At 39.3% G+C, this 115,343-nt stretch carries 108 protein-coding genes (2 of these 108 running past the window's edge); 42 read left to right on the forward strand and 66 right to left on the reverse strand.

Going from position 1 to position 115,343, the window contains the following annotated elements; genetic code table 11:
* Together G7B18_RS06560 and G7B18_RS06565 are read right to left on the reverse strand one after the other, a co-directional pair.
* Window positions 1-1,724, reverse strand: partial view of a CHAT domain-containing protein gene (locus tag G7B18_RS06560; protein ID WP_164108942.1) — the 5' portion only. It extends 853 nt beyond the left edge of the window; 1,724 of the gene's 2,577 nt are visible here — the first part of the coding sequence; it begins with the start codon at window positions 1,722-1,724; its stop codon lies beyond the left edge, outside the window.
* A 3-nt stretch (window positions 1,725-1,727) separates the two neighbouring features.
* Complete coding sequence (locus G7B18_RS06565) at window positions 1,728-3,878, reverse strand: PKD domain-containing protein (RefSeq protein ID WP_164122228.1); 2,151 nt, start codon at window positions 3,876-3,878, stop codon at window positions 1,728-1,730.
* A 180-nt stretch (window positions 3,879-4,058) separates the two neighbouring features.
* On the opposite strand from G7B18_RS06565, the gene G7B18_RS06570 reads away from it, so the two are divergent.
* Together G7B18_RS06570 and G7B18_RS06575 are read left to right on the forward strand one after the other, a co-directional pair.
* A complete protein-coding gene (locus G7B18_RS06570; RefSeq protein ID WP_164122229.1) occupies window positions 4,059-4,625 on the forward strand; it encodes an RNA polymerase sigma factor in 567 nt (188 codons plus the stop codon).
* Window positions 4,625-5,338, forward strand: a complete 714-nt coding sequence (locus tag G7B18_RS06575; protein WP_164108939.1) for a tetratricopeptide repeat protein — start codon at window positions 4,625-4,627, stop codon at window positions 5,336-5,338. The genes G7B18_RS06570 and G7B18_RS06575 overlap by 1 nt, the downstream gene beginning before the upstream one ends.
* Here G7B18_RS06575 and G7B18_RS06580 read toward each other — a convergent pair.
* The 3 genes from G7B18_RS06580 to recJ form a co-directional block, all read right to left on the reverse strand.
* Window positions 5,335-6,852 (reverse strand): GH3 auxin-responsive promoter family protein, encoded by a 1,518-nt coding sequence (locus tag G7B18_RS06580; RefSeq protein ID WP_164108938.1) that lies wholly within the window; start codon window positions 6,850-6,852, stop codon window positions 5,335-5,337. The genes G7B18_RS06575 and G7B18_RS06580 overlap by 4 nt on opposite strands.
* Window positions 6,853-6,870: 18 nt before the next feature.
* Entirely contained in the window at window positions 6,871-7,605 is a 735-nt protein-coding gene (lptB, locus tag G7B18_RS06585) for an LPS export ABC transporter ATP-binding protein (protein ID WP_164108937.1), read from the reverse strand.
* A gap of 81 nt (window positions 7,606-7,686) precedes the next feature.
* Entirely contained in the window at window positions 7,687-9,387 is a 1,701-nt protein-coding gene (recJ, locus tag G7B18_RS06590) for a single-stranded-DNA-specific exonuclease RecJ (RefSeq protein WP_164108936.1), read from the reverse strand.
* A 116-nt stretch (window positions 9,388-9,503) separates the two neighbouring features.
* On the opposite strand from recJ, the gene G7B18_RS06595 reads away from it, so the two are divergent.
* The 3 genes from G7B18_RS06595 (at window position 9,504) to G7B18_RS06605 (ending at window position 12,167) form a co-directional block, all read left to right on the forward strand.
* A complete protein-coding gene (locus G7B18_RS06595) occupies window positions 9,504-10,292 on the forward strand; it encodes an MBL fold metallo-hydrolase (protein ID WP_164108935.1) in 789 nt (262 codons plus the stop codon).
* A gap of 81 nt (window positions 10,293-10,373) precedes the next feature.
* The gene (locus G7B18_RS06600) at window positions 10,374-10,853 is read left to right on the forward strand and encodes a cation:proton antiporter regulatory subunit (protein WP_164108934.1); all 480 of its coding nucleotides are present in this window, start codon (window positions 10,374-10,376) and stop codon (window positions 10,851-10,853) included.
* A gap of 6 nt (window positions 10,854-10,859) precedes the next feature.
* Window positions 10,860-12,167: a cation:proton antiporter gene (locus tag G7B18_RS06605; RefSeq protein WP_164108933.1), complete on the forward strand. Its 1,308-nt coding sequence runs from the start codon at window positions 10,860-10,862 to the stop codon at window positions 12,165-12,167.
* On the opposite strand, the gene G7B18_RS06610 is transcribed toward G7B18_RS06605, so the two are convergent.
* Both G7B18_RS06610 and G7B18_RS06615 read right to left on the reverse strand, forming a co-directional pair.
* Window positions 12,164-12,478, reverse strand: a complete 315-nt coding sequence (locus tag G7B18_RS06610) for a metal-sulfur cluster assembly factor (RefSeq protein ID WP_410528434.1) — start codon at window positions 12,476-12,478, stop codon at window positions 12,164-12,166. The genes G7B18_RS06605 and G7B18_RS06610 overlap by 4 nt on opposite strands.
* Window positions 12,453-13,658: a glycosyltransferase family 4 protein gene (locus G7B18_RS06615; RefSeq protein WP_164108931.1), complete on the reverse strand. Its 1,206-nt coding sequence runs from the start codon at window positions 13,656-13,658 to the stop codon at window positions 12,453-12,455. The genes G7B18_RS06610 and G7B18_RS06615 overlap by 26 nt, the downstream gene beginning before the upstream one ends.
* Before the next feature lie 222 nt (window positions 13,659-13,880).
* Between G7B18_RS06615 and G7B18_RS06620 the strand changes: the two genes are divergently transcribed.
* Window positions 13,881-14,858, forward strand: a complete 978-nt coding sequence (locus tag G7B18_RS06620; protein WP_164108930.1) for a polyprenyl synthetase family protein — start codon at window positions 13,881-13,883, stop codon at window positions 14,856-14,858.
* 75 nt (window positions 14,859-14,933) lie between these two features.
* Window positions 14,934-15,710, forward strand: coding sequence for an amidohydrolase (locus tag G7B18_RS06625; protein WP_164108929.1), 777 nt, complete (start codon window positions 14,934-14,936; stop codon window positions 15,708-15,710).
* A 13-nt stretch (window positions 15,711-15,723) separates the two neighbouring features.
* On the opposite strand, the gene G7B18_RS06630 is transcribed toward G7B18_RS06625, so the two are convergent.
* Window positions 15,724-16,131: a hypothetical protein gene (locus G7B18_RS06630; protein WP_164108928.1), complete on the reverse strand. Its 408-nt coding sequence runs from the start codon at window positions 16,129-16,131 to the stop codon at window positions 15,724-15,726.
* 110 nt (window positions 16,132-16,241) lie between these two features.
* Between G7B18_RS06630 and G7B18_RS06635 the strand changes: the two genes are divergently transcribed.
* Window positions 16,242-16,682 carry a MarR family winged helix-turn-helix transcriptional regulator gene (locus G7B18_RS06635; protein WP_164108927.1) on the forward strand — a complete coding sequence of 147 codons (441 nt, stop codon included), beginning with the start codon at window positions 16,242-16,244 and terminating at the stop codon, window positions 16,680-16,682.
* 66 nt (window positions 16,683-16,748) lie between these two features.
* Here the strand turns inward: G7B18_RS06635 and G7B18_RS06640 are convergent, their stop codons facing one another.
* From G7B18_RS06640 to G7B18_RS06660, 5 genes are all read right to left on the reverse strand, one after another.
* Window positions 16,749-18,308, reverse strand: coding sequence for an FMN-binding glutamate synthase family protein (locus tag G7B18_RS06640; protein ID WP_164108926.1), 1,560 nt, complete (start codon window positions 18,306-18,308; stop codon window positions 16,749-16,751).
* Between the two features lie 129 nt (window positions 18,309-18,437).
* Window positions 18,438-19,208 (reverse strand): Rossmann-like and DUF2520 domain-containing protein, encoded by a 771-nt coding sequence (locus G7B18_RS06645; RefSeq protein ID WP_240452786.1) that lies wholly within the window; start codon window positions 19,206-19,208, stop codon window positions 18,438-18,440.
* Entirely contained in the window at window positions 19,208-21,682 is a 2,475-nt protein-coding gene (locus tag G7B18_RS06650; RefSeq protein WP_164108925.1) for a heme lyase CcmF/NrfE family subunit, read from the reverse strand. Before G7B18_RS06650 ends, G7B18_RS06645 begins: the two co-directional genes overlap by 1 nt.
* Window positions 21,683-21,720: 38 nt before the next feature.
* A complete protein-coding gene (locus G7B18_RS06655; protein WP_164108924.1) occupies window positions 21,721-22,128 on the reverse strand; it encodes a cytochrome c maturation protein CcmE in 408 nt (135 codons plus the stop codon).
* Between the two features lie 575 nt (window positions 22,129-22,703).
* Entirely contained in the window at window positions 22,704-23,924 is a 1,221-nt protein-coding gene (locus G7B18_RS06660; protein WP_164108923.1) for a dicarboxylate/amino acid:cation symporter, read from the reverse strand.
* Between the two features lie 349 nt (window positions 23,925-24,273).
* Here G7B18_RS06660 and G7B18_RS06665 point away from each other — a divergent pair, with 349 nt between their 5' ends.
* Both G7B18_RS06665 and mnmD read left to right on the forward strand, forming a co-directional pair.
* On the forward strand, window positions 24,274-25,239 hold the full coding sequence (locus tag G7B18_RS06665) for a lipid A-modifier LpxR family protein (RefSeq protein WP_164108922.1): 966 nt from the start codon (window positions 24,274-24,276) through the stop codon (window positions 25,237-25,239).
* Window positions 25,240-25,312: 73 nt separating this feature from the next.
* Window positions 25,313-25,978: a tRNA (5-methylaminomethyl-2-thiouridine)(34)-methyltransferase MnmD gene (gene mnmD / locus G7B18_RS06670; RefSeq protein WP_164108921.1), complete on the forward strand. Its 666-nt coding sequence runs from the start codon at window positions 25,313-25,315 to the stop codon at window positions 25,976-25,978.
* A 51-nt stretch (window positions 25,979-26,029) separates the two neighbouring features.
* Here the strand turns inward: mnmD and G7B18_RS06675 are convergent, their stop codons facing one another.
* The 3 genes from G7B18_RS06675 to G7B18_RS06685 all read right to left on the reverse strand — a co-directional run bounded on the left by G7B18_RS06675 (window position 26,030) and on the right by G7B18_RS06685 (window position 29,424).
* A complete protein-coding gene (locus tag G7B18_RS06675) occupies window positions 26,030-26,530 on the reverse strand; it encodes a peptidylprolyl isomerase (RefSeq protein WP_164108920.1) in 501 nt (166 codons plus the stop codon).
* A 20-nt stretch (window positions 26,531-26,550) separates the two neighbouring features.
* Window positions 26,551-28,563: a thioredoxin domain-containing protein gene (locus G7B18_RS06680; RefSeq protein WP_164108919.1), complete on the reverse strand. Its 2,013-nt coding sequence runs from the start codon at window positions 28,561-28,563 to the stop codon at window positions 26,551-26,553.
* 360 nt (window positions 28,564-28,923) lie between these two features.
* The gene (locus G7B18_RS06685; protein WP_164108918.1) at window positions 28,924-29,424 is read right to left on the reverse strand and encodes a SixA phosphatase family protein; all 501 of its coding nucleotides are present in this window, start codon (window positions 29,422-29,424) and stop codon (window positions 28,924-28,926) included.
* Between the two features lie 221 nt (window positions 29,425-29,645).
* Between G7B18_RS06685 and G7B18_RS06690 the strand changes: the two genes are divergently transcribed.
* Entirely contained in the window at window positions 29,646-30,878 is a 1,233-nt protein-coding gene (locus G7B18_RS06690) for a hypothetical protein (protein ID WP_240452787.1), read from the forward strand.
* A 12-nt stretch (window positions 30,879-30,890) separates the two neighbouring features.
* On the opposite strand, the gene G7B18_RS06695 is transcribed toward G7B18_RS06690, so the two are convergent.
* From G7B18_RS06695 to G7B18_RS06715, 5 genes are all read right to left on the reverse strand, one after another.
* Entirely contained in the window at window positions 30,891-31,637 is a 747-nt protein-coding gene (locus G7B18_RS06695) for a hypothetical protein (protein WP_164122230.1), read from the reverse strand.
* Between the two features lie 173 nt (window positions 31,638-31,810).
* Window positions 31,811-32,668 (reverse strand): glycosyltransferase family 2 protein, encoded by an 858-nt coding sequence (locus G7B18_RS06700; protein ID WP_164108916.1) that lies wholly within the window; start codon window positions 32,666-32,668, stop codon window positions 31,811-31,813.
* 3 nt (window positions 32,669-32,671) lie between these two features.
* The gene (locus G7B18_RS06705) at window positions 32,672-33,490 is read right to left on the reverse strand and encodes an alpha-1,2-fucosyltransferase (RefSeq protein ID WP_240452788.1); all 819 of its coding nucleotides are present in this window, start codon (window positions 33,488-33,490) and stop codon (window positions 32,672-32,674) included.
* Between the two features lie 35 nt (window positions 33,491-33,525).
* On the reverse strand, window positions 33,526-34,344 hold the full coding sequence (locus tag G7B18_RS06710; protein WP_164108914.1) for a family 6 glucosyltransferase: 819 nt from the start codon (window positions 34,342-34,344) through the stop codon (window positions 33,526-33,528).
* Window positions 34,345-34,362: 18 nt separating this feature from the next.
* The gene (locus G7B18_RS06715; RefSeq protein WP_164108913.1) at window positions 34,363-35,217 is read right to left on the reverse strand and encodes a glycosyltransferase family 2 protein; all 855 of its coding nucleotides are present in this window, start codon (window positions 35,215-35,217) and stop codon (window positions 34,363-34,365) included.
* A gap of 156 nt (window positions 35,218-35,373) precedes the next feature.
* Here G7B18_RS06715 and G7B18_RS06720 point away from each other — a divergent pair, with 156 nt between their 5' ends.
* The 4 genes from G7B18_RS06720 (at window position 35,374) to G7B18_RS06735 (ending at window position 39,763) form a co-directional block, all read left to right on the forward strand.
* Entirely contained in the window at window positions 35,374-36,402 is a 1,029-nt protein-coding gene (locus tag G7B18_RS06720) for a hypothetical protein (RefSeq protein ID WP_164108912.1), read from the forward strand.
* 376 nt (window positions 36,403-36,778) lie between these two features.
* The gene (locus tag G7B18_RS06725) at window positions 36,779-37,591 is read left to right on the forward strand and encodes a glycosyltransferase family 2 protein (protein ID WP_164108911.1); all 813 of its coding nucleotides are present in this window, start codon (window positions 36,779-36,781) and stop codon (window positions 37,589-37,591) included.
* A 62-nt stretch (window positions 37,592-37,653) separates the two neighbouring features.
* Entirely contained in the window at window positions 37,654-38,658 is a 1,005-nt protein-coding gene (locus G7B18_RS06730) for a hypothetical protein (RefSeq protein WP_164108910.1), read from the forward strand.
* 76 nt (window positions 38,659-38,734) lie between these two features.
* On the forward strand, window positions 38,735-39,763 hold the full coding sequence (locus tag G7B18_RS06735) for a glycosyltransferase family 4 protein (protein WP_164108909.1): 1,029 nt from the start codon (window positions 38,735-38,737) through the stop codon (window positions 39,761-39,763).
* A gap of 27 nt (window positions 39,764-39,790) precedes the next feature.
* On the opposite strand, the gene G7B18_RS06740 is transcribed toward G7B18_RS06735, so the two are convergent.
* From G7B18_RS06740 to gltB, 13 genes are all read right to left on the reverse strand, one after another.
* Window positions 39,791-40,915: a glycosyltransferase family 4 protein gene (locus G7B18_RS06740; RefSeq protein WP_164122232.1), complete on the reverse strand. Its 1,125-nt coding sequence runs from the start codon at window positions 40,913-40,915 to the stop codon at window positions 39,791-39,793.
* Window positions 40,906-41,922, reverse strand: a complete 1,017-nt coding sequence (locus G7B18_RS06745; RefSeq protein ID WP_164108907.1) for a glycosyltransferase family 9 protein — start codon at window positions 41,920-41,922, stop codon at window positions 40,906-40,908. Before G7B18_RS06745 ends, G7B18_RS06740 begins: the two co-directional genes overlap by 10 nt.
* A gap of 8 nt (window positions 41,923-41,930) precedes the next feature.
* Window positions 41,931-42,536, reverse strand: a complete 606-nt coding sequence (locus tag G7B18_RS06750) for a DUF4254 domain-containing protein (RefSeq protein ID WP_164108906.1) — start codon at window positions 42,534-42,536, stop codon at window positions 41,931-41,933.
* 106 nt (window positions 42,537-42,642) lie between these two features.
* A complete protein-coding gene (locus tag G7B18_RS06755) occupies window positions 42,643-44,130 on the reverse strand; it encodes an NADH-quinone oxidoreductase subunit N (RefSeq protein ID WP_164108905.1) in 1,488 nt (495 codons plus the stop codon).
* A 5-nt stretch (window positions 44,131-44,135) separates the two neighbouring features.
* Window positions 44,136-45,740, reverse strand: a complete 1,605-nt coding sequence (locus G7B18_RS06760; protein WP_164108904.1) for a NuoM family protein — start codon at window positions 45,738-45,740, stop codon at window positions 44,136-44,138.
* Window position 45,741: 1 nt separating this feature from the next.
* On the reverse strand, window positions 45,742-47,748 hold the full coding sequence (gene nuoL, locus G7B18_RS06765; RefSeq protein ID WP_164122233.1) for an NADH-quinone oxidoreductase subunit L: 2,007 nt from the start codon (window positions 47,746-47,748) through the stop codon (window positions 45,742-45,744).
* Entirely contained in the window at window positions 47,748-48,053 is a 306-nt protein-coding gene (gene nuoK, locus G7B18_RS06770; RefSeq protein ID WP_164108902.1) for an NADH-quinone oxidoreductase subunit NuoK, read from the reverse strand. The genes nuoL and nuoK overlap by 1 nt, the downstream gene beginning before the upstream one ends.
* Window positions 48,050-48,592 (reverse strand): NADH-quinone oxidoreductase subunit J, encoded by a 543-nt coding sequence (locus G7B18_RS06775; protein ID WP_164108901.1) that lies wholly within the window; start codon window positions 48,590-48,592, stop codon window positions 48,050-48,052. The genes nuoK and G7B18_RS06775 overlap by 4 nt, the downstream gene beginning before the upstream one ends.
* A gap of 5 nt (window positions 48,593-48,597) precedes the next feature.
* Complete coding sequence (locus tag G7B18_RS06780; RefSeq protein ID WP_205600178.1) at window positions 48,598-49,158, reverse strand: NuoI/complex I 23 kDa subunit family protein; 561 nt, start codon at window positions 49,156-49,158, stop codon at window positions 48,598-48,600.
* Between the two features lie 73 nt (window positions 49,159-49,231).
* A complete protein-coding gene (nuoH, locus tag G7B18_RS06785) occupies window positions 49,232-50,305 on the reverse strand; it encodes an NADH-quinone oxidoreductase subunit NuoH (protein ID WP_164108899.1) in 1,074 nt (357 codons plus the stop codon).
* 274 nt (window positions 50,306-50,579) lie between these two features.
* Window positions 50,580-52,565 carry an FUSC family protein gene (locus G7B18_RS06790; protein ID WP_164122234.1) on the reverse strand — a complete coding sequence of 662 codons (1,986 nt, stop codon included), beginning with the start codon at window positions 52,563-52,565 and terminating at the stop codon, window positions 50,580-50,582.
* A gap of 242 nt (window positions 52,566-52,807) precedes the next feature.
* Entirely contained in the window at window positions 52,808-54,274 is a 1,467-nt protein-coding gene (locus tag G7B18_RS06795; RefSeq protein WP_164122235.1) for a glutamate synthase subunit beta, read from the reverse strand.
* Window positions 54,275-54,294: 20 nt separating this feature from the next.
* The gene (gene gltB, locus G7B18_RS06800) at window positions 54,295-58,794 is read right to left on the reverse strand and encodes a glutamate synthase large subunit (protein WP_164122236.1); all 4,500 of its coding nucleotides are present in this window, start codon (window positions 58,792-58,794) and stop codon (window positions 54,295-54,297) included.
* A 418-nt stretch (window positions 58,795-59,212) separates the two neighbouring features.
* Between gltB and G7B18_RS19205 the strand changes: the two genes are divergently transcribed.
* The gene (locus tag G7B18_RS19205) at window positions 59,213-59,905 is read left to right on the forward strand and encodes a LuxR C-terminal-related transcriptional regulator (RefSeq protein ID WP_164108895.1); all 693 of its coding nucleotides are present in this window, start codon (window positions 59,213-59,215) and stop codon (window positions 59,903-59,905) included.
* Between the two features lie 53 nt (window positions 59,906-59,958).
* Here the strand turns inward: G7B18_RS19205 and G7B18_RS06810 are convergent, their stop codons facing one another.
* The gene (locus tag G7B18_RS06810; protein WP_164122237.1) at window positions 59,959-60,759 is read right to left on the reverse strand and encodes a DUF3575 domain-containing protein; all 801 of its coding nucleotides are present in this window, start codon (window positions 60,757-60,759) and stop codon (window positions 59,959-59,961) included.
* 193 nt (window positions 60,760-60,952) lie between these two features.
* Here G7B18_RS06810 and G7B18_RS06815 point away from each other — a divergent pair, with 193 nt between their 5' ends.
* The 5 genes from G7B18_RS06815 to G7B18_RS06835 are packed head-to-tail and all read left to right on the forward strand — an operon-like array spanning window position 60,953 to window position 65,833.
* On the forward strand, window positions 60,953-62,173 hold the full coding sequence (locus tag G7B18_RS06815; protein WP_164122238.1) for a hypothetical protein: 1,221 nt from the start codon (window positions 60,953-60,955) through the stop codon (window positions 62,171-62,173).
* Window positions 62,174-62,187: 14 nt separating this feature from the next.
* Window positions 62,188-63,444, forward strand: coding sequence for a hypothetical protein (locus tag G7B18_RS06820; RefSeq protein ID WP_164122239.1), 1,257 nt, complete (start codon window positions 62,188-62,190; stop codon window positions 63,442-63,444).
* 17 nt (window positions 63,445-63,461) lie between these two features.
* Entirely contained in the window at window positions 63,462-64,871 is a 1,410-nt protein-coding gene (locus G7B18_RS06825) for a hypothetical protein (RefSeq protein WP_164122240.1), read from the forward strand.
* A 24-nt stretch (window positions 64,872-64,895) separates the two neighbouring features.
* A complete protein-coding gene (locus G7B18_RS06830) occupies window positions 64,896-65,336 on the forward strand; it encodes a hypothetical protein (RefSeq protein ID WP_164122241.1) in 441 nt (146 codons plus the stop codon).
* Window positions 65,333-65,833 (forward strand): hypothetical protein, encoded by a 501-nt coding sequence (locus G7B18_RS06835; RefSeq protein WP_164122242.1) that lies wholly within the window; start codon window positions 65,333-65,335, stop codon window positions 65,831-65,833. The genes G7B18_RS06830 and G7B18_RS06835 overlap by 4 nt, the downstream gene beginning before the upstream one ends.
* A gap of 2 nt (window positions 65,834-65,835) precedes the next feature.
* Here the strand turns inward: G7B18_RS06835 and G7B18_RS06840 are convergent, their stop codons facing one another.
* Window positions 65,836-66,615, reverse strand: coding sequence for a LuxR C-terminal-related transcriptional regulator (locus G7B18_RS06840; RefSeq protein WP_164122243.1), 780 nt, complete (start codon window positions 66,613-66,615; stop codon window positions 65,836-65,838).
* 216 nt (window positions 66,616-66,831) lie between these two features.
* Here G7B18_RS06840 and G7B18_RS06845 point away from each other — a divergent pair, with 216 nt between their 5' ends.
* Entirely contained in the window at window positions 66,832-67,233 is a 402-nt protein-coding gene (locus G7B18_RS06845; protein ID WP_164122244.1) for a lipocalin family protein, read from the forward strand.
* A gap of 90 nt (window positions 67,234-67,323) precedes the next feature.
* Here the strand turns inward: G7B18_RS06845 and G7B18_RS06850 are convergent, their stop codons facing one another.
* Window positions 67,324-68,016 (reverse strand): hypothetical protein, encoded by a 693-nt coding sequence (locus G7B18_RS06850; protein WP_164122245.1) that lies wholly within the window; start codon window positions 68,014-68,016, stop codon window positions 67,324-67,326.
* Between the two features lie 225 nt (window positions 68,017-68,241).
* A complete protein-coding gene (locus G7B18_RS06855) occupies window positions 68,242-68,661 on the reverse strand; it encodes a hypothetical protein (protein ID WP_205601700.1) in 420 nt (139 codons plus the stop codon).
* 490 nt (window positions 68,662-69,151) lie between these two features.
* Here G7B18_RS06855 and G7B18_RS06860 point away from each other — a divergent pair, with 490 nt between their 5' ends.
* Entirely contained in the window at window positions 69,152-69,310 is a 159-nt protein-coding gene (locus tag G7B18_RS06860; protein WP_164122247.1) for a hypothetical protein, read from the forward strand.
* Window positions 69,311-69,531: 221 nt separating this feature from the next.
* Here G7B18_RS06860 and G7B18_RS06865 read toward each other — a convergent pair whose 3' ends face one another.
* From G7B18_RS06865 to G7B18_RS06895, 7 genes are all read right to left on the reverse strand, one after another.
* The gene (locus G7B18_RS06865; protein WP_164122248.1) at window positions 69,532-70,500 is read right to left on the reverse strand and encodes a helix-turn-helix domain-containing protein; all 969 of its coding nucleotides are present in this window, start codon (window positions 70,498-70,500) and stop codon (window positions 69,532-69,534) included.
* A 47-nt stretch (window positions 70,501-70,547) separates the two neighbouring features.
* A complete protein-coding gene (locus G7B18_RS06870; RefSeq protein WP_205601701.1) occupies window positions 70,548-70,841 on the reverse strand; it encodes a hypothetical protein in 294 nt (97 codons plus the stop codon).
* A gap of 14 nt (window positions 70,842-70,855) precedes the next feature.
* Window positions 70,856-71,491, reverse strand: a complete 636-nt coding sequence (locus G7B18_RS06875) for a hypothetical protein (RefSeq protein WP_164122250.1) — start codon at window positions 71,489-71,491, stop codon at window positions 70,856-70,858.
* Window positions 71,492-71,497: 6 nt separating this feature from the next.
* Window positions 71,498-72,190 carry a hypothetical protein gene (locus G7B18_RS06880; protein ID WP_164122251.1) on the reverse strand — a complete coding sequence of 231 codons (693 nt, stop codon included), beginning with the start codon at window positions 72,188-72,190 and terminating at the stop codon, window positions 71,498-71,500.
* A gap of 83 nt (window positions 72,191-72,273) precedes the next feature.
* Window positions 72,274-73,284, reverse strand: a complete 1,011-nt coding sequence (locus G7B18_RS06885; protein ID WP_164108890.1) for an OmpA family protein — start codon at window positions 73,282-73,284, stop codon at window positions 72,274-72,276.
* 147 nt (window positions 73,285-73,431) lie between these two features.
* Complete coding sequence (locus G7B18_RS06890; protein WP_164108889.1) at window positions 73,432-74,064, reverse strand: response regulator; 633 nt, start codon at window positions 74,062-74,064, stop codon at window positions 73,432-73,434.
* Window positions 74,054-76,015: an ATP-binding protein gene (locus G7B18_RS06895; RefSeq protein ID WP_164108888.1), complete on the reverse strand. Its 1,962-nt coding sequence runs from the start codon at window positions 76,013-76,015 to the stop codon at window positions 74,054-74,056. Before G7B18_RS06895 ends, G7B18_RS06890 begins: the two co-directional genes overlap by 11 nt.
* A 164-nt stretch (window positions 76,016-76,179) precedes the next feature.
* On the opposite strand from G7B18_RS06895, the gene G7B18_RS06900 reads away from it, so the two are divergent.
* On the forward strand, window positions 76,180-77,286 hold the full coding sequence (locus G7B18_RS06900; protein WP_164122252.1) for a serine hydrolase domain-containing protein: 1,107 nt from the start codon (window positions 76,180-76,182) through the stop codon (window positions 77,284-77,286).
* A gap of 371 nt (window positions 77,287-77,657) precedes the next feature.
* Here G7B18_RS06900 and G7B18_RS06905 read toward each other — a convergent pair whose 3' ends face one another.
* A complete protein-coding gene (locus G7B18_RS06905) occupies window positions 77,658-78,950 on the reverse strand; it encodes a M64 family metallopeptidase (protein ID WP_164122253.1) in 1,293 nt (430 codons plus the stop codon).
* A 148-nt stretch (window positions 78,951-79,098) separates the two neighbouring features.
* On the opposite strand from G7B18_RS06905, the gene G7B18_RS06910 reads away from it, so the two are divergent.
* From G7B18_RS06910 to rdgB, 4 genes are all read left to right on the forward strand, one after another.
* The gene (locus G7B18_RS06910) at window positions 79,099-80,196 is read left to right on the forward strand and encodes a mandelate racemase/muconate lactonizing enzyme family protein (protein ID WP_164122254.1); all 1,098 of its coding nucleotides are present in this window, start codon (window positions 79,099-79,101) and stop codon (window positions 80,194-80,196) included.
* Between the two features lie 315 nt (window positions 80,197-80,511).
* Complete coding sequence (locus tag G7B18_RS06915; RefSeq protein WP_164122255.1) at window positions 80,512-81,492, forward strand: deoxyhypusine synthase family protein; 981 nt, start codon at window positions 80,512-80,514, stop codon at window positions 81,490-81,492.
* Between the two features lie 159 nt (window positions 81,493-81,651).
* Entirely contained in the window at window positions 81,652-82,185 is a 534-nt protein-coding gene (locus G7B18_RS06920; protein WP_164108883.1) for a hypothetical protein, read from the forward strand.
* 67 nt (window positions 82,186-82,252) lie between these two features.
* Window positions 82,253-82,828: an RdgB/HAM1 family non-canonical purine NTP pyrophosphatase gene (gene rdgB, locus G7B18_RS06925; RefSeq protein WP_164122256.1), complete on the forward strand. Its 576-nt coding sequence runs from the start codon at window positions 82,253-82,255 to the stop codon at window positions 82,826-82,828.
* A gap of 258 nt (window positions 82,829-83,086) precedes the next feature.
* Here rdgB and G7B18_RS06930 read toward each other — a convergent pair whose 3' ends face one another.
* On the reverse strand, window positions 83,087-85,414 hold the full coding sequence (locus G7B18_RS06930) for an OstA-like protein (protein WP_240452789.1): 2,328 nt from the start codon (window positions 85,412-85,414) through the stop codon (window positions 83,087-83,089).
* 94 nt (window positions 85,415-85,508) lie between these two features.
* On the opposite strand from G7B18_RS06930, the gene tilS reads away from it, so the two are divergent.
* From tilS to G7B18_RS06970, 8 genes are all read left to right on the forward strand, one after another.
* Window positions 85,509-86,852, forward strand: coding sequence for a tRNA lysidine(34) synthetase TilS (tilS, locus tag G7B18_RS06935; protein WP_164108881.1), 1,344 nt, complete (start codon window positions 85,509-85,511; stop codon window positions 86,850-86,852).
* A 98-nt stretch (window positions 86,853-86,950) separates the two neighbouring features.
* Window positions 86,951-87,436: a hypothetical protein gene (locus tag G7B18_RS06940; protein ID WP_164108880.1), complete on the forward strand. Its 486-nt coding sequence runs from the start codon at window positions 86,951-86,953 to the stop codon at window positions 87,434-87,436.
* Window positions 87,437-87,616: 180 nt separating this feature from the next.
* A complete protein-coding gene (locus G7B18_RS06945; protein WP_164108879.1) occupies window positions 87,617-87,949 on the forward strand; it encodes a DUF4834 family protein in 333 nt (110 codons plus the stop codon).
* Entirely contained in the window at window positions 87,950-89,053 is a 1,104-nt protein-coding gene (recF, locus tag G7B18_RS06950; protein ID WP_164108878.1) for a DNA replication/repair protein RecF, read from the forward strand.
* On the forward strand, window positions 89,046-89,360 hold the full coding sequence (locus tag G7B18_RS06955) for a DUF721 domain-containing protein (RefSeq protein WP_079641095.1): 315 nt from the start codon (window positions 89,046-89,048) through the stop codon (window positions 89,358-89,360). The genes recF and G7B18_RS06955 overlap by 8 nt, the downstream gene beginning before the upstream one ends.
* 68 nt (window positions 89,361-89,428) lie before the next feature.
* Window positions 89,429-90,343 carry an EamA family transporter gene (locus tag G7B18_RS06960; RefSeq protein WP_205600170.1) on the forward strand — a complete coding sequence of 305 codons (915 nt, stop codon included), beginning with the start codon at window positions 89,429-89,431 and terminating at the stop codon, window positions 90,341-90,343.
* A complete protein-coding gene (locus G7B18_RS06965) occupies window positions 90,340-90,918 on the forward strand; it encodes a Crp/Fnr family transcriptional regulator (protein ID WP_164108877.1) in 579 nt (192 codons plus the stop codon). The genes G7B18_RS06960 and G7B18_RS06965 overlap by 4 nt, the downstream gene beginning before the upstream one ends.
* 44 nt (window positions 90,919-90,962) lie before the next feature.
* A complete protein-coding gene (locus tag G7B18_RS06970) occupies window positions 90,963-91,412 on the forward strand; it encodes an SRPBCC domain-containing protein (RefSeq protein ID WP_164108876.1) in 450 nt (149 codons plus the stop codon).
* Window positions 91,413-91,421: 9 nt separating this feature from the next.
* On the opposite strand, the gene G7B18_RS06975 is transcribed toward G7B18_RS06970, so the two are convergent.
* The 14 genes from G7B18_RS06975 to G7B18_RS07040 all read right to left on the reverse strand — a co-directional run bounded on the left by G7B18_RS06975 (window position 91,422) and on the right by G7B18_RS07040 (window position 104,435).
* Window positions 91,422-92,042 (reverse strand): L-threonylcarbamoyladenylate synthase, encoded by a 621-nt coding sequence (locus tag G7B18_RS06975; protein WP_079641099.1) that lies wholly within the window; start codon window positions 92,040-92,042, stop codon window positions 91,422-91,424.
* Between the two features lie 102 nt (window positions 92,043-92,144).
* Window positions 92,145-93,590 (reverse strand): asparagine--tRNA ligase, encoded by a 1,446-nt coding sequence (gene asnS, locus G7B18_RS06980; RefSeq protein ID WP_164122257.1) that lies wholly within the window; start codon window positions 93,588-93,590, stop codon window positions 92,145-92,147.
* A 102-nt stretch (window positions 93,591-93,692) separates the two neighbouring features.
* The gene (gene trpA / locus G7B18_RS06985) at window positions 93,693-94,445 is read right to left on the reverse strand and encodes a tryptophan synthase subunit alpha (protein ID WP_164109100.1); all 753 of its coding nucleotides are present in this window, start codon (window positions 94,443-94,445) and stop codon (window positions 93,693-93,695) included.
* 96 nt (window positions 94,446-94,541) lie between these two features.
* Window positions 94,542-95,726 (reverse strand): tryptophan synthase subunit beta, encoded by a 1,185-nt coding sequence (gene trpB / locus G7B18_RS06990; protein WP_164122258.1) that lies wholly within the window; start codon window positions 95,724-95,726, stop codon window positions 94,542-94,544.
* A complete protein-coding gene (locus tag G7B18_RS06995) occupies window positions 95,701-96,342 on the reverse strand; it encodes a phosphoribosylanthranilate isomerase (protein WP_164108873.1) in 642 nt (213 codons plus the stop codon). Before G7B18_RS06995 ends, trpB begins: the two co-directional genes overlap by 26 nt.
* Before the next feature lie 115 nt (window positions 96,343-96,457).
* Window positions 96,458-97,447, reverse strand: coding sequence for an anthranilate phosphoribosyltransferase (trpD, locus tag G7B18_RS07000; protein ID WP_164122259.1), 990 nt, complete (start codon window positions 97,445-97,447; stop codon window positions 96,458-96,460).
* Between the two features lie 247 nt (window positions 97,448-97,694).
* Complete coding sequence (locus G7B18_RS07005) at window positions 97,695-98,150, reverse strand: hypothetical protein (RefSeq protein WP_164122260.1); 456 nt, start codon at window positions 98,148-98,150, stop codon at window positions 97,695-97,697.
* A 230-nt stretch (window positions 98,151-98,380) separates the two neighbouring features.
* The gene (locus G7B18_RS07010; protein ID WP_002996718.1) at window positions 98,381-98,602 is read right to left on the reverse strand and encodes a DUF2795 domain-containing protein; all 222 of its coding nucleotides are present in this window, start codon (window positions 98,600-98,602) and stop codon (window positions 98,381-98,383) included.
* 111 nt (window positions 98,603-98,713) lie between these two features.
* Complete coding sequence (locus G7B18_RS07015) at window positions 98,714-99,493, reverse strand: lysophospholipid acyltransferase family protein (RefSeq protein WP_164108870.1); 780 nt, start codon at window positions 99,491-99,493, stop codon at window positions 98,714-98,716.
* A gap of 154 nt (window positions 99,494-99,647) precedes the next feature.
* Complete coding sequence (locus G7B18_RS07020) at window positions 99,648-100,559, reverse strand: molybdate ABC transporter substrate-binding protein (protein ID WP_164108869.1); 912 nt, start codon at window positions 100,557-100,559, stop codon at window positions 99,648-99,650.
* An 11-nt stretch (window positions 100,560-100,570) separates the two neighbouring features.
* Window positions 100,571-101,044 (reverse strand): DsrE family protein, encoded by a 474-nt coding sequence (locus G7B18_RS07025; protein WP_164108868.1) that lies wholly within the window; start codon window positions 101,042-101,044, stop codon window positions 100,571-100,573.
* A 6-nt stretch (window positions 101,045-101,050) separates the two neighbouring features.
* Entirely contained in the window at window positions 101,051-102,019 is a 969-nt protein-coding gene (locus G7B18_RS07030; protein ID WP_164108867.1) for a c-type cytochrome, read from the reverse strand.
* 105 nt (window positions 102,020-102,124) lie between these two features.
* The gene (locus tag G7B18_RS07035; RefSeq protein WP_164108866.1) at window positions 102,125-103,012 is read right to left on the reverse strand and encodes a LysR family transcriptional regulator; all 888 of its coding nucleotides are present in this window, start codon (window positions 103,010-103,012) and stop codon (window positions 102,125-102,127) included.
* 52 nt (window positions 103,013-103,064) lie between these two features.
* Complete coding sequence (locus G7B18_RS07040; protein WP_164108865.1) at window positions 103,065-104,435, reverse strand: dipeptidase; 1,371 nt, start codon at window positions 104,433-104,435, stop codon at window positions 103,065-103,067.
* 185 nt (window positions 104,436-104,620) lie between these two features.
* Between G7B18_RS07040 and G7B18_RS07045 the strand changes: the two genes are divergently transcribed.
* Window positions 104,621-107,341: an outer membrane beta-barrel protein gene (locus G7B18_RS07045; RefSeq protein ID WP_164108864.1), complete on the forward strand. Its 2,721-nt coding sequence runs from the start codon at window positions 104,621-104,623 to the stop codon at window positions 107,339-107,341.
* A gap of 8 nt (window positions 107,342-107,349) precedes the next feature.
* Entirely contained in the window at window positions 107,350-108,138 is a 789-nt protein-coding gene (locus tag G7B18_RS07050) for a GLPGLI family protein (RefSeq protein ID WP_164122261.1), read from the forward strand.
* A 71-nt stretch (window positions 108,139-108,209) separates the two neighbouring features.
* Here G7B18_RS07050 and G7B18_RS07055 read toward each other — a convergent pair whose 3' ends face one another.
* Both G7B18_RS07055 and G7B18_RS07060 read right to left on the reverse strand, forming a co-directional pair.
* Complete coding sequence (locus G7B18_RS07055) at window positions 108,210-108,392, reverse strand: histone H1 (RefSeq protein WP_164108862.1); 183 nt, start codon at window positions 108,390-108,392, stop codon at window positions 108,210-108,212.
* Window positions 108,393-108,512: 120 nt separating this feature from the next.
* Window positions 108,513-110,651 carry a S46 family peptidase gene (locus G7B18_RS07060; protein WP_164108861.1) on the reverse strand — a complete coding sequence of 713 codons (2,139 nt, stop codon included), beginning with the start codon at window positions 110,649-110,651 and terminating at the stop codon, window positions 108,513-108,515.
* Between the two features lie 127 nt (window positions 110,652-110,778).
* Here G7B18_RS07060 and G7B18_RS07065 point away from each other — a divergent pair, with 127 nt between their 5' ends.
* Genes G7B18_RS07065 through G7B18_RS07080 form a run of 4 tightly spaced genes read left to right on the forward strand, consistent with a single transcriptional unit; the run spans window position 110,779 to window position 113,197 of the window.
* Window positions 110,779-112,140 carry a DEAD/DEAH box helicase gene (locus G7B18_RS07065; protein WP_164108860.1) on the forward strand — a complete coding sequence of 454 codons (1,362 nt, stop codon included), beginning with the start codon at window positions 110,779-110,781 and terminating at the stop codon, window positions 112,138-112,140.
* Window position 112,141: 1 nt separating this feature from the next.
* Window positions 112,142-112,381 carry a hypothetical protein gene (locus tag G7B18_RS07070; RefSeq protein ID WP_240452790.1) on the forward strand — a complete coding sequence of 80 codons (240 nt, stop codon included), beginning with the start codon at window positions 112,142-112,144 and terminating at the stop codon, window positions 112,379-112,381.
* 56 nt (window positions 112,382-112,437) lie between these two features.
* Window positions 112,438-112,788, forward strand: a complete 351-nt coding sequence (gene gldC, locus G7B18_RS07075) for a gliding motility protein GldC (protein WP_164108859.1) — start codon at window positions 112,438-112,440, stop codon at window positions 112,786-112,788.
* Between the two features lies 1 nt (window position 112,789).
* Entirely contained in the window at window positions 112,790-113,197 is a 408-nt protein-coding gene (locus G7B18_RS07080; RefSeq protein WP_164108858.1) for an EVE domain-containing protein, read from the forward strand.
* Between the two features lie 46 nt (window positions 113,198-113,243).
* Here the strand turns inward: G7B18_RS07080 and G7B18_RS07085 are convergent, their stop codons facing one another.
* The 3 genes in view from G7B18_RS07085 to G7B18_RS07095 are tightly spaced (at most 1 nt apart) and all read right to left on the reverse strand, a layout consistent with a single transcriptional unit that may run on beyond the window.
* Complete coding sequence (locus tag G7B18_RS07085; protein WP_164108857.1) at window positions 113,244-113,768, reverse strand: acyl-CoA thioesterase; 525 nt, start codon at window positions 113,766-113,768, stop codon at window positions 113,244-113,246.
* A complete protein-coding gene (locus G7B18_RS07090; protein ID WP_164108856.1) occupies window positions 113,769-114,686 on the reverse strand; it encodes an SDR family oxidoreductase in 918 nt (305 codons plus the stop codon).
* 1 nt (window position 114,687) lies between these two features.
* Window positions 114,688-115,343, reverse strand: partial view of a M20/M25/M40 family metallo-hydrolase gene (locus G7B18_RS07095; protein ID WP_164108855.1) — the 3' portion only. 286 nt of this gene lie beyond the right edge of the window; the window shows 656 of its 942 coding nt (coding positions 287-942); its start codon lies beyond the right edge, outside the window; the stop codon is at window positions 114,688-114,690.

The raw sequence follows: 115,343 nt of genomic DNA on the forward strand, positions 1-115,343 counted from the left end.
AATGATACGAAAATATTACGCTGCGTATCTTCAATGTTGGGAAGGAGTTCTTCGGCAAGATACTGCGCTTCGAGATTATATTCCTGTGGGTTTTGATTGTAATTGTTGGGGCTGCTGCCAAAGTATTTGTCTTTGAAAGCCATGAGACGTACTAAAGGTTCTGCTGTACTTATTCTTTTGAACTGGAGATCGTGTTTTGATGTATAGATAACACTTATACTGCTATCATTGTGGATAAAATAAGTATAGAAATCACTGTTTGGCTTGTTTAGATGGCTTAGAAACTGTGTTTTTTGCGGTTCAAATCGTATCGCCTCAAAATACTTTTCTGACAATTCGAATTCTATCATAACCTGTTGGATCCGCTTAGATAGTTTTATTTTTTCATTTTGATCCGAGGATGTGTCTATTTGATGGTAGAGCTGGCAAATGGTCTGTATTCCTTTTTTTGTTTTTTCAGAAGCGCCTAGCCACTCTTCGGATCTACTAATTTCATTAATTAATAATCGTGCTTTGCTTAGTTCGATACACCAAAGAAGTTGTTGTACAACCTCTTTTTGCTGACTAAGGCCTGGTTTGTTCTCAATGAGTGTAATTATGCTTTCAATGGTTTCTTTGTTAAGTATATTGTTTCGTAGCTGATCCCTGCTGCTGACGATCAGTTGTTGGGTTCTAAAGTCATTTTCTATAGCCCATTCATAATAGTATAATGCGGAGTCCAGTTGTTCCATGACCACATGTATCTTTGCTTTCCCTAAAAGTGCTTGAGTATACGTATAATCTAGTACATATGATTTGCCTTCCGGTTTGAAGTAGTATAGGGTTTTGTCATAAGCATCGAGTGCATCCCGATAGAAACCTTTGTCCCGTAAGAGGTTTCCTTTCATCAGGGTCAGCTTAGCTTTGAATCTATTTTGTTCGTTAGGAAAATCTTTTTCTACGAGATTGATAGCTCTTGTGACAAGTCTATTATCTTGTACTAAACAACCTTTTAATCCTAGGGCGGAGGCATACCAAAGCTGTGCCTCATCTTTCAGAGGAGTCTTTTCAAATTCTTTTACAGCAAGATTGTTATAAAATTTGCTTTTTTCTTTATTTCGTTCTTCTTCATATACAGAAGCTAATGTATTATACAATAAAGCCTTTGTGATTGAACTTGCCTTGTACTTCATAGCTTGAAATAAGACTGTCTTGGCACTGTCCAATTCGGCATTGTATAAATAAGCGTTTGCCAAGTTGTTGCTTAGTTCCACAATTTCATTTTCATTTTTCATTTTTTGTAGCGTAACTTTTAGCAGTGTGATTGACTTTTGTGTGTCATTGATTTGAATATAGAGATTAGCTAAAGGCTTGACGATTTCTGTATTAATATCTCGTATTTGGACAGGAGTTGATTTTATGTAATTATAGGCTTTCTCATAATATTTGGTACTTCCCAAATTATCCCCATGTTGTAAAAGGCCGTATCCCATAAAAATAAGACCATAGAGGTACATCTCTTTTTGATAGCTGCTTTTGGCGCTAACAGTCAGTTGGTTGAAAAAAGAGTCAGGGTCGTTAACATAAGATGCCGGGTTTTCATAGGCGATACCCTCAAAAACTTCGAAAATAGAATCTAACTGTTCCTCGCTAAAATGTAGTTCATTTTTTTTTAGAGGCTCAGAATTAGGTTTATTACAGGCGACTAGTAGGAGTATGTGTAATGCAAGACATTGTATTCTCATCTGCTAAAAGCGAAATATACCATAGATACCTCCATTCCATTTTTGTTGCTTATCATAGGTGAATCTCAATCCAAGTGCTGGGCCTAGGTTGACACTACCGACGTTTAGATCGAGAAAAGGGTTTATCTTGATAGCACTGTTTGTTTTAGATAAATCTTTTGATTCACTCATCTGTGCGATTTCCATTACCCCATTAGCCCCCATTCGTTCGAGGTAATATGTCGTCTGTCCAGAAGCTTTGATGTTAAAGTCTTTTCGGGCACTTGCACCTGCTCCCATGGAAAAGAAAGGGTTGAAGTTATAACGAATCTGTACGGGTATTTGTAATGTGAGGTATTCCCGTTTTTCGAAATCGCTGACAGCATTGTAGACAAAATAGTTGGTTTTTCCATCGACCAAGTAGGGGTGTTCTCCTTTTTTATCTCCACGAGGAGATTGACTCTCTCTCTTGAAATAACTTGTATATAATTCTATCTGCCAGTATGGTTTACGATAAGGGGCGGTCGGAGCGATACCGAAGCCAATTTGATAACCTGTCTTAAATTTATGACTGAGCTCGTTCTCTTTGGGGGTTCCGAAGGTACTTGTGGCACCTATTGTGATAAATGGAGATAGTGTGCGTAAGAATCGTGTAGTTGCTGTATTGGTTTTGATAGGAGGGTTATTATCAAAATAGATATTAGTGTACGCCTCAAAGGACTTGTTCTTAAGCTTTTTTTGTGTCTCTACTTCAAAGAGAATAAATCCCTTTGTACTATCCATATCTGTAATATCTTTTGCTGCTGTTCCAGGGAGGGATATATCCTTGAAATGAAAGACTAACGTACCATCATCTTTTAGATAGTAGCGATAACAACCACGGCTGCTGCTTGTTTCACAGCTGTCACATTTGGGGTATAATGCTTTTAATTTAAAAGAGTTTTTGATAATTTCATCCGGGATGCGCATCTCTAATCGCACATTCTTGGCATCGCCTTCGCCATCGTTTTGAAATTGAACCTTGTAGGTCAGTGTCTTACGTTTCTTTTGAAAGCGATAGTTCATCCTGGCGGGCTTTATAGACATCTTGTTGGGGTCATGGGATTTTACAACTGGGATATCTACTTGGTGGACATTTGCGAGACCATCCTCTGGTATAAATACACCGGTGATGGTGACAATGGCATTCGTGTCTACCAACATATCTTCGGTTACATCAAGATTAATCAAGGAAAATTGCTGATCTCCGTTCGAAGGGTCGATATCATAGGCCGTTAAAGAATTATAAGCATTATAAAGATGTTTGAAATAGTTGATGGCCTGTTGTTGATCTTGAAACGTGGATACCTCTTTTATACCGTAGTCTGGAGATCCAGTCTTAGTGAATGTAGACTGCTTTACACTGGCCCACATACTGGATAATGCTTCTGCTTTTACCAAGCTATCAATGTTTTCTTTATAATAGGTGCTTTGGTGGGCGAACTGAAACCCGTTAAGCCCAGCAATCTTCTCATTAGAGAGTAGATATACTTTACCTTTCTTACCTTCGGTTTGTACACCGAGAATTAATGAAATATCTTCCCCCGGTTTGGCATCGGACAGCTTAAAAATCTGAAATACACCGTTGGACGCAAAGAAATTTTGCTCAAAGGTATTAGACGAACGATGTGCTAATGCTGATGGCGGAGCTGTATTTTTTATTTTTCGTATTGGTCGTTTCGGCTTGGGACCATTCGAGTAATTATTAACAGCATAAAGAGAGACCTCATACTCACCAGGTTTAGCATACTGATGTATAGGCTCTGCCTGTGTGCTAAAGTGGCCATCCCCAAAATCCCATAAGTATTTGTAATAAGGAGTTCGTCCACCAGGAACCTGTATTAGCGGCCTTAAGATAGGTTTGAAAGATACGCCATTAGGAAGCTGTTGAAAATCTATTTTACTTTCAAAGGTATCTATTGGTATAATAGTGCTGTCTTTTTGTGCAGATGCTGAGTAAATATTCAGTATGAAATATCCATACAAAAGTAGCCGCATAAACACGAATGACCGCGAAGCAGCATGCTCACCAATTACAATACATCGTGCATAATGCGATTTGGATGTTCCATATGGCCATTGAAAATTAATTTTTTTACATATGAAAAGTAGGGTAATAATCCAGTGTATTTTCATAATAGTTTTACCTTAAGGTATATTGGAGCTGTTAATGTTAAATAAACATAATTAAATTTCTTATTAATTGCAATATAAGCCCCTCTTATTACGGTCAAAGTTCTGTGTCTCTGGTTCAAAATCAGGATAATTTTATTATCACCGAAATATTTTTAAATTTACAGTGTAATGGCCAATTAAATGCACATAGACCAAGTATATATTCAGTACCTCAAGGATAACGATAGCAAAGGCATACAGCTTATATATAATAAATATGCAAAGCAAATTGTTACCCTGATTATACAAAATAGTGGAACTGAAGATGACGGATATGATATTTTACAAGAATCTTTGGTGGATATTTATCATATGGCTCGGGACAGGAACTTCGTATTAACAACAAGCTTTTTGGCTTTTTTTAGTCTGGTGTGTAAACGTAAATGGTTGAACGTGTTGAAGAAAAGGCAACGTATGTTGGTAACAAATAGCGAAAATGATTTATTATATGTGGAGGACAAGTCGTATGGGGAATGGGATGAACTGTTCGTGCAAATCGATAGAGAGAATTATGTAATGACAGTTTTGGGCACTATGGGGCAAAGTTGTCAGGATATAATACGACGTTGTCTGGTGGAGAAGCAGCAGGAAAAAATAGCCGAATCCTTGGGGATTAGTTACGCTTACTTGCGTAAGAAAAAAAGTGAATGTATGTCGATCCTGATAAAAAAGGTTAGAGAAAGTAATATTTTCAAAAGTTTAAAGTAATGGAGAACCATTCAGAGAAAATACAGGATTATATTGAGGGACTGCTAGAGGGAGAGGAGTTAATGCGGTTTGAAGCCCGGCTTGCTGTCGACAACGAACTCAGAAATATGGTAGCACTACAACGCGAAGTATATGAGATTCTAAACCGTAGAGTGCCAGCGCAAGACGATTCCTTGAAGACGACGCTGGCTGAAGTGAACGAGCGCTATAGAGAGTCCTCAAAATCAACAACTCCCGGTATCAAGAGATGGTTACCTGTAGTAGCAGCAGCTTGTATTCTTTTGGTGGGATCACTTTTTTTCTTTAAGGGCTCTTATGAGGTATATGAGTTGCCTTTGATGCGTTCAGAAATTGTTCGTGGAGAGTTAGAAAACACTTCCTATGAGAAGGCGGTGACAGCTTTTAATGAGGGACAGTACGCTGTCGCTGAAGAGCTGTTGTCCGTTTTATTGGAAAGTGATCCTGAACAGATACAGTATCAATATTATTTAGCTTTGAGTTATATCGGTACCAAAAAGTGGGTCAGTGCTATTGATTTATTATCCCCAATAGCGAGTGGTCCATCGGTGTTTGCATTAGAATCTAACTACTATTTGGCCATAGCTTATTATGAAAAAGGAGATCTGGATAATGCCAAAATGTGTTTGAATAAAATCCCTGCAGAGGGAGATCTTGGTGAGAAAGCTGCTAAACTACGGAAAAAGATAGATTAGGAATTACGCATGACCTCCAATAGTGTGTCCAGATATTCTCTATTATTCGACAAACGGGGGACTTTATTTTGTCCACCTAATTTACCTCTGGACTTCATCCAGTTGTAGAACGTAAAGGTAGGGGCATTATGAATAATAGGCTGTCTTAACGCCATGTTTTTATAGCGTTTAGCATCATAATCGGAATTGATTTCACGGAGTTTCTGATCTAGAATTTCGCAGAATTTTTGAAAATCAGATGGTTTTTTCTCAAACTCGATAACCCACTCATGTGCCCCGGCCTCATTTTCTTTAAAGTATATTGGCCCTGCGGTATAATCCCTGATGCTAGCATTCGTCTCGCGACAGGCTATTTGGAGAGCTTGTTCGGCGTTGTCCACGATTACCTCTTCTCCAAAAGTATTTATGTATTGCTTGGTTCTTCCTGAAATCTGAAAACGATAGGGAGACAAGGATGTAAAACGGATGGTGTCTCCAATTTTATAGCGCCATAATCCCGCGTTGGTAGATATAATGAGTGCGTAATTTTTACCCAGTTCTACTTCGTCCAGATTTAAAGTTTTTGGATCCTCCTTATCTAGATTTTCCATTGGTAAAAATTCATAATAGATTCCATAGTCCAACATGAGTAATAAGTCCTCAGAATCTGATTGATCCTGTAGTCCGAAATAGCCCTCAGAAGCGTTATAGTTTTCTAAATAGTACATTTCGTCTGATGGAATCAGTTGCTTAAACTGCTCGCGGTAGGGTTTGAAGCTGACACCACCATGTCCATAAAATTCTAGGTTAGGCCATACTTCTAAGAGATTGTCCTTTTTGGTGATTTCCAAAATCCGCTTTGCCATGACGATGTTCCAAGTAGGGACTCCTGCTAAGCTGGTCACATCTTCTTTAATGGTATGTTGTGCTATTTGCTCGATTTTTTCTTCAAAATTTGGATTTAAGGTAACATCTAGGTTGGGGGTGCGTTTAAATTCTGCCCAGAAAGGTAGGTTACGAATTAATATAGATGATAAGTCTCCATAATAGGAGTCCGGACTGAAGTTGTTAATTTGCGACGACCCACCGATAACCACTGACTTACCCGTGAAAAGTTTGTTGTCGGGTTTATTGTGGCAGTAGATAGACAGCATGTCCTTGCCCCCTTGATAATGACATTCCTCCAGCGCTTCCATACTTACAGGGATGAATTTGCTCCGGTCTGAAGTAGTTCCTGATGATTTGGCAAACCATTTTATGTCCGAAGGCCATAGAATATTCTGTTCTCCTTTTATCATACGGTCTATATACCCTTTGATGTCGTCGTAATCGCTAATAGGAACCCTTTTTTTATATTCCTCTGGGGTAAGGATGCTTTTGTAATCGTATTTTTTGCCCCATTCGGTTGCCTCTGCTGCTGATATCAAGTTTTGAAACCATTCTTCCTGTACATCGTGTGGATATTTCATGAACAGCTCGATCTGATGTATACGCTTTTTCATGATCCATGTGAAGATAGAATTCAATAGTTCCATAGTTCTTGTTATTAGAGGTTATAGGTTTTTGCGCCTTAAGACGAAATTTTGGCCCAGATAGAATTTTCGTGCCATTTCGCTGTCTGCTATTTCTTCTGGAGTACCGGTGAGCATGATTTTTCCCTCCGTCAAGAGATAAGCACGGTCTGTGATGGAGAGTGTTTCTTGTACATTATGGTCGGTGATTAACACACCGATATTTTTGGCCTTTAGTTTGGCGACGATAGTTTGGATTTCTTCAACGGCAATAGGATCTACCCCTGCAAACGGTTCGTCCAATAGGATAAAATGTGGATTGGCGGCAAGCGCTCTTGCGATTTCTGTACGTCGACGTTCTCCACCAGAGAGTAGGTCTCCGCGGTTTTTACGGACACGGTGCAGACTGAATTCGGTTAATAATTCTTCTAATCTTGCTTTTCGCTCTTCTTTATTTGGGTGGTGAATTTCTAATACTGCTAGAATATTGTCCTCTACCGATAGCTTTCTAAAGACGGAGGCCTCTTGAGCGAGATATCCGATGCCTTTCTGAGCGCGTTGATACATCGCATCTTTAGTTATCTCTTCATCGTCAAGGAATACATGGCCATCATTGGGTTTGATCAGCCCTACAATCATATAAAATGAAGTTGTCTTTCCGGCGCCATTGGGGCCTAAAAGACCAACAATTTCACCTTGCTCTACGTGGAAAGAAACATCGTTTACCACTGTACGCTGTTTGTATTTCTTGATTAAGTGTTCTGCTCTTAGTATCATCGATTTATTATCCGCTTAATGCAAACCTAAATAAAATGCTTTGTATTCACCAATGTCCACAATTTAAAAAATAGAAGTAATTTAATAACGGATTCCTTTGATGTTTAACTGGAGGTTCTTTTTACCTCTCCAATTGTTTTCTTCTATACTATAGCAAATATCAAAAGGCCTCTTGCTATTGAGGTGATGGATATGTTCGGCCAGTCCAAAGGCAATACAGTCAAAACTAGGAGATCCTTCTTGGAGACTTGTAAATTTTAAATGATTAGATCCGACAATATAAGCACTCCCGTGAATCTGTACATTTCTGGATACAAATATAGGGGCTTCGTTCTGCGGGCCAAAAGGTTCAAATTGCTTAAGAATGCGATAAAATTTGTTGTCGATATCTTTTAGTTCAATTTCTGCATCGATAGAAACTTCTTGTTGCAGCATTTCAGGTTTAATTGATCGTTGCACAACTTCTTCAAAGCGAGCCTGAAAGAGCGCGATGTTTTTCTCCTGCATCGTTAGTCCGGCAGCGTATTTGTGCCCACCAAATTGATCTAGTAAGTCACTACATTCACTAAGTGCTTCGTAAAGGTCAAAACCTACTACAGAGCGTGCAGATCCTGCGATATGGCCATTTGTTTCGGTAAGAATAATGGTGGGACGATAGTATCTTTCTGTCAGTCTCGAAGCAACTATCCCTATCACACCTTTGTGCCAATCCGATTTATAGAGTACTGTTGATTTTTTGAGTTTATCACTTTCACTATTTTCAATAATAGCCAATGCTTCTTCAGTTATTCTCAGGTCAAAATCCTTTCGGAGATTATTCTGATCATCTACCATTGCCGAGTAGTTGGATGCTTCATCTTTTGATTTTGATATCAAAAGGTTTACTGCCCCTTTAGCATGGTCTATTCGGCCAGCAGCGTTTATTCTGGGGCCTATCTGAAACACAATGTCGTTGATCGAAAAAATTCCGGTTCTGTTGGAAGAAAGATCTATAAGCGCTTGCAATCCTACTGAAGGATTGGTGTTTAGTTTTTTTAGCCCAAAGTGTGTTAATATCCTGTTTTCACCGGTAATCGGAACAATATCAGAAGCAATACTTACCGCGACTAGATCGAGGTATTGATAGGCTTCATCCATATTCATTTCATTCTTTTTTATAAATGCTTGGATGATTTTAAAGCCTATTCCACATCCTGATAGTTCTTTATAAGGGTAGGGACAGTCAGCACGCTTTGGGTCCAATACAGCACAGGCATCAGGGATGGTGTCGCCTGGAAGATGGTGGTCTCCAATAATAAAATCCACACCACGCGTATTGGCGTAGTCAACTTTATCCAAAGCCTTGATACCGCAGTCTAAAGCTATAATTAGGGAGAAATCATTGTCGGCAGCGTAATCTATACCTTGCGTAGAAATTCCGTATCCCTCCGCATATCTATCGGGAATATAATACTCAATTCGGGAGTGAAAAGCGCGAAAAAAACTGTAAACGACTGCAACAGCCGTTGTCCCATCGACGTCATAATCTCCGTAGATCAGGATCTTCTCATTGTTGCCTATAGCTCTTTCGATTCGGGAGATCGCAACATCCATATCCTTCATTAAGAAAGGGTCTGGTAACCTCTCCAATGAAGGCCTAAAGAAGGTCTTGGATTGCTCAAAAGTGTCGATGCCCCGATTTACCAATAGCCGAGCAACAATAGGGGTTACCCCCAGTTCTAATTGTAATTTGCTAATTTTGTTGCTGTCATTTTTTGGTTTTAGGACCCACCTTTTTTGCATATCTTTGCACTATATTTTGTATGTAAATATACATTTTCTAGGTGCTTTTACCTAATGTTGGTCATTGTATTTAGTGGTTTGTAGGCCTAACTGTCATATTTACAAGATTATAAAAGATGATACAAGCATATTCCCTTTTTGAAGGTTCATTCTCTGTCGACGGATCAAAGAAATTCATTCCGTTTGATCCATTAAAGGATGATCCGAAGAGCCGTCCGGGTTCTTTATTTGTTCACGTCCATCCCTTCTTGATTGTTGCTCGCTCTGGTTTAATCTTATGTGATGCAGGTTTGGGCTATCGCACTGCCGAAGACGAACTTTTGATCCATTCTAATATCCGTAAGCTTGGGTTTGAACCGGGTGATGTCAAATACGTGCTGATGTCTCATCTCCACAAAGATCATACAGGAGGTATGGTAGATTTCAAACAAGGGGTCGGCCGTATAGCCTTTCCTGATGCAGAATATATCGTACAACGAGGAGAATGGGAAAACGCGTATAGTTCGGAATCGGATTCGTACCGCACCGAGGTATTTGACGTGTTACAGCGTAGTGGCAATTTGACATTAGTCGAAGGAGAGGGAGTTGTTAACAGTGAAATTCGTTATGAGATTAATGGGGGGCATACCGAATTTCATCAGGCTTTTCATATTGAGACTGGAGGCGAGCATTTCTTCTTTGGTGGAGATGTTCTTCCCGAACCTGAAGAGCTTTTTAAAAACTTTATTGCTAAATATGACTATGATGGCCGCGCAGCTCGTGATCGTCGTATGGCGTATTGGGAGCAAGGTGCTCCGGAGGGATGGATTTTTCTGTTCTATCACGGTAAATCTTTGGCTTTAGGAAGGCCTAAGCAGAAAGACGATGGGGCCTATATCCTTTTGGATGCGAGTAAAGAGGGGTAGCCTCTCTGTTACGGGTTGTATACAAAAGTAATTTTCGTTAAGTTTGATTAATATCTAATTTTTAAACTAATAAAACTAATCATGTCGGTAGTTAGAGAAAGTGATCTTATTGGCATTGGGAAGAAGTATCAGATCGAAACTGAAGCTGGGGATAATATGGTTGTAGTCATTCATGATGATGGTAGGCGAGAGCTATACCGCCATGATGAAGAAGATAATGATACGCAGTGTGTCATGACGCTCTCGGATGAGGAGTCGAGGCAGATCGCGGGTATTTTAGGTGGCTTGTCTTATAAACCCAAGGCCTTAGAAACAATTGAGGTGGCTTTAGATGATTTACGTATTGAATGGTACAAAGTAGAAGCTTCTAATGATGGTGCGGATAAAACTATCGGAGAACTCGACGTTCGACAAAAGACAGGAGCGTCTATCATAGCTGCTATTCATGATAATGAAACAGTTATAAATCCCGGGCCTGAGTATATTATAAGGCCTGACGTGACTTTAGTTATTGCCGGTAAAGCAAAAAATATAAAATTATTGAAAGAAATCCTGCTATAAGATTATATGTCGCATATTATAATACTTGAAATAGGAATTGCCGTTTTGTTGGTCGCGTCAGTTGGCTTATTGGCCAATAGGCTGCGCTTTTCGGTCATACCATTTTTTATTATTATAGGAATGCTGTTGGGAAATAAAGAATATCCCAATTTTTTATTACAATTTTTAGAACAGGCAAATAACCCAACACTGACATCGACCGTTGATAAGGTATGGAACTTTTTTACCTTTTCTGAAAGCAAACCCTTTATCGAGTTTATGGGACGATTGGGGGTACTCTTTTTACTTTTTTATCTAGGTCTTGAGTTTTCTGTTGGGCGATTGATCAAATCCGGCAAATCTATAGTGACCGGAGGATCATTGTATGTGCTACTTAACTTTGTGTCGGGCCTGTTTATCGGTTGGTTAATGGACCTTCCCTTTAAAGAAGTTATGGTCTTATGTGGTTTGATGACGAGTTCTTCTACTGCTATAGTAGCTAAAGTGCTTACCGACCTCAAGCGTACTGCTAACCCGGAAACTGAAGTGATAATGGGGATGATTATGTTTGACGATTTATTTATCGCGATGCATATATCTTTCTTGTCAGGTCTTATTTTAACAGGAGGGACGTCAGTTCTTGCCGTATTAGGTACGTCTTTATTAGCACTGGGGTTTATATTAACATTTCTTGTTCTTGGCCGAAAATTAATCCCTTTTATCGATCGCTTACTTCAGGAAAAATCCTCGGAGCTCTTTATTCTGATTATATTTAGTTTATTGTTTGTTATTGCCGGCTTTTCCGAAACCATCCATGTGGCCGAAGCTATTGGAGCACTAATGGCCGGTCTGGTATTTGCGGATTCGAAGTATATCAAGAAAATTGAAGCGATGGTATTACCGTACAAAGATTTCTTTGGAGCTATGTTCTTTTTTAGTTTCGGTTTGTCGATTGATATATATACGTTAAGCGGTGCGATAGGTTGGGCTACGCTTGCTGCTGTAATTACTGTTGTCTGTAATGTAGCTTCGGGCTATTTTGCTGCTCATTTTTCAAAAATGAAGCCTCGTGCTTCATTTGATATTGGACTGACATTATCGGCAAGGGGGGAGTTCTCAATCATTATGGCCAATATCGGTAAAGCAGGTGGCCTGTTACCTATATTGCAATCTTTTGTTGTAGTTTATGTTTTGATCTTATCTGTTGTATCTCCTTTATTGACAAAAGAGTCTAGAAAAATCTGGAACGCTTTGTTTGGTGAAGAGGAGAAGATTACTAAGCCGAAGAAGACACTCGCTGCATTGGAAGCAAGCGTCTCTTCCAAAAAAGATTAAAGAAAGCCCAATTCCAATTTTGCTTCTTCGCTCATCATGTCTCTATTCCAAGGAGGATCAAATGTAAGCTCCACCAGTGCTTCGTTGACCCCTTCAACAGCGGCGACTTTACGTTGTACTTCATCCATTATTTCTCCAGCTACAGGGCAGCCAGGAGCTGTTAATGTCATGACAATCTTCGCTATTCCGCCTTCTTTGGTGATGATCTCGTATATGAGACCTAAATCTACAATATTGGCAGGCTTTAATTCTGGGTCATAAATTGACTCAAGCACCTCCTGAATTTTAGGTGCTATATTTAAGTGGTCTATTATGATGATACTCATTATTTTTAGCATTGTGATCTATCGCTTTTATATATATATCCAACAATAAATCAATGTTTTTAATTGCGGTGTATTTTTCTATATAGATTGCTCTACAGTTTTTACTTATGACTTCTTTATCATGACTACTAAGCTCTATCCATTGGGCTAGAGCCTCTCGAATACTCTGTGATGAATAAGGGTCGAAATGTAGTCCTGTTTGTAAAGGTACGACCATTTCCTGTAAAATACCAATGTTGCTGCTTAGTACAGGGGTGCCTAATCCATATGCTTCTAATATGGTCATCGGCATTCCTTCATAACATACCGATGGTACCACAAGGGCAGTTGCTTTCTCTATATGTTGGCGAAGTATATCCGGAGACTGAAAACCCAAAAATTCGATATGGTGGTTTTTTTGTATGATTTGAACTACCTCTTTTTCTAAAGGTCCAGTGCCGAGTATTTTGAGATTATAGTCTGTCTTTGCGATTGCATTGATCAATTGCAGTATGCCTTTTTCAAGCGACAGTCTTCCTATATAAAGAAAGAAGTCCTTTGGTTTCTTTTCAGGCGTGTAGCTTACATTGGCAAAGTTGGGCTTTATACTGAAGTGATTTTCTGTTAAACCAAGTTTAGATTGGACAAATATATTTTTAGAAAAATCGGAAAGAACCAAAAATTGATCTACTTGTGTCCATGTGCCTATTTTCCTGTGCCACCAATAGACGAAAGCTGTAATGAATGTTTTTACAAGGTTGTTGTCCAGTACTTTCTTTTTAACGGCAGTCCAAGGGAAATCTTCCCTAAGACTATTTGTAAATAGCCGATCCTTGAAAAAAAGTGTTGCTGAGGGACAAATAAGTCGAAAGTTATGCAGTGTCATCACAACGGGTATACCTTTCCTCTTTAATATACGTATGATCCAAGGGCCTAAGGCATAATGAATATTGTGAATATGTACGATGTCGGGTTCGAATGCCAGGACATCCTTTATTATTCTTTTTGCTTTCCAGATATTAAAGGGATAAAGGAAGAATTGGTATAAACCTTTTAGGCCTCTAGTGTTTTTCGTTGTAATGACTTTTATCTGGTTGCTTTTTGAAAGTTGTTCAGCTTCTTGCTGCACGACTATATCTTCTCCTCCCCGGTGCTGATAAAAGTTATGAATAAGAAGAATGCGCATATCCAAGTTGTTGTCGTCTGTAAATGTTAGTACTCAAACTGCTGGAGACCCGAAGCTGTTCACGCTTGTTGTCCAGTTTTTGATGTACGTTAAGAGCTTTTTTACAAACTTAGATAAAATGAATGTATTCATGTGTATTAAAAAGGTTAATTCATGTAGGGTAGACAGAACACAACGGAATTTATTACTTATCTTCGTGGCAGCATTTTTTAGAAGATCGATATGTTTGGAAATCCAATTTTTGCGGAAAAGATTAGCACAGCATTAACTCACGCTGATTTGCCTTCCTCTCCAGAAAACCTGTACCTACCCATAAAATACATACTTTCGTTGGCAGGAAAGCGGATTCGACCTCAATTGGTGATATTGGGAGCAGACCTTTTTGGTTGTTCAAATATGGATGAAGTAGTGCCGGCATCTGTTGCTGTCGAATATTTTCATAATTTCACATTGATTCATGATGATATTATGGATAAGGCGCCATTACGACGTGGACAGGCTACTGTTCATCAAAAATGGAATGAAGATGTCGCTATACTATCTGGAGATGCGTTGTTAATTAAGGCTTATGAACAGTTAGCTAAATGTCCTCCGGTGTTTGTCCCTATCTTATTAAAAGCCTTTAATAAAGTTGCGTTGGAGGTTTGTGAAGGACAGCAGATGGATATGGACTTTGAGAGAAGAGACAATGTTACAGAAGGGGAGTATGTGAATATGATTCGTTTAAAAACCTCTGTCTTATTAGGCGGGGCGTTGGAACTAGGCGCTATTATCTCAAATGCTTCGGACGAAGATCGATTGAAGTTATACAATTTTGGCGAAAATCTAGGTATTGCTTTCCAACTACAGGATGATATCCTAGATGCATTTGGCGATCCAGGGACCTTTGGAAAGCAAGTTGGTGGAGATATAATCGTTAATAAGAAGACTATATTACATATTTTGCTTAAACAGGGATTAGATAACGAGGATCTGGATCTGTTTAATGCTATTTTAGATCTACCATTATCTGAATCGATCGCAAAAATTGAGCAGATGAAAATGTTGTATGACAAATACGGTATTTTGCAGAAAGCGAATGCACTAAAGGAATCTTATACGCAATACGCTTATGCAAGCCTAGATGATATAAACGTAGCGGAGTCTAGAAAAGAAGATCTTAGAAGTCTTGCTGATCGTCTGATGCATAGGGCTAGGTAAGAATTAACTTAGGATTTTTGGTGTAATTTTGTTAAATTGGTTGTTTAGTATAATATAATCGAGTCGTAAACATTTATGGAAAATATAAAGATCACGGTATTTCAGGCGTATTTGTTTTGGGAGAATGCAGAGAAGAACCTGCAAAATTTGGGGTTGCGCTTGTCTTCACTAAAAGGTAAGACGGACCTGATTATACTTCCAGAGATGTTTAATACTGGCTTTACGACGAATGTTGAAAAGTGTGCAGAGCGAATGGATGGAATAACTATGCGCTGGATGTATAATACGGCTAAGTCCTTTGAATGCGTTGTAGCCGGCACGCTTATCATTGAAGAGGAAGGTAGATACTATAATCGTTTTGTGTGGATGTCACCAGATGGCAGTTATGTCCATTATGATAAGCGGCATTTATTTGGTATGGCGAATGAAGATAGCATTTTTACAGCTGGAACGTCACGTGTTATCGTTGAGCTGAAAGGTTGGAGAATATGCCCAATGATTTGTTACGATCTTCGCTTCCCTGTATGGTCCAGAAATCAAGAAAATGGTTATGATTTGTTGGTGTACACGGCGAGTTGGCCAGACAAGCGTTCTGCCCATTGGAGAGCGTTAATTCCTGCCCGTGCTATAGAGAATCAAGCATTTGTGATCGGTGTCAATCGGGTAGGACACGATGGTAATGAGATATATTATTCGGGAGGGTCTATGTGTATTTCTCCTTTAGGAGACGTGGTCTACTACAAACCTGAAGACGAAGATCTGTATACATTTACGCTAAATCCCAAGGATCTTGAAAATGCGCGCCGACAATTCCCATTTTTGCAGGATGGCGATAAATTTTCGCTATTATAGATTACATACAGTTTTATTTATAAGGGCGGTCTAAAATTGCAGCCTGGATTACAGCTTGTCTCAAGTCAAATGAAACAGGTTGCCTCTCGAATTGTCCTTCGTTATCCAATCTATCTTTTCGTTCGATTGGTTTTACTTTTCTATTTTGTTTTGCGCGTTGTACTTCCTCAGGAACATCTTGTATTATATTACTTTTTGTTACAAATGGGTTTGCTACTTGTTGCTTAACAGTCTTCGGGATAGGAGGTCTTGTTGGCGCCTGATTATGGGAAGGCGATAGAGGGGGATTCCCCGTGTTTCGTTGCTGAGATTGCCTTTGGGGATTACGCTTGGCCGATTTTGCCATTTCTTCTTTATAATTTGAATATATTTTATACACGATCGACCCGACGAATACCAATATTATCAGCAAATTTTCCATACGAATAAATATAAGAAATTTTGAAGCAAAGTTAGAATGTTAAAATAAAATTTGGATATTGAATATGGATTTCCTTAATTGCATAAACAACCTATAATTATTACTAACTAATGAATGAATCGACATTAATTTCTGAGGAGTTTTTTTCCTTTTTATCGGGGAAAGCATCTACAGCTATTTCGAGAAGGCTACATCGTAATCTGAAAGAGTTTAAGGTGAACATAACTGCTGAGCAATGGAGTATCTTGTACTATCTTTGGATGGAAGAGGGACTCACTCAGCAAGAGCTCGCAAATTTGACGTTCAGGGACAAACCTAGTATTACCAGACTCATTAATAATCTCGAGAGGGATAGTTTAGTGATACGGGTAAATGATAAACAAGATCGACGTTCCAATCTGATTTATTTGACGAAAGAAGGGCGTAAATTGAAAGAAATAGGAATGAGACAAGCATCTCAGACAATTCGTGAATCTGTCGAGGGGATTGACGAGGAACAATTGAAAATGGCGCAACAAATACTGGAAAAGGTTTTTCAGAACTTGAAATGAACAGCATATCGTGCTGTAATTAAAAAGACCTAATCTCAGGAATTAGGTCTTTTTAATGATGTCATATTATTGATCCAGGAATTCTTCCTTTGCAAAGGAGTTTTCCTTTTTGTTCAATCTTCCGGTTTCTTTAAAGTAAATGTCTTGGAAACTGAGTGTAGTGATGTTGTCTGTCTTTCTGAAAAACTTATCTGCAGTTACATCATCTAATGTTTTAAACCCACATGCTTCCATGATTTCCACTGTAGCACGAAGCGTGTTTCTATGAAACTGTGCCACGCGCACATACTTATCTTCTACATCTAAGCCTTTGTATAGGTGAGGTCGTTGTGTTGCTACTCCAACAGGGCAGATATCTTCGTTGCATTTTAATGCTTGGATGCAACCTAATGCAAACATCATACCTCGCGCACTATAACAAGCATCAGCGCCCAACGCGATAGCTTTTAGGAGATCAAAACCGGTTACAATTCGACTCGAAGCAATAATTTTAATGTGTTTCTTCAAACCAAAGTTGATCAATGTTTTTGTAACGAACGTTAATGCGTCGTATAAAGGCATACCGAGGTTGTCTGTGAATTCTAGGGGTGCAGCACCTGTTCCCCCTTCTGATCCATCTACAGAGATAAAATCTGGGAATATCTGTGTCGTTTGCATAGCATGACAGATCTCGATAAATTCCTGTTTATCTCCAATACAAATCTTAAAACCTACTGGTTTACCGCCAGATAAGTCTCTTAATCTCTGTATAAATCCCATCATTTCTAATGGAGTAGAAAAAGCACTGTGTGCAGGCGGAGACATAACATCCGTTCCTGGAACCACGTGACGGATAGCAGCAACCTCTGGTGTGTTCTTTGCCGCCGGAAGTATTCCTCCGTGACCAGGTTTCGCTCCCTGTGACATTTTTAATTCAATCATTTTTACATAAGGCCTGCTTGCCTTTTCTGCGAAAAGATCATCGTCAAAATAACCATGTTCGTTTCTGCAACCAAAATAGCCTGTACCAACCTGCCAGATGAGGTCCCCGCCGTTTATATGATAATTACTGATACCGCCTTCTCCTGTATTGTGTGCAAAGTTCTGTAAAGCAGCACCCTTATTTAGGGCTGTAATTGCCGTTTTACTAAGCGCACCATAACTCATCGCAGAGATATTATAGATACTTAAACTATAAGGTTTTTTACACTGGCTGTTTCCAACCATCGTACGCAGATCATGATTCTCTATATGTGTAGGAAATATAGAATGTGCAACCCATTCGTTACCGATGGCTTGAGGGTCTGTCTGCATACCAAAAGCTACCGTCTCCCGTTGGTTTTTAGCTCTTTGGTAAACAATAGACCGTTGTCTTCTGTTGAATGGACGACCGTCTGTATCTGATTCCCAAAAGTATTGTCTTAGCTCTGGGCGGATAGATTCGAATATATATCTAAAATAACCAACTAAAGGATAGTTGCGGAGGATTGCGTGACTTGTTTGAACGCTATGGTAGATCGCAATAATGAGTAATGGAATTGGAACGATTAAAAGCCAAAACCAACGTGGTGTAAAGATAATCCCAAAAGAAATGATGATTACATTTAACAGAATAATGGATACAAGAATTAGTTTTCTAACTGCCATGATATATATGAAGTTACTCTATAAACAAACGTTTGTTATTAACGTTTGTTTTAATTTTCAGCAAAATTAGCAAGTAATTTGGGCTTTAGGATGGAGGTTTAAACTTTTATTTTTTTTGTAAACAATGTGCTATTTATGTCTGCTTTTTATAATGAAATCAGACAAATGTTGATAGATTTGAGTTAGCTCATTTGAATAACTTAGGAATTGCAAATGCCTGTTTATCGTGCCGATGTCATTTCTTGCGGCTGGGCCGGTCTGTACGTCTGTAGGGAGGTGATTTTGGACCTTACTTGCTGTTTCTAGAATGATTGGACGCAGGAGATCAAAGTCCATATTTTCGCGTTCTAGGATTTGCTGTGCTATGCTAAATAACGCATTGGGGAAGTTGTTAACAAGGACTGCCGAAACGTGTAGTGCTAATCGTTGTTTGGAGTTGCAAGAGAAGATGCGTACAGCTATAGGGGATAACAAGTTAAATAGTAAGTCTGCGGTCTCGAGCGAATTCGCTTCAATTCCGAATGGTATAAGTGAAATATCGATCTCGAGTTGTTTGCTTATGCTTTGAGCAGGGTATAAGACTCCTGTTTTGTCAAAACGCTGCAAAACTTCGATGGGAGTGGCTCCAGAGCTATGTACTACGATTCCTTTTGTTATTTCTGGCATTTCAGAAATTATTTGGGAAATGGCTGTATCAGAAACTGCTATAAGATAGAGGTCAGCTCTTGGGTCAAGATTTGAAAGCTCTGAGATAGCGTCTGCTTTAACGGCATCAGCCAATGCAAATGCATTGGCTGATTGTTTGCTGAAGACTTGTTTTATCACGTGACCATGTTTATATAACGCTTTTGCAAGGTGCGTTGCAACATTTCCACTGCCCAATACAACAATTTCCATCATTAGTATTTTGTCGGATTATTTTTAGCTTCTTTGATTCGTCTGTATATCGCCATACAGAAACCAACTGTCATTACAATTGTTCCTAGCCAGAAGAAGTTGATGTAAGGAAATTTGATAGCTTTGAAGACAATCCATTTCTTCTCCGGCAGAGGTTTTTGGTAAACCATAATTTCCAACTTGTCTTTTTCAGGCAAGATATTGGTAAATCGAAACTTCAAACCCTGTTCGCTTACGTCTTTATTAAAGTCATAAGCGTTACCTTCTTTCAGCAAGAATGTAGGTTCTACATCGTATGATTTCTGGTCTGCTGCGATGACTTTAATTTTGAGGCCTACTATGACATCATTGGGTTTTAATGGGATGTTTTCTAGTTTAGCATTTTTATTGATGCCTTCTATTACAAAAACACCGTTCCTATAGCGTAAAGTGTCTCCGATATTCACCTGATAGGTGGCCGGTTCATCATAGTCTTCAAATCCGGTTTTCTCTTCTTCTTTAATCTTGCTCATGGGAGCTTGAGAATCCGCGGCGGCGGCCGTAATCAGGGTGTAGACATCGTGAGTCAGGTAGTGTTTGGTTGCAGGAGTACCGATCAACCCGCCCATGTCCGGATTATTCTGTGCAAATGGACTCAAGATGAAATGCTCTTTTACTTTTCCACTCTCTTCGTCCAGACGCTCGTATTTGATGTGATAGTATACGTTGGGTGGAGCAACACTATCGCCTACATATGTGATTTTATAGTCTCCCATTTGAACAGGTTCGCCTTCTGTCAAGAATAGATTTTCTCCAGGATCAGTAAACTTGTCACCTTCTTTTCCGAAATTTTGAACACCGATATAACCACTTTCATTGATCGATATTACCTCATTCGTAGCGGCTGCAATTAATGCACCCAGTACAAGGAGTCCAAATCCGATATGGGATACTGCAGATCCTGTAAGTTTCCATTTGCCTTTGAATGCATCACTCAATATACGAATATTGGCAACGACACAAAATACAGCTGTAAATGTGATAAGCATATACATGACATTGCTGTATACTTTTGTGAAATAGATCACAAGTGCCCCTATTAGGATTGCAACAATTAGTGAAGCCAGGATCGAGGCCCAGAATTTTTTACTATCTGTGCGTTTATATTTCAGGAATTGAGCTACAGCAGTAAGCAATAAGATGACGACCGCGAAGGCACCTTGCCATTTGTTATAGTGTGCAATAGGGTCAATAGGTGGGGCCACTTTTGTGCCAAAAAGAGCATTAAATACAGGGATTGAAGTTGTTGCAATCATTTGTACACATGCTACAGTAAGCACTAGGGCGCCGATAAACAACCAAAACTCGCGGGAATAAATGTCTTCTTCCTTTTGAGAATTAGGAATCTCTTTTCTTCTCCATACCAACAGGCCGATCATAATGAGGAGGAAGGTCAGGTTAAACCAAATTAACTGTCCCGACATACCTAAACTAGTAAACGAGTGTACGGAGGTCTCGCCCAATATGCCTGAACGTGTTAAGTAAGAAGCATAAATTACAAGGACGAAACTAACAAGAGAGAGTAGGGTGGCTGTGAAAAAACCATGTCCTGAATGCTTGTACGCTAGAATTACGTGTACTGCTGCTATAAGGGTAAACCATGGAATAATGGATACGTTTTCTACAGGGTCCCAAGCCCAGAAGCCACCGAAATTTAGCGCTTCATATGCCCAGAATGACCCCATTATAATACCTGCACCTAATATCATTACTGCAAAAAGCGCCCACGGTAGGCCCGGCGTCATCCATTCTTTATACCTTTTTTGCCATAAACCGGATGCGGCGTATGCAAAAGGGACGATCATAGACGCAAAACCCAAGAACAGGGTCGGAGGGTGGATGACCATCCAATAGTTCTGTAACAATGGGTTTAAGCCTCTTCCATCGGCAATCATAGAAAGATAGTTCGGGTCTTTCAAGATCGGGATGTCTAGTGCATCGCGAAGTAGTATAAATGGTGAGCTGCCGATACGACTTCCAAATATTTCTACACCAATCAGCATACTTGCCAAAAATGTCTGACAAAGCATCACGAAGGTCATGACAGGAGTTTCCCAGCTTTTGGCTCTAAAAACAAGAACAGTGCCTAATACAACCTGCCAGAACATCCAAAGCCAGAAACTGCCTTCTTGCCCTTCCCAAAAAGAGGATATAATGTAGTGTGTGGGGAGAGATCTTGAAGAGTGACTCCAAACATAATGATATTCAAAATAGTGACTGTATATTAAGTAAAAAAGAATTGAACCGATGATGACGATTGATAGCGCGTTTAAGAAAAAACCGATACGACCTAATTTTTTCCAATGCCGCTCTTCGGGATTCTTAGTCGCAAAGAAGTAGCTGATAAGTGAAAGTAAGGATGCTCCAAAAGAAAGAATAACAAAAAATTGACCTATCTTTCCTGGCAATAGGTGCTCGCCTACGTAATTAATATCCATTGTTATATGTAAGAAATTAGAAGTAAGAAGTTGGTAAATTATAATGAAGCTGTAGTTGTAGCTTCAATTACTTCAACTTGATCCTTATTGTATTTTGACGGGCATTTCATCAGAATTTTACTTGCATGAAAGGTATCACCTTCCATTTTTCCCGTTAATACGATTTGTTCTGACCGTTCGATATCCTGAGGTTTTGAACCATTGAATACGATTTGGCATTCTGTACTATCTTTATCGTACATGTAGAATGAGAAATGATTGGCATCTTTTACCGGGTCATAATGAAGATCCTTTTCTTTATTCAATACGCCGACCACATAAAGTTCTGTGTTCTTTTCTTTAGCTTCCGCAAAAGTAGAATATGTACTTGAATCTGTGTAGATAACCAAAATCATGGCAATTGCTATTGCGATGATTACAATTAAAATGATCGAACTTTTTTTCATCCGTATATAATTTGTTTTTTAGGGTGATGAAGCTATCAGATTTATTCTCCCGTATGGTCCGCCAACTGACAGATCATAATAGTTTCATCTGTGTATTACTTTTTTTTTTATCTGTCATTAACTTGTCCCGATTGCCTTCAATGCGCTCCTTGTAGTCAGTTCATCGGGATGGATTATTTTTAGAGCGTACCGTTTCATTTTTGTAAATGAGTATGTTGCACTCTGACTGTTTTTGTACAAAAATACGAAATGAGAAATGAAAGGAGGAATTTAGCTAACGGATCATATTATTTAGAGACAATCTAAACAACTGGTCGGCGTTGGTTAACCCCTTTTTGTGAGTTGTTAGGTAGTGTTTTTTTATCCTTTTAACAGACACTAGTTTAGATATGCTATTGCATCATGAATATTACAAATCAGAACTATCCCCTTGGTGCATATTTTAGGATTTACGTCTTGTTATGTTTTTTTTCTGGACGTGTACGTTTTATTGATCGATTTATGTTTTTTAAGGAATCAATGGGTTCATTTCATTAGATTCAGTGTCCATCTAGAGATTGGAGCCAAATTGTAAATTATTCGGACGAAAACTTTTCACCAGAGAATCGGGTAACTAACATGGATGCTACAGTATCGCCCGTTGCATTCAAAATTGTAGCTAAAGGATCGACCAAAGCTCCGATAATCATTATCGCCGGTATCGCTTCATTGGGGATACTGTATACGGAAATCATGAGCATCTCGCCAATAAAGCCACCATTTGGGATTCCTCCGGCGACCATACTGACCAAGAGTGTGATGGCCACGGCCATAAATAGGGTTGATGGTTCGAAAAAATCCCAATCTAAAATAGCAAAGGCTACATAAATTTTTAGGATCGATGAAATTGCTGAGCCATTTTTGTAGAGAGTATTACCAAGTGGTATGACGACATTGGCGACACTATTTGGGATACCTATTTTCTTGGCGGCAAGAAGATTTGTAGGTAAAGTTGCCAAACTACTGCATGTGCTTAAAGCCGTAAGAGAGGGGGTGATGTTATTGTTCCAGAAAAGAGGGACTCCCTTTCTTCCTTTAGCAATAAAAGCATATAACGAGAACACCACAAAGAAAAAGATCGTTCCGAAAATGTAATAAAATGCTAACGGTCTTGCGTAAAAACCGAATAATTCGGGTCCTAAATCATGTACTTGGTAGGCGAAATAGGCTCCTAAGCCAATCGGGCCTAATTTCATGACTAATCCTAACATGTTTTTCATAACTTCATTTCCTGCTATCAAAAAGCGAAGAAAAGGTTGAGCTATTTCACCGCTTTTGCGGACAGAGGTGCCTACCAAAAAGGAGAAGATAACGAAGGCGAGTATATTTTGTCGGGATAGGAGGTTGACGAATTCGGGAACGGTAACAAATCGAACGATTTTATTGCCCCAACTATCATTTGGATCTGCTAGCATGGTATCATCGAGACCTCGGCCATCACTAATTGCGGTGACCGGGAAGATCCACAGGCCCAATATTGTCAGGACGGATGCGATGACTATGGTAATCATAAATACGAATACCATTGTAGTGAGTATCCGGCCTAAACGATTATCCCCTTCGATACTTGCAACAGCAGATGAGATCGCAAAAAAGAGTAATGGTATTACGGCAACAAATAGTAGGTTTAAGAAAATATCACCAAACGGTTTTATATATGGAACAAAATTGGGTAAAAATGCACCGATAAGGCTTCCAATACTGATACCTACCAAAAGGAGAATTATGTTGCTATAATTGTTAACAATGGATTGCATAGTGAATAGTCTTAAGCTAAAATAGTTTTTTTTTATCATTATCCGTATATCGTTATCAATATGGGTAGCAAAAACCCGTTTTTTTGCTTATTTAACCGTTTTGACGCTATCTCTCTCGTTGTGGAAAACCACGAAAGACTCAGCGTAGCTAGATCTAACGAAATAGATTTCACCAGATAGTAAATAGACCTCTGCATGAGGCGGAGGTGACTTAGCGTGTAAAAATGGAAATCTGTCGTGCTCCCGAAGGGAAGGATTGGCTGGTAAGGCATTTGTTTTTGCTAAAATAAGCTTAGATTTGAGATTGATATTCGATTATCTTATCCTTTAGAAAGGTATACCTATTTTAATGATAAAAATACAAATGAGTGTGAGCAGTCAGTTACTTCTATTCTTTAGCAGGAGGTTGCTCCTTATGATGGGGATTTTTTTTTCAGGAGTCATCGCGTTTGCTCAAGCGAAAAGAAGTCATGCCATATGCTTGCAAACCGACAATGACTCCTACCTTCTACAAGGGCAGGATCAATACTATACAAATGGACTTGTGCTTACTTACGACAAGCTGTTACAGTATTCTCCTGCGCATATTGATTTACTGTCGATACAATTCGGACATCAGCTCTTTAACGGTAAATATATAGGTGGGAGAAGCGACTTGAACTGGGATCGGCCATCCACAGGACGTTTTTTCTTTAACGGAAGTTTTCAACGTAGTTATACCAGCGAGTTGGTATGGCGAATTAAGGCAGAGGTCGCTACTGTTGGTGAAGCAGGTAAGGGGCAACAGATACAACGGTTTATACATAAGACGTTCAATATGTATGAGGTAGAAAGTTGGGAGTCTTCCCTTAACAGTGCTGTGGGACTGGATTTAGAAGCTTCAGTTTTGAAAAAACTGTGGCGAAATGAAACAGATCGTTTTGAGCTCGCAGGAGAGACAAGCGGTAGGGCTGGGATGAATTTCTCGAATGTCTCTGCTCAATTCACGATTCGTTTCGGTAAATTGGCACCGTATCGCCATAGTCAGTTCGCTGGAAACGGTGGTTTTTTGTCAAATGATAAGGAGTATTATTTCTTCTATACGCCGAGTTATATGTACCAGTTTTATAATGCGACTATACAAGGAGCTTTGTTTACAAGCCAAGTGGAGGGGCAGTATGCAATATCTAAACATTTATTGGGTCAGAAGTTTGGGGCAGTTTATTCGCGCGGGATATTTTCTATTGAAGCTGCAGTAATTTTTAATACAAAAGAAGGAAAGGAGATGTACCGTAACCACCAATTTGCACGCATCAAGGCTGGCTTCCGGTTTTAAGTTTTTCAAGAGAGCGGTTTTGTAGGTTCTGCTTACGTTGAATTTGCGTAAGTTTGTGAAAAAATAGCTTATTATGGATTTTGTTGTTACAGCCGATGGCTCCAGTACTTTATATCATGCCGAAGTTGGTGAGCATTATCATTCGAAACATGGAGCTTTACAGGAGAGTAAGCATGTATTTGTCCAGTCTGGTTTAGCATATTATATCGAGAAGGAGAATACAAACACAGCTTCCATTCTGGAAATAGGATTCGGTACAGGACTTAATTTTTTGCAGTCAGCTGACTACGCTTCTAGAAATAAACTCAAACTGAATTATTGTGGAATAGAAGCTTATCCTCTGGCGGAGAATATTATATTTGGTACAGGATACGATCGTTATGTTACACCGGTCATCTGGCAGTCTTTTAGCGATAAATATAGTGATGCTTTGCATCAATCGGTCAATCTTAATACGGAGATAGCGTGGGAGGTGGTCCACAGCAAAGTACTGGAATTCGATAGTGATCGATTATTTGATATAATTTATTTTGATGCTTTTGCAGCGATCCATCAACCTGAAATGTGGACTGATGAGACTTTAGCTCACGTCTGTCAATATTTACGTGTGGGAGGCGTATTTGTCACTTACGCTATTACAGGAAATCTGAAACGCTCGATGAAGGCTTTAGGTTTTAAAGTTGAAAAGGCACCGGGAGCCCCAGGGAAAAGAGAAATGTTGCGTGCTGTAAAGCAATAAAAAAAGCTGTCTCAAAGACAGCTTTTTTTATTGCTTTATGGTGGAGTCGGACTAGTGTCCTTCTGTACCGTCTATGCCATGTGAATGACCGTGCGAAAGCTCTTCTTCTGTCGCAGGGCGAACTGCTAGTACTTCAATGTCGAAGTTTAATTTTTTACCAGCCATTGGGTGGTTTAAGTCAGCTACCACAACTTCAGGACTCACTTCTACTACTACAGCTCGGAACTGATTTCCTTGGTTATCTTGTAACGGTAATACTTCACCTACTGGAGGCAGACCAGTTTCGTTAAACATATCAGCCGGTAATTGTGCCATGGCTTTGTCATCTCTTTCTCCGTAAGCATCTTCAGCATCTAGTTCAAAAGATGATTTGTCACCGATTTGAAGACCAGCAATGTTTTCTTCAAATTTTGGTAACATCATTCCCACACCATATAGAAATGTTAGCGGATTTTCAGTTGTTGTTTGTTCTACAAACGTTTTCTCTCCGTTTTCTTCAATTGTGTGAAGAATGTAATTCAACGTTACTACGTTGTTGTTTTCTATTGCCATTTTTTAATTTTTAAAGAGGTTTAAACCTCATTGCTATTTATTAATTCAATCAATTGTGTAATCGACGATTGCGGAAGACTACAGGTTTTGCTTCGACAAAGGTATGCTTTTGATTCCAATTCTTGCTTATTTACTAACAAAGGAAGTGTAGATTTTGTTCCCCCCAAGATTATTTTATTTGGGATATAGCACTTCTGATCCAATTCTTTGCGCCATTTTGTAGCATTTTCTCCTGTTAGTGCAATCTCATAAGTCCCAAAATGAAATTCAAGTAATTGTATTGCCCAATTGGAGTATGCCGATCCATAACTGGCGATATTTTGAAATACATTGGCAAAGACCTGATCAGCTATTGCTGTGTAATTTTCTTCGTCAAAGAGTAAGGCCATTTTGTAGAGTTGGCGTACTATACTGGAGGATGATCCAGGGATCACATTATCCATAACCTCGCTTTTACGAGCGATGAGCTCCTCTCCTTCATTTGAGGTATAATAGAATGTAGCTGTTTTGGACTCATAAAATAGAGAAATCGCGCGATCCGCCAAGTTTTTTGCTTTATGTAGCCAATCTTCTTCAAATGTTGCTTCATATATAGCAATATAAGCTTCTATCGTAAGCGCATAATCGTCGAGAAAGCCAGGGATTTGTCTGTTTTGATCTTTGGGTTGATGTAGTAAAGAATCTTCTATTGTACATTCCTTGACGATAAAGTGGGCAATGCCAATAGCTGTTATCAGGTAAGATGGCGTATCGAAAATTCTATATGCGTCTACTAGTCCTTTTAATAAAAGTGCATTCCAGCTGGTCAGTTGTTTATTGTCCAGACCAGGGCGAATCCTCGTTGCTCTATAAGCTAACATTTTGGTTTTAATTTCGGTCAAATATATAGACCATTCATCTGTTGAAAATCCAGCTTCACGAATGAGGTGCTCATTGTTGCTATCTACGTAAGGGATATTCGTTTGCTCTTCGCTCCAGTTTCCTTCGTTTGTGATGTTAAAATAATTTCGAGCTAGATCGGCATCATCACCCAAAAGATCGAATTCCTCGGACTGGAACGTGTAAAATTTACCTTCTATCCCCTCGCTATCGGCATCTAATGCGCTGTAGAACCCTCCGTTTTCAGCCTTCATTTCGCGAATAGCCCAAGCGATAGTTTCTTCAACGACTTGTTTATATAATAAGGAGGGCGTTTGTTGATAGGCTTCGCTATAAAGGGAGATCAACTGACCATTGTCGTACAGCATTTTTTCAAAATGGGGGACATGCCATCGTTCATCTACGGAGTAACGAGAAAATCCTCCTCCAATCTGATCGTATATTCCACCATTAGCAATCTGTTTTAACGTGAAATGCACATGAGCCAACAGGTCCTGATCTTTGGTCAATACGGCATAACGCAAGAGAAAGACCCAGTTATTAGGTAATGGAAATTTTGGAGCTTGTCGATAGCCACCGTTCTTGAAATCAAATTGTTCCTTCCAGGGGAGTACGATGGTTTTGAGGTCTCGTAAAGTATATTGTTCGGGTATATCAGCTATAGGAAGGCGCTCTGCCTGTTGTATTCCAGTGGTTAGCTTTTCTGCATAATCAATAGCTGTTTGGGGTGATTCTTCCCACATTTGAGCTATTTGCAATAAAATGTTTTGCCAGTCGTGAGGTTTGAAGTAGGTCCCCCCGTAGATGGGACGTCCATCCGGAAGACAGATTGCATTAAGTGGCCATCCGCCCGATTTGGTCATCAATTGTACGGCTATCATATAGATCTGATCGATGTCGGGGCGTTCTTCACGATCTATTTTTATGGAGATATAAAATTTATTCATGGTCTCGGCAATAGCTTCATTTTCGAAACTTTCCCGCTCCATGACATGGCACCAATGGCATGCCGAGTAGCCTATACTGATGATGATTAACTTGTTTTCCTGTTTTGCTTTAGCTAAGGCCTCCGCTCCCCATGGCATCCAATGCACCGGGTTGTGCATGTGCTGCTTGAGGTAGGGAGAGGTTTCGTTTTGAAGTTTGTTTGCCATATAGCGAAGATACGTAAAAGTTAATGATAAGCTCCTTATAGCTGTTGTATTTGGTGGAAATAATATTTCTTGATACGACTTATTTTTATTGTTTAAAATAATACAGGTGTATTTTAAGGAGTTTGTTTAAAAAGACTAGATACTTTTCTTCAACTGTATAGATACTTTTTGTCGACTCTACTTGTTGTCTTCGGAAAAAGGACGGGGTTCTTTTGACTTTTTTCTTGATTAATTTTTTTCGATAAAAATCACTTCGTTTGCAAAGACAAAATTAAGTGATTTGAGCGCTTTTACTTTTTAATTTAAGGGTATAAAAATTCAAACTTGCTTTTAATTGAAGTTAACTTTTGGTTAAGCGCGTTATAGTTGTTCTGTGATGATTTGGTTTAATGAACCCGTTCCTCCCGATAGGCTACCAAAATCGATTCCTTCTTCCAGCGTTACGACAGCGCAATGCGATGTTTTGAGTTGAATATAGCTATTGCAGATGTAGTTGGTTAAGTCAGATAAGCCAGGGTTATGGCCAAATATCAGCAGTGTGTCTACAGCGCTGGGGATTTGGTTGATAATTTTTAATATATCGAGATAATACGCTTCATATATGGATTCCGTCTGGAATATACGCTGAAGAGGGAACTCTAATGTGGTACAGAAGATATGAGCCGTCTGTATTGCCCTATTAGCAGTCGAAGAAAATACAGCTGTATTGTCATCAATCGTGAGTATGTCTTTTAGTTTGTTGGCTATATGTTGGGCTCGAGCACCCCCCTTGTCCATAATATTCCTTCCAAAGTCTTTCTCTCTCCAAGTTGGTAATTCTGCTTTTGCGTGGCGGATTATATAGAGTGTTTTCGTGTTCATTTTGATGTTGTACTTATTAAAATAAACCTACAAAAAGTCGTCTTTATACGCAATATAATTGCGCTGAAATATAAAAACAAGTTTTGTAGCTCTCCTCCTCCTCCTCCATTTTAATTTTTATTATTGAGGAAATATACATAATTTTTGTTATAAATTAGCGTCCGCTCAGCGTTGTCTCTTGACAATAGTTTGGTAAGACGAATATTATTAACCTAGGTAAGATGCATTTAAGGAAGTATGCTTATTTTTTGATGCTTTGCGTATTTTGGACAGCTTGTTCAAAAGATGAGGCATCAGATATACCGCCAATGGGCGAAGAGGGGGGAGAAGAGGATATCGTTTCTTCGCATATCTTTAAGGATTTGGGAAGTATGGATATTGCTGTTGAGGCCAACGGTAATTATTGGGGCGGCAGTGACTTGGCACTTATTAAGGATATATCGGGCAAGCGGTATAGCTACTGCCATCCCGATGTGGAATATTTTGCAGATGGATTATATGGCTATAAATATTGGATGGTCTTTACGCCTTACTTTGGTCAGGTCGGGAGTAGTGGTAATGCTATTTTGTATGAAAATCCCACAGTGGTAGTCTCTAATGACGCGCTTCGCTGGACTGTTCCTTTTGGTTTGGTAAATCCGATACAACGGCCTCCTATGAAAGAGGACGGCGAGCTTGACGATGCTCAGAATCGGCGTCAAGGGTATTGGTCTGACGTAGATTGGATGTATCATAACGGGACCTTTGAGCTTTATTACCGTGGTAATGGAGTGTCTCAAAAGAGTCTTGAGCGTATTTGTAGTAATAGTGCTAATAACACTAGAAAATTAAGTGAAAAAAGTGCTGGACGTAATATTGTACGGCAGACCTCTGTAGACGGGGTAAAGTGGAGTTCTGTAGAGATTGCTTTTACAAGTAATTACCCGGCAACTCTGTTTGATAATCACGTTTTGTCTCCTTCTTTTGTGCGTGTAGGAGATGATATCGTTTCCTATGAAGTAGGTTTTAATACGGGTAAGGAAGGATATAAAGAAAATGATCCCTCCTTTGTATTGCAGCGGGTCTCTAAAAATGGATTAGACTTTACAGATTTTGACAAAAGTAAAATTATACACTTTGTTAATAAGCCTTGGAGTTCTGGAAATAAGAATTATTCGCCATGGCACCTGCACGCCTGTTACCGAGAGGGGTATTATTTTCTTACCTTGGCCGTTGGAGATGTGAAAAGATATACCTCCGAAGAATTATATCTTGCTTTCTCTAGGGATGGGGTTAATTTTAACGTTTTTCCAAAAGCTATTGTAACGTCCAATGTCTATAGATCCTGCATATTCCCAATGGGAGAGAGTAATGATAAAATAGAATTTGGAGCCGTCATCGGTTTACGCACTGGTGAATTTAAATATCGAAAATTCTCTATTAAGAAGCAGTTACTAAGAAAACTGGTGGGTTAATTCCGCCGGATTTTACTTTAGATAATTACCTTTTGTCTTAAATCGAATAAAGCCATCTTTTATACGGTACGATGCTCCCTTCTCATTGTACACATTCAATTCGAATCGGGCCTCAATACACAATACATCATGTTGCAAAGTGTCGATTTTTATAATATGAAAGTAAGAGTCGTCTTGTAGTTGATTGTCCAGCTTCGAGCGCAGTAATACCGAATAAGCAGGTATAGATGTGGTCAATACTTTTCCCGTTTGCAGTGGGTATAGTTCGAGGCTGACTCCTTCTGCCGTATTTTCAAGATTATTGTCGGTCGCAAATTGAGCAGGACCTACCAAAAATGTGGAATCGTTGCTCTTTGGAGCCAGTACAGCCGTTTTTTGAAGAAGTTTGTTTTTCTCATACTTTTTGCTAAAGCCAAATGAGATGCTTGAAAATTCGGGCGACTTGAATGAAAATGTTTGTTCGAATAATAAAGAATCACTTTCTCCATACCACCAATATCCGCCTGTGGCATAAGCAATCTCCCTGTTTTTGATTGCAGAAGAATAAGGTTTGATATTAATCTGTTTGTTTGAAAAACCAAAGCCATTCATTTCATTGGAGCTATAGGTCTTATCGTTTAACGTAAATGAGATACTGTCTCTATTTGTAGGATCTGTATTCCATTCTTGCTCGTCAACCGATATTTCTTCCCCGTCCTTCTGACAAGATACCAGCGATATCATGAAAAAAAGTAGTATGACTGGTACTGGTAATTTCATGGTTTATAGTTATTCTATCAAATATAGTTATTATTCGGTGAGTTTTTGTTTCTTTTTCGAGTTTTTTTGTAATCTATATTCGTTACCTTAATAGGCTTTGTATCAAATGACAAAAGTGACCTCATCTTAAAGCTCCCTCGTGTAAATCTACATTAACATGATTTTTTGTAGTATTACTTAAGAATATTACGAAGTTGTTCATATGCTTTAAATAATCCGATCTTGTACCCCAGCTTAGCCCATTTTGATTTTAAAGGTCTTCGAAGTTTTTCCTTTAATACATTTTTTGAGATGAAATTATCGACGAAAAGGGTCTCTATATTTGTATTAGTTCTTTCTGCCATCTTTATTAGAGCGACCCAGTGCCAAAAAAGAGCTTTGTTGGAGTTATCGTGGGATGAAATACTTTGATTGTGTACCCTATATAAGTATAGGGTATCGTCTATATATTTAACAGGGGCAACTTCACACATCTTCATGTATATGTCCTTATCTTCTGCGCGTTTAATAAAGATGTCTATACCGGTTGTCTGTTCGTATATTTCTTTTTTAAAGCTAGCAAAGTGTGAGATTTCTGCATTAAAATTCAAATAGTCTTCATTGAGATCATCGACCTGTTTGGCATGGCTTATATTTAAACGATTTAGGCTATGATCGCAATACGTGAAATTTGAATAAACGAGTCCTGCTTGTGGAAATAATTCATGGGTCTCAATTGATTTTGCTATGGCATGGGTCTCAAGAGCATCATCTGGATCGAGCCGTGCAAATAAAGGAGACTTCGAAAGTTCAATTCCTTTTATTAACGTTTTTTGATAACCTAAGTTTTCACTGTTTTGGTAGAATCTAAACCTTGGGTCTTCTTTTATTAGTTCATTGATGATAGCAGAAGAATCATCCGTTGATTTGTCATCAATTACAATGGCCTCCCAATCCTGTGAAGTCTGGTTTACCAGACTTCTGAAACAGTCATTAAAGAAATGACCGTTGTTGTAATTGGCTATTATTATGCTGATTTTTTTAGTGCTCATAACTCATATTTTGATCCAAGAACTAGGGATAATATCATCTATGTTGTAATCTACAACCTCGTTATTAAACCAATTTTTTGGAGCTATTTTAATTCCGTTTGAATATTGCGATAGCCAGGCTCCCCACCAGCTAAAGGAACTATTAGCAATAATATGATGTTGGCAAGCGCTCATTAAGGACATGTCTTTCCAACTTGCTCCTTCATTTCCGCTAACAATGTAAACGTTGTTGTATTTTTCAAAATGTAATCTGCAAAATTGAGGATCATCCGAAAATATAACTAAGTCTAGCCCCACGAGTCGATGTTGCAGATATGAAATAGCTTGCTCATAATAACTCAATGGTAGTATACCATGGTATTGTGCAACTGTTGGCTTTAAATAATCTCCCCTTCTTACATGTATTGCTACACTGTTTGGTGTCGCGAGAATCTTTTCCTTTAGAGATTGGTTTTGCTGGTCTAGTTTGGGAAATTGAAATTGCTGTAGTATTTCATTTCTTTTACTAACAAAATATTGTTCAGATTGAAAATAGCCATCTAGATAGATGTTATTAGCTGCAGGGATTTGAACAATTTGGTTATCTTTTTGAGTAACTGTTGTTATTTGACTTAGTTTTCTTAAGTATTTGTAAATTGCAGCATTAGAGAGAAATATTTTTCGTTTAAAGTTTGACAATTCTCTGTAACGAAGATTTGGAAAAAGTTCAAGTGCAAAGTTTCTTTGTGTAAAGCTCTGTGTACTCTCCGTTTTTTTGTTAATGAACTCTAAATCCAAATATACGGTCGGGTCTATTGTAAAAGCTGTTGCAAATTGAAACATCTGATTCCCTAATCCACCCTGTATTTTGCTCACTATCATTTCTTGAATAGATTTCTGAAAAATGTACTCACGCTATTTATAAAATTAGGTTTATCTAACGGTGATGGTAAAATAAACGGATTTGCATATTCTTTGTTAAAATAGTCTCCATAGTGTTTTGCTTTATTTAGAAGGACAACCTTTGGAGAAAATGGATGGGGTTGATCTTCTGGAAAACCATACAAAGCAGGAAGTACAAGAATGGGTTTTCCTAAAAAATAGGCGTTGATGTGAGATTCGTCATGAAAACAAGCCATTATGCCTTTATTTTTGTCCTCTAGAATATTGTTTCTGCATACCTCACACAGTTCTAAGAATTCTTGCGTCTTTCCTCCATTAAATCCGCCCATAAAATAATGATACTTTATCCCCTTAATAAATGGGATATAAGCCATGGATTTTGGATTGCGTTCATAAGGTAGTTCATTTTTCTTAGAATTGTAATATCCAGGATGAAGAACTCCAGTTAGTCCAGAGGGACTTGATATTGGTAGTATTTCCTTTCCAACGAAGTCGATAAATAGCGTGTTTGCATTCAAGAAGAATACATAGTCCATATTCAACAAATCTTTTTTTATAGACAGGAGCATATCGAATCGTTTAAAGGAGTCCGCCGGAAAGCCTTCGGGTTCTTTGTAATATATATGAACGTCGTCACTGGGTTTAATAGAGGTGTCATCAGTAAACACGAAATAGTGTTTTTCGATGTCGGTTTCTTTTAATAGAAATTGCTCGGATGATTCGAAGAAGTTTTTCCAAAACACCGAGTAACGGCCTGTGCATATATATAATATTCCTACTTTGGTTTTATTCATAAGACACTTTCAATAGGATTATCTAAATTTAAAGAGATGCTTAAAAAATCTTTTAATTCTGTTGCTTAATTTTCTTTCTCTTTTAAGTTCTTGGTTTCTTCGAATATCTGTTAGCTCAGCCCTTAAATCAAGGGTTTCGGACGAAAAGCGTTCAAAAAATAATTGTCTATTTTCTTGACTCAGACTGTTGTATATTTTTAAGTGACAGATTTGTTTATGAGTAGTCATATGACTGGTATCTTGCGTAATGCTTTTTTCATGAAGCCTATAACAAACAAGTGTTTCATCAAGAAAATATGTAGTAGGATTTTGTTGATAAATAGCAAGCCAAAATAACCAATCCTCACCTGCTCTCACATCTATATCGAATTGAAATCCTTTGAGTAATTTACGTTTGAATAAACCACAGTGTATAGGGATTGAGAAGGCTTTGTCCCACTTTAAAAGAATAGATTCGTAATTAAAATATTCTCTTTGAAATGTGCAGAAGGGGGATAAATGTTTGTCTTTTTTTAAGTGATCAAAGGAAGTGATGATGATTTCGCTTTGTCCTGCGCATTCTAACGAACGATTTAACTTATCTTCATATAGTAAGTCATCACCATCTAAAAACTGGATGTAATCTCCTTGAGCCTGAGTAAGGCCATAATTTCTGGCTGAACTAAGCCCTCCATTGACTTTTTGTAAAACTTTGAAGCGTTTATCTAGCTTACCCCATCTATTCGCAATAGAAGCTGAATCGTCACTGGAACCGTCATCGATAATAAGACATTCCCAGTTCCTGTATGTTTGATCAGCAACCGATTTTAATGTCTCATTCAAGAATTGGTCTTGATTGTAACAGGGGATTATTATAGAAACTTTTGGGCTCATTATTACGTTTTTTCAAATTAAACGTAGCGCATCGTAAATCTTTCACGTTATGCTACTATGAAAGACTAAGAGATGTTAATAATTGCACCCAAATTTAGCTACAATTTTAGATATAATTGTCATATTTTTGGTTTTTTAGATTTCTAAATTTCAAACATGTTAAAAAAAAAGTTTTTATTGCTGGCTCCGAATACATTTAATTTATATGAGCTAATTGTTGAAAATTTAGAGTTTTTGGGTTATGAGGTTACTCATATAGAGAATGAGGGATATTTATTTAGGTATCGTTCATTATGGCAAAGATTCTGTAATCTAGTGCATAAAACCTTCTACAATAATGGAGAATATAAAGCTAGATTGAGGGAAGAATATGTGTTGAACCAACAAATTGAAATTCTCGATAAAGTAGAAAAATATGATTATTCACTTGTAATAAGAGCTGATTTATTCGATAAGGAATTGATAAAAAAGGTAAGGGCTAAAACTGATAAGTTATTAAGTTTTCATTTTGATGGTATTTCTAGGGATCGCTCTATTTTAGAATATATTCCTCTATTTGATCAATTTTATGTTTTTGATCCAGCTGATGTTCTTTCATTTCCTAATCATAATTTATTCTATTCACCCAATTTTTATTTTGATTATCCAGAACTTTTGATAGATATCGAGACGGAGACGAAGGTGAGCCATGTATATTACGTCAGTTCTCACCATCTTAGTCGTGAACAACATTTGATTGATGTTCATAAATATTTGTCAAATAAATTTAAGTCTGTGAATTTTATTGTGGTATGTCAAGAGAAGAATCTAGGATTTGTATCTGCTTACATTAAAAAGCACATGACAATACTACATGAACATGTAAATTTTGAAGAGCAGATCAGGCAGATTAGGAGATCAGATATCATTATTGATTTAGTGATTTCAGATCATAAAGGTTATTCCTTCCGTATATTTGAGGGAATTAAGTATGGGAAGAAAGTAGTTACTACTAATCCCACCGTAGTAGAGGCGGATTTTTATCACCCTAACAATTTCTTTGTATTAACAAATGATAATTGGGAAGAATTAGACAGATTTCTTGACAGTCCGTTGGTTCAACTTGATGAAGGTGTTAGAGCTAAGTACGCTTTTTCGGATTGGCTTAACTCTAAATTGGAGGCGGCATTGCTATTAGCTAAGTAATCACAGATTTCTAATGTCCTATGAAAAAGCAAATGACAAAATCTGGATGATAATGATAGCTGACTTTATATCCGGTAGGCTTTTTTCTAGCAGAGGTTGGTTTTCTTAGCAAAAGCCGTCTGCTTTAACAAAAAAACTATAAATTTGCCTCCAAATACAGGGTGTTGTTTTGTGTTTTATGTGGTTGTTGGTGAGGGTTTTACGGTTTGAGTTTTTTTGGCAAAAATATTTGTCGATTTTAGGTCATAAAGAGTATTCATCTTTATTCAAAGGATATCTTCTTAAGATGGGCATATCGTAAACTGTCTAAAGAAGAAGTTAATAAATAAAGTTTTGAGAATTGGTTAAATACGAAATTAGTGTAAAATATTAGGAAATGGGGAATTTGGTGAGTGTGATAATACCAACTTTTAATAATGTCGATACGATTATTGATACTTTACAATCCGTTTTTGGTCAAACATATGAGTGCATTGAAGTCATTATTGTAAATGATGGTTCAACGGACGGAACTTTGGAAAAGGTAGAATATTTCATTAAAGATAAAGACAACTTTTATCTTTTTAGTACCGATAACAGAGGCGTTTCGGCGGCTAGAAATTACGGTTTCGAAAATTCGAAAGGGGAATTAGTCGTTTTTTTGGATGCGGATGATCTTCTTGATGCTAATTATATTAAGCTCTGCGTTGATCAATTTGATACAGATCCGTCAATACATTTGGTATATACTAAAGCTGTTTTTTTTGAACGAATTGAGGGCGTTTTCAAGTTGCCAGATTTTTCTATGCAGCGTCTACTTTTTCAAAATTGTTTCACCGTTACTTCGATGCTTAAAAGCAATGATTTTAGGGAAGTGGGTATGTTTGATGTAAATCTTAGTTATGCTGAAGATTGGGAATTTTGGATTCGTTTGGTAAGTAAGTACCCAAAAGTTGTAAAAATAGAAAAGCCACTTTTTTTTTATCGTCGGAGAAACTCTTTGAATTCCGCAACAGATTTACGTGATATTAAAAATGTTGCTGAGTCATCTATGTTTTATATCTATAAGAAGCATCATGAGCTATATCTGAAACATGGCTTAGGTATTGATTCTCTATTGAAAAGTAAAGCTGATGCCATTAAGTATAAGCAGAAATACTATAATATCTGGTATAAAAAGGTGTTTTATTTTTTCAAAAGAGAGAAGTAACTGTAGCATTTTGTAGATTTAGCACGATTTATGTGTGAGTTGTATATCAAGGAATTATTAAAGTGAAGAAAAAAAGTATTATATTAGTTGTTCCATTTCATTTTGAGTTGTATAAAGAATTAATTTTGTCTTTACAAAGAGAAGGTTTGGAAATTATATTCTTATTTGTAACCGATCAACCATTTAATTATAGAAACCTGTTGCAAAGAGTACATAGTTTTCTGCAGAAAAATTTGTTTTCAAATAAGGATTTTAAAAAGCAACTAGTTTTTGCTAGAGAAAACCATAGGTTAATTTCTCAATTGGAGCAGATTGATACGGATGTAGACTATGCGCTGATTATTAGAGCTGATTTACTGGGATTGGATACTCTATCTATTATAAAGAATAGGGTCTCTAAGTTCGTTGCTTATCAATGGGATGGTCTCGATAGGTTCCCCGCTATATTTGATAGAATTAGTTATTTTGATAAGTTTTTTGTTTTTGACAAAGGGGACTATGAAACTTATACTGCTAAATATCTCAATTTACACTATACCACAAATTTTTATTTTGAAATACCAAAAATTGAGAATATTGTTGTTAAGCCTAAGAGTGTCTGTTTTGTAGGGAGTTATCTTGAGGGACGGATGAATCGTATTCAGCAGTTAACTGAGTTTTTACAGGGTGAGGGGATAGATATAGATGTAAAACTATTGTGTTCAAGTACGAGTACGATTGATAAATATAAGGATTCAGGTATTGATTTTATTACCAAGCCTTTTACATATAATCAAATGGTGGAACATGTTCAAAAATACGAAGTTCTATTGGATTTTGATAATTCATTAATTCATAGAGGCTTGTCATTTCGCTTTTTTGAAGCTCTTTTTTATAAGAAGAAAGTGATAACAAATAATTCATTAGTTAAAAGTTTTGATTTCTATCATCCGAATAATGTTTTTATATGGAATAGTAATAATTTGTTATCGCTGAAGGAATTTCTTGAGGTGCCCATGGTAAAAATAGATCAAAGTATTGTTGAGAAATATTCTTTTGGAAATTGGATACGACGAGTTTTAGATTAGTATTAACACATAAAAAGAGCTATTTTTGTTTATTACTACTATGAGGAAATCTAGAATTGTCTTTGATGCAGAACGTATGAAGTATCAACATACTGGTCTGTATTACTTTTGTTTGCATTTAGGGAAAGCAGTGTTAGATCTCTGTCCAGAAGACAAGGAATTTCAGTTTTATTTAAATAGGAAGCTCTCTATCCCTTTCGGTAGCCAAGCACAATATATTAATCAGAGGTCTTTACATAAGTTTCTAAAGCCAAGGTATGAAGGTGTAGATCTATGGCATTCAACATTTCAGCTTTCATCTTATATACCTTCAGATAAGAAAATCAAAGTAGTCTCAACTATTCATGATTTAAACTTTTTGAAAGAAGACAAATCTTCTCAAAAGAGAGCTAAGTATTTGAAAAAAATTCAATCACTCATAGATAGATCTTCTTCAATAATAGCTATTTCAAACTATGTAAAACAAGACCTGTTGGAACATTGTGAATTAGGGGAGAAGACTATTCAAGTTATTTATAATGGTTGTAATATTGATGAAAATATTCATTTAAGATATGAGAATGATATTCCACTAATCCCTGGGGAGTACATTTATTCTTTAGGTACAATTGCTAGAAAGAAAAATATACATACTCTTCCTTACCTTTTAAAGGGTAATAACTTAAAGCTTGTGATTAGTGGTATTGTTCAAGAACCAGATTATCTAGAATATATTAAACGTATCGCAAGTAGTATAGGAGTTGCAGGACGAGTTTTTTATACAGGCCCCGTTACTGAAAGAGAAAAATTGAATTACCTAAAACACTGTTCCATTTTTGCATTTCCGTCTATTGCTGAAGGTTTTGGTTTGCCAGTGATTGAAGCTATGTCGTTGGGAAGAAAAGTTTTATTGTCTACTTACACATCCTTACCTGAGGTGGGAGGTCCCGAGGCTTTTTATCTCGAAGAAACATCAATAGAGTATATGGAGAGTTTTGGAAAATTACATTTAGAGGATATTTTAAATGGGCCTAACCGTGAGGAGGAAATTAAAGGGTGGACATCTCAGTTCTCATGGAAAGAAGCCGCAAAAAAATATTGGACTTTGTATGAGCGACTATTGTAAGTAGAAAAATATTTCAAAAGGGCTAATTTATAACTTCCCCATTAAAAAAGAGGTATACAAAGTATTCCATTTTTCAGCAATCACTTCGTCATTAAATCTTTGTACATATTTCAAACCATTTTCAATCATTTCATTACGTATCTGTTGATTGTCTAATATTGAGTTTATTGCATGTTGCATTTCCTCAATATTTTTTGGGTCTATATAATAGGAGAAAGGTCCTCCTGCTTCTGGAAATACGCCAGAGTTGGTCGCAATGACAGGAACGCCTGAATATAAAGCTTCGATAATAGGAATTCCAAAACCTTCATATATGGAAGGGTATATGAAGATATCTGCCATGGTGTATATTATTGAGAGCTCTTCCATAGATAGACCCTGTAAAAACAGTACTTTTTTATTCAATCCCTTTTCCGATACATATTTTTTGATTTCATCAGCGTATTTGGTGCCTTTTCCCACCAGAACTAATGGAATATCGAGGTGTTCTATCGCTTTAACAATACTAAAAGCATTCTTTCGAGGTTCTATGGAACCTACATTTAATAGAAAGCGCTCTGGAAGGTCAAGCTTGTTTCTAATTTCTTCCTTTTGGACTGCGGTCTTCGGAATCTTAAATGCCGGATGGCAACCTTGATAGATGACATCTATTTTCTCTGCCGAAATTCCGTAGTATGCTACTATATCATTTTTCGTCTGTTCACTGATTGCAATGATCTTGTCGGCATGGTTAACAGCATACTTAAACTTTTTATTATAAATGTACCGATCAATGTGACTGTAAAGTTTGGGGAATTTTAAAAAAATAAGATCATGAATTGTTACAACAGATTTAATTTTTGCTTGTCGCAAGCCCACGGGAATCTCTCCTGAAAGACCATGAAATATTTCAATCTTGTCGCACTTAAGGTCCTCGATGATTCTCCGATTCCTCCAAAGACTTGGGAATAGTTTATTGAAAGTTCCGGTAGGTAATTTTGTTGTTATCCTGAGTGCTTTCGTATAAAGATTGCCTTCGTCAATCTTTGGCGTATATTTAATATAGTTATTTTCAGGATAATATTGCTCAAGTATACGAATAAGGTCTCGGCTGTAATTGCCTAATCCAGTCCTATTCAAAAAATAACGTTTTGCGTCAAATCCTATCCGCATATTTCCTTAATACGATTTATTACCATTTGCGAAGATACTAAATCTATGGCTTCCATACCATCACAGTCACAAGGCTTATTCCCGTATACCGAACTGGGGCGATTTGGATGCTCTACCTGTATGACATCCGAAGTACTTTGGCCATAACCTAGAAATCCAGCAAAGGGATGCGTGGCTCCCCAGAGAGAGAGGCATCTGGTGCCAGCCAAAGATGCCATGTGCATTCCCGAGCTATCCATGCTAATCATCAGATCAAGATGAGAAATGATATCCAGCTCTTGTTTTACAGCGAATTGACCTATAGTATTTCTTATCCCTGGATAATTCCTAGACCAGGTTTCAGCAACTTCTTGTTCTTGTTCTCCTCCGCCAAATATGTAGACGCTATAGTTGTTCTTCGACAGGTATTGAATGAGCGATTCCATTTTTGGTAGCGGAAATACTTTATAGCTATGTTGTGCAAATGGAGCAATGCCTATTTTTGTTGTAGGCTTTGAAAAACTGTCTACGAGAGACACCGGAAGGGGGCGATCCATCTTCTGTCTTTGATGACTCAATGTGAGGCCAAATCCTAAATTTCTAAAAACATCCGCATAACGCTCTGTTGTGAACCTCAACTGACGCTTTATTTTATGGTGTTTGCGTGTTAAGGCTTTCTTTTCCGAACGTCCCTTATCCAAGGTTCCCACTTTATAGCCTGTAAAACGGAATAGCATACCCAATATTCGAGATCGAATATTGTTATGCAAGTCAGCTACAAAGTCAGGATTATATTTTTTTAGTTCTCTAGATAGTCGAAATAATCCTCTTATCCCTTTATGCTGGGTCTTAGGATCAATCGGATGAAAGATTAATCTAGGGATATGTTCGAAAAAGGCCGCGAATAATTTTCGCGACACCATTACGATTTCAGTGTCTGTATGCTGTGCTTGAAACTCGGCGATAACTGAAGCGACCATAGCCACATCACCCATTGCTGAAAAACGAGTAACTATAATACGCTTCATGTTAAATCTTATTTTTGAGTTCCGTATAGCACAGGATTTAATGAAGGATCGTTGTACATCTTCATTTGTTTGTAGGCTTTCATGTATTTCTGTCCGGCCTCAATATCTTCCAATAGCTCATCAATACTTTTTGATAAGTCGGTGCGTTGTTCCACAAGTACGTTAAGCTTTTGTTGGCAGGTATCAATATGATCTTGTCCGACGTCAGTACGAAATGTTTCTTGCTGCATGTGAAATATTTTCAATGCCAAGATAGATAGTCTATCAATTGCCCAGGCCGGACTTTCGGTATTAATACGCGCATTGACCGCGGGTTTTGTATTCGCATATTTTGTTAAGTAGTAGCTGTCAATATACTCGACGGTATCTGTACGTACCTGATTTTGCTTGTCAATTCGTCTTTTCCAATACAAACCTTCTTTGGGATCGATCTCTGGATTTCGTACCACGTCTTCCATATGCCATTGAGCTGTATCTATCCAACATTTCAAATACAGTAGGTGTTCCAAAGAGCTAGACTCGTAAGGGTTTTCAATAGGATGGTCAATCTCATCATGAACGTGATAATCATTGATTACACGTTGGAAAATAGCATTTGCAATTGCAGTGATCATAATGCAAACTTAGATAAAATGCTTTGTATTCGCCAGTCCCTAATGCAAAATTCTTCTTCTAGATCCTTTCTCCAATAGCTTTTTTAAGAAGGTATAAGATCGTTGTTTAGGCAAATAAGCTGGATAGCAAATCTGGGAATATCCCAAAGAGTATGGTCGCTACCCCCATTAGGATGATTATCCCGTATACAAGTGCGGATCCTGATACAGCCTGCACAGCAGTCTCTTCTTTGCGAAGGAAAGCATATAGTGGCACTTTGAAATAGTAAAATAAGGAAATTACCGAGGTGAGGGCGCCTGTTATTAGAAGAAGAAGAATTGGAATATCTTTATTGCTCTGGTAAAGATCAAAAGTAGATGTAAAAACCAAAAGTTTGCCTATAAAACCCGCTGTAGGAGGCAGGCCTACTAGCGAGATTCCTAGTATAGTAAAGAATGTAAACAATAGCGGGAACTTTTTGCCGAACCCGCTGTAGGACGACAGTTCGGTGGAGCTGATTGACTGTTCCAGTGACTGTATAACTGCAAATACCCCTATGTTCATAATGGTATACACCGTTAGGTAGAAGAGTAAGACATTATGATCAGAGCTAGGAGCTGTGATGATAGCCATGAGTAGAAAGCCGGTATGACCTATCGATGAGTAAGCCATCATTCGTTTTACATTGGATTGACGTAGAGCAATTAAATTACCGATCAACATCGTAACGATAGCCACTACAACAACGAAAAGGAGGGTAAGCTCACTAAAGTAAAATAGTGTAGAAGCCCATGCCTGAAATAGGCGCTCAAATAATATCAAAGTTCCGATTTTAGGAATTGTCGAAAGAAAAGCTGTAATAGGAGTCGGCGCTCCTTCATAAACATCGGGCGTCCATAGGTGGAAAGGTACGAAGCCTAATTTAAAACCTATACCTACAAAAACAAAAAGTAAGGCTATACTGCACATCACTTGCGGTGCAGCGATTAATCCTTGGATGTGCGCTGTACTGTTAAAATCCAGATTCCCCGTGAAACCGTAGATTAACGAAAGCCCATACAGCATGACCGCAGCTGATACTGATCCGAAAAGTACATATTTCATGGTGGCTTCCGATTGCACCTTACTTTCCGATAGGTAACCTACCAAAATATAGGAGCTTATGGAGACGGTCTCTATGGCGATGAATACCATCAGCCAATTCGTACTGATCGTCAATAAGTTCATGCCTATAGCTGCAGCAAGCAGTACAGAATATATGTCTCCTAAGTTTTTTACCCCTCTAACTCGGGCATATTGTTGAAGCAAAATTAAGATCGGTAACAAGGCTAGTAGCATAATTAACCTTGAATAGACTGCTAGAGAGTCGATCGTTAGCATACCAAAGAAACCGGTATCAGGTCTGCCTAGTTGTAGGAAAACGAAGTAAGCAGAAAGTAATATGCCAAACACGGTAATACTAAGGGAACCGTATTTCCAGCGTTGATCCAAAAATAGGCTGGATAGAATACTTCCAAGGAAAGCGAAGATAAGTACCAGCTCCGGTTTGAATACCGGAATGGATACCATAATCTGATCTAGAAGAGAGGTGAGCTGCGTGGTAGATCCTTCCATAATTGCTACAAATAAGGAGACAATAACGAGATTAGATGGAGTACACTGCTGTTAACAGTGTCAAAGATTATAGCCGGCATTACACCCAATGCGAGTGCTAGTGCTAAAGCAGGGAATACGACGATACGTTCTCGCCAGGATACATCTGTTAGAGAAGTAGCCCAAGGCTCTCCACCCTTCAGCCTTGTCGTTCCAAAGAACATTCGTTGTAGTGTCCACAAGAAATAGACTGCACTGAGGAGTATTCCGACAGAGCCTGCGATAGCCATCCATCTGGGGATACCAGTTCCTACACTTTCGGCATTGAACGTGCCAATGATTACGAAAGCTTCGCCGATAAAGGCAGAAAACCCCGGTAATCCTAACGAGGCAAAAAAAGCGACGGCCACAAATCCCGTATAGGCAGGCATTAACCCTGCCAGACCTCTAAAATTATATATGTTGCGATCATGTACACGATCATAGATAACCCCCACCAAGAAAAAGAGCGCAGCCGAAAGGAAACCGTGGCTGACCATCTGGAACATAGCTCCAGAGACACCCTCTGCTGTCATCGAGGCTAGTCCAAGTAGAACAAAACCCATGTGAGATATCGAAGAGTATGCGATCAGACGTTTTAAATCGGTTTGTGCCAAAGCATTTAATGCCCCATATAAAATAGACACGACGCCGATAAGACCCAGCCACCAGTTGGCATCAACGGCAGCATCTGGGAATATACTAAAGCAGACGCGTATGATACCGTATCCTCCAATTTTTAGTAAGATACCGGCCAGAATAATCGATACAGGTGTTGGTGCTTCGACGTGTGCGTCTGGCAACCACGTATGTAGGGGTACGATAGGTACTTTGATAGCAAAGGCGATGAACAGTACAATAAAGCCGAGCATCCGTGCTGGAATGCCCAACACTTCGTTGTAGTTATTGAGATATGCAAAAAAGGATCCGTCGACATAGTTGTCCGGATTCATCATATATAGCATATTGAAGGTATGCGCTCCTGTAGCTGGATTGATAACAGAAAAATAGAGACCTACAATGATGAGTAACATAAATACCGATCCAAAAAGGGTATATATGAAGAACTTCATTGCTGCATACTCCCGGTTAGCACCACCCCATATTCCGATCAAGAAATAGAGTGGGAGCAACATAATTTCATAGAAGATATAGAACAAAAAGAAGTCTAAAGCGGTGAAAATTCCGATTACAGCCATATTGAGCAGCATCAATAGTGCAAAGTATCCTTTGGGACTTTTACTCGTATTCCAAGATGCACCGATAGCCATTAACATGACAAAGGTACTTAAAGCGAGAAGAGGTAGGGATATGCCATCTACACCTAAGAAGTAGTCGATTTCTAATTGCCCAAGGTCGCCCAATGCGAGTCGTATCCAAGGTATTTGTTCAACAAACTGATAGCCTTCTACCGTATTGATTCCTACGGCTGCTTTGTCAAACTGTAGATAAAGGATACCCGCTAAGACAAACTGTACAAGGGTGATGCCTAATGCAATGTACTTGTAAGCCTGTTTCAGGTTGGATGGTAGCACCAAAATTAATAGTGTGGCTACTAGCGGTAAAAATACGAGTAATGATAGTAATCCCATGCTATCGTAATATCAAATAAAGTATTCCAATTAAAACAACGGTAAATGCAAATCCCAGATAGTTTTGTATGCGTCCATTCTGAACCCAGCGAAGCAGATGGCCTAAATAATAAGCTGTTCCGGCTATGCTGTTGACGATACCGTCTACGATGTGCCTATCCCACCAGGCTGCTATCTTGCTCAGACTAATAACAATATTGCGGACTACGTTTATGACGCCATCAACAAGAGTTTTGTCTACCCAAAAACTTATTTTACTCAGAGTTAAAGTGCTTTTTACAATCTTGTTGTTTATAAATTCATTCATGCCTAATTGGTTTGTAGCTGCTCGGATCCATCTACTTTCTGCATTTAAGGGATATCTATCCAATACATACCATCTGTAACCAATGATCCAGCTCAGGAGGGCTGTCAGCGTAAGTACGACGGGTATAAATACATGTAAACTATGTATCTCAGCGAATGTATAATTAACTGAAAAACCTGCTAATATTCCAGATTGATGGTAGGAAATCGGATTGATCGAGAAAACAAAAAACAAAGAGCAGATCGCTAAGAAGTACATGGGGTATAGCATAGTGGTGGAAACCTCATGTATATGCTTATTTAGTCCCTGTGGCAAACGCGATGGACCTAAGAAGGTTTTGAAAATTAAACGTCCGATATAGAATGCGGTAAGAATGCTTACCAATACCAACAGTATTGGAATCGCAATAGCGCCGCCCCCTTGGTCCAGCGCCCATTCAAAAGAGGCAATTACGATAGCGTCCTTTGATAAAAAACCGGAGGTCAAAGGAAAACCTGCTAACGCTAAGGAAGCGATGGTCATCAAGACAAATGTTTTTGGCATCGGCATACGGAGTCCACCCATATTGCGTAAATCCTGTGGGTCAAAATCTTGCCCCGATTCTGCTTTAGCATGTGCCACTTCATGGATAACAGCCCCAGCACATAAGAAAAGAAGACATTTAAAAAAAGCATGCGTAGCCAAGTGGAATAAGGCCGCATCCCAAGCGCCAATACCGACCGCAACCATCATATAACCGAGCTGAGATATCGTGGAGAAGGCCAGTACTTTCTTGATGTCGTATTGCCCTAGTGCAAAATAAGCCGCTGAAACAGCAGTAACGGTACCGACAATCGTAATGATCAACAGGACATTTTCATTGAATAATGGGAATATCGTGCACAGTAAAAATACGCCGGCAGCCACCATGGTAGCGGCATGTATCAGCGAAGATACCGAGGTCGGTCCCTCCATGGCATCGGGTAACCAGAGGTGCAATGGAAATTGAGCTGATTTGGCCATGGCTCCAAGAAAGAAACCAAGACCTGCTAGCGTCATTAACCCTGTGTTTTTATCGATAGCTGTATATAAAAGTCCTTGTTTACCAAATAGCTCCACCAGATCTAATGTGCCAAATGATGTAAATACAGCCGCTATACCGATCAGGAATCCCAAATCTCCAATCCGATTGATGAGAAAAGCCTTTTTGTTCGCTGCGACAGCCGCATCTTTGGTAAACCAGAAGCCAATCAGCAGATAAGAAGCAAAGCCGACAAGCTCCCAGAAAATATAAGATACCAGTAGATTTCTAGAAATACATAGTCCCAACATGGCAAAACAGAAAAGACTAAGATACATCCAGTAGCGATGTATCCCAGGATCTCCCTTCATATACACTTTGGAGTAGATATGGACAGGTAATGCTACAATACAGACGATAAATAGCATCAATACCGAGAGGTTGTTGAGTAGGATCCCTATATTAAACGTTTTATTGCCTATACGAAACCAGTCGTAACTGACATGTTGTGGTATGTTGTTCCAGATTTCGGTAAATACAAACCATCCGGAAAGTACAGTGCTTAATGTAATAGCAATGATGGAGAGTAGTCCCGAGGTGGATTTCTTTCCTTGTATTGCCTGAATAAAGAAGGCAAGAAGAGGAAATAGCACAACGAGTATACTGGCATTAATTGGCGATATATTTAATAACTCCTTCATCAGTCGCGCAGATCAGTGATATTATCTGGATTAATAGTTTTGTAGTGTCTGTATACGTTGAGAATAATAGCTAGGGCAACAGCTACCGAAGCGGCTGCCAAGACAATTGCGAACAGAGCAAACACCTGACCTGAGTAGTTTATTTTGTCATAACGGCCGAATGCTACAAAATTGAGTATAGCTGCGTTAATCATAAGTTCGATACCGACCAATATCATTATAGCATTTCTTTTAGCTAGTACGGTATACAGTCCGATGCAAAAAATACAGGCACTGACGACTAGAAAGTGAGTTAACGTAATCATTTTTGTTCCTCCTTCCTAGATAGATGTGCTGCACCTATTAGCGCCATCAGAAGAAATACCGAAATTACCTCAAAGGGTAATACGTATTGGGTCATGAATTTTAAGCCTAATTGTTGGATATTGTTGTCTGTTGGTTGGATGATATCTCCTTGTTTTATATTCTGGATAATCCAATCTGGGGTTTGCTCTTGCCACTCCATTACCCCCCAAAGCATAACTACAAGAAAGCCTAGTGCTAGGAGTAAAGATTGCCAGTTGGGCAAGGACAGAAATCTTCCAGACATATTTTGGAGATCCTTTAATAATTCCTTGTTGGATAGCATAAATGCAAATATCATTAATATCAATACCCCGCCTACGTAAACCATTACCTGCGTTATGGCAACAAAATCCGCTAAAGCGAAGATAAATAGGCCTGCCATAGCAAATAAAGTGACGAAAAATAGAAACAAGGCACGAGCTGTGTTTTTTAAGTTGACCACAAGAAGAGCCGAGATGATGGCCAGAACTGCGAAAGCATAAAATATAAATTCTTCCATATCTTTTACTTTTTCTTCGCTGCCTCCTTTTCAGCTTGAAATCTAGTCCATTCTGCTTTACGTTGTGCTATCTCATTATCCGACATTTCTCCAAATCCATAAATCAGATCCGTAAGTTGTGTCGTGCTGCGGTCGTATTGATTGGTCATGGTGATACATTCGGTGGGACATACCACAGTACATAGCCCACAGTACATGCATTTGGCCATATCAATATCGAATTGTGCGGCATATAGTCTTTTTACCGACCCATCTGAAGTTTTGCCAATGGCTTCTGGCGATTTGATCGATTCAATAGTGATACAATCTACAGGACAAGCCTTTGCGCATAGGTCGCACACAATACAGTCATCAATGTCGACCTCCAATTGATAACGCGCCACCTCGGGGATGGGCATTTTTTCTTTTGGAAATTGTACTGTGGTAACCCCTTGTTGCTTTTCAAAGTAGTCTTCTTGGCGAATATCTAAGGATTGCCGTGCCTTCCGCGCACCAAAAAGGTGCCGGATCGTCAAAAGTAATCCTTTGACAGCCGTAGTAAATCCTTGTATCGTTGTTTTTAAAATCAATTTTTTATTGTTATTCAGTTATCCAGTTATCTTGTTCACTTGATAACTCGTTTACTTGATAACTTGTTCACTATACCATCACCAAAATACGCCATAACCCTGATATTGCCATGCATACGAATGCAATAGGAATCATTATTTTCCAGCATAGGTTCATCAGCTGGTCAGCCCTAAAACGCGGCAATGTCCAGCGTATCCATATCTGTATCCCGACAATAGTGAGTGATTTAATTAAAGTCCAAAAGATACCCCATCCCAGGCCTGTCGTCCAGTCTGCAAGTTTTGCAGCTCCCAGATTGGGAAGAGGCGTGTTCCATCCACCCAAAAAGAGGACGACACCTAGTACTGCTACTAAAAACATCATAGCGTACTCTGCCAAGAAAATGAATGCAAAGCGTATTCCTCCATACTCTGTATGAAAGCCACCGATCAATTCGGATTCTGCTTCCGGAATATCAAATGGGGCGCGGTTACACTCCGCCAATGATGCGATAAAGAATATGAGATATACGACGATAAGGTGTGGCGCCTGAAATATATTCCAGGCCAGAATTCCGCCGATATCATTGACATTCCAAATACCCAGAAAGAAAATATCCTGATTAGCCATTATACCTTGCTGCATCGCAATATCATTAAGGTTTAAGGTCTGGGTAATCATGACTGCGGCAATTAAGGATAACCCAACAGGGATTTCATAAGATACCATTTGTGCAATAGCGCGTATAGAGCCCAATATCGAGTATTTGTTGTTCGATCCCCAGCCAGCCATTAAGATCCCTATGGCATCAATGGATACTACTGCCATAATAAAGAATAGTCCGGTATGTGTATTTGCAGGCAAAAAGTCAGGAGCCCATGGGATAACAGCATAGCCTACATATACAGCTCCAAATATGACAATAGGCGCTAGCGCAAATAAAAGACGATCGGCAGCCTTCGGTGTAATGAATTCTTTCTGTAAAAGTTTGAGTATATCGGCTACTGTCTGAAGAAGACCATATTTTCCAGTTTCCATCGGTCCTAGACGATCCTGTACAAAGCCGGCAATCTTGCGTTCGGCATATACCGCGAACAGCGTGAATAACGCAATAAAGCCAAAGATGGCAACAGGTACTATGATATGGATTAAAAGCTGGGTCACTAATCTCTTTAGAATAATTCTTAATTACGTGCAAACATACATAAAAGGTAGCAAAAGAACCATAGGAAAACTATCATGAAGATGTCATACGTATCAACAATCTTTATCTTGTTTACATCTGTCCCAAAAATAAGCTATTTCCTTGAAACCATTATTCAATTCAGGTCTGTTTACCACCCGAAATGAGTAAAATTTCGCAATATTCGCATCAATACGTAAAAGTATATTATTTTTCTGAGAAAATATACTAGAATGGTAGACTATTGTTGGTTAACTAAACTGTTGTGTATGTTTTAGGTGTCAGTTTTTCGGATTTCCCCATTGCATTGAGGTCATGGATTAGTAATTCAATATTGTCGAGTCGTTCTAAAAGGGCTTTATCATTTTCATAGGCTATTGATTTGGTGATACTAACTGATACTCCGACCAAAAGTGCATTTATACGATAGGCCAGCGTTTGAAAAGAAGCAATATCACTCCAATCTTGCTTCTTGTAACGCGGCTCTTTTTGAAATTGATCCAGGTTATCGTAAAGCTGCGCCAGTGAAGTCTGGGCATGCTTTCGAACCAATCTCAGTTCCTGAAAGTCTACGGTATTTTCGCAAAGTCGGGAGCGTAGCTTATGATAGTAGTTTTGGTAATTGTCGATAAGCGTGTCAGATAGGTTTTTCATCGCGCTACGGTGGTTTACTGGAAATGCAAAACATCCTATGATTGCGAAAATCGAACCCAATAAAGTGAAAGCTAAGCGGCTACTAAGCAAGTCCCCGATGTTGCCCTCGTATAGATGGAGAGATAAGATGGCGGCAATGGTGATGAATATGACGCAGATCAAATAATTTGGTTTGTTGAATAGGAAAAATCCATAGAGTGTTATTGCGGCAATTAGTAGTACTGATAGGGAATCGTGTATGACGAGCGTAATAAGTAGACTGGCTGCAATACCAATTAATGAACCGACAATACGCTGATAGTTTCTTTTTTGCGTATTAGCATAGCTAGGTCTTGCGACAAGAATGATTGTCAGTATGATCCAGGAAGCATAGCGGTATTCAGGTAAGGTATAGCCGACCAGGCCTGATAGTATAAGTAACGTCGCCATGCGTATCGCATAGATAAATACAGGAGATTTGGTTTTTATATGTTTTGCAATTACCTGCCCTTTATGGGTAGACGGGACAAAGTTTTTATAGGCAGCAGTGCTTACCCAGGTCGGGTCTTGTACTACGGTTGATTTTTGAATTTGTTGAACAATAGATAAAATATGTTTGATGTGGATCAGAATAGGATTGACCAGTGATCTACTTTCGAGATCTGTTTTCATTTGTATCTGCTCCAACTTGAATATGTCTGCAGTGATTTGCTTCTCGTTGTCCAATATATGTGAGCTATTTCTTGACTTTTCTAAAACCCTTATCTCGTCGGAGAGTAGTAAAAGGATATGCCTGATTATAGGAAGAGCTTCCGAATGTTTTAGTTTTTCTCGGATAGTTTCATAATCTGTATCTATTCCCATGAGTAGTTCATAAAGGTCAATCAAACGATAGATTTTGTTTAACCATATCAGTTCGGAGTTTTGACAGGATGAGATTAGCGTCTTTTCGCGAAGCAACAAGGAACGTATACTTTCCAGTTGTTCAGAGATTTTAATATGTAGTAAGCTCAATTCTCTATACACCTGTTCCAATGGTGTTTTTTCGTCATAGCACTTTATTTTTACCTCCAACAGAATAGCCATCTGTTCAAAACCTTCCTTCATGGCATATTTCAAAGAGCGGTAAGGTGATACATAAGCTTGGATTAGACTCACGGTAAAGAAGCTTAATGTTCCAAGTGTAAAGTATAAGGAAAAACTTAACGGATCAAGCGGCTTAAGACCTATTGTGAAGCTGATAACAATAAGCGTCAGATTGCCAATAACGCCCCACCTCGGGCCTAAAACTATTAGCATGGTACATATGAATCCCCAAACAGCTAAAATCGGTAGTATACTCCACGATAGATAGTGAAGAGCTGCGGCTGTGGAAAAGGCCGTAAGGGCAAATAGTGGGGTACACCATATTGCAGTCATTGTTTTGTCCTGCCTGTTTCCAGGAAGGTCGGTCAATGATGACAATATGACACCAACGGCGAAAGCTATTGCAGCATGTAGACCGATGGTGTAGAAAAGAAGTATGGAAGGGAGTAGGATCACCAGGATGTTTCTTAATGCATCCTTGGCAAACTCTTTTCCGAAAAAATGATTGATCTTACGAATCATAAAGCCTATTTACAATTGATCTTTTTAATCGATTGCAAAAGTACTAAAAAAACATATTTATAGAATATGTTTTTGGTAACTGATTTTAACTCGAAATATTATTTTGTTATTCTTGACAAAAAGACCTTTCCGAGAAATCGGAAAGGTCTGACAGAAAAAACTTTCATGTGATGAAAGTTCTTGATGTCCATTAAAAACAGACACTTTCAGAAAAAATATAGATTGATGATTAGAAACAAGGGTTAGGCATATTGCTGTACAGCTTCTTTGCTTTCAAGTTCGGTTGTGCCCATTAAAAATTCATCTACCTTTCGTGCACATTCTCTTCCTTCGGATATGGCCCATACCACCAATGATTGGCCACGGCGCATGTCACCTGCCGCAAAATATTTATCCGTATTAGTACGATAACTGCCTTCAGTAGCTTTTACGTTGCCACGCTCATCTAGTGCTATGCCCAGTTGCTGCAGCAAACCTTCTTTCTGCGGATGAAGGAAGCCCATAGCGAGCGTAACCAGTTCGCAAGGGATTTCCCTTTCAGAGCCTTCAACCTCTTTAAATTTTGTCGGTCTTCCCAAAGTATCGGTTTCCCACTCCAAGTCTACTACGAGGGCAGCTCGTAAATTTCCAGCCTCATCGCCAAGGAATTCTTTGGTACTGATGCTCCAATGGCGTTGACACCCCTCTTCGTGTGAGGTTGTTGTTTTTAATAACATTGGATAACTAGGCCAAGGCATCGCTTCGGTACGACTTTGAGGTGGCTGGGGCATCAGTTCAAATTGCGTCACCGATTTGGCGCCATGTCGGTTGGATGTGCCTACGCAGTCTGATCCGGTGTCTCCACCTCCGATGACCAGCACATTTTTACCCCGTGCATGGATTTCCGGTACGGCGATAGTAGAGTTGCCGACACGCTTGTTCTGTTGTTTTAAAAACTCCATGGCATAGTGGACACCTGTCAGGTTCCGACCGGGAATGTTTAGGTCACGGGGGATTGTCGATCCGCCGGATAGGACTACAGCATCATATTGATCCAGTTCTGTTGCAGGGATATTACCGCCTACTTCGGCATTGGTACGGAATACTATGCCAGATTCTTTCATGATATTGACCCGACGGTCGATGACTGATTTATCTAATTTAAAATCAGGGATGCCATAGCGAAGTAGTCCACCCACTTTATCATCACGTTCGTAGACTACAACATCGTGGCCTGCTTTATTTAACTGAGCTGCTGCTGCTAGCCCGGCAGGACCTGATCCTATGACAGCGACTTTCTTGCCTGTCTTGATGTAGGACTTGTTGGGTTTTACATAGCCCTTTTTGTAGGCTATTTCGATGATATGCTTTTCGATCTCCTCGATAGCTACAGGATTCTTGTTGATGCCCAGTACACATGCCGATTCACATGGAGCGGGACATATACGGCCGGTAAACTCCGGAAAGTTATTTGTAGAAGCTAAGATGTTGTAAGCCTCTTCCCATTTGCCGTCATATACCGCATCGTTAAATTCTGGAATGACATTACCTAGGGGGCAGCCTGAATGGCAGAACGGAATTCCGCAATTCATGCAGCGTGCCGCCTGTCCATTAAGTTGTTCTTCCGAATAAGGGTGAACAAATTCCTGATAATTTTGTTTTCTGTTCTCTATAGACTCTTTCTGAGGAGCCAATCTATCAAATTCTAAAAATCCTGTTGCTTTTCCCATGATATAATTCCTCTTCTATATTAAGCGACTACTAATTTTTTAAGTATTACATTTTTGTATTCCCGCGGGAATACTTTGATGAACCGACTCTTTTCTGTAGCCCAGTTGTTAAGAATGTAAGATGCTCTTTCGCTACGCGTTAGGTGTATATGTCGTTTCAGTAATGCAATGATTGCTGATTCATCTTCGGTTTCCAAAGGATCCAGGTCGACCATCTCTTGGTTGCAGTTACTACGGAATGTTCCTTGGATATCATATACCCAAGCGATACCTCCACTCATACCAGCCGCAAAATTGCGTCCTGTCTCTCCCAGAATAAGTGCTCGGCCGCCTGTCATATATTCACAGCCGTGATCTCCGATACCTTCAACAACAGCTGTGGCACCGGAATTACGTACCGCAAATCGTTCGCCTGCCATACCATTGATAAAGAGGTGCCCAGAGGTAGCTCCATATAGCGCCACATTGCCGATAATTATATTTTCGTGCGGTATTAGACCACTTTCTTTAGCCGGATAAATGGCCAATTGTGCTCCAGATAGCCCTTTACCTACATAGTCATTGGCTTCACCTTCGAGTTCAAATGATATTCCTTTGGTATTGAATGCCCCAAAGGATTGTCCTGCAGACCCCTCGAATTTGAAATTGATGGTGTTATCTGGTAGTCCTTCTGAACCGTATGCTTTTGAGATCTCGTTTGAAAGCATTGTGCCTATAGTGCGATCCGTGTTCTTGACTCGGAAAGTTCCGAAGACAGGTGTTTTGCTTTCTAGCGCCGGTTTTGCTTGCTTCAATAGGCCCCAATCCAAAATCATTGCTATACCGTGATCTTGCTCTTCCGTGTTATATAAAGGAGAGCCAGATTCGTTGCGTGCGACATACAGTAGATCGTTGAAGTCTACTTTGCTGGCTTTCCAGTGTGCAATAGTTTCTCTTTTTTTCAAGAATTGTGCCCGTCCTACCATTTCGTTAATGGTACGGAATCCTAGTTGCGCCATTATTTCGCGCATTTCCTCAGCCAAAAATTGAAACAGATGAACGATATCCTCTGGTTTTCCTGAGAATAGCTTGCGTAGTTCGGGATCTTGAGTTGCGACACCAACTGGACAGGTGTTGAGATGGCATTTACGCATCATAATACAACCGCCAGCGACAAGGGCGGCAGTAGCTACCCCCCATTCTTCGGCTCCCAATAGCGTTGCTATGACAAGATCACGCCCGGTTTTCATCTGTCCGTCCGCCTGTAGTACGACGCGGCTTCTTAATTTGTTTTGTACCAATGTCTGATGCGCTTCGGCCAATCCCAGCTCCCAAGGTAGTCCGGCATGTTTGATAGAACTGATAGGAGATGCGCCTGTACCACCGTCGTATCCAGCGATCAAGATGACATCGGAGTGTGCCTTTGCAACACCTGTAGCTATTGTACCTACTCCAGCCTTGGAGACAAGCTTGACATTGATTCGTGCTTCTCTGTTTGCATTTTTAAGGTCGAAGATAAGTTGTGCCAGATCTTCGATCGAATAGATGTCATGGTGTGGAGGCGGAGATATAAGGCCTACACCTGGTGTAGCATGCCGTACTTTAGCGATCCATTCATCGACTTTATGGCCTGGTAGCTGCCCTCCTTCGCCCGGTTTGGCCCCTTGCGCCATTTTGATTTGTATTTCATCTGCTTGGGTGAGGTAGTTGGAGGTTACCCCAAAACGAGCAGAAGCTACTTGTTTGATGGCTGAGCGCATAGAGTCCCCATTGGGCAGTTTTTCATAACGTATCTCGTCTTCACCACCCTCTCCTGTATTCGATTTTCCACCGATACGATTCATGGCAATAGCAAGGGTGCTATGCGCCTCATGCGATATGGAACCGAAAGACATGGCTCCGGTGGCAAAGCGCTTCATAATTTCGCTTGCTGGCTCCACCTTGTCAATGGATATTGGCGTGCGGTGTTTGGCAAAATCAAGTAGCCCTCTCAAGGTAAACATATGTTCCTCTTGGTTATTGATCAGTGCCGAATATTTTTTATACGTGTCAAAGTCGCCTGTGCGACAAGCTTGTTGTAGTAAGTGAACGGTCTGTGGATTCCAGAGATGTCCTTCTCCGCGCCTCTTCCATTGGTAGATACCACCTTCTGGTAGGAGGTTTTTTGGTGTGCGTGAGCTTTCGAAGCTACGCCAATGTTTGGCTAAGGCTTCTTTGGCAATATCGTCTAGGTTGAGTCCTCCGATACGGGACACAGCACCACAGAAATAAGCATCTACGACTGATTTATCAATACCGAGTACTTCGAATATCTGGGCGCCGTGGTACGATTGTAGCGTAGAGATCCCCATTTTGGAGAATATTTTCAATAAGCCATTGCATATCGCTTTAACGTAATTTTTCCTCAATTCTTCCCAAGTAAGGTCCGTGTCCAATAGGTTTTCTGCTTTTAGCGTTCTTATACTCGCTAGAGCCAGATAGGGGTTGATAGCTGTTGCCCCAAAGGCCAGTAGACAGGCGAAATGATGGACTTCTATGGCATCTCCAGCTTCAACGACTAGACCTACCGCTCCTCGGTTTCCTGTTTTTATCAAGTGGTGGTGTACAGCAGATACAGCAAGGATTGAAGGTATAGCAGCATGTTGTGAATCTATTGCTCGATCCGATAAGATAATGACCTCAAAGCCGTCTCGTACAGCATCGTCAGCGTAGCGGCAGAGACGTTCTATGCCCGCTTCAAGTGATCCTGGTTTACCATCAGCCCGGAAATAACATTGCAGTGTTTTTGCTTGAAACACCCCGGTGTCGATAGAGCGTAGTTTTTCCAACTCACTGGATGTTAATATTGGATGCTCTAGTGTGACGCAGTGACAGAATTTTTTGTCCTCAATCAATATATTTCCGGCGTTACCGATAAAGGTGGCCAAGCTCATTACCAAACGTTCGCGTATAGGGTCAATCGGAGGATTCGTTACCTGCGCAAAGAATTGTTTGAAGTAAGAGGCCAGGTGTTGAGGTTGATCCGATAACACCGCTAACGGCACATCGGTACCCATAGACCCTATAGGCTCATAGCCCGTCAACGCCATGGGAGTCAATATGGTCTCCAGATCTTCGCGCGAATAGCCAAATGCTTGTTGGTATTTAAAGACCGATTCCTTAGAAAGGTAGGTAAACGTGACACGCGGTTCCGCAAGTTCTTCCAATTTGATCTTGTATTGGTTGATCCAGTCTCCATAGGGTTGTTGACGGATTAATTCTCCTTTCACTTCTTCATCCGAGCGAATCAGGCCTTGTTCCATGTCGACTACGAATATTTTGCCCGGTTGTTGACGGCCTTTTTTAATAATCGTAGATTCATCGAGTGGTAAGGCTCCGGCTTCCGAAGCTACAATGACACGATCATCGGAGGTGATGGCGTACCGCAAAGGACGTAGGCCGTTGCGGTCTAATGTAGCGCCGATGATCTTGCCGTCTGTAAAACAGAGGGCAGCGGGACCATCCCAAGGTTCCATTAAGGTGGCGTGATATTCGTAGAATGCCCTTTTTAGGGGGTCCATTTGTGTGTTGCCATCCCAGGCTTCGGGTACTAGCATCAACATCACATGTGGTAGACTACGGCCCGAATGTAATAGTAACTCAACGACATTGTCTAAGCATGCAGAATCGGACTGTCCTTTGTCTACTACAGGAAGTAAGATCTCCATCTCTTCTTTCGTAAAATAGGGAGAAGACAGTGCGCGTACGCCTGCATAGAACCAATTTAAGTTGCCTGTCAACGTATTGATTTCTCCATTATGTGCTATCATACGGAAGGGTTGTGCCAGCGACCATGATGGAAAAGTGTTTGTCGAAAAGCGGGAGTGAACTAAGCCAAAGGCAGATACTACTCTGCTATCTTTAAGGTCTTTAAAGTACGAGCCTACCTGATAGGTTGTCAGTTGTCCTTTGTAAATTATGGTTTTGCAAGAAAGTGATGCGATATAAAGTGGTAGGGGGTAGGTTTGGTGTGTTTTTATTTTTTGAATAATCCGTCTCCGCAGTACATACAATTTACGTTCAAAATCTTCGGTGCTAGCCACTCCGTCTGGTCTTGATACGAAGAACTGTACTATTTCAGGTTCGGCACTCAAAGCTGTAGGGCCTATTCCTTCGCGATTCACCGGGACAGTTCGAAAACCGAGAAACTCCATGTTACGGTCTGCAGTAGCCTCCTGGATCACGGTACGACAGATCTGGTTTAGCTTTTCCTCTTTTGGTAAAAATACCATTCCTACACCATAATAGCCGGGCTCTTGAAGTTGTATCCCTAACTGTATACATTCCTCCCACAAAAACTCGTGCGGTAGTTGGATCATAATACCAGCACCATCACCACTTTCTGGATCACAGCCACAAGCTCCGCGGTGCTCCATGTTTTCTAGCATGGTCAACGCATCTTTGACCTGTGCATGTGATTTTTGTCCCTTGATGTGAGCTACAAATCCGACGCCACAGGCATCATGTTCAAATTCGGGGTTGTAGAGTCCTTCTTGCTGCATTGTTTGTTGGTATTTGGATTGAATGTATTTTTCTTCAATAGTTGGAAAGAAACCTGCTGAGCTTCGTAGCTATAGATGATTGCAGGTTTTTGAAGTATCAACTATCGAGTTTGCTAATATAGAAACAAAAATACTTATATTTTGCAAATAATGAAATTAAAATTTGATTTTATTATGTATTCGTTAATTGTTTTGTGTTTTTATGGGCGTTTTTGTATTATTTTTGGTTTTTATTGCAGATTTGGAAACTTCATTCTGAATAGTGATACGATTAAAGAATTTACATTGTATTGCTTGAAAAAAACTAATGTAACAGGTGTTAAATGGGTTTTCTCTCTATCATAGTTGTGAAAAAGGGTATCTTCGGGGAATTTGACATGAAATAAGAATTGAATTAATCAAATAATTAATTTACAGTATGGCTGATAAAGGTTGGGATTTTTGGTTTGATCATGGGCAGCTTTTCTCGGAAAGACCTGTTGTGAAGACTGAGGTGGTTAGTCTAAAGCGCTATCATTTTATTATGAACTGTTTTGGTAATAACTTTGAATTTGTAAGTTCATCATTAAAATCTATTTTAGGCTACGAAACTGCTGAGTTTACATCTGAATTTTTGATGTCTATTATTCATCCGGATGATGTTTCATACTGTATGGAATCTGAGAGAAAGGCTATCGAGCTTATGGATAAGCTATATTTTGAAGATCATTATCGTTTTTATTTCAAATATTCCTACAGAGTCCGTAAAAAAACAGGCGATTATATATTTATTAAACAATCTTATCAAGCAATCGAAATTGACGAACGGGGACATATGAAGCGTTCTTTAGTTTTTCATGACGTTGCAGAGGACGGCTTTCAAAGGAAGGAAAATGATTTTTTAATGATCGATCGTATGAAGAACAGGCCCGTCCACGTAGAAAATCACTATGATCTTTCTAAACGGGAAATTGAAGTCTTAGACTTAATTCTCCAAGGGAAGAGTAGTAAGGATATCGCTGCTTTGATCTTTATAAGTGAACATACTGTAAATACACATAGAAGAAAAATATTGGCCAAGACTAATGCAGAGAACTTTTTGGAGCTAAGGCAACGGTTAAATATGATTTAAATTAAATCCCCTCTGTAAGTATAGAAGAGGAGATCTAATTAGATTGACTAGCTTTAAAATCGATAACCAATGGATAGTCCTGTACGTATTCCCGCCCATGGGCTACGTTTTATATGGATATCTGTGCCATTTTCATGAATATCATATTCCATCTTAATGCCACCTAAAGGCAAATCACCCAAGTCTGTCTTTAGGTCTTCCATACTCTCTCGTAGGGCCTGTTGTTCGTCTGGGTTTAGTACCATCGTTCCAGAGGCTTTACCATTAGCGCTCCCATAGCCTGGGCCTATCAGACGCCAGTCTAAATGAAGTTGACGAGACAGCTTGAAATTGAATCCCAAAGAGAAGCCGCCTGTGAAAGAATTGATAGTTCCCTCCAAAGGGATAGTTTCTGTACGACTGAAGATTTCAGTTCCGCTCTCTTCTACCGCAACATCAAAATCAAAAGGAACAGAAGCTTTATAATTTGCGTATTTTACATACGGTGCCATATAAAAACCTCTAAATAGACCTCGTTTTGAAAGGTAAAACCTGACCTCGGGCGTAATAGAGAAGTTCGAGCTTTTAAAATCGCTTATCAATTTGTTTAAGTCCTCATCGTCAACAAAATCCTGTACGGTGGATTGAAAAGGCAGTTTTTTTTCTGGACGAAAACTTATTGCAGCACCTGCGCTGATGCGGTCTGTTATGGAGCGTTCGTATTCAAAAGCGAACTTTCCTCCCAATAGGGGGAGCACATTAAATTTAACCATGTTATTGCCCGATGGTTCTGCCGTCGGTTCAGTCTGAGACCAACTGGTAAAGGGTAGCATTGCAAGTACAAGCGTTGCGAGGATAAGTAAATTTTTATTCATAGCTAATAATTTTATAGCAGCGAAAATAGAGGATATTTTTGTGAGTTTACATACCTAAAAAGGGGTATTTTATTAATATGGAGGTGTGTTAAGGCGTAGCAAAATACCTAGCCCTAGGTATTTACCAATACAGGGAGGCGAGCTTTCTTTGTAAAAGATTATTACTGATAATTAGGTGCCCTAAATTATAGATATGAAGAAAGCAGTTGATTTTTTTATTAGTTTATTTGGAATCGTCTGTGTGTGCATTGCTACTGCGGTGCAGGCTCAGAGTCCTAACGAGGTGTATCGCAACGAGCAGATAGGCATTTTCATTCGCGCAGAAGGTTCTGAAGGAGGAGGAGACTGGATGTTTGTGAAAGCTACTATGTTTAAAGCAGTGGTGTCGTTTAGTTATAAAGGCACTACTGTAACTATGACCGGTTATAATAGTCAACGTTTCCTACGAAAAGATTATCCTTTTCCAGCAGGATTAAAATTGAATGATAGTCAGGTGATGATTGACGGCTATCCTGCCACCAATTATGTGGAGTATCTGAAATACTATGATGCAATGAGCAAGAGAGTAGATGCAATAGGGAAGAACACTAATTATGATAACAAGCAAAGTCTAGAGGAATCGATTACGACAATTGACAATATGATTGCTGAAATAAAAAGCAAGGAATCCATTTCCCAAATCTCTGATCACTTTAAAAAGCAGCAAAATCTGAGATATTTTATCCAAAAACTGGAAGAAAAGCGTCAGTCTTTGAAAAGCGCTATCACAGCGTTGGAGAAGAAGAGTCAAGCTTCAACGATTATTGTCACAGGCACAGCAAGAGGTGTCGACAAAAGTAATTCTTCCGATAAGGGGAATACTGGAATGCGCAATGAAGACTTTTGGCATGGGGGTGCAAATAAAAGCAGTTCTTCTGGCAAGGAGAATAGTGGAGGTGCCAAAGACGACTTTTGGAGTGGGAGTACGGAAAAAAGTACGGGTTCTAAAGACAAGGATGATTTTTGGAATGGAGTTGAAGAAAAATCGAAAATTACAGCAACGAAGCTGAATAGTGCCAATACTCCTCCTGACAAAAAAGCAGAATTAGTTAAATACATCAATGATGTATACCTTAAAACTTACAAATATGTATATAGTGACTATACAGTAGAAAAAATGGAATCAGTAACACTTGATGGAAAGGTGTTGATTATTTGTCATGGTGGATATCATGTCGAAAAAAAAGAAATAATGAAGTTCAAAAGAATTACCATAGACAAAACTCTTAATGATAAGAATGGTCAATATTTTCTAAGATGGAGGGGGGAACATTCTGGAGGTAACCTGTTTGTATTCGTGTCCACAGAAGAAGATGCTAAGGGTTTAAAAGCTGCTGTAGAAGAGTTGGTAGAAATCTTAAAATTAGAAAACTAATCAATATAGAAATTATGAAAACAATAATAGTAGCACTTTTAGCCCTGTTGATTTCGGGTGTGGTATGTGGGCAAACAGTAGATTCTCTTATTGAGATAAATCCATTTGGGATAAATAAATACCCAAAAGGTTTTAAAGTTAGATATAACTCCACTATCAAAATTAAGATTAACAATATTAACCCTTTTATGGGAAAAGGATATGTAGATGTAGCTAATTCTAATAATGATTTTAATGATTTAAAAAACACTATTGATGCTCTTAAAGGAAATTTAGAAGATTTAAAGGCTGAAATGTATCTAGGAGAATCCGAAAAAGGGAATTTTCCTCCTAAAGCTCCCATAGATAAGAATTTTCCATACTACTATAACGATTTTTTTGCTGCTTATTCTAACCTTACTAATTTACTTTTACTAAAAGAACAGCAAGCTAATTATGTAAACAGTATCCTTATTATAAAAGATACTGCTAGCTTTAAAAGTCAAGTTATTCAATTTACTGAGCCAATTAAAAATATTAAATCTTATTATCTAGAATTAGAAGACAAATATAGTTTTTTAAGAGATGCTAATGGCACAACTAAAGAATACTATGCTAAAGAATGGAAAGATGCTCAATCAAAAAAGGAAAAAGTGTATTGTGAGGAATTTGTCAAAAATATAAACGATGTTAAACAATATTTGGAACAACGATCGGATTTTGTCCAAAATGCATCGTTTTTTTATCTTGATGATGCAAGGCAAATTCGAGATGACAAAGTTGTTATAACCCCTAAAATTTATGATAAAACAGGAGAGAAAGTATTACATACATTTCCTGACTTCACAATTATCCCAACCAACAAGCTTCGTGTGAATTTTAGTGCAGGTTATCTACTGTCGTTTATTGGAAATGAAGAATATGGAATCCGCTATGAAAATGATGCAGTGATTGGTGTAACAAAGTTAGAAGATGAGAACTTTTCTCATGCTTTGGGTGGTTTAACTCATGCTTTTTACGATTTCGGAACAGCCTTAGATTATGGAATATCTGCAGGAATAAGTCTCAATGCAGAAACGAAATTGAATTTTTACGGAGGATTGTCCATAGCGTTTATGCAAGAAAATAGATTGGTTTTAACAAGTGGGGTATCTTTTGTCAACATGAAGCGAATTAATCCGTCCAATTTAGACAATGACCTTAATTTTACGTCATCCAGTGTAGAAATAAAATATATAGAACGATATAAACCTGCATTTTTTATTGGACTTACCTACAATTTAAAGAAGTAAAATCTACATCAAATAACATGAAAAAATTACTATACATATTTATATTATTTTTTGCCTTTACGCTGGTACAAGCACAGACTGCCGATGATAAAGCAAAGGCTTATTATCAGCAAGCTTTAAAAGCTTTTGAAATTAAAAATTATCTACAAGCGCTAGATTACTGTCGACAAGTAACCGATTTGTTAAAAACTACAAATGCGCGCATTGAGCATTTGCGTATCAAAAGTTATTACGAATTAGGTGAATATGATAAAGTGAAAAGCTCTGTAGAAATCTTTAGTAACCTCCCCGCACAGCCTGAACTTAAAGAAGAAGCCTTTGAATATTTGGTAAAAATAGAAGAAAAAGAAAAAGCTGCCGAAGAGAAACGTCTAGCCGATAACCGCAGGTTGCAAGAAGAACTACTGGCCATAGAACAAAGGCTTGCCAACGAGAAGATTAAACAAGAACAAGCTGAAGCCAAAAGCTATGCTGATGCTATGAGCGGTGATGTCAGCGCAATCAGAAGATTTTTAAAAAGCTATCCTAATCATCAAGGAGAGCAAAATGCGTTAAATTTGTTGGAAAGCCAAGAAGAGCGAGCGTATAATAATGCCCTTGTAAAAGACGATATTGGAGTATATGAAGACTATTTGAAAACGTTTTATGATGGTAAACACAAAAATCTTATAACAGATGGGTTGAGTAAAGCAAAAGAGAAAAAGGCCTATGAGAAGGTTGTTCGCGCGAATTCTGTAGTCGAATGTGAAACGTATTTAAATACTTATCCGAGTGGGGCAAATAAAGCAGAGGTGATGACAGTTTATGAGAAAACGCTGTATGCAGAGGGGCAGCAGGCCCTACTTTTAAAAGACTATGAGAGAGCAGAGACGCTGTATGAGAAGTATAAAACCATTTTTCCTCAAGGTAGTCAGATCAAAATGGTGCAAGCTAAGCTCCATCAGGCTCAGTCCGGATTAAAACGTAAAGCGGCTATAGCTGCTAGACGCAATAAAACATACTATATGTTGAGTTATGGGACAAACAAAAGTTTTGGTGTAGAGGTGGGTGGGCTAAAGGTATCCCATGCTTTGTCTGTTTATTGGGGGTTGAATTATAGTTTTCCTTTGCCAGGTTTTTCTTCTCCAATCGAATTGGAGTCTCTTGATGCCTATAGCGGAGATGAGGATCTGAAGAAATCTTTTGCTGCCTCCAGTTTTGGGTTCACTATGAAAGTTGCCTATCCGCTATGGGCTTATGCTGGTGCTGGTGTCAGATACCAAACCTATGAAGACGGCACAGACTCTTATAAGCTTACTGGCGAAAAAACATGGCAAGTTTATCCAGAGGTTGGTTTGAAGGGTATGATAGGTAAGGGGTTAGTGTTGAAAGCAGGAGTTCAATTGTTTAAAGAAAAGCCTGTTGTGCAATTCGGGGTGGGATTTTAATTAAAATAGAACAGTTGGAATATTATGAAACAGGTTGTTCAAAGAACGCTTTCAACAGTTGTATTAATAGGTGTGTTGTTGTTAGGGTTACGTGCGCAGACTGTGGATCTTCGAGAAAGCGAGATTGTCCTCGATCTATATACAAGTATAACCATGCTGGAAACCATTATCGAAAGAGGGAAATACCAACTACTGATCAAGCATAATAAGGACATAGTACAATTTGCTGTTTGGAAAAATGGTAGACCGATAAAGCATATGGAATGGAAAGACAACAAGGCCTATGCGTTGTACAAAGGAATACGAAGCAGCGTAAACAAGCCGATGTTACGATTTGGCAGAAGTACAATGTATAGGATACAGATACAGTTGGAAGGAGAGGCGTATCCGCGGGTATTTTGTATCCGTACCCGCCACCCAGATACACCAAAGCCTACTAAAGAAGAGCTGGGGTTTCCGATATGAAAACACTGAATCCCTATATCGTCCGTAATGAGGACTTTACCGACCGTATCGACGTCGTATGCCCACGCTGCGAAAAGAAGGCGCTGGTCATCGGGGCTGGTCTGTATGTACCTATGGCCGAGCACGAAGAAAAGGTGCGTTTTTCTTGTGTATCCTGTGGTTATGCTATTAAATACGAGAATACGCCTAAAACGCCGGTATATGTCAATAGTCGTGGACTAACTAAGTATAGCCGGCTATTGTATCCGAATGCGCCGATAGATCCGTTCTTCGGATTTGCGTTGTGGTATTGTATCGAGGTCAATGAAGGAACACTCTGGGCTTATAATCTCGAACATCTGTCGGTTATCGAGGCTTATTTGAAAGATTCTTTGCGAGAGCGAAACGGGTTACCTTATCAGAACAATAGCATCGCGAGCCGATTGCCTAAATGGGTAAGTGCAGCCAAAAATCGGGAATACCTGTTGCGGTTAATTGCTTGGGTAAAATTAAGGTAATTCTATATCCAGCCTTCCCGTAAGGCTTTCGAACCTAACTCAATAAAAGATTTACAGTTGGATTTTCGAAGAATGTTTTTACGGTGTACACTCACTGTATGTGTGGATATATAGAGTGACGATGCGATTTCGGACGTGGTTTTTCCCATAAGAGCTAATTGGATTATTTCTTTTTCTCGCGCTGTAAATAAAGAAGGTGGAGGTGTATTCCGTTTTCCTGAAGGAGTTAGTACACTGTAGTATGAAGGTTCGCCGTCTAGTCCTATAAAAGAGAGGTTAATGCCTTTGTTCTCCGTTTTAAGGTGGGAGATATCGGTATGGACGCCGAGCACCCTGACGACTGCTCCATCTTCATTGGTTTGTATAGTGCTTATTTGCTGTAATAGCCATTTGTAAGAACCATCAGCGCAGCGTAAACGATAATCGTAACTGACCTTGTATTTCAAGACTTGATCTGGTGTGAGTTTTGAAAAGAAAGCAGTAACCTCTTGTTCGTACATGATGAAGCGGGACTTATCATCAGGATGTATATTATTCACGAGGTATTCAGCAGAAAAGCCATCGACTGACCAACCCAAAATGGAGTTTAGACTTTCACTTACAAATTCCATTTCTATATTACCTACATTGAATATATAGTAGTAATAGGAGTCAAGATGAAATCTGGCCAATAGCTTTTTATAGATTTCGAGCTGAAATGAATAAGGTAAATCAGCTTCCGGCGCATATTTTGCAATTTCTTGCCAAGTTTGTTTGGCCTGGTTATACCTCGATACATCCATGTGTTAACGTGTTAAATGAAATAAGATGCTATCATTAATTTAGTATTCTTTTGCCGTAGTAGACAGAATAATACCAAACATAATTAAAAAATAAATAAAATGCAATGTGGCCTTGTATTTAAATACCTATACCTAGGTATTTACATGTAAAAGGTTCCGGTATATCTTTGCCATATAATCTTATTACTGGTATATAAGTTAATTTCTAAAAAAGCAATGATGAAGAAAAAACACACAATTATGGGCATTTTGATGCTGGCTATGATTTTTGGTTTGAATGGCTGTAAAGAAGAGAAAAATGGGGTAGAACCAGAAGCAACCCTCGCAGGAAGTTGGGTATTTCAGTCTTCTATCTTTGATGGAGTCAAAGAAAATTATGGACACTCCTGCAGTTCTAAAAAGGATTATGTCGAATTTAAGTCGGGAGGAGAATTAAATAATGTAATATACGAAGAAGATTGCTCAGAGGATGTGGATAAGGGCACTTATTCAATCGACGGAGATAAAGTTACACTCCGTAGTGCAGATATCGGAACGGAGACTTACACGTTCAAGATCAGCGGAAAGACATTAACCATGGAACAACCGGGTGAAGTGACTACTTTAGTAAGGAAGTAAATTATAATTGTTGATCGCATCATAATACGGAAGCATAAAAGTAGATACGAGTTTTTATTATGTATCATACTTTTGTGCTACCGGTTTGAATTATTTCATGTCACTTAGCCGCTCATTCACGACCTCGGCTCTTCTATAACTCTCCTCTGCCCGCTTATGTAATTCGTTATAGGCAGCCAATATGCTGTCGCCATATTCCATATAGACGTCCTGATAATCAAAAACCTCGGATAGTGCACCTCTAAATTCCTCTTGGTCACGGTCTAATGTTACGATATCGACCTGTGCCTGTAAGTAGTTTCGATAGATCTCATGCACGTCATCCCAAAGCGCTGCGTCTATCCAGCTTTCTTTTTCATAAATCATGTCAAAGTGGTTCTTAAACCATAGATACTCGCTGTCTACAGCAGCATGCATGTCCTGCAGGCGCTGGTTGTGATATACGACACCTTGAAAAAAATCGCCCAGATCAATGGTGATATCTGTTTCATCGTCTTTGCCGTCAAAGGGGAGTACGGAAGGATCTTTGATTTTAAGAAAGACCTCAAAGATGTCCAGATCCTGCTCGATGGGTAATAAGAGGTATTCGAGTTCGGCAATTTCGATGTCTAGTTGTTCAAATGCGGCATAGTGCGTTTTCAGATTTTGTAAGGTCTCCCAGGTGAGGTCGTGCATCAGGTAATGCGAGGCTAGTCCCTTTTTTTCAAACGCTAATATAGGTTTGTCCAAATCAAAACGAAGGATGATCGGTCTTAGGGGATGTTCTTTTACAATTTCTTTCATCTGGGTATAAGTTTGGTTTTAAGGATTGAGAAGTAAAAAACAACTGCCATTCCGATCGAGTGTTCTATAATTTTTCATCAAGATACGGAATGACAGTGTTATTTTCAATTTTATTCATCTGTTTAGCATATTGCTGACGCCTTGCTGAGGCCTTTTTTTAATACTTCCCTACCAAGGGGCGAGTTCGATGTTATTTCAGGAAAATTGCAGGCCAAAGCGGCACAGCTAGACTACGTAGCTGCTCGTGCTATCGCTATAATTGGGCGTTGGATCGATGCCAATATAGGTCACACGGAATTCGTATTCTTTAAACTGTTCTAGTCCTTCAATTATACAACTGCTCTTGGAGCTTAGTTTTGAGTTCCATTCCCCTGTACTTCCCTTTAGGCGACACTGAAAATCATACATGCGTGCGCCGGCCCATGACGTGGTTTTTAGCCTTATACGTCCACTGCCAATTTCACCGGGAGTCGCCACTGGTGTCTTGGCTTTGGGAGCTAATCCATCATAGGAACCATTCGGTTTACGGAGACTAAACCCAGCGGCCAAGACAATGCTGTCGTCGCCTTTTGCCACCGTATCCACGTACTTGCTAAGTTCCTTAAGCACATAGGCTAGGTCTCCACGTTTCTGATTGCGGATCATGATAGCTCGTGTATCACGATAGGCGGCCTCTGTAGCCGACAGGCGGAACGCGATTAATGCCGTATCTAAGGTTGAAAGTGAAGGTACGGGCGTCGCGAATAGTGTTGTTTCTGCTGTCATCTTGGTGTAGATCTGTTCAGCCGTCTGCATTAATTGAACATCCGTTTGTTGAAGTTCTTTGATTGTTAATTTACTCATGTCTTTTCATTTAATTTGTTTATAAAATTTTTATTGTGCTAGCAACGATACAAACATACGACAGGAGATATGACGTGGAGGGGGTAAAATTCCGCCAAAATTCGACAAGTTTAAAAAACTTTTTGGCGGAATTTTACCCCTAGTAAAAATGAAATAATACCCTTTTTAAGTCTTTTTTTGCTGTTTGATACGGTTTGAAGGCGGTTTTTAAGTGTGGGATGGAGCGGTTTTAACCAAAAAGAAGTTCGTTAAGTTTTCCGAATAGTCTGCGAAGAATTTGAAAAATTGCGTAATGTTTTCCAGAAAGTTCACGAAGAATTTGGAAAACACTATAAAGGTTAGAGATTTTGTTACGAAGTTTTTTGCTACCGTCGCGAAAGGACGGCAACTCTCTACGATGGTTGGGATATCCGTTACGAATGGTGATAAAGACTTTGCACTCTTTTGGTAACTCTTTCCGATAGATTGGTTTTCCACCGCGAGGGATTCGGTTGAGTTTACGATAGAAAAGTAAAACATTACAATGTTTTCAAATAGTGACGCGAAAGGTGACCGATCTTGTGCAAAGAGTTTTAGATAGTTTACGCAGTTTTCTTTTTAGTTCGCGACAGATTTAGGTTTTGTCATTAAGTTTCTGCAAACTAGTCTGAAGAATTATCTTTTGTGCTCACCTTATTTATAGGTTGACCGTTTTGAAAGAGAGGGACGTTGTTTTAATTGCCGCTCCATATTCGGAGTATGTCCGAAATACTTCACATATTGCTTGATAAAATATTTAGCGCTAGCAAACTGGAGGTGAAACGCAATCATATCGACAGATTGTTCGGTTCGTCTAAGCATTTCCCTGCCTTTGTAGATGCGTATAGCCTGAATGGCAGAGTTGACCGTAAGTCCATTTTCTTTAAAAACACGATACAGCGTGCGATCGCTGGTCATTAGCTCTTTTGCCATTTTATAAATATCAATTTCTTCATCCATATAATGCGCTATGATGTACTCCTTTGCGCGGTGGAAAAGCGACACATCAGCCTGCTGCAGGGATTTTGATTGTTCGATTAGATCACCGTGAAAGGTCTCTATGAGTTGGATTACAAAAGGCGAAAGCTTGTACCTGAGCGAGAAATAGGAATTTCGGGTGCGCTGTATCTTAGCCAGAATGCTTCTTATTCTATAGCCTATATTTACTTTTGGAAATAACTTAAACTTGGTGTCGTATGAAAGCTGAAAAGACCGCCATTCCATAGCGAAAGGTTCGATGTCATCTATTTTTAATCCTATCAGCAATAGCCATGTTTTTCCCTTTTTGATTTCAAACGACGTCTTTTTTTTAATGTTATAAAAAGCAGAATATTGTTGTTGTTCAATTTTGCTGCCGCTTTCTGTGGATATACTTGATTCGCCCAGTAATTGAAACGCGATCCAGAATGTAGTCCGTTTGTGCTGGAGGGTGAAATTCCAGTCTTCAGTGCTATTGCATTTGATCTCGATAAACGTAGTTTTACCGATTTTCCTTTGTGAAAGGTAATTGTTTTTGGAATTAAGGATCGTGTCTAATTCACCGAGGAAAGGAAAATACCTTACCGTAGGAAGGACTCCTTGGTTATCATTTGGGTCAATAGGAAGGCTATGGCTTATGCTCATAATCTTAAGGCAGCATGGTTATCTGCCTTAAGATAAGTATTTATTTTTTAATCAGCTAATACTGCCCATCCGCTCATCATGATCTGTAAGGCTTTAAATGCCCATTCTGCACTTAACTCCGTATATATAGGCTGAGCCGTACGGCTTTGTAATTCATCGTTTTTAATAATCCGCTGTTCAATATTTTTGGGTTTCATGACCAGTGTAGGGGTTTTATCATCAATGAAATAGATGTCTAAGCGCAGAATGCCGTTTTCTTCTTGTAGATAAAATGGATGCGTAAAATTAATGGTTTTATTAAATAGAGGAGAGGTGTAAACCAATAGTTTGCGCATGTTCATGGGGGCGTCTGGGTCTATGGTTTTTGGTGTGAGTTGAGTGACGTCACATAGGTAGCCATTAATAATCTCTTGTTTATTAAGTGCGACTCTATTAAAGTTGCTGAGTTCGATAGCATTGCTAGCTCCTGCACCTGGGTTGGCACTAGGTGTATATTGAGCATATATTTTTTGTCAGTTTCAGCAATCTCATCCGTTCTGGTCAATGTTTCTAGATAGAGACTTCCTTTATCCTGTTGTTGGTCGTGGAAGTTGTCCATCTCCCAACCAAAACCTTTTACCTTACCCAATACAACATCGCCTTTGATGTAATATGTACAGGCTGTTGCATTCATGGATAGCGCTAACCCTGCGATAGGGTTTTGAGCAGCGATCTGTTCTACAACATTTGTAATGGCTTGAACCTCTTTGTCGTTTTTTAGGAGAGTTTGATATTGCGACTTGGGGTCGGTATGCGAGAAATCTAGCTTACCGACGAGCTTGCTCAGATCTACGCCTTGTGAAAAGACACCCATTTCTATTGTCCCCTGGTCAAACTTCTCTGTTTTAATTTCGCCATCTATGTCATCTTCATGTGTTTCTTTACTACAGCTTGTACAAAAAATAAAAATGGCAATTAATAAACTATTCTGTATGATGTTTATGAATCTCATGGCTTTTTATTTTACGGTGTAACTTACTAAACCGTAGCTATCGCTGTATGAATCGTCATAAGTTGTTTTTTCGAAAATGATACCGATACCTTTGGCAAGCCAGGTTTCATAGGTGATTTTTTGGGTGTAGCCGGTTATACTGTTGTAAATTGTTTTTTTGAGTTCCGATTTTACAACATCTTTATACGTTTTTCCGTTGATGGTTGCGTTAGCGGCTTTTTCTAATATCCGGCCTTCATTATGGTGTGTGATTGTCCCGGAAGCTTGCCCGGTGATTTGGAGCGTTACTTCTTCTTTCCATACCTCGCCTACTTTCAGGTTGGTATTGATATAGGTTGCGGTCCCTGCTGAGGTGTTTATCCCCATTTGCGAAGTCGCGCCATGGAGTGAGATGAATACGCCATTATCTTCCCGGAAACCGTCATTTAACTCTACTTCGACAGTTGTTCCGACGGGTTTGAACTGGAAGTATGTTTTGCCTTCGTAGGTTAATGATTTGTGGATGATGTAGTCGGATTTGTCTTCAGGATCTTCGGGATTGACCAAATACCAAGCGTTTCCAACAGCATAAGGCCAGTAAGTCCCACTGACATAGCCCCCTTCGCCAGGAGTAGGTTCGGTATCGTAATTAGATTTACTGCAGGAACTGAATACAAATAGAAGTGCTGCTAGTGCGTAAAAGAGAGTGTTTTTCATCATGATTTTTAAAAATAGGTATATCTACCCACCTAGTTTAAATAGATAGAGATACGGATGTGCAAACGGAAAATGTTATTTGTTATCTAGTTCGTCTTTATGAGTTCGACGCGTCTATTTTTTGCTTTATTCTCTTCAGAATCATTGGCAACTAAAGGACGTTCTGCGCCAAAACCTTTTGCTAACAGTCGTGACTTATCAATACCATCTGCAACTAGTGTTTTTACTACAGATTCGGCTCGTGTTTGGGATAGCTTTTTATTATGTGTAGCATCACCGGTATTATCAGTATGACCCTCAACAGTGATTTTTAACGCTGCGTCTTTTTTTAACGCTGCGGCAATTTGATCTGTTACCTCTTTTCCATCTGTGGTGAGGTCTGCTTTATCTATATCAAAATTGATATAAAGAATGGATTTCCCTTTTTCGTTTAGATCTTTGGCAATTTCATCGGCCGTGACTTTGGTGATGGTTTGCTGAAATGCTTCTTCTTGTAAAACGTTGAGCGACGCCCCAGCGTTGTTTGACAGGTACTGTATGTAGATGTTTCCTTTGTCTTTTGTACGAAGCGCCCAGAACTTTATGTTTTGCCCTGCATAGCCTATATCACCTTCACCACCTTTATGTGGGTCTTGCTTGTTGTATCGGTCGTATTCTTCTTTGGTGATTTCGCCGTCAAATATCTTTACCGCCCCTACTGATTGCAGGTATTCCGCCATGCTCTTTTCGAAGAAGTGTTGCGAAAATTCTTCCCCACGTATAGGGGATACAAAGGTTTTATAAAGCTTGCCCTCAAAAGGGGTCATGACGCCATCTATAGGGAAGAAACAAACATCGAAAGGGCGTACTAAAGGCTTGTTCAATTCTTCTAATCCCTTTGGGAGATTGATGAATGGGAAGTCTCCGATAGCTGTTGTGGTGACTGGGATATTCGAAATATCGAAAGCTGTGGCCGCTTTTTCGTTGTTCGCGGGTTCGCTACTTGTTGCTGTATTGTTCAGACTGTCTTGGTTATTGTCTTGTTCCCCTTGTTTGGGCGAATTGTTACACGCAATCATCAATGCAGCTGAAGCGAATAATAATGTCGTCTTTTTCATTGATCTTTGTTTTTAAATACTGACTGATCTTTGTGGATTAATCATGTTAAAATACATAGAATTATCTTCTTTTACAAAAATAGTTTACCATGCAATGATTTGAAATACCTATAATCAGGGGTTTTTATCCTCCTGATTATAGGAGGGTCACAGCAGGTCTTCTTTTACGATAAGCATAAGCAGTTCAGATGTGTTTTTGACTTTAAACTTCTGAAGTAGGTTTTTTCTATAGGTATCGACGGTGAATTTACTCAAGAAAAGTTCCTCAGCAATAGATACTGTAGTCTTACCTTGCGCGAGTAACATAATTAGCTGTTTTTCTCTTTTGGTGAGGGCGGGCAATGTTTTTGTCTGCACGGGGGTGGTGAGTATGCGCATGACCTCCGGATCCATAACGACCTGTCCTTGTAGAGCATCCTGTATGCTGGATATTATTTTTTCGGAAGCGGCGCTTTTTAACAGAAAGCCGGAGGCGCCGTTATCAAACATCTTCCGTATGATGCTTTGCTCGACCTGGTTACTAAGTGCTATAATCTTGATGGTGGGATATTTCGCATGAATCTTTTTACAAATATCGAGTCCGTCAGCATCTGGCAGACTGATATCTAATAGGATGATATCAATGTCTTTTTTTTCTTCCATAAAGGAATAAAAAGCTGTCACATTGTTAAAAGCGGTTACTTTTATTTGTTCATTGTGATTTATGAGAAGGGATTTTATCCCTTCTAGAACTATGGGGTGGTCATCCAAAAGGACGATATTGATGCGCTTAACTGACATGTATTTGGATATTAATAGTAGTGCCCTGTCCTGGTTGACTGTCGATGTGATATTCACCTTGCATATAATTTACCCTATGTTGGATATTTGTAAGTCCTAGGCCGGGTGTCTTTAGTGTTTTTTGTAGTGCAAATCCTTGCCCATCATCTTCGACTGTAAGTAATATGGTTTTACCATTTTGAAGACATTGTACAATGATGTTTTTGGCTTTTCCGTGCCTTTGTGCATTGACTAAGAGTTCTTGTACGATGCGATAAATGTTGGTTTGTATCGCCTTGGAGATAGAAACTGACAAATCTGAAGATTGATATTCAATGGATGTCTCTTTCGATGAGAAGGCAACACAAAGATCTCGTAATGCATTGTCTAATCCATTGCAAAGTAAGCTTTCGGGAACCATATTGCGCGCTATATGACGTACCTCGGCAATGGTTTCTCCTAATTGAAGTATAGCTCGATTTACTATTGGGTCGGTGGATTGTGCTTTTGATTGAGAAAGCTGTATTCGGATGCCTGCTAATGTACCACCTAGACTATCATGTAGATCGCGCCCTATGCGTTGACGTTCTGTTTCTTCACCTTCTAACAGAGCTTTCGTGATTTCTAATTTGTTGTCGGTTTCTAATTGTTGTATACGATTTGCATTGATTTTTTGCTTGCTCTTGTAAATATATACGATGAATCCCAATAGTGTCAATAGCAGAACGGCCGCCGCAGTAAAGAGCCCGGTTAAGATACGCTGGTTTTTTAGACGTAATCTGGTTTCGTTTTGCTCAGCCTTCAAATGTTGAATAGCGGCGTCTTTCTCTTGTGTGCGGAGTTGGACTTCTAGGTTAGAAGTCTGTGTCGCTATCTGGTCTTTACTGACGGAGTCTCGGTGCTTGATATAGCGCTTCCAGTAGTGTGTGGCTTGTTTGTGGTCACCTATTTGTTCATAAGCCAATGCATAGGTCGGTAGTAGTTCGCTTAGGTCTACAGCTCCGAATTTGTCCGGATTGATGTGTATACTGTCTATAGGGTGGCTTTTTTTTAGCAGTTTTAAAGCACCTTGTTTGTCGCCCATGCCTGCACGGGCTTTGTATCGTTGAAAGTGAAGGTTGAGTAGATAACGTGGCGGTACCCCCTTGGTGTTAGATAGGGTGTGATTGATCAACTTTTCTGCCTTTTGATAGTTCCCGTTTTGTATGAGATGCATGGCCTCGAATGAGGTGATGCGTAGTTTCTGGGCCAAATCGGGCTGTATAAGTAATAGCTCTTTGGCTCTACGGATGCTAGAATCTGCCTTTGGACTTCTCTCTAATATATTATAGACATTGGCCAAGGAACCTAAGGTATGAATGTGGTTGTACAACAGGTTTTGCTCTTTGGGCTGGATAGATTCGTATAGTGCTACGGCCTTTTCTAGGTAGGGGACAGCTTCGTTGTACATGTTTTGATTGAAAAAGGAGCGTCCCATCTCCAGGGCAATCTCTGCGTCATATGTTGGGTTCTTGAGTTTCTGGGCGAGTGGTATGATATCTCTTTGCAGCATCGCTATCGCTTTGTCCGCGTGGGGTTGATTGATAAGCCACCTAACCCGATTTATAGCTACCCGATAGGTATAATCCCAGCTATCTGGATTGTTATGTTTACGAAATAGGGCAAGGATAGCATTTACTTCTTGTTCATCTTTGTAAGATGGGATAGACTGATAGCGGTATATGGCGTTTAAGTATTCGTTGCCTCTGGATAGGGTATTGCCTTGTTGGAGGTACTTTAAACCACGTGTTGAGTCTATGTTTATCCATATTTTGGATAGGCGAAAAGCTGCTCTTGCTCGTATGCTATCTGTTTTTCCTTCCTTTAGAATGATTAATAAGCTGTCATTCTTCGATTGATCAGGAGATTGAATCTGGGGTAAAACCTTGATGCTGAGTATAGTGAGAAATAGAAAATAAAATAATCTTTTCATGTTTTACGCTAGGTGCTTGGACGAGATGTCAAAGATGCATAATAAATAGGTAAATCGGAAGATCCTATATTCAGGGGGGCTTTTAAATTTTTGATATCGAGGATTAGTGGTAAATAAGTTGTATATTAGGTAGGTAACCTTAGATTTTCCTAAAGTATATAGATATGAGGAGAATACACTTCCTATTTTTTTTGCTACTGATTAGTACCTCGATTTTGCTTTCCGCTTGTAAATATGGCCGTTTTGTATGGCACAATTTTGCAGATCTAAACGATTATAAAATTTTCCCGAACCGGGAATTAAAAGCTTCAGCGACTCCATTTGTATTCCATCGTGCCGTTGTGGAGGTGCATCCTGCAAATACCAAATATCAGGATGTGGAGATGTCTTTTGATAATTTTTTAAAGGAGACTAAATCCGTTGCTTTCTTAATTATCCGTAACGATAGCATTCTGTACGAGCGATATTTCGATAAGTATGAGGAAACGTCCATAGTACCGTCATTTTCGATGGCCAAATCAGTTACTTCTATGCTTGTCGGATGTGCTATCCAAGATGGCTTGATAAGTTCTGTGCAGGATCCTGTCAGTAAATATGTGCCGGAGATGGCCAAGAATGGATTTGATAAGGTGACGATAGCGCACGTCCTACAGATGACCTCAGGTATCAAATTTAACGAAGGGTATTACAATCCGTTTGGTGAGGTAGCTTCATTTTATTATGGTACAAACCTGCGTAAAGATACGGAAAAGCTGAAGGTTGAAACTGAACCGGGGACACACTTTGCTTATGCAAGTGGCAATACACAGATATTGGGCTTGGTGTTGGAGCGCGTGCTTAATGGTAAGACGATCACGGAATATCTGAATGAGAAGATCTGGATACCTATCGGAATGGAATATGATGCTTCGTGGAGTATTGACAGAAGAGAGAATGGGATCGAGAAGACATTTTGTTGCCTGAATGCTCGCGCACGAGATTTTGCTAAGTTGGGACGCCTGTATCTTCACAAAGGGAATTGGGAAGGCCAACAGCTGGTACCTGAAAACTGGGTAAGAGAGTCAACCAAAGTGGACAGCACTGCAGGTAGCTACAAACGGTATCAATATCAGTGGTGGTTACCTACGGAAGACGGTGATTTTGCCGCGAAAGGTATCTTAGGGCAGTATATTTATGTGAATCCCGATAAAAACCTAGTTATTGTACGTTTGGGGCATAAAGTGAGTACGAATTGGTTTAGGGAGTTTGTCCGATTGGCCAAAGCGTATTAAATGTTGTAGCTTTCTAATCTGAGTTCAATTAATGCAGAAGCTGTCCATCTTCTAAAAGTCGCTTTAGCAGATTGGCAATAGTATTTGGAGGCACTTCCGTTATATCGATACGGTACATCGACGAGTTTAACTTCGCTTAACTCTACTTTGTTTCGGTTTTTGCGTACTTTTTTTGGAAAAAAGTATGAGCCCGTCCGGCTTGAGGGTAAATAATAAAATGCCGTTGATAATCATTGAAATAATTAATAATCGAGCTGTGGTTTCTAATCTTTTGTTATTGTATTCCGAATGTTTAGGAATGTGCAGCTATTGGCTATAGTTAGCGCCCGCAAATAGAAGGATACTAACTATAGCTGTAATATCTTTCTTTATTAAGCTTCGTCGCCTGTATAAAATAGAATAATCTCCTCTATTGCACGACTACAAACCGGACAAAAGTCTTTGGGTTTATTGGCCTTCATTCTGCAATCGTGTGATGGAATGTACAATCCATTTCCTTTTAAACCTTCGAAAGCGCCTATTTCAACGGTTCCTAACAAACTTTCAGGGGTAGGGATTGGTGTGTTTTTAGAAATCATATCAGCCCATTTGCTCTGGAAGTCAGCTAATGAAGTGTTGTTCTTTTCCCAAGGTTCTATCTTTTCAACGGCCTTGTTTTCAAATACATCTACTGCATAGAAATATTCATCGGCCAATCCTGCAAAGCTATGACCAAATTCGTGAACGACCACTGGTGCGAATTGTTCATTTTTAGTTGTGGTAAGAGCGTAAGAATTCAATATTCCACCACCACCATATACGTCAGTATTTGCCAGAATGATAATGTGTTGGTAAGGTATGTTTTCTAATAAGTTATGTAATAGTTTGGTGTGCGAAGTCGTCAGGTATCTTTCTGCGTAAAAAGTGTCAAAATTAGATTGGACAGCGGTAGACCGCCATAAACCTTTTGAAGGTACACTCACGTTGGAGTCTTTGGAAGGCGATTTTACAGCAACAATTTCGAATGAATTTTTGTATTTCTTAAAGATTTTATGCTGGAATAAGCTTTGAACAGTTTTATGTGCATAATCCATGAATTCGCTCATCTCTGCTTCCTGATAGCCTTCTGCTACTATGGCAATTTTTATCGGGTTAGCAACGGATGCGCTATGGATTACTTCATAAGGCGTGTCATTTTTGGAGGCTTTCTTAATTAGAATGTCGGTCGGATCTATATGATGTGTCGAGAGGATAGTTTCTTTGTGCTGCGCGTCAAAGAAGGAGACCTGAACCTTGGCTTTTGCTTTTGGATAAGGAATTAAATAAGAGTTTTCAAAACTTTTAGTCGTTTGGTTGGATTCCTCTTGGGTCAGCCATTCCTGGAACAGGCTGCTGAAGGGCAGGACGTAAATCAGTTTGTCCGTTGCTGCATCGTATACTTTTATCTGACCATTGCCCTGAATGGGTGTTGTACTGAGGTTGCCTTTTCTACCGTCCCATCGGTTCAATTGTACCAAATCAGCTAAATATACATGTTGGTCGGTGCTATTTCCTGCGAAAATATAATCTAATCTTAATGTTTTTTCGATGAAATAATCATCAAATTGTTGAGCCTTTGCCGAAATATAGGATAGAGAAATAGTACATACGAGTACGAGCTTAATTACTGCTTTATGTAAAGTCATTCTGATATATTGATTGTTTATTTACGCTTAATCTGTTCTGCTTTGGACAAAAATAGGGGTTTACTTTTGTTTCTTGCTTATTGTTTCAAAAGTCTTTAACTTTCGTCGATAAAATAAAACAGCATTTAATAACCTAAGCAGTACATCGATGATTATTACTAAAATAGAAATATACAGGTTAAACATTCCTATGGAGCCTTTTGTTATTGCAACAGGTACGATGGATTATGCCCAAAATACTTTTGTACGGGTCTATACCGATGCCGGCATCTACGGAGTCGGCGAATGTTCGGCATTTCCGATGATTGTTGGAGAAACACAGAATACCTGTATTGCGGTAGCGCAGGATTTTGCTAAGATTTGGAAAGGAAAAGATGCGTTGGCTTTGGAGGACCGTCTGGCGGAGCTGCATCTGTATATCGCAGGTAATGCTACGATAAAATCTGCTTTTGACATGGCGCTGTATGATATCGCTGCTAAGCATGCTGGGCTACCTCTATATCGTTTTTTGGGAGGGGAGAAACGTGAAATCACTACGGATATCACGCTGGGGATAGCGTCGGCAGAGGAGATGGGAGAGAAGGCATTAAAACTAAAAGAAGGCGGGGCTTTTGCGCTGAAGATAAAACTGGGTAAGAAACCTGTTGATGATATCGCTCGGATTAAGGCTATCCGCAAGGCGGTGGGTTTTGATTTGCCGATCCGTATTGATGCTAATCAAGGTTGGTCTTATGAGGGAGCTGTGGAGGCATTGCAGGGATTGGAAGCGTACAAAATCCAATTCTGTGAGCAACCAATGCGCACGTATAATGATCACTTGTTGCCTGAATTGCGTACCCAAACTATTGTCCCTGTAATGGCCGATGAGTCGGTGTACACACATCGTGATGCCGAACGCTTATGTAAAGCGGATGCCTGTGATTATATTAATATCAAATTTTCAAAGTCTTCGGGTATATACGAAGCGCTTAAAATACAGGCGGTGGCCGCAGAATATGAAGTGCCTTGTATGATCGGTGGTATGTTGGAGTCGAGGCTCGCCTTGGCTGCTAAGGTTCATTTTGCTTATGCAGCACCGAATGTGAAGTTTTATGATCTGGACACCTGTATGGTTGGACATCTCGAAGATCCTGTGGAAGGAGGTGTCCAATACAAAGGCTACCATATAGCAGTTTCAGAAGAGGCTGGTATCGGAGCAGATATCAAGCAGGAGTTTTTGGATAAATGTGAAAAGTGGGTGATTTGAGGTGAAGAAAGTTAACAAGTGAACAGGTTATCGAGTTAACAAGCCAACTGGATAACAAGATAACTAGGTAACTCGATAACAATAAAACATGAACAATACAACTTGGAGTATAGGAATGTCAGAGATTGTAATTCTCCTGATTATGGTGCTTATCTTGATAGGGGCATTTTTCTTTGTGATGAAACTTATCCGAAGGAAATAGCTTTTTTATCATTTGTTAAAAAATAGTTTCCCTCCACGGCTTTGCAGGTACTGGAGGGGCTAAAATAAATTATATTCAGTACCTTTGCTGGACTTGTTAAAACACGATAAAAGATGAGTACACAAAAAGGGCCTATCAGCCAATTTATTGAGCACAATTACCGTCATTTCAATGCAGCAGCTTTAGTAGATGCAGCAAAAGGTTATGAAACACACCTATTAGAAGGAGGAAAGATGTTGGTCTCCTTGGGAGGTGCAATGTCAACTGCAGAGTTAGGTGTATCCCTAGCCGAGATGATTCGTCAAGATAAAGTACATATTATCTCTTGTACAGGTGCCAACCTGGAAGAGGATGTCATGAACTTGGTGGCACACTCGCACTACAAGCGTATTCCCAATTGGAGAGATTTGACTCCAGAGCAAGAACGCGAATTGTTGGATACACACTTCAACCGTGTTACGGATACTTGTATCCCTGAAGAAGAGGCTTTCCGTCGTCTTCAAAAGCACTTGGAAGATGTATGGCATGCTGCTGAAGATAAAGGCGAGCGCTACCTGCCGCACGAATTCTTGTACCAAGTGGTAAATTCGGGCGTATTGGAGCAATATTATGAAATTGACCCTAAAGATTCTTGGATTGTTGCAGCTGCTGAAAAGAATTTACCAATCGTATGTCCAGGATGGGAAGACTCTACTACGGGTAATATCTTTGCATCTAATGTAATCAAAGGTAACTTGAAAGCTTCTACCGTAAAATCGGGTATCGAGTATATGATTTACCTGACCGAATGGTACCGTGCTAATTCGGAGGGCAAAGGTGTAGGTTTCTTCCAGATCGCTGGTGGTATCTCTGGTGACTTCCCTATCTGTGTCGTACCGATGATGTATCAGGATTTAGAATGGACTGATGTTCCTTTCTGGTCGTACTTCTGTCAGATTTCAGATTCTACTACGTCTTATGGTTCATATTCTGGTGCTGTTCCAAATGAGAAAATCACTTGGGGTAAGCTTGATGTCGATACCCCTAAGTATATGATCGAGTCGGATGCAACTATCGTGGCGCCATTGATTTTTGCTTATATTTTAGGACAATAGAATTGAGGGGCTAGTTGCCGTCATTCCGACCGGAGCGGAGGAATCTATGGACTTGATGTCTGTTGGATATACATATAAGTCGTTAGATCCCTCTGTTCCGCTTCGCTACAATCGGGATGACGCCGCTATCTCTTTTATCTCTCATCTCATATTTATAAAATGAACAACCTCCTTACAGATAGCCCAGTCGCACTACAGGCTTTAATGTCGGAAACAATATTTTCGACAGGTTTTTCTGTAGATAGTGTGTTATCAGCGCGACAAGCAGAGACTGAAATGGTCGCTTTTGATAGTTCATCTGAAGAGTTCGTCTTTCAGGGTGATAAAAGCACAGGTGTACTATTTATACTTCGTTATCCAGAATTTCCTTATTTTTCACCTCAGGCCGAAGAGGCTTTTGTAAAGACGATAGGAGCTTTGCAACTGACACCGAATAATGTTGCGGTAGTAAATTTGGCTAATCCCCAAAATCCGAATGAGTTCAAGAAGATTATGGAGTTCTTTAAGCCTACTAAGATTACCCTCTTGGGCGTAGAACCTGCTTCTTTGAAATTACCGGAAATAGCGCACAACTCATACATGCGCGGTAAGATTGCTACGGTTTTCAATACATTCTCTTTTGAGGAGATGTTTGCTGATATCGAGAAGAAAAAGCTCTTTTGGGGAGAGTTTAAGACCTTTATTAATGGTTAATTGTTATCCAGTTAACGAGTTATCCTGTTAACTAGATCACATGTTCATAAGATCACATCATAAAAATATGTTAGAATTAGTTTTTGCTACGAATAATACCCACAAGCTTGAAGAAGTACAGGCGATGGTTGGGAGTAAGTTTTTGTTGAGATCGTTGTCTGATATTGGTTGTGTGGATGATATTCCTGAAACAGGTATAACGTTCCAAGAGAATGCGCAGCAAAAGACGGATTACTTGGTACAGCGTTTTAATGTAAGCTGTTTCGGCGATGATTCTGGATTAGAAATAGACGCGTTTGATGGCGAACCAGGCGTATATTCGGCGCGTTATTCGGGGACTCGCGATATGGAGCAGAATATAGATCTAGTGCTGGAACGTTTGAAAGGAACTAAGTCTAGAACGGCTAGATTCAGAACCGTCATTTCGCTTTTCTTAGCGGGAAAACAATACTTTTTTGAAGGTGCTATCGAAGGACGTATCATCGAAGAGCGTCGGGGAGATGGCGGATTTGGTTACGATCCTATATTTATACCAAATGGTTACTCACGTACGTTTGCCGAAATGTCGGCTGCCGAAAAGAACTTAATCAGTCATCGTTCGATAGCGGTGTCCGAAATGGTCGAGTTTTTAAAAGGGTTTTAACATAAAACAAGGCTGTCTAAAGAAACAAAAACTACTGTCATTTGGACTGTGTTGTAGCGGAATGAGTCATTAATTTGAATGCTTTCTGAGAAAAGTAAATTTTAAGCAAAAGCCGTACACTTTAAAACATGTCGCCTAAGAAGTTTTTGGCGATTGCAGGTGGATGCACTATCATACTGCCAAAAGGTTCAAGCGACGATTTTTGGTTACTTTTGTGTAAAAGTAACATGCTCTGCGCCGGCATAGAGGCGCAAAGAACTAGTCTCCTTCTTTTTTCGATTCTTCTTTTTCGGGCACATCTTCTAAATCCTCTTTGATACTTTCCTTGGATTTTTCTTTACCCTTTGTGTCCTCTTCTTTACCCTCCTCAGCTTTTGGTAACTCTCTTTTTCTGTTTAAAAGATCTTCTTTTGAGGTAGGCCTATCCTGTGGTCGCCAGATGAAGCCGGGTAATATTTCATTCTCTTGGGTTACTAGTTTGAATGGATATACTTTTTGGTCTACTTTATGAATAGTTTTATAATCGATAAGTTTCTTGTTCTCCATCTTGACTTTAATCCGTCCCCCGCGATCGTGGAACATTTCTGTGATCGTTTTCGTTTTGTCGTTTTCGGAAAAAACTAGGTTTTCTGCATTTCCATCCACAAACAATTGATCTATGCTGTTATTTGCAAAGAAAGCTGTGATTTTACGGCCTTTCAATTGGTTGAATTTGACAGAGTCCAATACAGCGTTAACCATAAAAGCATTGTCTTTTAAGAGGGCATTGTCCAGCTGTTGATTGACAATCTGCATAAATATGGTGTCTGCAGAGATTTGGGATCCTTGTGACCAAATCATTGGTCTCCCCATAAACCGGAACATCGAGTCTTGCATACCGTAGTAAACGGAATCGGCCACAGCCTGCAAGTCGGATTTAAATAACCTGACGTTGTAATATGCCCGTACTATTCGGGTTTTCGCAGTGTCGCTTTGAGCTTTGGGTAGGCTGTCTGTCTTGTTGATTACGGTATCGGGACTTTGAGCGATTCGCAGTGCGTTGTTGATCAGTGTGTCAGCCTGATTGGCTATAGGTACCACAGCCTTTTGTCGTAATACGGAATCTGCTTTGAGTGTACTGCCTATATTTTGTCGGTCGCCAATTCGATTTGGAATTCCCTGAGCAGGTTTGTTTTTTGCAGGAGCGGTCGTTTTGACGGTATCCTTTTTTATTAATGGTTTACTGGAAGCAATCTCTTTTTCTACGATTGGCTTTAACGTGTTTTCAATATCACTTTGTACACTATCCTTTTGATTAGTTAGCGTAGAATCCGATACTCCGTCATTTTCATCACCATAGTCTATCTCTTCATCCACCTCCATTTTACCGCCATCACGACTTAGGTTGAGCTCTAAAGGTTTATAGTCTTTTACAAGAATCATTTGGGAGAAAAGCGTGTCAGCTGTCATGTATACCGAGTCCATCTTGGACTCTCGTGTGCTACTATCTCGAACGGAACGCACAGGAGGTAATTCCGTATTCTTATTGTCTTTTTCTTCTGTATTAGAAATTTCCGTCTTTGTTTCTGTCTTGCTTTCCTTCGTCGTTTTTTCTTTTTCAACTACCTTCGGTTCAGTTGATGTCGCGGTACTATCCGATTCGGGTGTAGGACTATCTTCTTTAACGACGGTGATGATATAAGGCTTGTCCGTCATTCGAATAGATTCTTCAGATTGGGTATACAGCCCCTGTCCACCGAAAGCATAGAATTTGTCTGTGGTATCTACAAATACAACGTTTCTGAAAGCTTCGCCGACTCCTTTTGCGCGTTCGTAATGTAAACTGTCACCTTTGAGAAATTTAGATCCCTCCGTGTAAAGGTTATTTTTATTGAAATCAGCGATACCTGTCCCCGTATTGTAAGTGCCACGTTCGGTATACAGGTTTTCATTATTGCCTTTTTGGCTACTAACTGGTTTAATATTGGTAGGGCCAAAAAAGTACGTCATCTTACTTTGTGAATTGTAACGCATGGTGTCGGTATATACCTTCACGTTCTGACTGCGTACAACTACTTTGTGCCTGAAATAGGCATCCGATGTGAGTTCAAAGTAATAGGCGTTTTTTGAGGTTATGGTGTCTCCTTGAGAGATGATCCGTCCACCGCCGGTATAAGTGCCCACTTTTGAGCGCATGTTGTAGGTAAGATGGTTGGTCGTTAATGTCGATCCTTTGTCTACCATCTTGACATTGCCGGTCAGTAGGGCATGTTGTGCTGCTGCGTCGTAATGTAGGTAATCGGAGTAAATAACAGTGCCCGATGGTTGTGTAATGACTACGTTGCCAAAAGCTTCAAAGAACTGTCTTTTTATTTCATCCTCATAGATGTAACCACTGTCTGCGGATAGGGTATTGCCCTTATGCTCGTAAACCGGGATGTAGAATACCATGTGTCCCGTCTTAGCATTGATTCGCCCGCTATTGGACGATACAAGATTCAGACGATCGTTTCCTCCCTGTTGAGTCTTCGTGCCACCAATAGGTGTTTGCCCAAATGCGGATGCAATGGTTAGGATAAAAGTTAAAGTTAGAAGCCAATTTCTCACGAAGGCAAAAATATGGATTTTAATAGCAAAAAAATGTTAATTGAGTGAAATTTAATGCTAAATAAAATTAAAGATTTTTGGTTAAGTTTGGGGTATGGATATCGATGCTTGTTTTAGTGCGTATGTGGAAGATTATAAGTTGTTTACAAGAGCGGATAAAGTGCTTGTGGCGGTGAGCGGCGGGCGGGATTCTATGTTATTGTTGACGCTGCTTCACCGGTATGGGGTAGAGATGGAACTGGTACATTGTAATTTTCAATTACGTAATGAGGAATCAGACGGAGACGAAGCATTGGTCCTTAAATACGCTGCCCAGCTTGGGATCAAAACACATGTTCGACGTTTTGATACGATAGCTTATGCCAAAAAGCATAAGATGTCGATACAAATGGCCGCACGGGAGCTTCGTTACGATTGGTTCGAGAAGGTAAGGGAGGAACGGGCATGCAAGTATATTGCTATAGCTCAACACAAAAATGATCACGTAGAAACCGTGTTGTTGAATCTGTCTCGTGGCACTGGATTGTTGGGGATGCAGGGGATACTACCAAAGCGAGGTAGACTATTGCGCCCCTTGTTATTTATGACGAGCAAGGAGGTATTGGAGGCTGTCAACATATTGGAAATCCCTTACCGGGATGATTCTTCCAATTTTTCTAATAAATACGCCCGAAATAAGATACGTCTCGATATTATCCCGCAGTTTGAACAGTTAAGCCCTGACTTTATCCAGGTTATGGAAGATAATATCGTGCGGTTTCAGGAATCACAACGCGTCCTGCAGTATTTTGTAGAGCAGAAAAGGAAAGAGCTTTTGGTGAAAGTCGGGCCTAATGAATGGGAGATTGCAAAAGAATCAATCCGAGGACAGGATCTAGCGCTGTTGTACTTTCTTCTTGAACCGTTTGGTTTCTCAAAAAATGTCCTAGTCGACCTTGTACAGTCTTTAGATAAGGAGTCAGGACGTATTTTCGAATCGGATAGTTATCAATTGCTCTTGGACAGAACTAAACTGAGACTTCGATATAACCGCTATGAAGAAGAGGTGGCGCAGCTAAATGCAGATCAAGAGAATTTGATCTGGCGAAATTACAGTTTTATGGTGTCTACTTCTCAAGATCTGTCCATTGATAGGGATGCTTCGGTAGCGTTATTAGATTATGATAAGTTGGTCTTTCCGTTAAAAGTCAGATCTTGGCAGGAAGGTGATATTTTTCAGCCATTGGGGATGGAAGGAAAAAAGAAGGTGTCAGATTTTTTAATACAAAAAAAGATTAATTTATTTGATAAAAGAGAGGTTCCTATCTGGTTCAACGGTAATGGAGAATTGATATGGATTGCTAATTATCAAATAGACAATCGCTATAAGATTACCGAAAATACGCAAAAAGTCCTTAAATTAGTTTGCAATATTAGTAGATATGAAATATCCATGTAGCGCAGACTGCACAAACACGAATGAATATAGTTTGGATATTCCATATGACAGATGAAAATCAAACCGAGCTTGCGAGCTCACGAAGTAATTATATACATATGAATACAAATAGTTTATTTGTTGAACGTCAGTACCTGGGTAGAGATATGACATGGATTAGTGTTCGGATGGTATTAGCTTTGTTTTGTTTTATAGTATATTACTTGAATATGGATCACTTGGCTTCACGGCAGTTGTTCTTTATCGTAGGTAGTTGCATTATTGTGGTGTCCATAATCATGATGTACCTCGTGCACTATAAAACTGCAGTGACAACGAATAATATTACACTGAGCGGGTTGTGGACAACAAGTCTGGTGAAGATTGATCTCTCTTCGCTGGTTAATGTTGAAAAGAAACCGTATAGCAATTTTGTTTTCAATAATCCCGTGTACAATTTGCACAAGAATGGGAAGATACGGTTTTATGCCGGAGGGAAGGATGCTGTGTGGCTTACAGACAGGGATGGACTTGTTTATATAATTGGTACGCACAAGCAAGAGGAACTCTATAATGCAATCGTCAAAGCCAAAAAGGAATCTTAATAAATGTTAAGATTTTCAGTCTGACACTTCTTTGACCTTCTCTGGAACTGAATTTGTTATTTTTACGCTATTAAAAGTTATAATTGGTGGAGTAGAGCTACAGGATTACAGTTATGGGCGCAATGATATTGCGCGTGATGGCAAATTTATGTAGGTTTGAATAAATAGAATTAGAAAGAAATGGGTTTATTATATTTTATATTATTTGTTGTTGCTTTTTATTACATCTTTAAGTTTTCGATGCGTTTGTTATTGCCGTTTGCAATGCGCAAGTTGACCGAACGAATGATGAAGAAAGCTCAACAACAGGGACAAGGACAATATAATTACGGAGGTGCAGGTAATCCCTTTGGTTCAGGTAATCCTTTTGGCAATACTGATCAACAGCAATCCTATAAAAAGCAGGGTGCAAAGGATGGGAAGGTAACTGTCGATTATGTTCCTGCTCAAGATCCGAAACGTAAAGGCACGGCTACAGCAGGCGAGTTTATCGATTTTGAAGAAGTGAAGTAGATGTGGCTAAAGCAAATTTCGCTGTTAAATTTTAAGAATTATACGGAATCCACATTAAACTTTCTACCTGAAGTAAATGCCTTTACTGGAAAAAATGGTGCAGGTAAGACTAATTTATTAGACGCCATACATTATCTTTCTTTATGTAAGTCCTATTTCAATCCTATAGATTCGCAGCATATAAAGAAAGGGGAAGACTGGTTTATTGTGCAAGGGGAGTTCGAGCGGGATGAAAGAACCGACGCTATTTCGTGTAGTCTGAAGCGTAACCAAAAAAAGCAATTCAAAAAGAATAAAAAGGACTATCCAAGACTTGCCGATCATATCGGCCAGTTCCCGTTAGTGATGATATCACCTAGCGATAGCGAGATCATTACCGAGGGTAGTGAAGAGCGAAGAAAATTCGTGGATAATGTTATTTCTCAAACTGACAATCGTTATTTGGATACGTTGATATTGTACAATAAAGTGCTTCTTCAAAGGAATATGTTATTGAAGAGTATCAAAGAACGTGGTGTTTTTGATGTAGGACTTCTCGAAGTGCTCAATATGCAACTGGTTGAGGTTGGAGAAAGAATATATGCGCGTAGAAAACGCTTTATGGAAGAGTTTAGCCCAGCTTTTCAACGCCATTATACCTATCTCACGGATGAAGCCGAAGAGGTTGCATTGGTTTATGAATCTCCATTGCATGAGAAGGACTTTCTGACACTGTTAAATTCTAGTTTAGAAAAAGATAGGGTATTAGAGCGTACTACACAAGGTGTACATAAAGACGATTTACTCTTTACTATACATGGAGAAATGTCTCTTAAGAAATTCGGGTCACAAGGGCAGCAGAAATCTTTTCTCATAGCCCTTAAACTGGCCCAATATAGCTTTCTTCAAGAACAGAAACAGTTCTGCCCTTTATTATTGCTGGATGATATTTTTGATAAGCTAGACGATAAACGTACTAAGAAGCTTATGCAGATGGTTTCGAATGATGAATTTGGACAGATTTTTATCACGGATACCAACGCTGTCAGAATTCGTGAAATATTTGATGAAATCGCTCAGCCAATACGTATCTTTGATATAGAAGGAGGACAGGTTCATGTATAAGAAGAAATTTGACGAAATACCGACGCGTGACGATATTAGTATGAAGCAGGCGGTTGAAAAATGGTTAGAAGTATACCGTTTGCGTCGAAAATTTGATGAATCATCTGTAGCTTCCTTTTGGGGAGAGATAATAGGCCCCTATATAGAAAAACGTACTCAAAAGATCTTTGTTAAGGATAAGAAGTTGTTTGTTAAGGTAGAATCTGCTGTCGTAAAGCATGAACTGACATTGATGCGGAGACAGGTTATTGGTCGTATCAATGAACACGCGGGTCAGGTTCTTATCGAGGAGCTAGTTATTTTGTAAGAATGGTTATCAAGTGGCCAGGGGCACTCGATAACTACATAACCCGATAACATGTTTACAACCTAATAATGCAATTTAAGTATTACGCTGCGGCACTTTTTTCATTTATCGTTTGGGGAATGTTTAGTTTAGTGCTACGTCCATTAAGTGCCTATGCCTCGTTAGATATTCTATTGTATCGTATTCTTTTTGCCACCGGAGCAATTCTTCTGATTAGTTTTTTGTTTCGACCGAAGGTTACGAAAGAAAATATAAAGATTATTCGCGCATTATCACATCGCGAAAGAAGGTCGGTGTTTTTGCACGTATTTTGTAGCGCAGTGATGCTGTCGCTCAATTGGTTTTTGTTTATCTATGTGATGAATAATGTCAGTGTGAATGCTACTTCATTGGCCTATCTCATTTGTCCTATTATTACGACGGTGTTGGCTAGTGTGTTTTTAAAAGAACAATTGAATCGCGGACAATGGTTAGCAGTGGGACTTAGTGTGTTAGCTTGTCTGATGTTGGCCTATGGAAATTTTATGGATATGATTTATAGTGTCGTTATCGCATTCACCTATGCCACATACCTCGTTTTGCAAAAGCGGAATAATAGGCTGGACAAATTTTTCACGTTGAACTTACACATTATTGTAACATCTATTTTGTTGACTCCGATGCTTTATATTTTGCCAGAAGGTGTTACGTACGGAATGGATTTTTATGGGTACGTATTGTTGATAGCCTTGTTATTTACGATTATCCCTTTGTTTCTGAATATGTATGCATTGAAAGGTTTAGATTCATCTGTAGTTGGGATACTGCTCTATATAAACCCTACGATAGCGTTTCTATTGGCTATTTTTTATTTTAAGGAGGAAATTAATCTCGTTCAGATTATGGCTTATGGTTTGATTTTTCTTGCGGTAATCATCTTTAATGTAGCTTATCTCCGGCAGTATCATCGGTCGAGAAAACAAGAGATCTTAGCTGCTGGATGATGAAAATAGAAAGCCGATTACGGGAAATTTTTGATCTTCCCTCCAAGCAGATTCAGGAGATTAGTCGGTATTTTGTAGAAGAACGTTTCGAAAAAGGACAGATTTTTCTTGATCAGGGACAGCGTGCAGAGCGATTGAGTTTTATAGCATCAGGGATATTTAGAGTATTTGCCCAGACAGAGGCGAGAGAGGTGACACAATGGATTGGAGGGGAAGGATACTTTATTACAGATTTATCCTCCTTTCTGTTTGATCAATCCTCGCGTTGGCAGATTCAGGCATTAACCGATGCCCGTGTGTTTTCTCTTCGAAAGAGTGATTATAGACGTTTTGAAGTATTGGTGCCTCATTGGAACATCCTGGAAAAGCGTTTTATCGCAAAATGCTTCATGGTGCTTGAGAACCGTGTATTTGACTTTATATCACTTTCAGCCGAAGATCGCTATATGCAATATTTTGAACAACATAAAGAGTTTTTCAACCAAGTCCCATTGCAATATATTGCTTCTGTATTGGGGATGACCCCAGAAACTCTTAGCCGTATTCGAGCCAAGCTGGCTGTAGGTAATTCTTGATAAATGTCAAGAGCATTGTTACTATCCCATGGTAACTTTGTACAATGAAACGAAAGCTAGAAACTACAATTTTAATTAATGCCCCCATAACAGCAGTGTGGTTGGTTCTGTCCGATTTCGCTAAATATCCAAGTTGGAGTCCTACGGTACAGTACTTCGAAGGGAAGCCTAAAGTAGGGGAACGCACTAAAGTTCTGTTGAAACAACCTAACGGTATGCAGATCAAAATGAACCCTATATTCTTAAGTATAGATCAAGATCGAGAGTTGCGTTGGAAAGGTAGACTTTGGATGAACGGAATCTTTGATGGCGAGCATTATTTTCTTTTAAAATCTTTACCGAATGGACAGACCAAGTTGATCCAAGGTGAGTTGTTTTCGGGAATTTTAATTCCGTTCTTAAAAAAAATGATTGATGGGGAGACTAAAAATGGATTTACACTGTTTAATCAAGCGTTGAAAGATCGAGTTGAGAAGTTTGTATCGGAGATTTAGGGCGGATACCTATAGGTACAGCTCTAGGTCTCCTTTGCCCTCACGTATGACTTCAAACTCGCCTTCGGTCAAGTCGACTACGGTAGAAGCTACATTGTCTCCATAGCCGCCGTCGATTACTAAATCAACGAGGTCTTGGTATTTTTCATAGATCAATTCTGGATCTGTAGAATATTCGATTATATCGTCTTCATCGTGGATGGAAGCTGTTACTATTGGATTTCCCAGCTGTTTTACGATCTCGCGGACAATATTATTGTCTGGTACGCGGATACCCACTGTCTTTTTCTTTGAACTCAATAGCTTAGGGACCTGTCCACTCGCATTGAATATGAACGTAAAGGGGCCAGGTAGTGCTTTTTTGAGCACACGGAAGACTGTCGTATCGAAGGGTTTAGTATATTGCGAGATATCGGTAAGGTCGTAACAGATAAAAGACAGGTTGGCCTTGTCGGTTTTTAGCCCCCGTATTTGACAAACGCGCTCGATTGCCTTTTGATTCGTAATATCACAACCTATACCATACACCGTATCTGTCGGGTAGATGATTACACCTCCTTTTTTCAAGATATCGACCGCCTGATCTATATATTTAGTATTGGGTTTGTCTTCGTATATTTTTAATAGCATTTTTCGTTCGTTAGTATATTGCGTTTTTGGATAGTTTGACGTATCGCCTCTCTTTTAAAATAACAACAGCCAAAATAATTTGTTTTGGCTGTTGTTATTTTATTAAAACTCCGCGTTCTTCGGTGTGCGGGGAAATGGAATTACATCTCTTATGTTTGTCATTCCTGTGGTAAATAAGACTAGACGCTCAAAACCGACACCGAAGCCTGAGTGAGGGACTGATCCGAAGCGACGTGTATCCAAAAACCATTCCATCTCTTCCGCTTCGATGCCGACTTCGGACATACGCGTTAAAAGTTTCTCTAGGTTTTCCTCACGTTGCGATCCTCCAACCATCTCTCCGATACCGGGGAAAAGGATATCCATAGCACGTACGGTGTGACGACCTTCAGCATCCGGTTGGTTTTGCTTCATGTAGAAAGACTTGATTTCTCTAGGGTAGTCCGTGAGAATCACAGGTTTCTTAAAATGCTTTTCTACGAGGTAACGTTCGTGTTCCGATTGAAGATCAGCTCCCCAACCTTCAATAAGATACTTAAACTGTTTCTTTTGGTTGGGTTTGCTGCGCTGCAATATTTCTACGGCTTCTGTATAAGTTAGACGTTCAAATTTATTTTCCAAGACGAAATTTAACTTTTCAACAAGATTTAATTCAGAACGTTCTGCTTGTGGTTTGGACTTCTCCTCTTCCAACAATCTGTTCTTTAAAAATTCGATCTCGTCAGGACATTGTTCTAACGCATGTTTGATTACATATTTCAATAGATCCTCAGCGAGGTCCATATTGTCTTCCAATTCATAGAAAGCCATTTCAGGCTCAATCATCCAAAACTCGGCTAAATGCCGGGTTGTATTGGAGTTCTCTGCACGGAAAGTCGGTCCGAAAGTATAGATATTTCCAAATGCTAAAGCTGCAAGCTCTCCTTCCAACTGACCGGATACAGTTAGGTTTGTAGCTTTACCAAAAAAGTCCTCTTTGAAATCGACCTTGCCATCTTCCGTCAACGGAGGGTTGGTAGGATCTAAGGTAGTCACTCTAAACATATCACCGGCTCCTTCTGCATCCGATCCCGTAATAATAGGGGAGTGGAAGTATACAAAATCGCGTTCTTGAAAGAACTTATGGACCGCGAAAGATAGCGCATTACGAACTTTGAAGATTGCGTTGAATGTACCTGTACGTACACGTAAATGTGCGATTTCGCGAAGAAACTCTAAACTATGCTTTTTAGGTTGTAACGGATACTTCTCCGGATCAGATTCTCCGATTACCGAAACTTCTGTCGCTTTAACTTCTACACGTTGTCCCTTTCCTTGAGATTCAATAAGATTACCTTTCACACGAACAGCAGCACCAGTATTGATTTTCTTGAGAATCTCATCTGCTGTGTTTTCGAAATCAACTACGGCTTGGATATTATTTATGGATGAACCGTCGTTAATGGCTATAAATTGGTTGTTACGAAATGTTCTAACCCAGCCTTTGACAATAACTTCTTTTCCAAAATCTTCCGATTGTAATAATTCTTTAATTCGTGTGTGTTCCATTTTTTTTAAGGAAATTTTTTCTTTTTATTCTAGTGCAAAAATAGAATATATTATTGGCTAATTGTTAACAAAAGCGCAAAATGTTAATGCTTCTGACTTTTATCAACGTAGGCTCTGTATAAATTCAGGGATTTTTTTCAAATAATCTTTATCAGCTAACAATTTGACAAAAGCGGTACCTACTATTGCGCCATTGGCGTAGGTGGTAGCTTTTCTGAAGGTCTCCTGATTAGAAATCCCGAAACCGATGATAAAGGGATTGTCCAGATCCATATCCTTGATGCGTTTGAAGTAGCTCTCGGCTTGATCTTTTACTTCAAGGTTTTTACCGGTTGTCGAGTTGGAGGACAAGAGATAGATGAAGCTACTGGACAATTTGTCTATTTTACGGATGCGTTGTTCCGAAGTCTGTGGAGTCACTAAAAAGATGTTACTGATACCATTTTCTTCAAATGTACTTTTGTACAGTTCCTCATATTCATACATAGGAAGGTCCGGTATGATCGTCCCATTGACGCCCACTTCTTTACATGCTCTGCAGAAATTCTCTACCCCAAATTGAATCACAGGGTTGACGTAGCCCATGAGAAAAACGGGGATGGATACGTGTTTGCGTAGATCTTTTAGCTGGTCGAAGAGTACATGTAAATTCATGCCATTTTTTAAGGCCTCTTCTGAACTATGTTGTATGGTAGGACCATCGGCGACAGGGTCGGAGTAGGGAAAGCCTATCTCTAGAAAATCGACTCCAGCCTCTTCGAGTGCTTTGGCGATCTGTACTGTACTATCTAATGTGGGATAACCAGCTGTAAAATATATAGATAATAGTCCGTTTGCGTGTTTGTTGAGTTGCATGTTGTTATAGTTTGTTAACATGTTATCTTGTGATCTTGTTATCGAGGAGTCTTCGTAACTTGTTAACTCGATAATTTGTTCACAGGATAACTAATACTACAAATTAAAATACTTCATATAGTTGTCTAAATCTTTATCTCCTCGGCCTGATAGACAGATGACGACCGTTTCATCCCCCTTGAATGTCATCTTTTCAAGATAGGCTAGGGCATGCGAGCTTTCAATCGCAGGTATAATTCCTTCTAGTTGGGTTAAACGTAAACCTGCTTGCATAGCCTCGTCATCGGTGATGGAGACATATTCGCCGCGACCTGACTTAAACAACCAAGCATGTTGAGGACCAATGCCCGGATAGTCAAGCCCTGCCGAGATGGAATAAGGTTCTACCACCTGTCCGTCTGCAGTTTGCATCAGGATAGAGCGACTCCCGTGGAGTACACCTTCTTTTCCTAGAGCTGTGGTGGCAGCTGTCTCGCCCGAATTGACACCATGACCGGCTGCTTCTACCGCGATAAGACGAACAGCCTCTTCATCCACAAAATTATAAAACATACCAGCCGCATTAGAACCGCCTCCCACGCATGCCATTACGATATCAGGGGTTTCTTGTCCTGTTTTTTCCAAGAGCTGTTTTCTTGTCTCGGCGGATATAATCGACTGAAAACGTGCCACCATATCAGGATAAGGGTGCGGACCAACTACAGAACCGATAATATAATGTGTATCTACGGGATTATTTATCCAGTCTCGCAATGCCTCATTCGTCGCGTCTTTAAGCGTTTGGCTGCCAGAGGTAGCAGCCACCACCGTAGCTCCCATCATTTTCATCCGTGCTACGTTGGGGGCTTGGCGTTCAATATCTATTGCTCCCATATAAACCACACACTCTAGCCCTTTTAATGCACATACCGTCGCTGTTGCTACTCCATGTTGTCCAGCGCCTGTTTCTGCGATAATTCTTTTTTTTCCCAGTCGTTGTGCCAATAAGATCTGACCGATGGTATTGTTTATTTTGTGCGCTCCCGTGTGATTTAGATCTTCTCTTTTTAAAAAGATTGTTGTACCATAACGGTCTGATAATCGTTTGGCGTGGTAAAGCGGAGAGGGCCGGCCCACATAATCTTTTAACAGCTGCTCAAATTCAGCTTTAAATGAAGGGTCGTTCATAATCTGTAAATATTGCTGCTCCAGTTCCTCTACATTTGGATACAGCATCTCCGGAATATATGCTCCGCCAAATGGTCCGTAATATCCCCTATTGTCTACCTGATATTTGCTCATGATGTATAATTGATAATGCTTGTGTTACTGTTTTTATGTCTTTTAAACCAGGCTCCAATTCAAATTTAGAGTTTAAATCTAACGCATACAGCCTGTCGTCTTCTATTGTTATTGCTTGTTCTAGATTGTCCAATCCCAGACCTCCACTCAAAAAGTAAGGCTTGGAATAAGGATAATTCATTAACTGCTGCCAGCTAAAAGTCTGCCCCGTACCTCCATGTTGGGTGCTCTTGGTATCGAATAGAAAAAAATCCACATGGTCAAGGTATCTTTCTAAAACAGACCAGTCGAATGCATCGTCGATCCCGAAGGCCTTGATAATCTCTAGTCCGGCTTGTTTTAAAGACGCACAGAGTTCAGCTGTCTCGTTACCATGCAGCTGTATACAGGTAATGCCATATGTGTCGACCTTATCTATTATCACAGGGTATGTATCATTGACAAATACTCCTACTTTTTTTATATTTTCTGGAATAGCCTTCCGGATACCATCCTGAACAAATCGCGGTGATTTTGCGTAAAAGATAAAACCGATATAGTCTATAGGCAGACGGACGAGCTGCTGTATATTATCCAGATCCCGCATTCCGCAAACTTTTATTTTAACGTTGTTCATGTTTGTTATCTTGTTAACCTGTTATCTAGTGCCTGGTTTACTCGTTCACGTCCTATCCTGTTATCCAGTACCTAGTTAGCTTCTTAACTCGTTCACTAGATAACTTATTCACCTCTTAACTTCCTACTAACTTCTTCAGGCTATTCAATGCCTTTAACCCCAATAGAGAGCTTTCTGCTTCGTAATAGCAATCTGCAAAGCTCTTCTCTGGATGGAAGGTTTTTATGGCAAAAGCAGCATTTGTTAACACCACACTGTTCTGTTCGTTGTTACCCTCTCCGTGGATGATTGTGTTGAAAATCCCGGCAGCTTCTTGAATACTGTCCCCTCCTGTTATAGCTGTGGCTAATACAGGGGTAAATCCCAACTCTTCTACTGTATAGCGACTCTCTCCTTTATTATTTATTAGCTTAAAGTCACCGGTTAGAGATATCTCGTCGTAGCCATCCAAAGCATGGATAATACTATATTGTTTATCCGAACTTTGGTATAAATAGGTATACAAACGAGCTAATTCAAGACTAAATACACCTACGGATTGATATTTTGGATTAGCAGGGTTTGTAAGGGGGCCAAGCATATTGAAAAAAGTTTTGACACCAAGTGCTTTACGAATAGGCGCTACAGTTTTCATCGCTGGGTGGAACAGCGGAGCATGGAGAAAACAAATGTATGCATTGTCGAGTTGACGCTGGAGCGTATCCTTGTCATTGGTGAATTGATAACCCAAGTACTCCATTACGTTTGATGAACCGCACCCTGAAGAGACTCCTACATTACCATGTTTGGCAACGTGATATCCTGCGCCAGCAACAACAAATGAGGCTAAGGTCGATATGTTGAAGGTGTTTTTACCATCACCACCGGTACCACACATGTCGATGAGGTCATAGTCCGTAAAGTCTACCTTTAGACAGAGGTCGTACATCGCATCGCGAAAACCGGCTAGTTCCTCCACACGAATGCTGCGCATACCATAGGTGGTCATGAATGCCGCAATCTGATGCGTATCATACTTGCCAGTAGTAATATGCGTTAAAATATCGTAAGCTTCCTTACGACTGAAGGTTTTATATTCGAATAGGTGTCTTAATATCTCTTTCATCTGTTAAAGTAAAAAGTTAATAATACAAAGGACTAATTGGCCAAAATTTTATAAATAAAAAAGGGGCTCGCCGATATGGCAAGCCCCACTATTTTTTGATTGTATCAATTTTAAGCGATAGACATCTGCCACAACATTATCTGTTGTGCCACCACCAGGCATTATTGATTACAAAATTGTTCATTTCTTAATTGTTACTAACAAATATCAAATAAGTTTTTAAAAATGTCAAGTTTTTTTTGATTTTTTAATAAAGAACAAAATGCGCTTTGTTATTTCCTTTTGAAACTAAAGTAAAAGAAGCGATCTTCCCATTCTCTATATACACGGCCAACATCTGTCGTTTTCTGTAGTTTAGGAAGTACATTTGCTCTGTATTTAGGTCTTCGGGATCAATATCCTTGATATCCTTTGTTGGCATTTGACTGTAAGGAATATAGTTAATTTCCCTTATGTCTTTGGATAATAAGTTAATACGAACTTCCTCTAAGGACACCTCAAGATAATCGTAAATTTCATCAGATGGGTTTTCTATAATGAGATATTTACTTAGCACAATGTCTACTGCCTTATTCTCATCCGCTAGATCCTTGATAAAAGACTGAATAGTACCTATATTTTTCGGATGATCTGTAGGTTGCTCTTTCTGTGCCCACAGATTTGATGTAAATAAAATTAGTAAAAAAGTGAATACTACTCTCATAAATGAAGTTTTTATTGTTTGACGAAAGTAATTGAATAAGGATTAATCAAAAGAAATACTCATGTTTAGCGAAGCACAAACACCCATGAGTATTCCATATGGCTGTTAAAAAACAAAATGCGAAGCATTCATGAATACCAATGAAAGCAAACATAAATAAATAATTATACACATATGAAAACGTACATAAATAAAAATCGCACTTCTGAAAGTGCGATTTTTATAATGGATTAATATTCGTCTTCATTGAAAAAGAAGTCATCTTTTGTTGGATAATCCGGCCAGATTTCTTCAATGTTTTCGTAGGGTTCGCCGTCATCTTCCAAAGCTTGAAGGTTCTCGATTACTTCTACTGGAGCTCCAGAACGAATTGCGTAATCAATTAATTCATCTTTAGTCGCAGGCCATGGTGCATCTTCTAAGTGTGATGCTAATTCTAGGGTCCAATACATAGTATTACAATTTAAGTTCTACCTTTTTCCGCAAAAATAGTATAATATTTTAAATAAGCAAGTTAATTATGCGTTAAATGATTTTTTGTTTGTTATCTTGCTTAATATCAATTATATGTTTTTATTTGTCGGTGTTTTTTTTACATCTATAAAGCTATTGAATTTATTCCAATGGGTACTCATCTTGTCGTAAACGAGCGACTGGATTTCATCCGCTTGCACGGATGTTATATTCTTGGTGTCGATTGGTGCGAGCACCTGAATATGTATAATTCCAGGTTTGGAGCCAAACTTCTCCCCATTATCCCATAGGGTTTGCCAAGCATCTTGGATGACTACCGGTAAGATTTGTACCTGATTATCTACGGCTAGTTTGAACGATCCGGACTTAAACTCGTGAAGGCGGGGCGGATATTCATCGTCAATTTTCCCTTCTGGAAATATGACGATTGATTTGCCTGTTTTTATCAAATAGTCTGCTTTTTTGAAAGCTTTGTAAGCTGATATTTTACTTTTTCTATCCACCACGATATCTATACTTCTGAAAAAAATGCGAGTGACCGGATTACGCAGCAATTCAATTTTTCCCATAAAGGAAAATGATTGGGGACACATAAATGTTATTCCTGTAATATCTAGGATAGAAGTATGATTCGGGCAGATAACATAAGGCTTGGACCAATCTATACACGACTCATATTCAATTTTGAAAAATATACCGGAAAATGTTGTGCCGAGAACCGATATTATGCGTCTTAAGCTTGCAATAGTTGAATAGTACCTGTCAGGATTTCTAGTTAATATGTATAAAAGAGGGAATAGTAAGATAAAAAAGAATAAAACACATAGTAGATACCATATTCTATGAAGCTTTTTTAGGATTATCAGCATACGATTCACATTAATGAAAATCGAAATTAAAAAGAAAAAAGGATACCTAGGTATCCTTTTTTATAAATATCTATGTAGCAGAACTAGATAAGCAATCATGAGTCTGTTAGCTTGCTGATGACAGATAAAAACAAATTATACATCTATGAAAGTTTTATTTTATACTGAAACCGTATTTCAGATAAATTTGTTTTGCGGTATCTGTTGCCATAAAGTTCATGAAATCCTCCGCGGCTTTTGGATGAGGAGCCTTTTTTAATTGAGCCGCCATATAGGTCGCTGTAGAATTGAGGGCTTCAGGAATTTCCACAACATCAATGGGGTGGCTGATCATTTTTTGATATACAACTTCGGATCTCCATACCGGAGCGACATCGGCATCACCATATAAAACGCGCATTGGACTCTCTCGGTGATGTATCCGAGTCAAGTAGGTTTTGCCTGTAGTTACTTTGTCTTTCATGATTTTATTGACCAATTCATCTCCGCCAGCTTTTTTATAAGAGGCCTGTATTTGTTCTCCGATCCCTTCCCATAATGGATTTGGCATTGCGATACGTACATGGTCCTGTGCTAGGTCATTGAGAGAGGTGATTTTTGCAGGGTTATTTTTAGGAACCATAAGACAGATATTGTTGTAGCAATAAATCTGCGTACGGCTGAAGTAATCTTTCATGTCTTCAATGGTTCTTTTGCCTGCTGTGTATACATCCGGTATATGCGTAATTCGAAGGTTACCCAATGTCAAAGAACCTCCTTGGATTTGCTTAGCTAATATTCCAGGGGGAAGTGTTTCTACGAATATTCTTTCGTATTGTGGATAATCCTTTTTGAATGCTGCCAAAAGGTCATCTACAACCATAAACTGGTTCCCGGCGAAGAAAATTGTCAGCTGTGGATCTACGATGTCTCCATATAAGTCGGGCACGTTGTTTATTCCAGGCACCGTAAAATTAACTGCAGAAGAAGGAGGCGTATTCCATGGCGGGTCAAAATGGTGGTCTTGTGCCTTTGCTACTGTAGCGACGGCTAATAATAGAAATATTGATAGATTTTTATACTTCATCGGAACTTAATTTATGGTTTTATAATGATCCATCCTTCACTGGCACGTAGAATTAATTCGCCATTACCGCTCGGTACAAACGCTAGAAAATCATAGAGTTCACTTTTAGCGATCTTGCGCTCTTCTAAGGTATTAAGACATTGGACGACATGTACCCCCTTTTCGATCAGATCCTTTAGCGCTGCTTCGTATTGACTGTTTGATTTTTTAAAAGCCTCTGTTCCTCCAGAGAAAGCGATTAGTTCGATCTCTAGCCTGCCTTGAAGACGAGGATCCTTTAGTGCATTATTGATATTTCTAAGTGCTTTAGCAATAATTTTAGGGTCGTCGCTGTCCAGTTGATAAATTGCTTTGTAACTCTTCTTTTTGGCGATAGCGCCTTGAAAGCTTTTGTTTTTGGTCAAAAGATGATTTTCCTGAGCGAATGTTTGTGTCTGCAATGCAACAGCAAATAGAAACAAACAAGTGATGATGATGTTTTTCATGTTAAATTAAAAATTAAAAGGTCCATATTTATGCTGTAGTGCACTAATTTTGTCCGGATAAGGTGGATACGCACAGTCTTTCGGCTTTTTAGCGAGGTTAGGATAGTCGTTTTCTTTGTGGGCTTTTTGAGGACGATCAAACGAATTGATATAGGCTGCTACATCAAAAGCCTCTGCATCACTCAATACAGGCTGATCATAGGTGGCTCCAAGAGGCATATTTGCTTTAATAAAGCGTGCTGCTGTAAGAATACGTGCCATTCCGGCCCCATCATTATAGCTGTCGGGTCCCCACAAAGGAGGGTAGAGGTAACCTCCGGCATCTTGATTTTTCTGTCCCTGTCCTTGTTGACCGTGACAGCTTAGGCATTTGTTGCTATAGATGAGCTGCCCCTGTTTGAGATCTGCGGCTCGATCAGGAATTTCTATCTTCACAAAGCCTTGGCCCTCTAGGCGTTTGTCACTTATGATATGACTGCTTATCTGCTTAATGTATGTAATAATAGCACGCATTTCTTTGCTATTCTCAGGGATAGCTCGACCATTCATACTGCGCTCAAAGCAGCCGTTGATACGTTCTTCAAGCGATTCTATTTTGTCTTCTCGACCGATATAGGTAGGAAAGACTTGGTGAAGACCTACATAGGGAGCCGCAAATGCTTTGGTGCCGCTGTTTAGGTGGCAATTACTGCAGGCTAAGTTGTTCCCTATTTTTTTTCCATCTTCATAAAAATAATCGTATGTATTTTTAATTAACTTTTCGCCATAACGGGCTAGTTTTCCTTCAGTATCCTCCTTGAAAGTTATTGGGACATAATTTGCCACATGTGTAATAACACTATCTGTTTTTGTTGTGCTTAAAGCCTTAGGCTGTCGTTTATAAGCAAATAAGAATACACAGACACATAGGATTAAAAGTAATAATGATACCCCTCCAAGAGCCTTTACATAATTGGTTAGTTTCTTATACTCCATGATTTTATCATAATAAAATGTTTTAGCAAAGAAACCTTATTTTTAAATCTTCAAAAAGAAAGGAAATATTATAAGGTATAACCAAAAGTTATTTGCAAATGTTAATTATCTCATACAGAATTGTAAAAATTGGTTGGGTACGCCAGTTAAGCCTCCATATATATGCGTAAAATGGAAATAACGTTCGATCTGTAAATCAGGTATGTCTACGATTGTAAGTCGATCTTCCAATATTTCTTTTTGTACAGAGTGGATGGAAAGAAAGGCGAAACAGTCACGTTCTTGGATATAACGCTTTATACTCTCTGTTGAAGCCAAAACCATCTCGATGTTTAATTTTGAAAAATCAATCCCAAGACACCGAACTTTGTTTTCGATAATCGAACGTGTACCTGAACCAAGTTCGCGAACGACTAAGGAAATTTTGTATAAATCCAGTACCTCAGGTTTTTTTAGTTGTTTTAACATAGGGTTTCGACTATTCGTGACTAAAACAAGTTCGTCTTTCATAAAGGGAATATATTTTAAGGCCCTGTTGTCTGTTGCTCCTTCAGTGATGCCCAGGTCGATTTTCTGTTCAATCAATAGTTCTTCTATCGCACGGCTGTTGTATTGTGATACTTCGATGTGACTGTTGGGATGTTCATTCAAAAACTTGGCTAATAAGGAGGGAATGATATATTGAGAGATGGTCGTGCTTGCACCTAGGATCAGGTGGCCCTTCATATTGGATTGTAGATCAAAAATTTCTTGGTCTGCCTTGTTGTAAAGTTGGATGATTTGACCGGCATACCGAAATAGAATTTCTCCTGATTTAGTGAGGATTAAATTGTTGCCTTTTCTTTCAAAAAGCGAAACACCAAGTTTTTTTTCCAACTCAAGGATATTCTTGCTTACTGCTGGCTGGGAAATATAAAGAACAGCAGCTGTTTTAGTAAAGTTGAGCTGTTGCGCTGCAGTGTGGAATACCTTAAGTCGAAAATCAAAATCCATAGAAAAAGGGTTATTTTTTTAAAAATAACCCTTTTATTCGTTTTATAGTAAATTACTTACTTAATTCAGCATAATATTTGTGAAACAAAGGGATAGTTTCGATACCTTTTAAGTAGTTCTCAATGCCATATTTCTCGTTAGGCGAATGCAAGTTGTCACTGTCTAATCCGAATCCGAGCAATACTGTTTTGATTCCTAATTCTTTTTCAAACAAAGCAACAATTGGAATAGAACCACCGCCTCTTGTAGGGATTGGTTTCTTGTTGAATGTGTCTTCCAAAGCTTTTTCAGCAGCCTTGTAAGCGATGCTATCTGTAGGAGTGACCACAGGTTCGCCGCCGTGATGCGGTTTTACTTCTACTTTGACCGATTTTGGTGCTATTCTTTCAAAGTGGTCTTTGAATAATTTGGTGATCCGTTCTGAATTTTGGTTTGGTACCAAACGCATAGAGATTTTTGCATAAGCTTTCGATGGTAAAACCGTTTTTGCCCCTTCACCGATATAGCCGCCCCAAATACCATTCACTTCAAGAGTCGGACGAATTCCTGTGTGTTCGATCGCTGTAAAGCCTTTTTCGCCCCAAAGTTCGTCTACACCTAGGTCCGTTTTATACTCCTCAATATCAAAAGGTGCTTCATTTAAAGCTTTTCTTTCTTCAGTTGTCAGTTCAACGACATCGTCATAAAATCCTGGGATAGCGATATGATTGTTTTCGTCATGTAATGAAGCAATCATTTTAGATAAAATAGTAGCCGGATTGCCTACTGCCCCACCATATACACCAGAGTGCAAATCACGATTTGGTCCAGTGACTTCTACTTCTACATAAGAAAGACCACGAAGACCGGTCTCGATAGACGGATTTTCTAAGCTGATCATCGATGTGTCGGAGATAACGATTACGTCTGCTTTCAAACGTTCCTTATTTGCAGCAACGAATATACCTAGATTTGCAGACCCCACTTCTTCTTCTCCCTCAATCATAAACTTGATGTTACAAGCCAATTGATTGTTTTCCATCATGTATTCAAATGCCTTTACGTGCATATAGAATTGGCCTTTGTCATCAGCAGCTCCACGGGCGTATATTTTTCCGTCACGCACAGTTGGTTCAAATGGAGGAGTATCCCATAATTCTAACGGATCGGCCGGCTGTACATCATAGTGACCATAAACCAATACTGTAGGTAATGAAGGGTCAAATATTTTTTCACCATATACGATAGGATATCCCGCCGTAGGACAGATTTCTACATTGTCAGCACCTGCATCTTGAAGTTTTTTAGCTACGAATTCAGCGGTATTCAATACGCCCTCTTTGTACTGAGGGTCAGCACTTACAGAAGGGAAGCGCAATAGTTCAAATAGTTCGTTTAAGAAGCGCTCTTTATTAGCTTCTACATAATCTTTGATGTTTTGCATGTCAAAAAATGATTTAACACAAAGGTAAGTATTTTGAAACGGTATTTCTGATTTTTTGAATCAGTCTTTGGATTGTGGGGATATGTATGCTTAAAGAACTTTTTTTTGAATAATCTGTAACGTTCTCATGAGTCGAGCAACTAATACGGAAGAAGATTTAACATATATTATTATTCGATCCTTTTATGAGAGGTATATTTTTGTTTTTTATGTTACTATTTGCGGGGTATATGGAAGGTTACTCCCAAAGTTTGATCACGGGTAGGGTGGTTGATGCCACAGACAAATCAAAGCTTGAAAATGCTACGATAATGCTTTTACAAGCGCAAGATTCAGCATTAATTGCGTACGACCGGGCGGATGTGACGGGGCAATTTCAATTAAAGAAGCCGTTATCCGGCGATTATTTCATCGTGATATCCTATCCAAAGTACGCCGATTTTTATGAAGAGTTAAAAGGTGGAACTGCGGTTTCTGACTTAGGGGACTTGGGATTAACCAGTGTTGCGCATCTTATTGAAGAGGTTGTTGTCAAGAGAAGAGCGGCGATTACCATCAAAGGTGATACGACCGAGTACGATGCATCACAGTTTAAGATGGAAAAAAATGCTAAAGTTGAAGATCTGCTAAAGGCGCTGCCAGGGATCACGGTTGATGCGTCTGGTAAGATTACTGCACAAGGTAAGACTGTGAAGAAAGTATTGGTGGATGGCGAAGAGTTCTTTGGGAATGACCCTACTTTAGTGACACGCAATTTACGTTCGGACATGGTTGATAAGGTACAGGTCTACGAGAAGAAATCGGATCAGGCCGAACGAACAGGTGTAGATGACGGTGTACGTGAGCAGACCATTAACGTACAACTTAAAGACGATGCTAAAAATGGGATTTTTGGCAAGGCATTAGCAGGCGGGGGGACAGACAAATATTATATGGGACAGCTGATGATCAATAAATTTAAGGGCTCGCAAAAGATATCTGCATACGGACTATTTGGAAATAATGGGACTACTAGTATGAACTGGGATGATGCGCAGAAATATGGGATAGAGGTGGACGCTTCTTTTGATGGCGGAACTATGGTCGTGAATGATCCTTTTTCAGGTAAGGGTGTCGTGGGGATACCGAGAGCGATTAACACAGGTGTTAACTTTACCGATAGGTGGAAGAAGGATAAGTATCAAATAAACTTAAATTATAAATACGGAAAGATCTCTTCGGATGGTACAGAAGAGACGATGATGTCTGGTGTTGTGAATAGTAAAACAAAGAGGACCGTCGATACGGATAATGATCAACATCGCATCAATTTGAGATTGAATGCAAAAATAGATTCTTTAAATGAAGTCTTAATCAAAGCTTCGGCAACCAAGAAGAAGCTGTGGAGTAATACAATTACAGAATCGAAGAATTTCACAGATGGCGTAACCGCTAATAACAGTAATGAATATGTAGACAATAATGTTAATAATTATGACTTTGATGTGTTGTATACAAAGAGATTCCTGAAGAAAGGACGATCATTATCTTTTAATGCAGTCGGAAGTAAAAGTGAGACCGAAGGGACGGGTACGCTACGTTCAACACTGAGTACAAAAACTACAGGGGCTGAATTTCAAACAGACCAGTCTAAAAACACCCAGCAAGATGTGAATAAATGGCAAGGGCAGGTGACCTATACAGAACCTCTCTCAAAGCTCTTGAACCTGTCATTAGGTTATCAAATCGTGAATGTAACCAATAGTTCTTTGCTGGAATCTCGGAATAAAGATGCTGCTGGAGGGTACAATATTCTAGATGAAAAGTATAGTAGTAGTTATGATTTCAATAGGTTGAGCAATAATTACGATGTCGCGCTGGGCTATAATAGCGAAAAGCTAAAAGCTAATCTGACGAATACATTCAATGATGATCGTCTAAACCAAATCAATAACTATAACGGTAAATCGTTGAAAAGAGACTTCTTTACCTATAATCCTAGACTGACAATGACTTATAACTTTTCAATGGCTAAGGCATTGCGGTTGACCTACTCTGGAAGTAATCAATTACCATCGTTGAACCAAATTCAACCGATAATGAATAATTCTGATCCATTGAATCAGTATGAGGGAAATGAGAATTTGAATCCTTCATTTATAAATACGCTGGAGGGCTTTTACCACAGTTTCAATTTATTGTCCAATCAGTTTAAGTACATAGGTGGTACGATTGCGCTTACGAAAGATCCTATTTCACAGAATATTACGACGATAAAAGATAGCCTCGGCAACTTGATTAATTATTATCGCTGGAATAATATGAATGGGAAGAAGGATTTTAATGCAGCGATGTATGGAGGTTATCATTTCAGGTTAAACAAGGCACTGGTATTGGACAATTCTCTCAGCATAGTTTTTAATGTGGGGGAGAACAATAACTTCTTTAACAGCGAGGCCAACCTTATCAAATCTCAGAGTTATACGTTCAGCTACGAAATAAAGAGGGAGACGAAAACAGGTTTGAATTTTCAGACGAAGTTGAGTCCTCAATATAGACAGATGAAATCCAATTTAAGTCCTGATCAGGATAATAATGGTTTTGTGATGGGGGTGTCGGGTGGATTAGAGTATTTCTTTTCGAGTTCGTTTAAAATATATACGAACTATGATTATTCGTATGAGGCGCCAACAGCAGCATTTGATCAAAAATTAGAGCGGTTCCTTGTTCATCCAGGTATTAGCAAAAAATTCCTGAAGAATGAGTCTTTAATGTTGGATTTTACAGTCAATGATGTGTTTAATAAAAATATAGGGTACTCCAGATCGCAGTCTAATTCGGTGTTTACACAGCGCAGATATGATACCATCCGACGTTATTATATGTTGAAGGTATCATGGGATTTCACTAAAATGTTTGTAAAGTAATGGTTAGTATGAAGAATATAATAATAATGTTAGTTGGGCTATCGATATTGGGATATAAAGCTAACGCACAGTTTGCGATGTTTGGAAAATCAGGGGTAGTAAGCTATGACAAGACTATGTATATCAAGAATATCATGCGTAAGCAATATATAGAGAAAGCGGATGAACGGTCTAAAACTCAATTTGAATCCATGTTGCCTACTATACCTGAAAATATGGTGTTGAAGAAAACGCTTAAATTTAAAGGGAATGAAGTTGTGTTTGAGCCGGTGAAGCAAGAAATAGATGTAAAGACGAAACAGATTATTATGATGTTAGCTTTAGATTTCGATGCGGTTACATTGTCTGATTTAAAGACGAAGGAGTACAATCGATTTAACGACATCATTGGACAAAAAATAATTATTCAGGATACCGTTAAAAAAATTAATTGGCGTATTACGGATGAATATCGCGAAATTGCAGGCTACAATTGTCGAAGAGCAAATGGCATAACGTCAGATTCAACTTACGTGATAGGCTATTATAGTAATGAAATACCTATCGATGGAGGACCGGAATCCATTAATGGTTTACCTGGGCTAATCTTAGGATTGGTAGTACCGAGTCAGCACGTTTCTTATTTTGCAACCAAGGTGGATATTATGGATAATGTGGCTTTGGATAAGAAGGTATTTGAAAATACCAAGACTAAACGTATGACAAGGTCAGAAATCGCGGCGATGATGACAGAAACATTTAGTAACTTCTTAAATAAGGCGACTATTGAGTATGTGGTAAAACTGGCACTGATGTAAGCGAGCAAGATGTCACAAAAAAACCGTTTTGGATATCCAAAACGGTTTTTTTATTTTATAACCTTTAACGATTATTTTTTATCAACGTTTTTCTTAGCTGTTACTTCGTTACGGATGTCTTGAGCTAAAGTCTTGATGTCTTGTAATCCCTTACGTACGCGAGTACCTGCAGCAGAATTACCATTGTTGAAAAATTTTTCAGCATCAGCTTCGATTGAAGCAACCAGTTCTTTTAATTTAGTGTAGTTTTCCATTTTAATTAATATAATTTAGTTTCTAAATATTTGCACTAAGATGTAATAAATATACAAAAACAACAAATACAAAAGTAATTAAATCCTATTTTTTTGTTGAAAAAAGCAATTTAATAGCTATTATTCTACAATAGTCAGTTCATCTATGATGTTTTTAGCCCCAGCAAATTTGTCAATGACAAATAGAACATATCTGATATCTACTGAAATTGTGCGTTGTAATTTCGGATCAAAGATGACATCACCCGCCATAGCTTCTATATTTCCATCAAAAGCCAAGCCAATTAATTCACCTTTCGCATTTAATACTGGAGAGCCGGAGTTTCCTCCCGTTATATCTTGATCACTTAAGAAGTTAACAGGCATGTGACCATCTTTGTCTGCGTAGCGACCATAGTCTTTTTGTTCGTACAATTCAATAAGTCGTTTCGGAAGATCAAATTCCTCGTCATTAGGTTTATACTTTGCGATAGTCCCTTTCAATGTGGTGTAATTATTTACTTTAGCATCGTTTCTTGGGTCTGCAGGTAATGCTCTAACCGTACCGTAGGTAAGACGTAATGTGCTGTTTGCGTCAGGGTAGTACTTGCCTTTGGGGTTCATCTCCAAGAATCCAGCAATATATTTGCGGAATGCTGTCTGAAAATTGTCTTCACGCAATTCCTGTTCTGGTGTACGCTCACGATATTTTGTCATTAAAGCCGCTGATATTTTATACAATGGATCTTGAGCCACTGTCCCCGCAGTTGGATTTGCTAGATAGGCTTCCAATTTTTCTCTAGATCCAAATATGCTGTTTTCAAAAGCAGACTTTACTACACTGTTAAAATTACCGTTATTTTGTTTGGCAAGTTCAGCAATATAGGGCGCTATCTGTCCTCCTTTGGCACTATACAGGTTTAATTCGTCTGCAAGTACATCGATTTCAAGAGGAATATAAGCTTTTTCGTAGCTCTCCTGTATCCCGGCTTCAAATCTTGGTCGCATGTTTGCGCGAGCTGCTTCATTTGCTTCTGCATATTGACTCAAGGCGCCACCTAGACTAAAAGGAAGAGCTGCAAATGTAGAAGAACGGATCATTCCGATCAGGTAATTATCGTGACGGGATTTTTCATTAGTAGCAGCGTAATAATCATTAATTGTTTTTATTACGTCCCCATATTTTGCTTTATTTTCTTTTTTACTGGCCCATTTTTGAAAGTTGTTTTCCAATTTACGTTTGGCTGCTGCTGTCCGGTGTTTGGATAGGGCATCAATCATACCTTGACGGTTTTTCCAGTAGTTTGCCACACCCGAGTATTGTGAAGCATAGTTGATATTTACTGCTTGATCTTTGTCCATGTGTTTTTTCATGGCATCCATACCCGTTTTAGAAGCTTCTACCCAAGCTGGATAGGCATACTTTACGTTTTGGTCGATTCCAGCAGCAGGCATCCAACGGTTTGTACGTCCTGGATAACCTAAAATCATGGAGAAATCACCTTCTTTTATTCCCTTTAAGCTAACAGGTAGGTGGTATTTAGGTTTTAATGGGATATTTTCTTTAGCGTATGGCGCTGGGTTTCCGTTTTTGTCTGCATAAACGCGGAAAAGAGAGAAATCCCCGGTATGACGTGGCCATTCCCAGTTGTCTGTATCGCCACCAAATTTGCCAATGCTGTTTGGAGGTGTACCTACCAGACGTACGTCCTCATAATCTTGATACACGAAGTAGTAGTACTCATTGCCATTGTAGAAAGACTTAACAGAAACAACGTATTTCCCATTGTCACTATTTTCTTTTTCAATTTTTGCAATCTCTTGATTAATGATTTTTTGTCTTTCTTTCTCGGACATGTTATCATTAACTAAACCCAAAATGCGCTTTGAAACATCGTCCATACGTACAAAGAAGCGTACGGATAGAGATTTTGGTTTTAGCTCCTCGCTATAGTTTTTTGCCCAAAAACCATTCGTTAGGTAGTCATGTTCAGGTGAAGATAACTCCGCTATCGCGCCATAGCCACAGTGATGGTTGGTCAGCACAAGTCCAGAACCGGATACAATCTCTGCAGTACAGCCGCCACCAAATTGGACGATTGCATCTTTAAGACTGGAGTTATTAATGCTGTAGATTTCTTCGGCGGTCAGTTTAAGACCCTTTTTTTGCATATCTGCCTCGTTGAGACGCTTTAAATGCATGAGGAACCACATGCCCTCATCTGCCATCGTAGTCAAACTGACTACGCAGAGGATTAATAATGATACTATTTTCTTCATTCTATTCATTTTTTCTAAAACAAAATTGCTGTAAATCGCTGGTAAAACAAAATTTTTGTATGTGATATACGCAAATTCACAATACGCATTACTTAATACTCACTACTATTTTCCCTATCTTTGTAAGATGCAGGTATCGTTCGAAGATTTTAAACTCAATAAGCAAATACTAAATGCAATCACGGATGCTGGTTATGATAAACCTACCGAGATTCAGCAGAAAGCCATAACGCCTATTCTGGCAGGACAAGATGTGATGGGGATAGCGCAGACAGGAACAGGAAAAACAGCTGCTTTTGTATTGCCTATGTTGATGAATCTGAAGTATGCTCAGGGTACCGATCCTCGAGCGCTAATACTTAGTCCGACGAGAGAACTTGCTATCCAGATCGAAGAGCACATCCGTCTTCTTTCCATCAATTTAGATTTGCGTACCGTACTTCTTTATGGTGGACTTGGACCTAAGACACAAAAGGAACTATTGGAGAAAGGCTGTGATATTATTGTAGCAACACCAGGACGTTTTCTGGACCTTTACCTTGAGGGACATATAAATACAAAGTCCTTAAAGTTATTGGTCATGGATGAGGCCGACAAGATGATGGACATGGGATTCATCGGTAAGATCCACCGTATATTGGAAGTTGTTCCCCGTAAACGCCAAAATTTACTTTTCTCTGCTACGATGAGCGAGTTGGTACGTAAGATCGCGGGTGATTTTCTGGCTTTTCCTACCGTCATTGAGGTTACTGAACAGGCCACGCCGGCTATAACCGTTTCCCAAGCGTTGTATGCCGTGCCGAATCTTAAGACCAAAATTAACTTGCTGCAACATTTGTTTAAAGATGATGAGGCTTTTCATCGTGTTATAGTCTTCTGTAAGACAAAGGAAGTGGCTGATAATGTTTTCGGTTACTTAGAGCGCAAATACGGTGAGGATAATGTTCGGGTAATTCATGCAAATAAAGGACAGAATACACGTATAAATTCTATTAATGCGTTTAAGGCCGGTGAGGTACGATTCCTTGTGGCTACAGATGTCGCTGCTAGAGGGCTAGATGTGTCCAATGTAAGTCATGTAATCAATTTCGATGTCCCTATTGTAATCGAGGATTATGTCCATCGTATAGGTCGTACAGGCCGGGCTTTTAGCAAGGGAGATGCTATTACTTTTGCTAATCCAGCGGAAGAATATTATGTGTCAAAAATAGAAAAGTTGATTCGTCAATCTATCCCGGTGTTCGAGCTGCCAGAAGAGGTTTTTATCGAGAAGACCCCGTATGAGGAGAAACAAGCCATTGCACGGGAAATAGACAATCAGAAAAAGAAGGATAATCCTGATTTTAAAGGGGCTTTTCACGAAAAGAAATTTGTGATTAAGCAGAAGGAAGCAGCTAGGTCAGGTTATAAACCTAAGAAAGCGGCAAGCAAGTCTTCGACAAAATCTTCCGGGTTTAAGAAAAAAGGAAAGAAGTTTAAGAACAGTTAGGGTGAAACTGACACCACTTAATATCGCTTTAGCCTGCATCTTGGTTTGGATGATATCCGAATGGGGAAGTGAACAGGAGCAGATCATGTCTTGGGGCTGGTTGTTGGCACTAGCTATCGTTATTTCTTTGGTTGATTTAGGCTTTAGACTGTTATTTAAAGATATAAAACGAGTTTGGTTTTTACAGATCGGTTTTATATTGGTGGTCGGTATATTAATGGTGATATTAAAATTGCAGTAGAGAATCTAACTACAAAAGAATAGATTCGTACTTATCATAGAATAGAGAATAAATAGATGAAAACAGCGGAGATAAAACTAAACGTCGAGCTTGACGAAAATAATGTTCCAGAAATAATTCAATGGTCTTCAACTGATGGTGAGACTTCAGACACACTTCCTGCAAAGGCTATGTTTTTAGCGTTATGGGATGCGCAGTATAAAAACTCGTTACGAATTGATTTGTGGACAAAAGATATGCCTTACGATGAAATGAAACGCTTTTTTTACGAAACTATGCAAACTATGGGGGACTCATTTTTGAGAGCCTCAGGAGGAGATCCTATGGCCGAGAAAGTAATAGGTGATCTTCGTGATTATTGTGCACATTTTGCAGAAAAAATGGAGGTATTAGAACAACAAGGTTAACATGAATTATTTTTTAGTAAAATCTGAACCGTTTAAATATAGCTGGGAGCAGTTTAATAAGGATGGCGAGACCTTTTGGGACGGCGTTCGGAATTATCAAGCCCGAAACAATCTCAAGGCAATGAAAAAGGGAGATTTAGTACTCTTTTATCACAGTAATGAAGGAAAGGAAGTAGTTGGTGTGGCCAAGGTAGTTAATGAGTTTTATCAAGACCCAACGACAGAGGATACCAAATGGGTAGTGGTCGATTTATCACCAGTTGAAACCTTAAAGAGACCGGTAACACTGGAAACCATAAAAGCAGATGAATTTTTGCAGAATATCGCTTTGGTAAAGCAGGGACGTCTTTCTGTTATGCCACTTAAAGAAGAAGAATTTGACCGGATTTTGGAGTTGGGGAATGGGTAATTATAGTATAAAAAAGGTTCAGCGATAAGCTGGACCTTTTTCTGTGTCAATGGCTTTTAGCAAAGGTTATTAACTTTTTTAAGCTTTTTGTATCTTTCATCGCCATTTTTCCTGCCAGTATAAGACGTAGTTCCCTGCGTTGTAAAGCTTCTTCGTAGAGGTTTATTTCTTCCTCGCTTTCAGGAATTAAGTCAGCGACCTTTCGTGGTTTATTGTTTTCGTCTATCGCGACAAAAGTGTAATAAGCTTCGTTGCTTTTGACTTTTGTACCCTCGGGTAGGTTATGTGCGAATATCTCCATGCGGACTTCCATCGATGAACTGAATGCACGAGAAACTTGCGCCTGTATGGTTACCACCTCTCCGAGTTTAATAGGTCTTTTGAAAGAGACATTATCCACAGAAACCGTTACGACAGGGCTATTAGAATGTTTCTGTGCAGCCATCGCTGAACATATATCCATCCAGTAAAGTAACCTTCCTCCCATGAGGTTTCCGAATGTATTGGTGTCATTTGGAAGTACCAACTCATTCATCTCTGTATACGAATCTTTCGCTTTTTTCCCGTCCATCTATCTGTTGTATTGTTTTAATTGTTCTTCAATTTTTTGCAAAGATACTATAAAAGGAGTAGGGGTAAACCCTAAAATAGTCTTGGCTTTGTCAAGAATAAATCCTGTCCGTTGGGGTCTGTTTCGATCTTGACCAATTTCTTTAGCAGCTATAGGCTGTATTAAAGACTCGTCTAATTGCCAGTAGTCTGCAACATGCCTTACCGCAGATTCGATACTCAATTGCTCTCCTCCGGATATATGGAAAATACCTTTGGCAGTTTTTTCCATACTGAGGAAACAAGCTCGCGCCAAGTCGTCTACCCATGTTGGCATGCGCCATTGATTATTGACTACTTTGATGGATTTTCTTGCTTCTAGTTGCTGCTTAGCCCATAGAACGAGATTAGTACGTGTAGTATCTGCTATACAGCCATAAACTAGTATAGTCCGGAGGATCACTATATTACCGTTTAAATCAAGCAAATGATGTTCGGCTTCGACTTTAGTCTGTCCATACGCATTGACGGGAGCCGTCGTATCGGTCTCCCTGTAAGACTCCTGTCGACGACCGTCAAAAACAAAATCGGTAGATAAAAACGTAAGGTGAACGTTGTGATTCGTAGCATACTCACCGAGGAATTTCGTTAATTCTACATTGACAGCTTTGGCTAATCCTGGATTTTCTACACAGGCTTCCACACTGCTGATCGCCGCTGTATGTAGAATATGTGTAGGGCGAAATTCAGATAATATGACGCCTAGTTTTTCTAAATCAGTGAGATCGCATTGAACGAAGCATTCGGAAGAGAGGAATTTATTCCTATTAGGGGATTTTGAAACGCCTAAAAATGGATTGTTTTCCGTCGTTTGACAATATAATTCGCAAAATTTTTGAGCGACAAAACCGTTAGATCCAGTAATAAGTATACGCATCATTCTAGTTGGTCCAGGTAAAATCCATTTTGGGATGTTTCATCGAGTTATTTATTGCGTCGATTTCAATTTTCAATATTTTCTTTAATGCAGTATAGTCTATTTTCTCAGCATCATCACCTGTTTTGTGATAGTCTGGATGGCCACCAGTATGAAAGAATAGGACAGGAATGTTTTTTCTATAAAATGAGGTTTGGTCGGATCCTCCATTGCCATCTTTACTGAGGTTGAATTTGATATCGCTACGTATGTCTTTAAATATGGTCGTGAATTGAGGGCTAGTGCCATAGCCTATAATAGCAAGCCCATTATCTGGGTTGTATCTTCCAATCATATCCATGTTCAACATCCAGTGGATTTGAGCTAGAGGAACTGTAGGGTTTTCTGTCCAGTGTTTAGAGCCTAGCAGTCCCAATTCTTCTGCGCTGAAAGCTATAAACAGAATGTTAAAGTTTTCTCTGACAGAATTGCTGGAATAGTGGCGGGCTAATTCAAGCAAGCCCGCAACTCCAGAAGCATTATCGTCTGCTCCGTTATGTATTTTACCTATGTTAAGCGTATCTCTTGATCCACCGAAATTTCCAAGACCTAAATGGTCATAATGAGCCCCTATGACAATCGTTTTGGATGCGCCATTATCTAAAAAACCGATGATGTTTT

Source organism: Sphingobacterium sp. xlx-130 (genome assembly GCF_011007405.1).
Classification (GTDB): Bacteria; Bacteroidota; Bacteroidia; order Sphingobacteriales; family Sphingobacteriaceae; genus Sphingobacterium; species Sphingobacterium luzhongxinii.

Coding starts and splice junctions, on each gene's coding strand:
- G7B18_RS06810 (WP_164122237.1), bottom strand. CDS start 60,759: ATGAATAAAAATTTACTTATCCTCGCAACGCTTGTACTTGCAATGCTA.
- G7B18_RS07030 (WP_164108867.1), bottom strand. CDS start 102,019: ATGGAGTATAAGAAACTAACCAATTATGTAAAGGCTCTTGGAGGGGTA.
- G7B18_RS06600 (WP_164108934.1), top strand. CDS start 10,374: ATGTCGGTAGTTAGAGAAAGTGATCTTATTGGCATTGGGAAGAAGTAT.
- G7B18_RS06565 (WP_164122228.1), bottom strand. CDS start 3,878: ATGAAAATACACTGGATTATTACCCTACTTTTCATATGTAAAAAAATT.
- G7B18_RS06625 (WP_164108929.1), top strand. CDS start 14,934: ATGGAAAATATAAAGATCACGGTATTTCAGGCGTATTTGTTTTGGGAG.
- G7B18_RS07040 (WP_164108865.1), bottom strand. CDS start 104,435: ATGCAAAACATCAAAGATTATGTAGAAGCTAATAAAGAGCGCTTCTTA.
- G7B18_RS07010 (WP_002996718.1), bottom strand. CDS start 98,602: ATGTATTGGACCCTAGAATTAGCATCACACTTAGAAGATGCACCATGG.
- G7B18_RS06845 (WP_164122244.1), top strand. CDS start 66,832: ATGATGAAGAAAAAACACACAATTATGGGCATTTTGATGCTGGCTATG.
- trpA (WP_164109100.1), bottom strand. CDS start 94,445: ATGCAACTCAACAAACACGCAAACGGACTATTATCTATATATTTTACA.
- G7B18_RS06860 (WP_164122247.1), top strand. CDS start 69,152: ATGTTTTCCAGAAAGTTCACGAAGAATTTGGAAAACACTATAAAGGTT.
- G7B18_RS06580 (WP_164108938.1), bottom strand. CDS start 6,852: ATGGAACTATTGAATTCTATCTTCACATGGATCATGAAAAAGCGTATA.
- G7B18_RS06975 (WP_079641099.1), bottom strand. CDS start 92,042: ATGCTATTAAAAATATACGAAGACAAACCCAATACTAAATATATAGAT.
- G7B18_RS06760 (WP_164108904.1), bottom strand. CDS start 45,740: ATGGGATTACTATCATTACTCGTATTTTTACCGCTAGTAGCCACACTA.
- G7B18_RS06830 (WP_164122241.1), top strand. CDS start 64,896: ATGAAACAGGTTGTTCAAAGAACGCTTTCAACAGTTGTATTAATAGGT.
- asnS (WP_164122257.1), bottom strand. CDS start 93,590: ATGGAACACACACGAATTAAAGAATTATTACAATCGGAAGATTTTGGA.
- G7B18_RS06880 (WP_164122251.1), bottom strand. CDS start 72,190: ATGATGAAAAACACTCTCTTTTACGCACTAGCAGCACTTCTATTTGTA.
- G7B18_RS06940 (WP_164108880.1), top strand. CDS start 86,951: ATGAATACAAATAGTTTATTTGTTGAACGTCAGTACCTGGGTAGAGAT.
- G7B18_RS06755 (WP_164108905.1), bottom strand. CDS start 44,130: ATGGAAGGATCTACCACGCAGCTCACCTCTCTTCTAGATCAGATTATG.
- G7B18_RS06570 (WP_164122229.1), top strand. CDS start 4,059: ATGCACATAGACCAAGTATATATTCAGTACCTCAAGGATAACGATAGC.
- G7B18_RS06735 (WP_164108909.1), top strand. CDS start 38,735: ATGAAGTATCAACATACTGGTCTGTATTACTTTTGTTTGCATTTAGGG.
- G7B18_RS06855 (WP_205601700.1), bottom strand. CDS start 68,661: ATGATCCGCAATCAGAAACGTGGAGACCTAGCCTATGTGCTTAAGGAA.
- nuoK (WP_164108902.1), bottom strand. CDS start 48,053: ATGATTACGTTAACTCACTTTCTAGTCGTCAGTGCCTGTATTTTTTGC.
- G7B18_RS07090 (WP_164108856.1), bottom strand. CDS start 114,686: ATGATGCGTATACTTATTACTGGATCTAACGGTTTTGTCGCTCAAAAA.
- G7B18_RS06575 (WP_164108939.1), top strand. CDS start 4,625: ATGGAGAACCATTCAGAGAAAATACAGGATTATATTGAGGGACTGCTA.
- G7B18_RS06875 (WP_164122250.1), bottom strand. CDS start 71,491: ATGAGATTCATAAACATCATACAGAATAGTTTATTAATTGCCATTTTT.
- G7B18_RS06745 (WP_164108907.1), bottom strand. CDS start 41,922: ATGAAGCGTATTATAGTTACTCGTTTTTCAGCAATGGGTGATGTGGCT.
- G7B18_RS06695 (WP_164122230.1), bottom strand. CDS start 31,637: ATGAAATTACCAGTACCAGTCATACTACTTTTTTTCATGATATCGCTG.
- G7B18_RS06815 (WP_164122238.1), top strand. CDS start 60,953: ATGAAGAAAGCAGTTGATTTTTTTATTAGTTTATTTGGAATCGTCTGT.
- G7B18_RS06605 (WP_164108933.1), top strand. CDS start 10,860: ATGTCGCATATTATAATACTTGAAATAGGAATTGCCGTTTTGTTGGTC.
- G7B18_RS06965 (WP_164108877.1), top strand. CDS start 90,340: ATGATGAAAATAGAAAGCCGATTACGGGAAATTTTTGATCTTCCCTCC.
- mnmD (WP_164108921.1), top strand. CDS start 25,313: ATGGATTTTGTTGTTACAGCCGATGGCTCCAGTACTTTATATCATGCC.
- G7B18_RS06665 (WP_164108922.1), top strand. CDS start 24,274: ATGATAAAAATACAAATGAGTGTGAGCAGTCAGTTACTTCTATTCTTT.
- G7B18_RS07050 (WP_164122261.1), top strand. CDS start 107,350: ATGAAGAATATAATAATAATGTTAGTTGGGCTATCGATATTGGGATAT.
- rdgB (WP_164122256.1), top strand. CDS start 82,253: ATGTTAGAATTAGTTTTTGCTACGAATAATACCCACAAGCTTGAAGAA.
- G7B18_RS06640 (WP_164108926.1), bottom strand. CDS start 18,308: ATGGCAGTTAGAAAACTAATTCTTGTATCCATTATTCTGTTAAATGTA.
- trpB (WP_164122258.1), bottom strand. CDS start 95,726: ATGAGCAAATATCAGGTAGACAATAGGGGATATTACGGACCATTTGGC.
- G7B18_RS07080 (WP_164108858.1), top strand. CDS start 112,790: ATGAATTATTTTTTAGTAAAATCTGAACCGTTTAAATATAGCTGGGAG.
- G7B18_RS07045 (WP_164108864.1), top strand. CDS start 104,621: ATGAGAGGTATATTTTTGTTTTTTATGTTACTATTTGCGGGGTATATG.
- G7B18_RS06955 (WP_079641095.1), top strand. CDS start 89,046: ATGTATAAGAAGAAATTTGACGAAATACCGACGCGTGACGATATTAGT.
- G7B18_RS06660 (WP_164108923.1), bottom strand. CDS start 23,924: ATGCAATCCATTGTTAACAATTATAGCAACATAATTCTCCTTTTGGTA.
- G7B18_RS07035 (WP_164108866.1), bottom strand. CDS start 103,012: ATGGATTTTGATTTTCGACTTAAGGTATTCCACACTGCAGCGCAACAG.
- G7B18_RS06740 (WP_164122232.1), bottom strand. CDS start 40,915: ATGCGGATAGGATTTGACGCAAAACGTTATTTTTTGAATAGGACTGGA.
- tilS (WP_164108881.1), top strand. CDS start 85,509: ATGGATATCGATGCTTGTTTTAGTGCGTATGTGGAAGATTATAAGTTG.
- G7B18_RS06910 (WP_164122254.1), top strand. CDS start 79,099: ATGATTATTACTAAAATAGAAATATACAGGTTAAACATTCCTATGGAG.
- G7B18_RS06915 (WP_164122255.1), top strand. CDS start 80,512: ATGAGTACACAAAAAGGGCCTATCAGCCAATTTATTGAGCACAATTAC.
- G7B18_RS06750 (WP_164108906.1), bottom strand. CDS start 42,536: ATGATCACTGCAATTGCAAATGCTATTTTCCAACGTGTAATCAATGAT.
- G7B18_RS06820 (WP_164122239.1), top strand. CDS start 62,188: ATGAAAACAATAATAGTAGCACTTTTAGCCCTGTTGATTTCGGGTGTG.
- G7B18_RS06710 (WP_164108914.1), bottom strand. CDS start 34,344: ATGAATAAAACCAAAGTAGGAATATTATATATATGCACAGGCCGTTAC.
- G7B18_RS06700 (WP_164108916.1), bottom strand. CDS start 32,668: ATGAGCACTAAAAAAATCAGCATAATAATAGCCAATTACAACAACGGT.
- G7B18_RS06960 (WP_205600170.1), top strand. CDS start 89,429: ATGCAATTTAAGTATTACGCTGCGGCACTTTTTTCATTTATCGTTTGG.
- trpD (WP_164122259.1), bottom strand. CDS start 97,447: ATGAAAGAGATATTAAGACACCTATTCGAATATAAAACCTTCAGTCGT.
- G7B18_RS07020 (WP_164108869.1), bottom strand. CDS start 100,559: ATGAAGTATAAAAATCTATCAATATTTCTATTATTAGCCGTCGCTACA.
- G7B18_RS06945 (WP_164108879.1), top strand. CDS start 87,617: ATGGGTTTATTATATTTTATATTATTTGTTGTTGCTTTTTATTACATC.
- G7B18_RS07055 (WP_164108862.1), bottom strand. CDS start 108,392: ATGGAAAACTACACTAAATTAAAAGAACTGGTTGCTTCAATCGAAGCT.
- G7B18_RS06865 (WP_164122248.1), bottom strand. CDS start 70,500: ATGAGCATAAGCCATAGCCTTCCTATTGACCCAAATGATAACCAAGGA.
- G7B18_RS06620 (WP_164108930.1), top strand. CDS start 13,881: ATGTTTGGAAATCCAATTTTTGCGGAAAAGATTAGCACAGCATTAACT.
- recF (WP_164108878.1), top strand. CDS start 87,950: ATGTGGCTAAAGCAAATTTCGCTGTTAAATTTTAAGAATTATACGGAA.
- G7B18_RS06630 (WP_164108928.1), bottom strand. CDS start 16,131: ATGGAAAATTTGCTGATAATATTGGTATTCGTCGGGTCGATCGTGTAT.
- G7B18_RS06795 (WP_164122235.1), bottom strand. CDS start 54,274: ATGGGAAAAGCAACAGGATTTTTAGAATTTGATAGATTGGCTCCTCAG.
- G7B18_RS06895 (WP_164108888.1), bottom strand. CDS start 76,015: ATGAAAAGATTATTTTATTTTCTATTTCTCACTATACTCAGCATCAAG.
- G7B18_RS07085 (WP_164108857.1), bottom strand. CDS start 113,768: ATGGACGGGAAAAAAGCGAAAGATTCGTATACAGAGATGAATGAGTTG.
- G7B18_RS06890 (WP_164108889.1), bottom strand. CDS start 74,064: ATGTCAGTTAAGCGCATCAATATCGTCCTTTTGGATGACCACCCCATA.
- G7B18_RS19205 (WP_164108895.1), top strand. CDS start 59,213: ATGGCTGATAAAGGTTGGGATTTTTGGTTTGATCATGGGCAGCTTTTC.
- G7B18_RS06870 (WP_205601701.1), bottom strand. CDS start 70,841: ATGAACATGCGCAAACTATTGGTTTACACCTCTCCTCTATTTAATAAA.
- G7B18_RS06675 (WP_164108920.1), bottom strand. CDS start 26,530: ATGGCAATAGAAAACAACAACGTAGTAACGTTGAATTACATTCTTCAC.
- G7B18_RS07060 (WP_164108861.1), bottom strand. CDS start 110,651: ATGAAGAAAATAGTATCATTATTAATCCTCTGCGTAGTCAGTTTGACT.
- G7B18_RS06970 (WP_164108876.1), top strand. CDS start 90,963: ATGAAACGAAAGCTAGAAACTACAATTTTAATTAATGCCCCCATAACA.
- G7B18_RS06905 (WP_164122253.1), bottom strand. CDS start 78,950: ATGACTTTACATAAAGCAGTAATTAAGCTCGTACTCGTATGTACTATT.
- G7B18_RS06655 (WP_164108924.1), bottom strand. CDS start 22,128: ATGAAAAAAAGTTCGATCATTTTAATTGTAATCATCGCAATAGCAATT.
- G7B18_RS06790 (WP_164122234.1), bottom strand. CDS start 52,565: ATGATTCGTAAGATCAATCATTTTTTCGGAAAAGAGTTTGCCAAGGAT.
- G7B18_RS06705 (WP_240452788.1), bottom strand. CDS start 33,490: ATGTTTCAATTTGCAACAGCTTTTACAATAGACCCGACCGTATATTTG.
- G7B18_RS06595 (WP_164108935.1), top strand. CDS start 9,504: ATGATACAAGCATATTCCCTTTTTGAAGGTTCATTCTCTGTCGACGGA.
- G7B18_RS06650 (WP_164108925.1), bottom strand. CDS start 21,682: ATGGATATTAATTACGTAGGCGAGCACCTATTGCCAGGAAAGATAGGT.
- G7B18_RS06825 (WP_164122240.1), top strand. CDS start 63,462: ATGAAAAAATTACTATACATATTTATATTATTTTTTGCCTTTACGCTG.
- gltB (WP_164122236.1), bottom strand. CDS start 58,794: ATGCAGCAAGAAGGACTCTACAACCCCGAATTTGAACATGATGCCTGT.
- G7B18_RS06690 (WP_240452787.1), top strand. CDS start 29,646: ATGCATTTAAGGAAGTATGCTTATTTTTTGATGCTTTGCGTATTTTGG.
- G7B18_RS06715 (WP_164108913.1), bottom strand. CDS start 35,217: ATGAGCCCAAAAGTTTCTATAATAATCCCCTGTTACAATCAAGACCAA.
- G7B18_RS06900 (WP_164122252.1), top strand. CDS start 76,180: ATGAGGAGAATACACTTCCTATTTTTTTTGCTACTGATTAGTACCTCG.
- G7B18_RS06685 (WP_164108918.1), bottom strand. CDS start 29,424: ATGAACACGAAAACACTCTATATAATCCGCCACGCAAAAGCAGAATTA.
- G7B18_RS07005 (WP_164122260.1), bottom strand. CDS start 98,150: ATGAGAGTAGTATTCACTTTTTTACTAATTTTATTTACATCAAATCTG.
- G7B18_RS06995 (WP_164108873.1), bottom strand. CDS start 96,342: ATGAACAACGTTAAAATAAAAGTTTGCGGAATGCGGGATCTGGATAAT.
- G7B18_RS06835 (WP_164122242.1), top strand. CDS start 65,333: ATGAAAACACTGAATCCCTATATCGTCCGTAATGAGGACTTTACCGAC.
- G7B18_RS06920 (WP_164108883.1), top strand. CDS start 81,652: ATGAACAACCTCCTTACAGATAGCCCAGTCGCACTACAGGCTTTAATG.
- G7B18_RS06720 (WP_164108912.1), top strand. CDS start 35,374: ATGTTAAAAAAAAAGTTTTTATTGCTGGCTCCGAATACATTTAATTTA.
- G7B18_RS07025 (WP_164108868.1), bottom strand. CDS start 101,044: ATGAAAAACATCATCATCACTTGTTTGTTTCTATTTGCTGTTGCATTG.
- G7B18_RS07065 (WP_164108860.1), top strand. CDS start 110,779: ATGCAGGTATCGTTCGAAGATTTTAAACTCAATAAGCAAATACTAAAT.
- G7B18_RS06645 (WP_240452786.1), bottom strand. CDS start 19,208: ATGATGGAAATTGTTGTATTGGGCAGTGGAAATGTTGCAACGCACCTT.
- recJ (WP_164108936.1), bottom strand. CDS start 9,387: ATGCAAAAAAGGTGGGTCCTAAAACCAAAAAATGACAGCAACAAAATT.
- G7B18_RS06680 (WP_164108919.1), bottom strand. CDS start 28,563: ATGGCAAACAAACTTCAAAACGAAACCTCTCCCTACCTCAAGCAGCAC.
- G7B18_RS06885 (WP_164108890.1), bottom strand. CDS start 73,284: ATGAAAAAGACGACATTATTATTCGCTTCAGCTGCATTGATGATTGCG.
- G7B18_RS06615 (WP_164108931.1), bottom strand. CDS start 13,658: ATGCGCATTCTTCTTATTCATAACTTTTATCAGCACCGGGGAGGAGAA.
- lptB (WP_164108937.1), bottom strand. CDS start 7,605: ATGATACTAAGAGCAGAACACTTAATCAAGAAATACAAACAGCGTACA.
- G7B18_RS06635 (WP_164108927.1), top strand. CDS start 16,242: ATGAATGAATCGACATTAATTTCTGAGGAGTTTTTTTCCTTTTTATCG.
- G7B18_RS06840 (WP_164122243.1), bottom strand. CDS start 66,615: ATGGATGTATCGAGGTATAACCAGGCCAAACAAACTTGGCAAGAAATT.
- G7B18_RS06850 (WP_164122245.1), bottom strand. CDS start 68,016: ATGAAAGAAATTGTAAAAGAACATCCCCTAAGACCGATCATCCTTCGT.
- G7B18_RS07015 (WP_164108870.1), bottom strand. CDS start 99,493: ATGCTGATAATCCTAAAAAAGCTTCATAGAATATGGTATCTACTATGT.
- G7B18_RS06725 (WP_164108911.1), top strand. CDS start 36,779: ATGGGGAATTTGGTGAGTGTGATAATACCAACTTTTAATAATGTCGAT.
- nuoL (WP_164122233.1), bottom strand. CDS start 47,748: ATGAAGGAGTTATTAAATATATCGCCAATTAATGCCAGTATACTCGTT.
- gldC (WP_164108859.1), top strand. CDS start 112,438: ATGAAAACAGCGGAGATAAAACTAAACGTCGAGCTTGACGAAAATAAT.
- G7B18_RS06775 (WP_164108901.1), bottom strand. CDS start 48,592: ATGGAAGAATTTATATTTTATGCTTTCGCAGTTCTGGCCATCATCTCG.